This window comes from Mesorhizobium sp. LNHC229A00, assembly GCF_000502415.1.
Taxonomy (GTDB): domain Bacteria; phylum Pseudomonadota; class Alphaproteobacteria; order Rhizobiales; family Rhizobiaceae; genus Mesorhizobium.
In genome coordinates, this window is record NZ_AYWQ01000003.1 from 230,687 (window position 1) to 346,029 (window position 115,343).

The following is a 115,343-nucleotide window of genomic DNA, read 5'->3' on the forward strand; positions in this document are numbered from 1 at the left end:
CACAGAAACCGGCTACCTGAATCCCCCGCAGGCCCGGTTTCCGCGCGGCGCCCCCGACCTTTTCTCCGGTCGCGGGCGCCGTTTTCACGAGCAGACCGACCAGAGCGGCGACGTCGGCGCTGGGAAGTGGAAAACCCCGGTTGTTGCCTCTTGTCAGATTGTCGACAATCTGATTGTCTCTGCTTCTGTTCTCGCGGGAGTGGGCCGGATGGTGACGACGGAATTCAGTCCGATTGCCGACACGACACGCCGTGCCGAGATCGTGGCACTGCTCAGACGCGCGATCCTGACCGGTCAGCTCGAGCCGGGCCAGAAGCTCAACGAGCTCAGGATTTCCGAACAGATGCGGGTCAGCCGCGCGCCGTTGCGCGAAGCGATGCGCGAGCTGGTCCAGGAAGGCATCCTGACCAGCATTCCCTATGCCGGCACCTTCGTCATCAATGTCACCGCCAAGGACATCCACGACGCCTATTCGCTCAACAAGGTGCTCGACGAATTCGCCATCGAGCGGACGTGGGAACTGCGCGACCAGCGCTTTTTCGATGAGCTCGACGGGCGCCACGAGGCGGTGAAGCAGGCGACGCGGGACCGCGACACCACAAGGCAGATCGAGACCGCGCTGCAACTGCATGGCCTGATCCATGAATGGGCCAACAATTCAGTGCTCTTGGAAACCTGGCAAAGGCTGACCAGCCGTTTGCAGATGTACTTCGCCCTGCACCAGCAGGCGCGCAAGGAAGCCGTGCCCGCCGAAGACGTTCATGAAACCTATGTGGCGCTGCTCAAGGGCGACGACATGCGTGCCGCCCAGCGCCACGCACGAGAGCATATCGACCACGATTTCGAAGAGCTTCTTGCCTATGCGCGCGGCCTCGAAAAGCGTTCGTCGAAAGGCGCCTAACCCTCCCCCTCATCGCGGATAATGGATACCCCACGTGCAGATCGAAACCATCAAAGCCTATCACGTCGTGCAGCCTTTCGTGGACGGCCCCTATCGTATGTCCAAGGGGCGTATGGCCGACTGCTTCGACGCTGTGATCGTCTCCATCACCTCCGACAGCGGCATCACCGGCTGGGGTGAGATGGCGCCGCTCGGCAATTTCTACTCGGCCGCCTTCCCGGCCGGCACCCGGGCCGGCGTGCCGGAGATCGCACCGCATCTTATCGGCCGGGACCCGCGCGGGCTGGCCAGCATCGGCCGACTGATGGACACGGTATTCAAGGACCATCCCTATATCAAATCGGCGCTCGACATGGCCTGCTGGGATCTGGCGGCGCGTGCCGCCGGCGTGCCGCTGGTGACGCTGCTCGGCGGCAGGGAAAGCGACACGGCCGAACTCTACAAAGTCGTCACCCATGGCACGGTCGATCAAATGGCCGCACTTGCCAAGCGCATCGTCGAGGACGGTTTCCGCCGGCTTCAGGTCAAGGTCGGCGGCAATGTCCATGACGACGTCGAGCGCGTCACGGCGGTCGCCGCCTCGGTGCCGAAAGGCACTGTCATTTTCTGCGACGCCAATGCCGGGTGGACGCCATACCAGGCGCGGCAGTTCGCCGATGCGACGCGGGCGATCGACTATACGTTCGAGCAGCCCTGCACGACGATCGACGAAAACATGTCGGTGCGGCGCATGCTCGACAAGCCGATGGTGCTCGACGAATCCGTCACCTCGCTGGAGGCTATGCTGGAAATCCATCACCTCGGCGCGGCGGACGGGCTGACATTGAAGATCTCGCGGCTCGGCGGCGTCACCAAAACCCGGCTGATCCGTGACGTCGCCGTCGATCTCGGCTTCATGATCACGGTCGAGGACACCGGCGGCGCCGAGATCGACACATCCGCCATGGCGCATCTGTCGCTTTCGACCCCGGAGGAGCGCCGGCTGCACGCGATCGCCTTCCATGAATGGGTGACGGTGCGCACCGCGTCGAACGCACCGCTGGTCACCGGCAGCCGCATGGGTATTCCCGCCGGTCCAGGCCTTGGCATCGACGTCGTTCCCGACCTGCTCGGCAAACCCTTCTTCGAAGTTGGACGCTGAGATGAAGATCCGCGGCATCAAGGCCACGCCGATCAATCTTCGCCTCGAAGCGCCCTATGCCTGGGTGTTCGGCGAACTCGACGGTTTTTCCCCTGTTATCGTCGAAGTCGAGACCGAGGAAGGCCTTGTCGGGCTGGGCGAAGCGCCAACGCCGGCAGCGGCCGCCATCATCAATGATGTTCTTGCCCAGCGGCTGGTCGGCCGCGATGCCTTCGACATTGCCGGCGCCGAACATGTCTGCCTGCCGTTTTGGACCGGCGTGCAGTCGATCAACGACCGCACCCGCATCATGGCCTTCGGCGCCATCGAGATGGCGCTTTGGGACCTGCGCGGCAAGGCCTGGAACCAGCCGCTCTATCAGTTGCTCGGCGGGGCCGTGCGCAAGGACATCCCGTTCACCGACTATTTCTCGCTGCGCGGCGATGGGGATGGTGTCAAGGGCGAGACGACGCCGGAAGAAGTCGCCGACTATTGCGTGGAACTGCACGAGACACATGGCACGACCTTCTTCGAAGGTAAGTTCTCGACCGACGACCCAAAAATCTCGCTGAGAATGGTCGAATTGATCCGCGAACAACTCGGCGACGATGCGATGATACGCATCGATTCCAACCAGGCCTATTCGCTCAGCACGGCGCGGCGGCTGGCGCGGCCGCTGGAAGAGCTCGGCGTGCGCAACTGGGAGGATCCGGTGGCCACGATCGAGGAGATGCGGCAGTTGCGAAAGCATTGCTCGATCCCTTTCTCGACCCACAATATCGACATCGCGCGCGCCATGGACCTCAAGGTGCCGGATGCATTCGTCGGCAATCCCACCGCCCATGGCGGCATCGGCCGGATGCTGCGCTTTGTCGGCGCCTGCGAGCACGCGGGCATCGATTTCTGGTGCTACAGCGGCGACAGCGGCATCGGCAGCGCGGCCTACCTGCATCTGTGCGCGGCCCTGGGCTGGATCCGGGAGCCGAACCAGTCGCTGTTTCGTATGCAACCCATGGACATCACCGAGGAGGGGCCGTTTTACCCCAGGAACAATACGGTGCGTGTCCCGGAAGGTCCCGGTCTTGGTGTCACCTTGTCGCGGAAAAATCTCGCCGCCTGCCATCGCGACTTTGCCGAGAACGGCCCTTGCAACAAATATCATGACCCGGCCAAGCCCGGGACATATCGCCGTTTGCCGCTGAACTAGGAGAACGACACGGGAAGGAAACATAATTCAAGAACAAGAGTCCGCCGCGGCGATCGATGGCGACGGCAGGACCGGACGGGTGGAAGCATTGCTCAAGAAAATCTGACCCCCGCGCCGCAGGGATCGGATGGACCAGGGAAAACCGCATGCTACAGTCCCGGTCGACTGACATCGTTGATGGCCGGGGACAGGAGAATTCCACGGACTACGTCAACTGAGAGACGCGTTCATCAAACCATAAGAAACAGGGGAAGGGTTAAACCCATGATCAAGAACTACCGCATTCTCGACCTGATCCGGCGCAATCGCTCGCCGCTTGAAAATCACCTGATCGACGGTCTCGTCGACGGCCGTGTCAGCCGCCGCGATTTTATCCGCCATGGCAGCCTGCTTGGCCTGTCGCTGCCGCTGCTTGGAGGCATCACCACGGCTGCCGGCCTTGGCGGAATGCCGTCTCTGGCCCGCGCCCAGGGCGCGCCCGGCGCCACCATCCGTGTCGCCAGCAGCGTGCCGGCGGCAGCCATCGATCCCGTCACGATCGCCGACGCCGGCGGCCTGCTGATCATGCAGCAGGTTGCGGAATTCCTCTGCGTCGACGGCCCCGACCTGGTGCTGCAGCCTGCATTGGCCGAGAGCTGGAAGCCGAACGACAACGGCTCGGTTTGGACCTTCAAATTGCGCAAGGGCGTGAAATTCCACAGCGGCGGCGAGATGAAGGCCGAGGACGTGGTGGCGAGCATCGACCGCCTAGCCGATCCGGCAAACTCGTCCAACGCGCTGTCGGTGTTCACCGGTATCCTGTCGAAAGGAGCCAGCAAGAAGGTCGACGACTACACGGTGGAATTCCACCTCGACGCGCCGAACGGCAATTTTCCCTACATGGTCTCGTCGGACAATTACAACGCCGTCATCATCCCGGCGGACTACAAGGGCGACTACGAGAAGAGCTTCGACGGCACCGGGCCGTTCAAGGTGGAGAAATACACAGCGAAGGTCGGCGCTTCCTTCGTCCGCAACGAGAACTACTGGGGAGCGAAGGCGCTGCCTGACCGTACCGAGTTCACCTTCTTTACCGACGTGCAGCCGATGATCCTGGCGCTGCAGGGTGGGCAGGTCGACGTCATCAACCAGATGCCGGTGCTGGCCGGCGTGGCCCTGCTCAACGATCCGGGCTTCGAAATCATCAGCCTGAAGTCGTCGGCTCACCAGCAACTGCATCTGCGCTGCGACGACGGTCCGCTGAAGGATGCACGTGTGCGCCGCGCCATCGCGCTCTGCCTCGATCGCGACAAGCTCGCCGCCGGTCTGATGAAGGGACGCTCGTCGCTGGGCAATGACAGCCCATTCGCCGCGGTCTACCCCTCGACCGATACGAGCATACCGCAGCGCAAGCAGGACATCGCGCAGGCCAAGCAGCTCATGGAAGCAGCCGGTGCCGGCAAGGGCTTCAAGATCACGCTGACCACCGAGCGCTATCTCGAAATCCCCGAATATGCCCAGCTCATCCAGAACTGGGTCAAGGAGATCGGCATCGAGCTCGAACTCAACATCCTCGACCAGAGCGCCTATTATGGCGACGCGGTGTTCGGCAAATCGAACTGGCTGGATTCGGTGATGGGCATCACCGACTACGGCCATCGCGGCGTGCCGAATGTCTATCTTGCCGCTCCCCTGAAGAGCGACGGCACCTGGAATGCCGCGCACTTCAAGAACAAGGATTACGATGCGTTGGCGACCAGCTATATCGCGGCGCTCGACCTCGAGGCACAGAAGGCCGACGCCGGGAAGATCCAGAAGCTTCTGCTCGAGGAAACGCCTGTCATCTTCGGCTATTTCTACGACTACCTGACGGCGACGGCGAAAGGCGTGGCCGGCGTGCAACCGACAGCCATGTCGCAGCTGTTCCTCGAAAAGGCATCGAAGGCGTAAGCGAAAAGGGAAAGCCAGTCCTCTAACAGCCAGCTCCCGCAGGGGGCTGGCTTTGCAAGGAGTCTTAGCCATTCTCTCCTTCTTTGCGCGGCGTGTGTCCCTGTCGCTGGTGACGCTGTTCCTGCTCAGCATCATGGTGTTCCTGGGTGGCCAGGTCCTGCCTGGCAATGTCGGGCGCGCGATCCTCGGCCCGTTCGCCGACCAACGCGCGGTCGACGCGCTCAATCACACGCTCGGCGTCGATCGCCCGCTGCTCATCCAGTACTGGAGCTGGATCTCGAACTTCGTCCAGGGCGACATGGGCACCTCCTACATATTCCGCTCGCCGGTAGCGCCCTTCGTCATCGGCGCGCTTGGCAATTCGATGAAACTAGCGGCGGTCGCCTTCGTGCTGGTGGTGCCGATCGGCATCCTCGGCGGCGTCATTGCCGCACTCAACCTCAACCGCCCGCTTGATCGTATCATCAGCCTCGGCGGCCTGTCGGTGACGGTGCTGCCGGAATTCGTCACCGGCATCATCCTGATCCTGATCTTCGGCGTGTGGCTGCGCTGGCTGCCGATCTCTGCCGCATGGCCCAGGGATGCCGGCGTCTTCACCCAACTCTATTACCTGATCCTGCCATCGCTGCCACTATTCCTGGTGCTGTTCGGCTATATCGCGCGCATGGCGCGTTCCGGCATGATCGAGGCGCTCGATTCCGACTATACGCGAACGGCGGTGCTCAAGGGCCTGCCGTGGCGCACGGTGATCTGGCGCCACGTGCTGCGCAATGCGCTGCTGCCGACCATCACGGTGATTGCCACCCAGACCGGCTATCTCATCGGAGGCCTGGTCGTGATCGAGACGCTGTTCCGCTACCAGGGCATCGGCTCGCTGATCTTCACCGCCGCGCGCGGCAAGGATTTTCCGATGCTGGAATCCGGCATCCTCACCATCGGCATCGTCTATGCGGTGGCCACGTTGATCGCCGACTTCCTCTACTCCGTGCTCAATCCGCGCATCCGCCTGGGGTCAGACCAATGAGCGCCGTCCAGACCCCCTCCCCCGCACAGGACGACATGCGGCGCCGCGGCCCGCTGGCCGAAGTCTTCTTCTCCCTGCTGCGCTCGCGAACGTTCCTGGTCGGCATCGCCATCGTGCTGTTCTGGGTTGCCTGCGCGCTGTTTGGCGAACATTTTGTCCCCTACGATCCGCTCGCCGACGACATCATCAACGCCCTGGCGCCGCCTTCGCGCGAACACTGGTTCGGCACCGACCAGATCGGCCGCGACGTGTTCTCGCGCGTCATCGTCGGCTCGCGCGATATCCTGACGGTCGCGCCGCTGGCGACCTTGCTGGCGACGGTCGCCGGCACCGCGCTCGGCCTGCTCACCGGCTACTTCCGCGGCATCGTCGACGACGTCGTCAGCCGCATCCTTGAAGCCTTCATGGCGGTCCCCGTGGTGATCGTGGCGCTGCTTGCGATCGTCGCGCTGGGCACGTCCAAGACCACCGTCATCATCGTCATCGGCCTGAGCTTCGCGCCGATCATCGCGCGCACCGTGCGTTCGGCGGTGCTGGCCGAGCGCGAGCTCGACTATGTCGCCGCCGCACAGCTCAGGCATGAGAGCGCTCTGCATACGATGTTCATCGAGATCCTGCCCAACGTCATCCCGCCGATCCTGGTCGAGACCACGGTGCGGTTGGGCTACGCCATCTTCGCGGTCGCTACCCTCTCCTTCATGGGCTTTGGCATTCAGCCGCCGTCACCCGACTGGGGGCTCTCCATCTCCAGCAATTACGGCATGATCGGCGGCGGCTTCTGGTGGACGGTGCTGTTCGACGCGCTCGCCATCGCCTCGCTGGTGATCGGCGTCAACCTGGCCGCCGACGGCGTGCATGGGGCCTTCAATGACTGAACCCGCCAATGCATCGATTGGGAAAGCAAAGGACGCGCTCGCAATCAAGAATCTGTCGGTCGCCTACCGGGTCGCCGGCCGCAATCGCGCGGTGCTGCGCGATCTCAGCCTCACCATCGGCCAGGGCGAGGCCTATGGACTGGTCGGCGAATCCGGCTGCGGCAAGTCGACGGTAGCCCTCACCGTGGTGCGCTATCTCCCGCGCAACGGCTCGATATCGGGTGGCGCCATCTCACTCGACGGCCAGGACGTGATGAAGCTCGACGCGGAGGCGCTTCGGCGCGCGCGTGCCGAAAGCGTCTCCATGGTTTATCAGGATCCGGGAAAGGCGCTAAACCCGTCGATCCGCATCGGCCGGCAATTGACCGANATTTTCGAGCTTGGCGGCATCACGGGCCAAGCGGCCACCGATCGCGCCATCGCCATGCTGAACCGCGTGCGCATCTCCGATCCGCCAAGCGTCATGCAGCGCTATCCGCACCAGCTGTCGGGCGGCATGCAGCAGCGCGTGGCGATCGCCATGGCGCTGGCCAACGATCCCTCGATGCTGATCCTCGACGAGCCGACCACCGGGCTCGATGCGACGGTCGAGGCCGAGGTGCTCGACCTCATCGCGCAGCTCAGGCAAGAGCTCTCGGCCTCGATCCTGTTCATCAGCCACAACCTCGCGGTCGTCTCCAACATGTGCGACCGGGTCGGCGTGCTCTATGCCGGCATGCTGGTGGAGGAAGGACCGACAGACGTCGTCTTCAACGATCCGCGCCACCCTTACACGGTGGCGTTGCTGCGTTGCCTGCCGCGCGGCGGCCAGCGCAAGGACCAGGGCCGGCTCGACACCATCCCCGGCTTCCTGCCCGGCATCGGCGCCGACATCAAGGGCTGCGCCTTCGCCGACCGCTGCGCGCTGGCCACCGACCGCTGCCGCACCGAATTGCCGCCGCTCTATGATCTGACCGACGAGCGCGGGAGGCGGCTGTCGCGCTGCCACTACCACGACCAGGCGCAGGCCCTGCCACGCGCCACGCCCGCCAACGTGGTGCCCGCACCGAAACCCACAACGGCGCCGGTGCTGCGCGTCGCCGGGCTGAACAAGACCTACGCCAGCCACGGCCATGCACTGCGCGCCGTCAAGGACGTTTCGCTCGATCTCAGGCCCGGTGAGACGCTCGGGCTCGTCGGCGAATCCGGCTCGGGCAAGACCACCTTCGCCAGGCTGCTGCTCGGGCTGGTGCCTCCCGATGAGGGCGGCACCATCGAGCTCGAGGGCAAGGCGCTGGCGCCGAAGCTGGAGAACCGCGGCGACGACCAGGTCAAGGCGATGCAGATCGTGTTCCAGAACCCGGACTCCGCCCTCAACCGCTCGCATTCGATCCGCCATCTGATCGGCCGTGCGCTGAAGCGGCTGGCAGGCTTGAGGGGTGCCGCACTGGAGGCACGCCTCAACGATCTCGTCCGCTCGGTGCGGCTCACCGACCGGCATCTGGCGGTCAAGCCGCGCCAGCTTTCGGGCGGGCTGAAGCAGCGAGTCGCCATTGCGCGTGCCTTCGCCGGCGATCCGCGCATCGTCGTCTGCGACGAGCCGACCTCGGCGCTCGACGTTTCCGTCCAGGCGGCGATCCTCAACCTGCTCGCCGACCTGCAGGCAAAGGAGGACGTCAGCTACATCTTTATTTCGCATGACCTTGGCGTGGTGCGTTATCTATCCGACAAGATCGCCGTGCTCTATCTCGGCCGCATCCTGGAGATCGGGCCATCGGAAGACGTTTTTTCCGGACCGCATCACCCCTACACCGAGGCGCTGCTATCGGCCGTACCCAAGCTCGATCAGGCCGAGACAGCGCGCATCCGGCTCGATGGCGAAATCCCCAGCGCCAGCAACCCGCCATCGGGCTGCGTCTTCCACACGCGCTGCCCACGCAAGATCGGGCCGATCTGCGAACAACAGGAGCCGCCGCTCGCCGAGGCCCAGCCGGGGCATTCGATCCGTTGCCACATTCCCTATGCCGAGTTGAGGCGGCTGCAGAAACCGGCGGCGGTCGCGGCCCTGCCGGCGTAGCGGCCCGTATCCATTAGGCCTGGCCGCTCATGCTGAAGGAGCGGTCGCCCTCGGCAAAGCCCTGCTCACCGGTCCAGTCCCTTGCCAGCGTCCGCAATCCGGTCAACGCGACGTCGAGCACATCCGACGATGCGGGATTGCTGGGATAGGCGAGATAGATCGGCCGCTGAAACACAGGCGCATCCTCTATGCGTTTCATCTCACCGTTCTCGATGTAGCCGCTGACGGCACTGAGCGGCAGATAGGCCGCGGCTTTTTGCGACAGCACGTGCTGCAGGCCGATGAATACCAGCCCGGCCGAGATTGCCGGCTGCACCATCCCGGCGAAGGCGCGATCGTGCTCGATGCGGAATTCGAGCCCCCAATCCATCAGGATATAGTTCTGCGTCCACGGTCCTGCCTGCGCGGAATGCTGGACAAGCACGACCTGATCGACGGCCAGCGTCTCGTAGACGATGCCGGGATGCGGCCGCGGCAGATAGAGAATGCAGATGTCGAGCAGCCCTTGGGCCAACTGGTCGATCGCCAGGTCGGGAAAGCTTCCTTCGAGCCGCAGCGCCACGTTCGGCCGCTGGGCTCGCATCCACGCGATCCATGGCGAGGTGACGCGATCCCAGAGATAGGCGGGCGCGGTGAAGCGCAACAGCGACTCGTAGCCGTCGGGAACGGCGATGTCCTGCCGCGATTGCTCCCAAGTGCGGGTGATCGAGGAGGCGTGCGGGAGGAACTGCCGGCCAGCCGGCGTCAGCGTGACGCCGTCGCGGTCACGGACAAAGAGCCGGCGCCCCAACTGCTCCTCCAACCCCCTTATCCGGGCGCTGACGGTTGACTGCGCGAGATTGAGCCGGCTGGCCGCGACGGTGAAACTGCCATGCTCGGCGACCTCCAGGAAGCTGCGCAGGTTTTCGGTATCCATGCCATCTCTCCAGCATCGAAAATTTCGATGGACCCCATCAAAAAATATCGCTTTCCGGTCGCGGTCAACAATGACCTAAATGGCCACTCTCCCGAGGGCAAGCGAGGAATGCAGCCATGCCAAGGCATTTCATGACGATCGACGCCGCCCGCGAAAGCCTCACGGAAATCGAAAATTCCGCTGTCGACGAGTTCATGGCAGGCAGGCTCGACCGGCGTGATTTTCTCCGCCACGGCAGCATGCTTGGCCTATCGCTGCCGTTGCTTGGCGGCATTTTGGGAGCGGCCGGTTTCGGCACGCGGAAGGCCCGCGCCGAGGGCAAGCCGGGCGGCACGGTGCGCGCCGGCGTGGCCACGCCCGGCGGTGCCATCGATCCTGTTACCTTCTATGACAGTGGCAGCTATCAGCTGGTTTTCCAGACCGCCGAATTCCTTTGCATCACCCAGCCGGATCTGACCTTGAAGCCGGTTCTGGCGGAAAGCTGGTCGCCCAATGCCGACGGCAGCGTCTGGACCTTCAAGCTGCGCAAGGGCGTGAAATTCCACAATGGTGAGGAGTTCAAAGCCGACGACGTCGTCGCAACGTTCGATCGGCTGGCCGATCCGAACGGCGCCTCCAACGCGCTGTCGGTGTTCAAGGGCCTGTTGTCGAAGGGTGGAACCCGGAAGGTCGACGATCACACCGTCGCCTTCCATCTCGATGCGCCGAACGGCAGCTTTCCCTATTCGGTGTCGATCGACAATTACAACGCCGTCATCCTGCCGGCGAGCTACAAAGGCGATTATGAAAAGACCTTTGAGGGAACTGGGCCGTTCCGGATGGAGACCTACACGCCGAAGGTCGGCGCGACCTTCGTGCGCAATCCCGACTATTGGGGCGAGAAGGCATTGCCCGACCGGCTCGAATTCAAGTTCTACAACGACGTGCAGCCGCGCATCCTGGCGCTGCAGGCCGCCGAGGTCGACATTCTCGACGCGGTGCCGCTCGACGTCAGCCAGGTGGTGCTGAACAGCCCCGACATCACGGTGCTGCGCGTCGCCTCGACCGCGCATCGCCAGTTGCACATGCGCTGCGACATGGCGCCCTTCACCGACAAGCGCGTGCGCCAGGCGCTGGCGCTCAGCATCGATCGGTCCAAGCTGGTCGACGGACTGTGCCGCGGCATGGCGGCGACCGGCAATGACAGCCCGTTCGCGCCGGCCTTCCCGGCCACCGACAAATCGGTGCCGCAACGCACGCAGGATATCGCCAAGGCCAAGCAACTCATGGAGGCGGCGGGGCTTGCCGATGGTTTCGACATCACACTGACGACGTTGCGCTACTCCGATATCCCCGGCTACGCGCAGTTGTTCCAGAACTTCGCCAAGGAGATCGGCGCCCGCATCTCGCTCAACATCGAAGATCAGGACAAATATTACGGCAAGGCTGTATTCGGCCAATCAGACTGGCTGGACAGCCCGCTCGGCATCACCGACTACGCTCATCGCAGCGTGCCGAATGTGTTCCTCAAGAGCCCGCTGGTCAGCGACGGTCCGTGGAACGCGGCGCATTTCAAGAACCCTGCCTATGACGACACGGTCACCAGCTATCTCAAGGCGCTGGATATCGGCGCGCAGCGCGCGGCAGCCTCCGACATCCAGAAACTGCTGCTCGACGAGACACCCGTCATCTTCAGCTACTTCCCCGATCTCCTGGTGCCGGTGCGCAAGAAGGTCAGCGGCTTGCCGCCGATCGCCGCCGGGCTGCTGCTCGATCGGGTGTCGCTGGGATAGAGGCTGCCGCGCCAACGTTCGGCCACGACAGAAACGGGAGACTACCATTCGCAAGCCTCATCTGCGCGGTCGCGGACCGCATTTCCCCGTGCTCGACACTATCGAGCAGTACGAGTTCGAGCCGGGCTATGTCGCCTTCACAATGCCGTCGCTGAAGCGGCTGCGGGTCCAGGTCGGTTCGATGACCGTTGCCGACACCACCAGGGCATTGGTTTTGTTCGAATCCGACCATCTGCCGGTCTACTATTTCCCGATCGAGGACGTGCGCGAGGAATTCCTGCTGCCCTCAAAGACGACGACGGAAGATCCATACAAGGGCGTCGCCACGCACTACTCGCTCAATACAGGCATCACCTTGGTCGAAGATGGTGCATGGCGCTATCTCGATCCCGTCAAGGGTTGTCCGCCGATCGCGGGCTACATGTCGTTCGTGTGGGGCAAGATGGGCCACTGGTTCGAGGAAGACGAGGAGATCTTCGTGCATGCCCGCGACCCGTTCCGCCGCGTCGACTGCCTGCCGTCGTCGCGGCGCGTCCAGATCATCCTCGATGGCGAGCAAGTCGCCGATTCACGGCGCGGCGTGTTCCTGTTCGAAACCGGCCACCCGGTGCGCCACTATCTGCCGATCTCCGACACGCGGCTCGATATGTTCGCGCCCAGCCGTTACATATCACGCTGCCCCTATAAGGGCATTTCCAACTATTATCACGTGACCACGCCCAAGAAACGGCACGAGAACATGGTCTGGTATTATCCGGAGCCGGTGCACGAGGCAGAACGCATCAAGGGACTGGTCTGCTTCCACCACGAACTGGTCGACAAGATCCTGGTCGATGGCGTCGAAATCTCGAAGGAAGCCACGGCTGCGTCCGACGGATATTTCTAGGCACGCCGCAGCCCGCTGAGGCTTGATCGAGATATAGGTCAGCGCATACCTTCCTTGAGCAGGGAGGGCTATCGATGGATCTTTTCAAACTGGACGGCGATGTTGCGCTGGTCACCGGCGCTGGCAGCGGCATTGGCCAGGCAATCGCGATCGGACTGGCCGAGGCAGGCGCCGATGTCGCTTGTTTTGGCCATGCGTCGAAGGGTGGGCTGGACGAAACCGCTCACCGGATCACGGCACTCGGCCGCAGGGCGCTGGTGCTGACGGGCACGGTGACGTCGGAGGGCGACCTGGCCGCGGCCATGGATCGCGTCGAAGCCGAACTCGGCCCGTTGACGGTCGCCGTCAACAATGCCGGCATTGCCGGTTCCGAACCAGCGGAGACACTGGCGCTGGATAAATGGCGAAAGGTGCACGAGGTCAATGTCGCCGGCGTGTTCCTGTCCTGCCAGGCAGAAGCGCGCAAGATGCTGGCGCGAGGCAAGGGCTCGATCATCAACATCGCCTCGATGTCGGGCACCATCGTCAATCGCGGATTGACGCAGGCGCATTACAATTCCTCGAAGGCCGCCGTCATCCACATGTCGAAGAGCCTCGCCATGGAGTGGGCCGATCGTGGGCTGCGTGTCAACGTCGTCAGCCCAGGCTATACGCTGACGCCGATGAACAAAAGGCCGGAGGTGGCCGAAGAGGTGAAGATCTTCAAACGCGACACGCCGATGGGGCGCATGGCGGCGCCGGAGGAAATGGTCGGGCCGACGGTTTTCCTGGCCAGCCGCGCGTCGAGCTTCGTCACCGGGCTCGACCTGATCGTCGATGGCGGCTACGTCTGCTGGTAAACACGGCGTGGACCCGTGTCCCGCCGGTTGCGCATGCAGTCCGGAATTCTGCTTCTTCGCGGCCTTAATCGTTGCGCTGCATGAACGTTGGTATATATATTTTCATCCTATGAAACCGCGCTGGCGAGATGGGACTTGCCAGGCGATAGCCGAGAGCAAATCCGCCGGAAATGCTCGGGATCATGGACCTTGATGGCTCGCACCCTGCAGGGCGCCGCAGGACTGGCAGTTGATCGGCGGATGATCGCTATTGATCCGCGGATGATCGCTCTCGCGGCGATCGATCGGCCATGAGACTGGCTGTCTCGGCAGCGTCCGTCATCACCGAAATCGAGCATCATCGCGCCTGTGCCGGCTTTGGCTCCGGCATGGCGAGAACGGTCTTGCACAACAGCCTGCCTTTCCAACACAATCAAGAAAAGACGCAACAAGGGAACGACCAATAACCGTTACAGCTTGAAGGAGAACCAAGCATGCCATTTCGCAGTGTGATATCGAAATTCTCAATGGGAGCTTTTGCACTTGCCGCGGCAAGTGTCCTGACGCCGACAGCACAGGCAGCGGCGCCGGAATCGAACGACCCGATCAAGATCGCGCTGTTCGACTGGACCAGCGTCAATCTCAACGCCAAGATCCTCGGCGGCATCCTGGAAAAGCTCGGCTATACCGTCGAATACCCGACCGCCGATTATCTCTCCAGCCTGACAACCGGCCTCACCAATGGCGATATCGATGTCGGCCTGGAATTCTGGGATACGACGGCTGGCGAAGCGATGAAGGCCTCGGACGCCACCGGCCAGACCGAAAGGCTCGGCAAGCTCGGCCCGAAGGCCAAGGAAGAGTGGTGGTTTCCCGAATACATGAAGGAGAAATGTCCCTCCTTGCCGGACTGGCACGCTCTGCTCGACGCCACCTGCGCGGCATCGTTCTCCACCGCCGAGACGGTGCCAAAGGGGCGCTATCTCGGCGGCCCGGTGACCTGGGAAGGCTTTGACGACGAGCGTGTCGCGGCGCTGAAGCTGCCCTTCACCGTGATCCATGCCGGCACTGATGCCGCGATGTTCGCCGAGTTGGACTCCGCCTATCAGCGCAAGGCGCCGATCATGCTGTGGATCTATTCGCCGCATTGGGCGCCTGCAAAATACAAGGGCGAATGGGTGCAGTTTCCCGAATACACGCCCGAATGCTACAGCGACCCGAAATGGGGCGTGAACCCGGACGCCAAATACGATTGCGGCAAGCCGCATGGCGAGATCTGGAAGTACTCCTGGAACGGGATGAAAGACAAATGGCCGGTCGCCTACAAAGTGGCCAAGGCCTACACGATCGACACCGACGAGTTGAACAAGATGAGCGGCGAGATCGATCTTGACGGCAAGACGCCGGAAGACGTCGCCGCCGCCTGGATCGCGGCTCACGAGGCGGACTGGAAAGCCTGGGCGCAGTGACCTCCGACTGGAAAGGGAGGCCGGCTGTTGACCGGCCGGCCTCAATTCCTGATGTTCCAGAAGGACGACTGAATGACGGAAGCGATTGAACAGGCATGCGACGAGACGGATGCCCGCCCGATAAAACTTGCTTGCCGCAACGTCTGGAAACTGTTCGGCTCGAACGCCGCCAATTTCATTCGCGAGCGTGACGGCAAGGCCAGCATGGCGGAGGTCTCGGCGGCAGGCCTTGTGGGTGCGGTGCGCGCCGTCGACCTCGAAATCCGCCAGGGCGAGATCTTCATCATCATGGGCCTGTCCGGCTCCGGCAAGTCGACGCTGGTGCGCTGCATGTCGCGGCTGGTCGAGCCGACACACGGCAAGGTCGAATTCGAAGGCAAGGACCTGCTCAAGATTTCCGATGCCGCCCTGATCGAACTCAGGCGCCATCGCATGGGCATGGTGTTCCAGAATTTCGCGCTGTTGCCGCATCTCAACGTGCTCGACAACATCGCCTTTCCTCTGAGTATCCAGGGACAGGATCGGCCGACGCGCGAGGCGCGCGCCCGGGAAGTCATCGAACTTGTCGGTCTGCGCGGCCGCGAGCATTTCTATCCGCGCGAACTGTCGGGCGGCCAGCAGCAGCGCGTCGGCATCGCCCGCAGCCTCGCCACCAAGCCGGAGATCTGGTTTCTCGACGAGCCGTTCTCCGCGCTCGATCCGCTGATCCGCCGCGAGATGCAGGACGAGTTGATGCGGCTGCAGACCATGCTGCACAAGACCATNCAGCAGCAGCGCGTCGGCATCGCCCGCAGCCTCGCCACCAAGCCGGAGATCTGGTTTCTCGACGAGCCGTTCTCGGCGCTCGATCCGCTGATCCGCCGCGAGATGCAGGACGAGTTGATGCGGCTGCAGACCATGCTGCACAAGACCATTGTCTTCATCACCCATGATTTCGACGAGGCCATCAGGCTGGCCGACCGCATCGCCATCATGAAGGACGGCCAAGTCATCCAGATCGGCACGCCGGAGGAACTGGTGGTCAATCCGGCGACCGACTATGTCGCCGAGTTCACCCGCGACGTCGACCGCGCCAAGGTGATCTCAGCGCGCAGCCTGATGCGTACCTGCGCTAGCGCCGAGCACGGCGGCACGGTGGGGCCCGAGGCCAAGATATCGAGTTTTTCGGCCAGCATCGTTGCCGCCGGCAAACCCTTCGCCGTGATCAACGGCACCGGCACGCCCATCGGCGAAGTGACGCCGCAAGCGGTGATCGATCTTCTGGCCGGCATCGAGCGAGGCGGCGCATGACGGTAACGGCAAACGCCAGCCGGACAAGGCCGCCGATCCAACGGTGGCTGGTGATCTGGGTGCTCGCGCTTGCCGCCGTGCTGGTGATGTTCCTGCTGCAGGACAGGCTGCCATGGGCCGTCAACTACCCGGTCGAGGCGGTCGTCCCCGTCGCCGACTGGGTCAGCGCGCTGATGGGCTGGATCAAGTCGAACCTGTCTTGGCTGACACGCTCGGTCACCGCGGTGCTCGGCGTGCCGCTCGACTTCGCGCTCAATCTCTTGGCCAAGAATTTCAAGTTCGGCCATGGCGCCGACGCTTTCGTGCTGCCGCGTTTGTCCTGGGTTGGCGTCTGCGCAGTCGCCTTCCTCGCCGGCCATGTGGCAGGAGGCAGGAAGCTCAGCCTGCTGGTTGGCGGATGTTTCCTCTACATCGCGCTGTTCGGCCAATGGACGAGCGCCATGCTGACCCTGGCGCTGATCTCGATCGCGGTGCCGTTCTGCATTCTCGCCGGACTGTTCGCCGGCATCTGGGCTTGGCGCACGCCGTGGGCCGAGCGACTTGTGGTCTCCCCGGCACTTGACCTGATGCAGACGATCCCCACCTTCGCCTATCTCATCCCGATGCTGCTGCTGTTCGGCAACAGCCCGGTCTCGGCGATGATCGCCACCGCCATCTTCGCCACGCCGCCAATGGTGCGGGCGACGATGCTGGGCCTGTCTCGGGTGCCGTCCGAGATCGACGATTTCAGCGAGATGGCAGGCTGCACGGCGCGGCAGAAATTGTGGCGCGTGCTGCTGCCATCGGCGCGGCCGACGCTGATGGTCGGCGTCAACCAGGTGATCATGCTGGCACTTAACATGGTGATCATCGCCTCGATGATCGGCGCCGGCGGCCTAGGCTACGACGTGCTTTTGGCGCTTCGCGCGCTCAAGGTCGGCGAGGCCATGGAAGCCGGGCTTGCCATCGTCGCACTGGCCATCGCGCTCGACCGGCTGAGCCAGGCCATCGCCCGCAAGCAGGCGAAGGGCAATGTCCACCGGTCCGGCAGCCCGGGTTTCTGGCGCCGCCATCCCAATCTGACGCTCGCCATCGCCATCCTTGCCGTCACCACTCTGCTCGGCCTGTTCGTTCCCGCCCTCGCGACCGTGCCGAAGGCGATCACCTTCACCACCGCGCCACTGTGGAAAGCGGCGGTGAACTGGGTGACGATAAACTTCTTCGATGTCATCGAAGCCTTCCGCGTGGCGCTGATCCTCAATGTGCTCAATCCGGTGCGCGCCTTCTGCGAAGGCTTCCCTTGGCTGGGCGCGGCGTTCCTGCTCGGTCTTGCCGGCTACCAGCTTTCCGGCCTGCGGCTGGCCGTCCTGGTGGCAATGCTGACCGCTTTCTGCGCGGTCACCGGCCTGTGGGAAAAGACCATGGCGACGGTCTATCTCTGCGGCATCTCCGCCTTCCTCNGCCTTCCTCGCCTGCCTGATCGGCATTCCCGTCGGCCTGATGGCTGCCCGTAGCGACCGCTTCGAAAAGATCGTCACACCCGTCATCGACACCCTGCAGGTGCTGCCGTCCTTCTGTTTCATAATCCCGGTCGTGATGCTGTTCAGGGTCGGCGACGTGACGGCGATGATTGCAACGATAGCCTTCGCCGTGGTGCCGGCGATCCGTTACACCAATCACGGCATAAGGCAGGTGCCGTCGGCACTGATCGAGGCAGCGAAAGTGTCGGGCTGCACCCCGCGCCAGACCTTCTTTCGTGTGCAACTGCCGCTGGCGTTGCCGGAAATCATGCTGGGCGTCAACCAGACCATCCTGATGGCGTTGGCGATGATCATCATCTGCGCCATGGTCGGCACGCGCGATCTCGGCCAGGAAGTGTTCATCGCGCTGTCGAAGGCCGATTCCGGCCGCGGCATCGTCGCCGGCCTCGCCATCGCCTTCATCGGCATCGTCGCCGACCGGCTGTTCAATGCTTGGACGGCCAAGGCGCGGGCGAGGCTTGGATAGCGGCGGCGGCCTACTCGGCCGCCACTCCTTTCACCTCGAGATAGCTTTCCATGGAATCGTCCAGTGCCTGCAGCCACGGCGTGTGGTGCAGCGGCGCCATGGTGCCGGTCATCAGCGAACGGTAGGAATGGTCACGGAAGCTCATAATGTCTTCGGCCTTGTGATGCTCCCACTCCATGAAGGTCTGGTTGACCGCCTCGACGTCGAAGCCGGGATAGTCGGTCTGGTCCATGAGTTCCTTGGTGTAGTCGCCTTGGAACCAAATCATCTGCTCGGCATCCTCCAGCGTCTCCTCGCGGGCGCGCCATTTGGCACCATGCGCCGCCATCGCCTCGGCGGACGGCAGCTTGATGCGGCCCATGATGACGTCGCGGGCGTACCAGGCCTGCGCGTCGAACATGTTGAAGGTGTAGAACTGGTCCTGCATGCCGATATAGGACAGCTTCGGGTTCTTCTCCCAGACCACGCCCTCATAGAGGTCCAACGGCCACATGCGGTTGGCGGTCTTGAGCTTGAGATCGTCGGTCAGGAACGGGAAGGAATGGAGATAGCCGGTGCACAAGATGATGGCGTCGACATCCTTGGTCGTGCCGTCCTTGAAATGGGCGGTCTTGCCGACGACCTTTTGCAGCAGCGGCACTTCCTTCCAATTCTCGGGCCATTTGAAGCCCATCGGTTTGGAACGATAGCTGGAGGTGATCGACTTGGCGCCATATTTGTAGCACTGCGAACCGATGTCCTCGGCCGAGTAGGAGCGGCCGATAATCAGGATGTCCTTGCCCTTGAACTCCATCGCGTCGCGGAAATCGTGGCTGTGCAGGATGCGGCCGTTGAAGGTCGAGAAGCCCTCGAAATAGGGAACGTTGGGCACAGAAAAATGCCCGGAGGCGACGACGACATTGTCGAACTCCTCGGAGTAAGTCACGTCGTTGGTGCGGTCATGCGCGGTGACGGTGAATTTCTTCGTCTCGTCCGAGAAGGTGACCATCCGCACCGGGCTGTTGAAGCGCACCCATTTGCGCAGACCCGACTTCTCGACGCGGCCCTTGATGTAGTCCCACAGCACCGCACGCGGCGGGTAGGAGCCGATCGGCCGACCGAAATGCTCCTCGAATGTGTAGTCGGCGAATTCCAGGCATTCCTTCGGCCCGTTCGACCAGAGATAGCGGTACATCGAGCCGTGCACGGGATCGCCATGTTCGTCGAGGCCGGTACGCCAGGTGTAGTTCCACAGACCACCCCAGTCGGACTGCTTTTCGAAGCAGACGATCTCGGGAATCTCGGCGCCCTTGTCGGCCGCCGACTTGAAAGCCCTGAGTTGAGCCAGACCGGACGGTCCGGCTCCGATGACGGCAACGCGATTGTTCATTCCGGGCCTCCTTTTTTGATTTCCCCAGCGAAACAAATTTCACTGGCAGTGACAGTAATTGGCCTCTTGGTGCTGTCAACAGACATCTGCTGGAACGGCGTTTGCGCGCAGAGGTTCCTGGCGGAAAACCCACGGGCGCCGCGATGGTCGCACTGCCGCGCGCGACATAAGATGGCTTGCCGTTGCGGTTGCGCTCCTGTATCGGCACCTGACATGTTCACCTTGAGTGAAATAAATCCTGACGATTGGGGGGCGACATGGCAAAGGCGAATTCGGATTCCAAGGCTCCCGCGAGCGCAAAGGCAAAGCCGTCGCCGAAAGTGTCGGCGGACGGCAGGACCATACGCGCGCCGCTGACACAAAACCCCCACGCCATTCGCGATACCCGCGAAAAAGTGCTTGAGGTCGCGATCGGCCGCGAGGTGCGGGCCTTCCGCAAGAAGCTCGGCATCACCGTGGCGGATCTCGCGGTCGCCACCGATATTTCGCTGGGCATGCTGTCGAAGATCGAGAACGGCATCACCTCGCCGTCGCTGACCACCTTGCAGGCACTGTCGCGGGCGCTCGGCGTTCCCGTCACCGCCTTCTTCCGGCGCTTCGAGGAAGAACGCAGCGCCGTGTTCGTCAAGGCGGGCCAAGGCCTCGACGTCGAGCGCCGCGGCACGCGCGCTGGTCACCAGTACAATCTGCTTGGCCATATCGGTTCGAACACCAGTGGCGTCGTCGTCGAGCCCTATCTGATCACGCTGACCGAGGATTCCGACGTGTTCCCGACCTTCCAGCACGAAGGCATGGAGTTTCTCTACATGCTCGAGGGCGAGGTCGTTTACCGGCACGGTAGCAATCTCTATCCGATGAAGCCAGGCGACAGCCTGTTCTTCGACGCCGACGCACCGCATGGACCGGAGCGACTGACGAAACTGCCGATGCGTTATTTGTCGATTATATGCTACCCGCAGGGCAGTGCTGGGTAGGCGGGCCGCCGCAGCCTCCTCACCTGGATTGCCCCAAGGGAAGAGGAGCCTGACGCCAGCATTGGCGATCTCTTCTCCCCTCGGGGAGAAAGTGGCCGCGAAGCGGCCGGATGTGGGAGGCCTTTCAATCCGGCCCGAACCCCGGGCTCGTCGGGCTCCCATCGTCCAGCTTCGACAGCCACTCGACCAGTGTCGGGCGAAAGCGCGTGAGGCCTTTGTAGCTGGCGAGTTCCTCGGGCAGGTCGCGGATGACGCGGTGCAGGCGCCGTGCCCATTTCGGCTGCGTCACCAGTTCGTCCATCTTGATCAGGTAGCAGCGGATCGGAAAGACGATGCCATTGGAGCGCGGCAGCCGCCAGAAACTCTGCAGTTCGACACGCAGATGCACCTTGTCGCCGACATTCTCCGACGTGACCGTCGCGCGGTCCGGACCCCATTTGTGATAATTCTCAGGGCTGGTGTCCAGCCGCGGATTGATGGTCATCGTCCAGTTCAGGCGCCGTGCCGGCTTGCCCTGTTGGATGTTGGTGAGGAACTTCAGGGCGCGCGTGAAAATACCCTTCTCATGCGCCAGCGGCACCGGCGCGTGCCATTCGAAGAAATTCATGCCGATGTCGAAATCGAGCGACCAGTCGGCCTGGGTGGTGACCATGCCGGCGTCCATCCACAGATTGCCGTCGCGCTGATCGAGGATGCAGAAATCGCCTTGGCTTTGCCGGGTGATATACTCCATCGGCCCGTAGGGCAGCGTCGAGGTGTCACCGAAGGTGAAGGTGTCGTCGATGCCGAGCGGCCGATTGATCCAGCGCCAGCGGTCGCCGTCGCGCGTCAGCGTGAAATGCTCGGGATAGCCCAGCGCCTGCTGCTCCATCAAAAGTTCCAGCAGGTCCCAGCCGGCGAGCGTCATGTGCGGCAGCGACTGGCAGCGCAGGGGATCCTCGGCCAGCACCATCGCGCGGTCCTGCATCTCGGCGACATAGTGTTCGTCGACGTCGATCAGGTTTTCGAGCACCGAGCCCTTGGGCCCGACGACATGCGGCTCGATGTTGACCGCATACATGTAGGCATCCTCGTGGAAGGGGAACGGAAACCGCCTGATATGCTCCGGGCTGTTCTTGAAGGTGAAGTCGTCGCGGAACGTTTCCTTGCGAAAGGTGATGCCCATTCTCGCCTCCTATCTTTCCAGGACCAGAGACCTGCCCTCGAAGCGCGACACGCACGGCATGATCTTATTGCCCGAACGGTGCTCTTCCTCGCTCAGCCAATGGTCGTTGTGGATGAATTTGCCGTCACACGAGATAACGTTGGTCTCGCACTGGCCGCAGACGCCGCCACGGCAGAGATAGGGCGGATCGACGCCAGCGGCTTCGATGGCTTCCAGCAGGCTCTGCTGCTCGCCGACGCGGATGGTCTTGCCGCTGATGGCAAGCGTCACGTCGAATGGCAGGCCGGGCTGCGGCGCCGCGAAATGCTCGTAGTGGACGGTCTCCGGCGGCCAGCCCAGGCTAGCTGCGCGGTCGCGCACCCAGTTGATCATGCCTGCGGGGCCGCAGACATAGAGGTGCGTCCCGAGCGGCTGCGTGGATAGCAACCGGTCGAGCTCGATCCGCTCCTCAAGGTCATCGTGATAGAGCCGGACGCGACGGCCGTAGCGTTCCCGCAGCACATCGGCATAGGTGCCAAGCGAAGCGGTGCGGCAGGTGTAGTGCAGTTCGAAATTGCCGCCCTCCCCCGCCAGTTGGGCGGTCTGGGCCATGAACGGCGTAATGCCGATGCCGCCGGCCAGCATCAGGTGTTTTTTGGCGCGCAGATCGAGCGAAAAAAGATTGACCGGATAGCTGATCACCATCTCCAGGCCCGGCTTGACCGACCTGTGCATGAACAGCGAGCCGCCGCGACCGACATCATCGCGGCGCACCGAGATGGTGTATTCGCGCGTGTCTAGCGGCGAGCCCATCAGTGAATAGGGATTGAGCCTTGTGCGCTCGCCATCGCGCATCTCGACCACGACATGGGCGCCGCCGGAAAAGGTCGGCAACAGCTCGCCATCACGTCGGCGAAAATGGAACCGGGTGACCAACTCATTGACCGGGACGACGTCGCTGACGACGACGTCGAGCTTGGTGGTGCCGGTGCTCATCGAAATATCTCCTCCATCGGAGGAATTTCACTACGATCCTCGGCATTGATGCAGACGCCCTGGAAAGCGGCAAGGCGTCGGGAATAGTGATCGCGAACGAGAAGCAGCAGGCCGCAATGCGAGCAGGTCGCCGGCTGCGTCGTCACATTCTCGGTGATGCCCTTGCAGTGGACACATTGCATGCGGCGCGCCAGCGAGCCGCGATGCTCGGTCTGCATGGAGGTGTGGTCGACGCCGGCTTCGAGCGCCACCTGCATGGCCTGGCCGATCAGCCCTTCGGTGCCGGCGAGATAAAGGCGCAGACCCATATGCGCGTTGGTCAGCGTCTGCTTCAGACGCGGCAGCAGGCTGGCGAAGGACGGCGCCAGATGAAGCCGCGCCGGCTTCAATGCTTCGAGAGCGGCAACATATTTGCCGTCAGGACCGGGAATGAAGACGATTTCGGCTGCATCGAAGAACCTGGCCGGAGCCCTGGCGGCCATGTCTCTTATCGCGAGCGCGCCTTCCGCATCCGCCACGAAAAGATGATGCTTGCCGGGTTGCGGAGACAGGGTCCCGTAGATGGGCCGGCTGATGATGGTCTTGACTGCCATTTAAGTCTTCGTGCCTCGAAACCCCTCGCTGTCGATTATACCTCAGCCTTTCGCCGTGCGCTTGGTCTTCTTGGGATCGTCGAACGGCAAGGGCTGCGCCGTCGCCTGGATCGATCCTCTCTTGTTGCGGATTTCGAGCGTGGTGTCCTTGACCGCGCAGTCGACGTCGAGCCGGGCGATGCCCATCGATTTCTCGACCAGCGGCGAATACATGGCGCAGGTGACAACGCCGACCTTTTTGCCGTCGCGATAGACCGGAGCGCCCTCGTCCGCCGGCTCTCTGCCGTCGAGCAGGACGCCATAGATCTTGAAGCGCTCCTTGCCTTTCAGGCGATAGTGCTCCTCGGCACCGCGAAAGCCGGTCTTGCCGGGACTGACGGTGAAGTCGAGGCCGAGCTCCCAAAGCGTATCGCCGGGTCCTTCATTCTCGAACGGATACTTTTGGGAATTGTCGTAGGGGTAGAACAGCAGGTAGCTTTCGACCCGCAGCATGTCGAGCGTGGTGAAGCGGCACGGAATGATGCCGGCGCTCTTGCCCTCGTCGAGAATCCTGTCCCAGATCGTGCCTGCATCCTGGCCACGGCAGAAGATCTCGTAGCCGCGTTCGCCGGTATAGCCGGTGCGCGAGATCATGACGGGGAAGCCGAACAGTTGCGTCTGCATATGATGGAAGTAGTTGAGGTCGCGGATGCCGGGCACGTGCTTGGCCAGATAGTCGACCGCTGTTGGCCCCTGCAGCGACAAATCGTGCAGATTGTCGTCGAAGCGCAACGACACGTCCCGTCCCATCGCCGCCCGCTGCAGTTCCTCATGGCCGGTGCCCGAGCCGTGCACCACCATCCAGGAATTCGGTCCCGTGCGGTAGAGGATGCAGTCGTCGGTGAATTTGCCCGCTTCGTTCAGCATGCAGGCATAGGCCGACTTGCCGGGATAGATCTTTTCGACGTCACGCGTGGTGGCGAGGTCGATCAGATGCGAGGCGTGTGGCCCTGTGATGTGAACCTTCTTCAGGCCGGAAACATCCATAAGCCCGGCCTTGGTGCGGATGGCGATATATTCCTCGTCGGCATCCTTGTCGTAGGTCCAGGCGGTACCCATACCGCTCCAGTCTTCGAGTTTCGAACCCAGCGCACGATGGCGATCCGCCAGGGTCGAAAATCTCCACGATGCCGTCATCCGCTCGTCTCCATCGAAAATGCTGCTGTTCCCTGCTCCCGTGCGCAAGGCCGGGAGCTTGGTCGAATATTGATCGCAAACGCGAGAGGCCCGCAATCCCCCTAAAGCAAATAATTTCATTGTCAGGCAAAATCGGCAGGTCGAAGCAAGCGGTTAACTCAGCGTAAATTCATCTTGACAATTGCGGAATTCGGCCTGAATTTATGAAAAAAATTTCACTCTCTTGAAAGAGAGCGGCGGGCGGTGGATTCGGAACCGGGCGTCGGCAAAAAAGGGGAAAAACCGATGGCAGACCTGCAGCAGCGCATCGAGGCGCTGTACCGCTCCGACTTGCGCGGATCCGCGATCCTGATCATCTGCCTGTGGGCGACGATCCTCTTCGTCCTCTTCATGACATGGCCATACATTCCTCAGGGCAGCATCAAGGCGGTCGTCGCCATTGCCGCCGCCGCCGTGCTCATCTTCAACACGGCAGCCATCCTGGCGATGGTCAAACACTACAAGGAAGACAAGGAGTTCATCTACGGGCTCGACATCAAGAACGCCGACGCATCCCGCAACCGCAAGTCCTGAGGGGAGAAACAATGTCCCGCTATACGCCGCCGGAGCAGAGCAAGGCCGGGCAAGTCTTCGACATCGCCGTTGTCGTGGTCGCCATCTTCGTGGCGCTGTGGCTGCCGCTGAAGCTTGGTCTTGCCGGTGCCGCAAAATCGATCGACGCGCTCGATGCCAAGACCTGGGAAGCGCTCGGGCAGAATCCGACCATGGCGTCGATCTGGGAAAAGCTCGGCTATACGCCCGAGACCGCGCACGACGTCATCCAGAACCGGTTCCACTACATCATCGACTGGCCGACGCTGATCATCATGGCGGCCGTCCTGATCGGTTATTTCGTGTTCCTGTTCCGGGCATCCGACCGCGAATATCGCGATGTCATCAACGAGAAGTTCGACGATAAGTAAAGTTTGACGACGAAGATTTTGGGGACACGATCATGTGGGTGGCACTCTCTTACGCATGCTGGGGCATCTCGATCGTGCTCGCGCTGTGGATGCTCTACGACTGGTTCAAGGTCGATACGAACTACTCCGAGGACGTTTTGACCTCGTCGCGTGAAGGCGAGCTTGAAGCCGCTTCCGAAAAACACCGGATCTGAGTGGGGATTGATCGATGACGGTCGCGATTGAAAACACCACCACCACAATTCACGGCGACCGGGTGTCGCTGCTTCGGGTGCTTGGCCCGGCCCATGTCTGGGCACTCGGCGTCGGCATCGTTCTGGTCGGCGAGTTCACCGGCTGGAATTTCTCGGCCGACAAGGGCGGCGCGCTGGCTGCCCTGATCGTGTGCTGGGTCGTCGGGCTGCTCTACACCTCGGTGGCCATGATCGATTCCGAGGTAACGTCGACAGTGGCCGCCGCCGGCGGCCAGTATGCGCAGGCCAAGCACATCGTCGGGCCGCTGATGGCGTTCAACGTCGCGCTGTTCCTGGTCTTTGCCTATACGATGCTGGAAGTGTCCGACGCCATCCTGCTCGGCGACACCATCGTCGCCAAGGCAGGTGTAGAAGGGCTAACCCACAATTCCTTCATCGCCGCCACCATCGTGGTGCTGGCCTGGCTCAACTATCGCGGCGTGCTGATGACGCTCAACGTCAACTTCGTCATCACGGCCATCGCCTATGTCTCGATCGTCGTCCTGTTCTTCTCGGTCAGCCCGTGGACGCAAGGCGCGGTGCTGAAGCTCAACGAACTGGTCACTCCAGGCAACGCGCTGCCCTATGGCTGGATCGGCGTCATCGCCGCCTTCCAGTTCGGCATCTGGTATTATCTCGGCATCGAAGGAACCACCCAGGCCGCCGAGGAAGTGCGCTCGCCGGCACGCTCCCTGCCCTACGGCACCATGGCCGGCATGATCACGCTTCTGATCGCCGCCGCCATGACCTGGTATGTCTGCGCCTCGCTTATGCCTTGGGAATATCTCGGCATCACCTATTATCCGCTGTGGGACGCCGGCAAACTGACCGGCAGCCCGCTGCTCGAGAACCTCCTGTTCATAGCGACGCTGCTCGCCGCGCTTGCCTCGGCCAATGGTTGCATCAACGACGCGGCGCGCGCCTGGTTCTCGCTCGGCCGCGACCGCTATCTGCCGAGCTGGTTTTCGGCGGTGCATCCGAAATACCGCACGCCCTATCGCTCGATCCTGTTCCTGCTGCCGATCGCGCTGGCCTTCGCCTTCATCGCCGATCTCAACCAGGCGATCACCTTCTCTATCCTGTCGGGCGTGCTGCAATACACCTTCATGAGCATCAACATNATGATGTTCAGGAAGAAGTGGCCGCTGGGCTCGATCCGCCGCGGCTACACGCATCCCTTCCATCCGCTGCCGGCAATCGTCCTGTTCTGCCTGTGCGTGGTGACCTTCTTCGCCATCTTCCTCGGCTTCGGCTCTCAGTTGATCGCCATGGTCGCCTTCTATTTCCTGATTTCGCTGTGGTTCCATTTCTATCGCTACAAATTCGTGCGGCGTGGGGACCAGTTCACCATGCCGTGGCCGAAACCGCAGGGCTATTGATGGGAGTAGGCCCGTCCTGGATCTGGACGGGCCTTGCACGATAAAATGTCCGACGTGACATCAGCACTGCTTGCCGGGGCAATTGTCCTGGCTCTCGTCCTTCACCTTGCGTGGCAGGCACGCCGCAGCCGCGACAGGGCCTCGGCAACGCTCGCGGCCGACGAGGCGGGCATTCGCGCGATTGTCGCGGATGCAGAGAATGTCTCGGACGGCACCGCCGGCGTCATCACCTGGGAAGGATCGTGGAACGGCCAACGTGTGCAGGTGCGCACCATCGTCGACACGCTGGCGACGCGGAAACTGCCGGCGCGCTGGCTTAGCGTATCGATCACCGAGAAGGTCTCGGTACCCGCCATCTTCGATATGATGATGCGGCCGGGCTCGCCGACCACGTTCTCCAATTTCGACCATCTCCAGCATACGTTGCCGAAGGCGCCCGGTTTTCCGGCCGAGGCGGTGCTGCGGACAGACCGCAGGGGCACACGGTTCCCGCAGAGCATCATCGCCGACCATATGGAGCCGTTTTCAGAAGGCCGCGCCAAGGAGTTGCTGATCACGCCGAACGGAGTGCGCATCGTGTGGCTGCTGGCCGAGGCCGAGCGGGCACGCTACGGTGTCTTCCGGCAAGCCGCGTTCGGAGACACACGGATCGATTCTGCGCTGATCGAGCGGTTGCTCGTATCACTCTCGGATCTGCGCGACGCCATCAACGGAAGCGAACGGCAGGCCGCATGAGCACTTCAAACACTTCGCCGCCGCCGGTGAGCCCCTATCTCGTCCTCGGCGCCGCAATCGTGCTGCCGGCAAGCGGTCATGTCATTCTGGGCGTCCCTGTGCGCGGACTGCAATTTCTTTTCTTCATGGTCATCCTGGCCTGGGTGACCGCCAAGATTTCGCCGCCGGACGCCAGCTTCGTCGGCCGTCACGCCGGCGGCTTCCTGATCTATGCGCTGTCGATCCTCGACGCCTACAAGATCGCCCGCATCCGTACCGCCAAGTGGGCTCACAATGCCCGGCCGGAAGGAAACGATACACAGAGCGGCATTGAGCCGCATACGTAACCAGAGGAAAATTTCTTTCATGCCATTGAATTCGAGGATTTCATTCGATACATCATCTTAGTCATAAACGTCGGGAGGCTGACATGTGCGGAATCGTTGGACTTTTCCTGAAGGACAAGGCGCTGGAGCCGAAGCTCGGCGCGATGCTGTCGGAGATGCTGGTATCGCTCAGCGATCGCGGCCCTGATAGTGCCGGCATTGCCATCTATGGCGCGACATCAGGCAACGAGGCCAAGATCACCATCCAGTCGCCGAAGCCGGAACGCGATTTCCGCGGCCTGGACGCCGAACTCGCGAAGGCCGTCGGAGCGCCGGTGAGCATTGCGGTGAAATCGACCCACGCAGTGGTCAGGACCACGCCGGACAAGGTCGACGCGGCGCGTGAAGCCCTCCAGTCGCTCAGGCCCGACATCCGCATCATGGGCGCCGGCGAAGCGGTGGAAATCTACAAGGAAGTCGGCCTGCCCGAAGCCGTCGTCGATCGCTTCGACGTGCGCAAGATGACCGGCACGCATGGCATCGGTCATACCCGCATGGCGACGGAATCGGCAGTGACGACGATGGGTGCGCATCCTTTCTCGACCGGTGCCGACCAATGTCTTGTGCACAATGGTTCATTGTCGAACCACAACAATGTCCGCCGCGAATTGATCCGCGAAGGCATGAAATTCGAGACCGAGAACGATACCGAAGTGGCGGCCGCTTACCTTTCCTCGCAAATGGCGCATGGCAAGAACCTCGGCCAGGCACTGGAAGGCACGCTGTCCGACCTCGACGGCTTCTTCACCTTCGTCGTCGGCACCAAGAATGGTTTTGGCGTGGTGCGCGATCCGATTGCCTGCAAGCCTGCCGTGATGGCCGAGACCGACCAGTATGTCGCCTTCGGCTCGGAATATCGCGCGCTGACCAAACTGCCCGGTATAGACAATGCGAGGGTCTGGGAACCGGAGCCCGCAACCGTGTATTTCTGGGAGCATTGAGTTCATGCCGGCAACCTCCAAGGCAACGCGCGACAGCCATGCGCGCGTCTTCGACCTCGACATCCTGTCGCTGCGCGAACTCAATCAAGCGCTCCACAATCTGGCTCCGGGTTCGAACGAGACGGCGTGGGAAGTGCTCAACCCGAAAGGGAGCCATTCGGTCGCCGTCGGTGTCGACCACCCTGTCAGCATCGATGTGCGCGGCAGCGTCGGCTATTACTGCGGCGGCATGAACTCCGGCAGCGCCATCACCGTGCACGGCTCGGCCGGCCCGGGCGTTGGCGAGAACATGATGTCGGGTTCCATCGTCATCAAGGGCGATGCCAGCCAGTATGCAGGCGCCACCGGCAAGGGCGGCCTGCTGGTCATCGAAGGCAACGCCTCGTCGCGCTGCGGCATCTCGATGAAGGGCATCGACATCGTCGTGCATGGCAATATCGGCCATATGTCGGCCTTCATGGCGCAATCCGGCAACCTCGTTGTTCTGGGCGATGCCGGCGATGCACTGGGCGATTCCATCTACGAGGCGCGGCTCTTCGTGCGCGGCAAGGTCGATAGTCTTGGTGCAGACTGCATCGCCAAGGAGATGCGGCCCGAGCATCTGGAACTGCTGCAGGATCTGCTCGACCGCGCCGGCGTGACCGGCGTCAAGCCGTCGGAGTTCAAGCGCTACGGCTCGGCGCGCACGCTCTACAATTTCAATATCGACAACGCCGACGCGTATTGAGGCAGCATGACCTATCGCAACCCGCCGACGACGCCGCGCAAATCCGCGACCTTCGACGACTACACGCTCTCCGAAATCCGCCGCGCCGCGGCGACCGGCATCTACGACATCAGAGGTGCCGGCGCCAAGCGCAAGCTGCCGCATTTCGATGACCTTCTGTTCCTCGGCGCTTCGATCTCGCGCTACCCGCTGGAAGGCTACCGCGAGCGCTGCGACACATCCGTGGTGCTCGGTTCGCGCCACGCCAAGAAGCCTATCGAACTGAAGATCCCGATCACCATTGCCGGCATGAGCTTCGGCTCGCTGTCCGGTCCCGCCAAGGAAGCGCTCGGGCGCGGCGCGACGCTGTCGGGCACCTCGACCACGACCGGCGATGGCGGCATGACAGAGGAAGAGCGCGGCCATTCCAAGCAACTGGTCTATCAGTACCTGCCCTCGCGTTACGGCATGAACCTGCGCGACCTGCGCCGCGCCGATGCGATCGAAGTGGTCGTCGGCCAGGGCGCCAAGCCCGGCGGTGGCGGCATGCTGCTCGGCCAGAAGATTTCCGACCGTGTCGCCGAAATGCGCACGCTGCCCAAAGGCATCGACCAGCGCTCGGCCTCGCGCCACCCCGACTGGACCGGTCCGGACGATCTCGAGATCAAGATCCTCGAACTGCGCGAAATCACCGACTGGGAAAAACCGATCTACGTCAAGGTCGGCGGCGCCCGGCCCTACTACGACACAGCGCTTGCGGTGAAGGCCGGCGCCGACGTCGTCGTGGTCGACGGCATGCAGGGCGGAACGGCGGCGACGCAGGAAGTGTTCATCGAGAATGTCGGCCAGCCGACGCTCGCCTGCATCAGGCCGGCGGTGCAGGCGCTGCAGGATCTCGGCATGCACCGCAAGGTGCAGCTCATCGTCTCAGGCGGCATCCGCAACGGCGCCGATGTGGCCAAGGCGCTGGCGCTCGGCGTCGACGCCGTGTCGATCGGCACCGCGGCACTCGTGGCGCTCGGTGACAACGATCCCCGCTGGGAGGCGGAGTACAACGAACTCGGCACCACATCGGGCGCCTATGACGACTGGCATGAGGGCAAGGACCCTGCCGGCATCACCACGCAGGACCCCGAACTGATGAAGCGGGTCGACCCCGTGGCCGCCGGGCGCCGGTTGGCGAACTACTTGAAGGTGATGACGCTGGAGGCGCAGACCATCGCCCGCGCCTGCGGCAAGAACAGCCTGCACAATCTCGAACCCGAGGACCTCGTCGCATTGACAATCGAGGCTGCCGCCATGGCCGGCGTGCCGCTGGCCGGCACCAACTGGATACCGGGGAAGAACGGCTTCTAGAACACATCCAAAGACATAAGCGAGGAAATATAATGGGGAACGATCTCGCCGATTTCGCCAAGAAGAACGGCGTCAAATATTTCATGATTTCCTACACTGACCTGTTCAGTGGCCAGCGTGCCAAGCTGGTACCGGCGCAAGCCATCGCCGACATGCAGAAGGACGGTGCCGGCTTTGCCGGGTTCGCCACCTGGCTCGATCTCACGCCGGCGCATCCCGACATGCTGGCGGTGCCGGATCCGGACTCGGTCATCCAGTTGCCATGGAAACCGGAAGTCGCCTGGGTCGCCGCCAACTGCATCATGGACGACAAGGAGGTCGACCAGGCGCCGCGCAACACACTGAAGCGGCTGATCGCGGAGGCAGCCGCCGACGGCATGCACGTCAAGACCGGCGTCGAGGCCGAGTTCTTCCTGATCTCGCCGGACGGCAAGACGATCTCCGATGAATACGACACGGCATCGAAGCCTTGCTACGACCAGCAGGCGGTGATGCGCCGTTACGACGTCATCGCCGAGATCTGCGACCACATGCTGGCGCTCGGCTGGGGCGCTTACCAGAACGACCACGAGGACGCCAACGGCCAATTCGAGATGAACTGGGCGTTCGACGATGCCTTGCCGACCGCGGACAAGCATTCCTTCTTCAAGTTCATGGTCAAGTCGATCGCGGAAAAACATGGGCTGCGCGCCACCTTCATGCCCAAACCGTTCCAGGGCCTGACCGGCAATGGCTGCCATGCCCACATCTCTGTCTGGGACAAGTCGGGCAAGACCAATGTCTTCGCCGACAATTCGATGGAACTCGGTCTTTCCGCCAAGGGCAAGAACTTCCTTGGCGGCATCATGAAGCACGCTTCGGCGCTCGCCGCGATCACCAACCCGACGGTCAATTCCTATAAGCGCATCAACGCGCCGCGCACCATTTCGGGCGCGACCTGGGCGCCGAACACGGTGACCTGGACCGGCAACAACCGCACCCACATGGTGCGCGTGCCCGGCCCCGGCCGCTTCGAATTGCGCCTGCCGGATGGCGCCGCCAACCCCTATCTCCTGCAGGCGGTCATCATCGCCGCCGGCCTCGACGGCATCCGTTCGAAGGCCGATCCGGGCAAGCGCTACGACATCGACATGTACCAGCACGGCCACACGGTGAAGGGCGCGCCTAAGCTGCCGCTCAACCTGCTCGATGCGTTGCGCGAGTTCGACAAGGACAAATCGCTCAAGGCGGCGCTGGGTGAGGAATTCTCGTCGGCTTATCTAAAGCTGAAGCACCAGGAATGGAATTCCTATGCTTCCCACTTCACGCAATGGGAGCGCGACCACACGCTGGACATCTGAGCCCCAGCAGTGCGAGCGACCTCGGAATGACCTGATGAAATATTCGATCTTCTCGCTCGCACGTGCCGCTCTATCCGGCCACAAGAACTGGCAGCGCACCTGGCGCGACGCCAGCCCGAAAGACCACTACGACGTGGTGATCGTCGGCGGCGGCGGCCATGGGCTTGCCACCGCCTGGTTTCTTGCCAGCGAGTACGGCGTCAGAAACGTCGCCGTGCTGGAAAAGGGCTGGATCGGCTCCGGCAATGCCGGCCGCAACACCACCATCATCCGATCCAATTACGGCCTGCCCGGCAATACCGGCTTCTACGAATTGTCGATGAAGCTTTGGGAACGGATGGAGCAGGACCTCAACTACAACGCCATGGTCAGCCAGCGCGGCGTTCTCAATCTCTATCATTCCGACGCGCAGCGCGACGCCTATGCGCGGCGCGGCAACACCATGCGCATCAACGGCATCGATGCCGAACTGCTCGACCAGGCAGCACTGAAGAAGATGCTGCCGTTCCTGAATTTCGACCATGCGCGTTTCCCGGTGCAAGGCGGGCTCTTGCAGCGGCGCGGCGGCACGGCGCGGCACGACGCGGTGGTTTGGGGCTACGCCCACGCTGCCAGCGAACTCGGCGTCGACATCATCCAGAATTGCGAAGTCACGGGCTTTGTCAGGGACACCAACGGCAAGGTGACTGGCGTCGAGACCTCGCGCGGCAGGATCGGCGCCGGCAAGGTCGGCATGGCGGTGGCCGGATCCTCATCGCGCGTCGCGGCGATGGCTGGCCTGCGGCTGCCGATCGAAAGCCATGTGCTGCAGGCCTTCGTCTCGGAGGCGATCAAGCCGCTCATTCCCGGCGTCATGACGTTTGGCGCCGGCCATTTCTATGTCAGCCAGTCCGACAAGGGCGGGCTGGTCTTCGGCGGCGACATCGACGGTTACAATTCCTATGCCCAGCGCGGCAACATGCCTGTCATGGAAGATGTCTGCGAAGGCGGCATGGCGCTGATGCCGATGATAGGCCGCGTGCGCCTGCTGCGCCAATGGGGCGGCATCATGGATATGTCGATGGACGGCTCGCCGATCATCGACAAGACACCGGTCGACGGGCTCTACCTCAATGCGGGCTGGTGCTATGGCGGCTTCAAGGCGACGCCCGGCTCAGGCTTCGTCTTCGCCCATCTGCTTGCTCGGGACGAATCGCATGCCGAGGCCGCCCGCTTCCGGCTCGACCGGTTCCGGTCTGGTGCTGTCATCGACGAGAAGGGCCAGGGCGCCCAACCGAACCTGCACTGAGGACAGTCGAAAAACATGCGTATTGTCTGTCCATTCTGCGGTGAACGCGAGCTCGGCGAGTTCACCTATCTCGGCGACGCCAGGCCGGTGCGGCCAGCACCTGGGGCATCGGAAGACGAGGTCTACGATTACGTCTATCTGCGCGACAACATCGCCGGCGTAATGGATGAGAACTGGTATCATGGCGGCGGCTGCCGGGCCTGGCTGAAGGTCACCCGCAACACGCTGACGCACGAGATTTCGGCGGTTGAACCGGCGGCGGGTGCCGGCGCGAGGCAGGTTGTGAAATGAATTATTTTCGCCAGGTCAGCGCCGCCCCTCACCTGCCTGCCGGCATCCTCTCCCCGTGTAGAGAAGGGGAGAGGGGGGCTGGCCGCGACCTCCGCGCCCTTTTGGCAACGTCGATGATCGGCGAAATCTTCGACGACAGCTTCCTTCTCCCCGTCACTATACGGGGAGAAGTGCCCGGCAGGGCGATGAGGGGCGGCGCGACGCTCCCGCATGAGGGTCAAGCATCGTGACTTCCTTCCAATCCCATCGCCTGACATCAGGCGGCCTGATCGACCGCTCGGCGCCGCTCGGCTTCCGCTTCGACGGCAAGACTTTCTCAGGCTTCCAGGGCGACACGCTTGCCTCGGCACTGGTTGCCAACGGCGTCAAGCTGGTTGGCCGCTCGTTCAAGTACCATCGCCCGCGCGGCATCCTGACCGCGGGATCGGAAGAACCTAACGCGCTGGTGGAACTGCGCAGCGGTGCACGGCGCGAGCCGAACACCAAGGCGACGACAGCGGAGCTCTATGAAGGGCTCGACGCCGCCAGCCAGAACCGCTGGCCGTCGCTCGCCTTCGACGTGATGTCGGTCAACCAGCTGTTCGCGCCGATCTTCGTCGCCGGCTTCTACTACAAGACCTTCATGTGGCCGGCGAAGTTCTGGGAAGCGATCTATGAGCCGGCGATCCGCCGCGCCGCGGGGCTCGGCCGTGCAGCCGGCATTGCCGACCCGGATCATTACGACAAGGCCTGGGCGCATTGCGACGTGCTGATCGCCGGGTCTGGCCCGACGGGCCTCGCCGCCGCCCTCGCGGCAGGCCGCGGCGGCGCTCGCGTCATCCTGTGCGAAGAGGATTTTGTTCCCGGCGGGCGCCTGCTTGCCGATGGCGGCACGATCGACGGCATGGCTGCCGACGAATGGATCGCGCGCACGCTCAGTGAGCTTGCCGCCATGCCTGCTGTCCGCATCATGACGCGCACCACGCTGTTCGGCGTCTATGATGGCGGCACCTATGGCGCGATCGAGCGCGTCAGCGACCATCTACCCTCGCCGCCGGAGCACCAGGTGCGCCAGCGACTATGGCGGATCGTGGCCAAGCGCTGCGTCGTCGCGGCAGGCGCGCTCGAACGGCCAATCGTCTTTGCCGGCAACGACACGCCGGGCGTGATGATGGCGTCCGCCGTGCGCAGCTATATCGCACGTTATGCCGCGGCACCGGCCAGGCGCATCGCGCTGTTCACCAACAATGAGGACGGCTGGCGCACCGTCGAGGCAGCGCTCGGGGCCGGACTGCAGGTCGCCGCCGTGATCGACGCGCGCGCGGAAATCTCGTCCGAGCACCGCTCGCTTGCCAGCAAGGGCGGCTTTGCGGTTCTGCATGGCTCCGTCAGCGGCATCGATGGCGGCAAGAATGGCGTGCGCAAGATTTCCGTCTCACTCACCGGCGGCGCGCGGGCCGAAGTGGAAGCCGACGGGCTTGCCGTTTCCGGCGGCTGGAACCCGGCGGTCGGGCTCACCTCCTATCATCGCGGCCGGCCGAAATGGCGCGACGATATCGCCGCCTTCGTGCCCGACGGCGCGCCTCCGGGAATGGTCGCGGCTGGTGCCGCCGACGGCGCCTTCGGGCTTGGCGCCTGCTTGCGCGATGGATTTGCGGCGGGCGAGGCCGCGGCACGTGATGCTGGACACGGCAAAGGTTCAGGCTCCACGCCGGTGGCCGACGACGAAGCCTTTTCGCTGACGCCGCTTTGGCACGTCGCCGGCAAGGGCAAGGCTTTCGTCGACCAGCAGCATGATGTCACCGCATCGGATATCGAGCTGGCACAGCGCGAAGGTTTCGAATCGGTCGAGCACCTGAAGCGCTACACCACGCTCGGCATGGCGACCGACCAGGGCAAGACCTCGAACGTCGCCGGCCTTGCCATCATGGCGGCGGTCACGGGCAAATCCATTCCCGAGACCGGCACGACAATCTACCGGCCTCCCTATGTGCCGGTCGCCATCGGCGCCTTCGCCGGCCATCATCGTGCCGAGAATTTCCACGCCACGCGGCTGACGCCGTCGCATCACTGGGCCGCCGAACAGGGCGCGATCTTCGTCGACACCGGCCTGTGGAAGCGCGCGCAATGGTATCCGCGCGCCGGCGAGAAGGACTGGCTGGAATCGGTGACCCGCGAGGTCAAGGCGGTGCGCTCAGGCGTCGGCTTCTGCGATGTCTCGACGCTGGGCAAGATCGACGTGCATGGCGCGGACGCCGGCACCTTCCTCGACCGCGTCTACATCAACACCTTCTCCACTCTTGCGGTGGGAAAAGCGCGCTACGGGCTGATGCTGCGCGAGGACGGCATCGTCTATGACGACGGCACCACGTCGCGGCTGGCCGAGGACCACTATTTCCTCACCACCACCACGGCCAAGGCCGGCCTGGTGATGCAGCATCTCGAATTCTGCCGGCAGGTGCTGTTTCCGGAACTCGATGTGCAGTTAACCTCGGTCTCCGACCAGTGGGCGCAATTTTCGATTGCCGGCCCCAAAACCCGCGACCTGTTGAAAGAGATCGTCGATCCTTCGGAAGACCTTTCCAACGAAGGGTTTCCCTTCATGGGCGCGCGCGAAGTCGCGTTGCGCGGCAGCGTCAGGGCGCGGCTGTTCCGCATTTCGTTCTCGGGCGAAATGGCGTTCGAGATTTCGGTGCCGGCGCGCTACGGCGAGGCGATGGCGCGCAATCTGATGATTGCGGGCAAGCCGTTCGGCGTGACGCCTTACGGCACCGAGGCACTCGGCGTCATGCGCATCGAAAAGGGTCACGTCGCGGGTCCGGAACTCAGCGGCACGACCACCGCGGCCGACCTCGGCCTCGGCAAGATGATGTCGACCAAGAAGGATTTCATCGGCCGCGTCATGGCCGGACGCGAGGCGCTGATCGCAGCGGATCGTCAGGTCGTCGTCGGCATCAAGCCGACCGACAAGGCCCGGCGCCTGCGTTCCGGCGCGCACATCATTCCGAAGGGGCAGACACCCGGGCCCGACAACGACCAGGGCTACGTCACCTCGGTCTGCTTCTCGCCGACATCAGACCAATGGATCGGGCTTGCACTTGTCGAACGCGGCCGCGAGCGGTTCGGCGAGATCGTGCATGCGCACGATCCTCTACGCGGCGAGGATTACGATTTGGAACTGTGCAACCCCGTCTTCTATGACCCGGATGGAGGGCGCCAGCGTGGCTGAGTTTGCCTGGGAAACCCGCAGCCCTCTCCACCGCGCACTCGTCGCCGGTCCACATGGCGCGCGGGGCGACGCCGGCGTGACCCTGAGCGAGATCCGCAATTTCGACCTCGTCCAGGTGATGGCGCGGCGCGGCAAGACGGCCGAGATGGCGAGCGCCGCGAACGCGCATTTCGGCGTGGCGGTCCCGGAAACGCCGAAGACGGCTGCAGCAGTCGAAGCAACGCTCATCTGGTCGGGACCGGATCAGTTCTTCGTGCTGTCGAAGGGCAGGCACACAGTGGAGTCGCTGGCCCTGGTTTTCGCGACCTCGGCTTCGCTATCGGACCAGTCACATGCGCGGGTGTTGATCAGCATTTCCGGCAACAAGGCGCGCGCCCTGCTCGCCAAGCTGTCGTCGATCGATCTGTATCCGGCGGCGTTCCCGGTCGGAGCCGCGGCAACCACCTCGATGGATCACACCAGCGTCACGCTGTGGCGCGGCAATGATGCGCCGGACGGACAGGCTGTTTTCACCGCTCTGGTGTTTTCGACCTTCGCCGAAAGCCTGTGGCACACGATGCTGGACTCGGCTGCCGAGTATGGTGTCGAGATCGGGCATTCGGAGGACTTGGCGTAGCACTGCGCTTCTTCCCCGCCTTGCCAAACTCCGCTCCGCTGCTATTCTTGCTGCTAAAATAATTTCACGCACAGGCAAACTTGTTTCTCGAACCGCAAGGCTGAGATGAGCCAGTCGCCCTACCCCACCGTGACAGCCGGACCGCCCAGGCCAAGCCTGATCCTGCGGCCCGGCCAGATCTCGCTGCCGGCCGGCATGGAGCGCTATACCGTACAGGGGAACGGCGCGGTGCTGATCGAGGTCGAGGCCGGCGATACGATCACCGTTCGCAACGCCGAGGGTGGCCAGGCCTGCGAGTTGCTGGCCTGGGACAGGTCAGGCGCCAGTGATCCCGGCATTCTCGGTGAAAAATCCAACAGCAATGCCGCCGGCATCAAGGCGCTGCTCACCGAGGGCGACGACAGTCTTTCGGCTGTGCGCCGCGGCCTCGAACGTCGCCAGGTTCAGCTTGGGCAGGCCGAGGCGGTGCGCGTGTTTGGCGGCACCACACCAGCCGGTACCGAGCAGGCATTCACCGTCGCGCGCGACGGTGCGATGCTGATCGCCGCACCCGGCGGTCCGATGCTGGTCGATGGGCACGACACAGCGACGCCGCTCAGCGTCGTCGTGCGGCGCAACACGATCCGCCTGAAAACAAAGTCCCGGCTTGCCGATCCATTGGCCGATCCGGTGCTCGACCTGCGCGTCCATTCGGCGACGGCGGGATCGTATTTCGTCAAGGCGGGCGACTATCTGCAGATCATCGATGTCGACGGGCGCCAGTGCACCGACTTCCAGTGTTTCTCGGCGCGCAAGCTTGACAAGGGGCTCGACCATCCGCTCGACGTCACGACGACACGCACGCTGATGGGCGCGAGCTATCCGATGCCTGGCCTGCATTCGAAATATTACGATCAGGACATGGAACCGCTGGTTGAGGTGGTGCAGGACACATGCGGCCGGCACGATGCCTTCGCGCTCGCCTGCGCGGCGAAATATTACGACGACATCGGCTATCCCGGCCACATCAACTGCTCGGAGAACTTTAATCGCGCGCTGGACGGCAAGGGCGTCAATCCCCGCGCCGGCTGGATGGCGATCAACTTCTTCTTCAACACGGCGATCGACGCCCATGGTGTCATGGTGTCGGACGAGCCATGGTCGCGGGCCGGCGACTATGTTCTGCTCAGAGCGCTGACCGACATCGTCTGCGTCTCGTCCGCCTGCCCCGACGACACGACGCCGGCCAATGGCTGGGACCTGACCGACATCCACGTGCGGACCTATTCCAGCCAGCACAAATTCTCGCGAGCGATCGCCAGACGCATGACGCCCGATTCGGAACCGAAAATGACCCGCGAGACAGCTTTCCATTCGAGCTTTGCCAAACACACACGCGACTTCGTCGAGTACAAGGGCTATTGGCTGGCCGATTCGTTCGCCAGGGAAGGCGCCATCGCCGAATACTGGGCCTGCCGGCAGGATGCCGTGATCATGGACCTGTCGCCGCTGCGCAAGTTCGAAGTGACCGGCCCGGATGCCGAAGCGCTGCTGCAATATACGCTGACGCGTGACGTCAAGAAGCTCGGCGTCGGCCAGGTCGTCTACTCCGCCATGTGCTACGAGCATGGCGGCATGATCGACGACGGCACGCTTCTGCGGCTCGGCAAGGACAATTTCCGCTGGATTGGCGGCGACGATCTGTCCGGCGAATGGCTGCGCGAGACGGCGACAAAGCTCGGCCTCAATGTGCTGGTGCGCTCGTCCACCGATCAGATGCACAACATCGCCGTGCAAGGGCCAAAGAGCCGCGCCATCCTGAAGGAGGTGATCTGGACCTCGCCGCTGCAGCCGTCGATGGAGGAACTCGAATGGTTTCGCTTCGCCGTCGCCAGGATCGGCGGCGGCAACGGCATCCCCGTCGTCGTTTCACGCACCGGCTATACCGGCGAACTCGGCTACGAGATCTGGTGCCATCCGCGCGACGCGCAAAAGGTTTTCGACGCGATCTGGGAGGCCGGACAGCCGCATGGGCTGAAGCCGATGGGCCTGCAGGCGCTCGACATGGTGCGCATCGAGGCGGGACTGATCTTCGCCGGTTACGAATTTTCCGACCAGACCGACCCCTTCGAGGCCGGTATCGGCTTCACCGTGCCGCTGAAGAGCAAGACCGACGATTTCATCGGCCGCGAGGCGCTGATCCGGCGCAAGGATCATCCGCAGACGAAACTGGTCGGCCTCGACGTCGACAGCAATGTCGCCGTCGGCCACGGCGACTGCGTCCATGTCGGCCGCGCCCAGATCGGCGTCGTCACGTCGGGCATGCGTTCGCCGGTGCTGAGCAAGAACATCGCGCTGGCGCGGCTCGACGTCACTCATGCCGCTATCGGCACGGAGGTCGAGATCGGCAAACTCGACGGCCATGCCAAGCGGCTGCCGGCTCGGGTCGTGGCCTTTGCCCACTACGATCCGCAAAAGACCAAACCACGTTCCTGACCTGCCCTTTTGGACTAGCAAAGCGCCCGCCGGACGCTTTGCCGTTCCCGCGCGCAAGCGTGATGTGCATGGTTTCACAAATCGCTTGACCTGACAGCGCGCCGGATCAATCTTCACTCTTAAGAAAAAAATACGACTGAGTGGAAACACCGCGGCCGGAACGATCATTTGCCGGGGAGTAAGTTTCGCGTAGCCGAGGCACCACTGGCGGGGAACATCGAAAAAGGGGAACTTATCCACATGAGCACAATAAGTACGGTCCTGGACCAGCCTGCCGAAAGCAAGCTGCTCAGGCATATCGACTGGCGCGGCGCCTTCTGGGTGGCGAGTGGCGTTCCGGCGCTGGTCCTGTTCTCGATCGGCGGCATTGCCGGCACGACGGGAAAGCTGGCGTTCCTGATCTGGACGGTGTCCATGATCATGGGCTTCCTGCAATCCTTCACCTATGCCGAGATCGCCGGCCTGTTCCCGAACAAGTCCGGCGGTGCCTCGATCTACGGCGCCACCGCCTGGCTGCGCTACTCCAAGTTCATCGCGCCGCTGTCGGTGTGGTGCAACTGGTTCGCCTGGTCGCCGGTGCTGTCGCTGGGCTGCTCGATCGCCGCCGCCTATATCCTCAATGCGCTGGCGCCGGTGCCGCTGTTCACCGAGGCCTCGCCCGATGTCGTCGCCTACATCGCCGCGCATGCCGGAACGGCGCCTGCCGACGCCATTACCGCGGTAACCGCCGCCGCGACGCCGGCGATCCGCAACTGGACGCTGTGGAGCCACACGCTAGGCCCGGTGTCATTCACGCTCAATGCGACCTTCTTCATCGGCGCGGTGCTGATGCTTATCATCTTCTCGATCCAGCACCGCGGCATCCTGGGCACTGCCAGCGTGCAGAAATATATCGGCCTGCTGGTCATCATCCCGATGCTGATCGTCGGCGTGGTGCCGATCTTCACCGGCCAGATCGACTGGTCGAACTTTTCGCCGCTGGTGCCGCTCGCCGCCGCCTATGCACCTGAGCCCGGCTCCTGGAACATCGCTGGCTGGACATTGGCGCTCGGCGGCATGTTCATCGCCGCATGGTCGACCTATGGGTTCGAAACCGCCGTCTGCTACACGTCGGAGTTCAAGAACCCGGGTACCGACACGTTCAAGGCCATCTTCTATTCCGGCCTGCTCTGCATGCTTTTGTTCATCCTGGTGCCCTTCACCTTCCAGGGCGTGCTGGGCTTGAACGGCATGTTGGCAACACCGATCGTCGACGGCTCCGGCGTGGCCGATGCGCTGGCCGGCATGGTCGGCGGCGGCAGGCTTATCCACAGCCTGCTGGTGATGCTGATGATCCTGGCGCTGGTGCTGTGCATCATGACGGCGATGGCCGGCTCGTCGCGCACGCTCTACCAGGGCTCGGTCGACGGCTGGCTGCCCCGTTATCTCAGCCACGTCAACGAGCACGGCGCGCCGACGCGGGCCATGTGGACCGATCTGTGCTTCAATCTGGTCGTGCTGGCGATCGCCTCGGCCGACGCGACGAGCTTCTTCTTCATCCTCGCCGTGTCGAACTGCGGTTACATCATCTTCAACTTCCTCAACCTCAATGCCGGCTGGATCCACCGCATCGACAACGGCCATATCGCACGGCCATGGAAAGCACCGAGCTGGCTCTTGGGGATCGGAGCGATCTTCGCCTACGTCAACGCGATCTTCATGGGCGCAGGCGCCAAGGTGTGGAACCCGATGGCGCTGTGGGCCGGACTGATCACGGCGGCGTTGATCATCCCGGTGTTCTGCTTCCGCCACTACATCCAGGATGGCGGAAAGTTCCCCGACCATATGCTGGCCGATCTCGGCATGACGGGAGCCGACCTTTCGGTCAAGAAGGCGGGCATGCTGCCCTATCTGACGCTGGTTGCCGGCGTGGCGGTCATGCTCATCGCCAATTGGGTATTCGTCATCTGATGGTCTGACCGCGGCCCAAGCCACCGCAGCAAGGGAAACCGGCCGGTCGCAAATCGACCGGCCGGTTTTTATTCCGCCGCCAACGGCAGTTGCGGCCGTTCGATGCGTTCGATCTCTCCTTGATCCGGCGCCTGCTCGTCGGTCTTCGCCTTCTTCGGCTCGCGGCCGAAGAAGAGCGCATAGCCCGCCGGCAGCACCAGGATGGTGAGCACGGTGGCGACCAGAATGCCGCCCATCATGGCATAGGCGAGCGGTCCCCAGAACACGCCGCGCGAGATCGGGATCAGTGCCAGCACCGCCGTCATCGCCGTCAGCACGATCGGCCTGAAGCGGCGCACGGCCGAGCCGACGATCGCTTCGGAACGGTCCATGCCCTTGGCAATGTCCTGGTCGATCTGGTCGACCAANCGCACGGCCGAGCCGACGATCGCTTCGGAACGGTCCATGCCCTTGGCAATGTCCTGGTCGATCTGGTCGACCAAAATGATCGAGTTACGCATGATGATGCCAAGCAGGGCGATGACACCGAGGATGGCGACGAAGCCGAACGGTGCACCGCTGATCAGCAGAGCCGCGGCCGCACCGATGATGCCGAGCGGGCCGGTAGCCAGCACCAGCATCGCCTTGCCGAAATTCTGCAGCTGGATCATCAGGAGCACGACGATGACGGCCAGCATGATCGGCGCCTTGGCGGCGATCGAAGCCTGGCTTTCGGCCGAATCCTCGGCCCCGCCTTGGATCTCGATCTTGTACCCGGGCGCCAGGCCATCACGCAGGCCCTGCATGTCCTTGTACATCTTGGTGACGACATCGTTTGACTGCACGCCGTCTGGCAAGGTGGCGCGCACGCTGATCGTCGGCAGGCGGTCGCGGCGCCACTCGATGCCTTGCTCCAGCACAGGCACCACCTTGGCCACCTGCGACAGCGGCACGAAGCCGCCGAAATCGGTCGGGATATAGACCGAGTCCACCGAGGACAGCAGGCTGCGGCTGGCATCCGGCTCGCGGGCGACGATCGACACCGTCTCCTCGCCGTCGCGGAAATCGTCGAGCGGCGCGCCGGACATCGTCGCCTGCAGCATCTGGCGGATGCGCTGCGAGGTGACGCCGAGCGCACGGGCGCGGTCCTGATCGATGACCAGCTTCATCGCCGGAACGGGCTCCAGCCAGTCGTCATGGACGGCGCCGAGCAGGGGATCCTGCCGGAACTTCGCCTTCACTTGGTCGGCGATGCGGCGCACCTCCTGGCGGTCCGGACCCATGACGCGCATCTGCACGGGCCAGCCGGTCGGCGGTCCGAGGAACAGGCGGTCGACCTTGGCACGGATCGAGGGGAAGTCCTGAGCCAGAACCGTGCGCAGCTTGACGATCAGCCGCTCGCGCGCCGGCTCGTCATTGGCCATGACTAGCATCTGGGCGAAGTTCGGGTTGCGCAGTTGCTGGTCGAGCGGCAGGAAGAAGCGCGGGGCGCCCTCGCCGATATAGGTGGCGATGAAACGCTTGTCCTTGTCGTCCATCACCTTGGCTTCCAGGGCCTTGGCCTGCGCCTCGACCTCCTTGATGCTGGTGCCTTCCGGCAGCCAGAGGTCGACGAGAATTTCGGGCCGCGACGATTGCGGGAAGAAATTCTGCGGGATGAACTGGAACGCCCAAAGGCTGGTGCCGAAGGTCGCCAGCGTCATCACCAAAACGATGATGCGATGGCGCACGGCCCAGCTGACCGTGGCGCGCAGCCGACGATAGAAGCCTGTATCGAAGGCGTCGTGATGGCTGCCGGCATGCTTGCGCTGCTTCAGGATCATATAGCCGAGCCAGGGCGTGAAATAGACCGCCACGAACCACGACACGATCAGCGCGATGCCGACGACATAGAACAAGGTGCGCACATATTCGCCAGCCGTCGAAGCAGCGAACCCGACCGGTATGAAGCCGGCGGTGGTGATCAGTGTGCCGGTCAACATCGGGAAGGCGGTCGATGAATAGGCGAAGCTCGCCGCCTCGATCTTGACCAGCCCCTCCTCGAGCTTGCGCTCCATCATCTCGACGACGATCATGGCATCGTCGACAAGCAGGCCGAGCGCGATGATCAGAGCGCCCAGCGAAATGCGCTGCAGGTCGATGCCGATCTCGTACATGATGGCGAAGGTGGCGGCGAGCACCAGCGGTATGGCGATGGCGATGACCAGCCCCGAGCGCCAGCCGATCGACAGGAACGAGACGACGAGCACGATCAGCAGCGCTTCGCCGAGCGCATGCATGAATTCGCTGACGGCGTCCGTGACGACGCCCGGCTGGTCGGAAATCTGGTCGACCGAAACGCCATAGGGCAGCGCCTCCTCGAAGCGCTTGTAGGTCGCCTCGACATCCTTGCCGACATCGGTGACTTTAAAACCCTTGGCCATGACCACGCCAAGCTGCACGCTGTCGTGGCCATTGAAGCGGTATTTGCGCTGGAAGGGGTCCTCCAGGCCCGAAGTGACGGTGGCGATGTCACCCAGCCGGGTAACCTGGCCGCCGGCGCGCAGGCGCAGTTCGCGGATGTCGGCCGCCTTGGCGACGTCGCCTTCAACCGAGATGCGCACCGAATTGACGCCGGTATCGACTGAACCCGAGGGGTCGACATTGTTCTGGCCCTTGATCGCGTTCTGCAGGTCGGTCAGCGTCAGGCCGCGTTCGGCCAGCGCCTTGGACGAGACATCGATATAGAGCTTTTCCGGTTGGTCGCCGATGATGACGGCCTTTTCGACGCCGGGCGTCGTCAAAAGCATATCGCGCGCCTGGATGGCGAACTTCTTCAATTCGGGAAAGGAGAAGCCGTCCCCGCTGATCGAATGCAGGGTGATAAACGTGTCGCCGAACTCGTCGTTGAAATACGGGCCGAGCAGGCCCTGCGGCAGATCCCCCTGGATATCGCCGACCTTCTTGCGCACCTGGTAGAAAGCATCCGTCACTTCGGCGGCGTTGGTGTCACCCTTGATCTGGACGGTGATGATGGCGCTGCCGGCGCGGGTGAAGGAACGCACGAAATCGAGATGCGGCGTCTCCTGCAATTTGCGCTCGATCTTGTTGACGACCTGGTCCTCCATCTCCTGGATCGAGGAGCCCGGCCAGATCGCCTGCACGACCATGACGCGGAAGGTGAAGTCGGGATCCTCCTTCTGGCCCATGCGCATCAAGCCGAGCGCGCCGGCGATGATGATCAGCCCGAACAGGAACCGTGCGATGGAGGGATGGCCGATGGCCCAACGCGACAGGTTGAAGGGCCGCTTTTCTTCAGTGGGGGTCGTCATCGGTGGTGGTCCACTTTGCTTGGGTGCCGGCGCTTCGAAAAGGGGCTTCTAGGAAGCGCGGCGCACGGAACGAAATCATCTGCGTTCGATACTGGCTTCCGGGCGGCGTTGCTCTCGAGCGGAGAGACACTCATCGCGGTGGGACGCGAGGATCGATGCGGGGGGTACATCGGCCTTGACGTCTCGACCTTCGGGCACGCCGCCCGGAAACCCGCGGCCGCGGGAACGCGCGGCCGACCTGTCTGTCGTCAGCGCAACTGGCTGGCTTCGTCGCCCTCGGCCGAGGCGGACTGCTGTGCGGTGCCGCCAGGGAGTTTCACCTTCAGGTTCTCGGTCATGAACTGCGTACCGGCGGCGACCACGACGTCACCCGGTTTCAATCCCTCCGCGACACGCACGCCGTCGGGGGCGAACTCTGCGACCTTGACCGAACGGGCATGGACGGTGTCGGCGTCACGATCGACCGTCCAGACGATTGACTGGCTGTCTTTCTCGGCCAGCGCACTGAGCGGGATGGACACGAGCTGCTTTTCGTTAGCCGCCGACGCTTCGATATTGGCGGTCATGCCGAGCAGCACGCGTGGGTCGTTGGGCAGGCTGACGCGGACGGCAAAGGTGCGCGACTGCGGATCGGCGCTGCCGGCGACCTCACGAACCTTGCCACCGAGCTTCAGCCGATCGTCCGACCAGAAGCCCGCCTTGACGTCCTTGCCCGGCTTGAACTCGGCGATCTCCATTTCCGGAACCGCGATCAGCACTTCCTTTTCACCGTCGACCGCGACGGTGACCACGGGCGTGCCCGAGCCGACCACCTGGCCGACATCGGCGTTTACCGCCGTGACGATGCCATCCCTGTCGGCCTTGAGGTCGGTATAGCCGACCTGGTTCCTGGCCTGGGCAAGCGTCGAGCGGGCGGAGTCGCGCGTGGCGACTGCCTGGTCGTAGGTCAGTGTCGCCTGTTCGAGCTGCGATTTCGGCGCGAAATTCTTGGCGAAAAGCTGTTCGGCGCGCTTGCGGGCGAGTTCGACCGTCTCGACCTGCCGTTCGGAGGCATCGAGTGCTGCCTGCGCGCTCTTGACCGACAGGTCATAGTCGGAGGGATCGATGCGGGCGAGCACGTCGCCAGGCGCCACGTGCTGGCCGATGTCGACGAGACGCTCGGTGATCTTGCCATTGACCCGGAAACCCAGCGTGCTCTCGGTGCGGGCGCGCACCGATCCGGAATAGGACAGCGTGCGGGTGTCATGCGCCTGGGCGATCTCGACGACCTTGACCGGGCGGACGATGTCCGTCACCTCGGCTTTTTCCTGCGAGCAGGCGGCGAGCGCAAGCGACGCGACGATCAGGCCGGCAGCCGGCAGCTTGCGAAGGATGGAACTGGGCAAAAACATCTTGGTACTCCCGACTGGAGACGGACTGTCGACACCGGCACCGGCTGGCGGCGGCTATTTCAAGGCTCTGATGGCGTAATCGATGAGGTCGTCGGGCATTGCCCGATTGGTCTTGGCGAGGCACTGCGCCACCATCTGCGGATGGCACAGGATGACGGTGGCGGCACCGAAGCACCGCGATGCGGTAACCGGGTCCTGCTTTCTGAACTCGCCGGCCTCGATGCCCTCGCCGATCACCTCGGCGAAGAGATCGTGAATGCTGTCGACATGCTTGTCGATCACGCCCCAGTCCCGCTCGAGCGCGACGATGACCATCTCGTGGACCTTCTGGTCGTCGAGCATGACCTCCATCGTCAGCTTGTACTGTGCATGCACATAACGACGCAGCCGCTCCTCGGCGCTGATCGGCAGGTGCATGATCTCGTACGCCATCTTGTAGCTGGCGCCGAGCATCCGGCCACATACGGCCTGGTGGATTTCGACCTTGGAAGCGAAGAACCTATAGATGTTCGCCGGCGACATGCCGAGTTCACGGGCGATGTCGGCGACATTGGTCTTGCCGTAGCCATAGTGCCGGAACAGGCGCTCGGCGCAATCGAGAATGCGCGTTACATTTTCCTGTCGGGCGACGTCGGCGACGATGTTGGCGGCTTCGGACATTAGCTCTCTGTCAAATAACGAGTGACGAATTTCGATTTTCATCACTCGTAAATCCAAATGAGCAGGGTGTCAACACCGATTCGATGTACGCGTACGATAGGTGACAAATGGTGACATCTAGTAGATGTCACAAGGCGCGCTCAGGATGCGGGCCATTGAAAATATTCTCTCGAAGACCGCCGGGGGGCTTCAGCCGACCTTGGCCATTTCCCGCAGCCGGAACTTCTGGATCTTGCCGGTCGAGGTCTTCGGTATCTCAGCGAAGATCACCGCTTTCGGCACTTTGAAGCGGGCGAGCAGCGTCCGGCAGTGCTCGATGATCTCGGCCTCGCTCGCCTCCTTGCCCGGCTTCAGTTCCACATACGCGACAGGCACCTCGCCCCATTTGTCGTCACGGCGCGCCACGACGCCGCAGGAGGCGACGGCAGGATGCTTGTAGAGCGCTTCCTCGACCTCGATCGAGGAAATGTTCTCGCCCCCGGAGATGATGATGTCCTTGGAGCGGTCCTTGAGCTGGATATAGCCATCCGGGTGCATGACGCCGAGATCGCCAGAGTGGAACCAGCCGCCGCCGAAAGCCTCGTCAGTCGCCCTGCGGTTCTTCAGATAACCCTTCATGACGATGTTGCCACGAAACATCACCTCGCCGATGGTCTTGCCATCGGCGGGCGTCTCGGCCATGGTCTCCGAATCCATTACCGTCAGGCCTTCGAGCGCGGCATAGCGCACGCCCTGTCGTGCCTTCTTGCCCGCCCTCGCCCCTTTGTCGAGTGCGTCCCAGCCATTATGCCATTCGTTGACGACTGCGGGACCATACGTCTCTGTCAGGCCGTAGAGATGAGTGACGGCAAAGCCGGCATCGGCCATGCCCGACAGCACGGCTTCGGGCGGCGGGGCGGCGGCCGTGTTGAAGGTTACGGTTTGCGCAAACGCGCGCTTGTCCTCGTCCCTGGCGTTGACCAGCACCGACATGACCACCGGCGCCCCGCACAAATGGGTGACGCCATGATCGGCGATAGCGTCAAAGATGGGCTTCGGTCGCACCCAGCGCAGGCAGACATGGGTGCCGGCCTGGACGGCGAGCGTCCAGGGAAAACACCAGCCATTGCAGTGGAACATCGGCAAGGTCCAGAGATAGACCGCGTGCTTGGCCATGCCGGCATGGATGGTGTTGGTGTAGGCCATCAACGCAGCACCTCGGTGATGGTAGACGACGCCTTTGGGATTGCCTGTGGTGCCCGACGTATAATTGAGCGAGATCGCATCCCATTCGTCGTCGGGCATCGACCAGGCGAACGCCTCGTCGCCATTGGCGACAAAGGCCTCATAGTCCACCGTGCCGACCCGCTCGCCTTTCGGATAGGGCGCGTCGGTGGCGTATTCGGGATCGTCGTAGTCGATGACCAGCGGTTTGACCCCGGCCAGACCGAGCGCTTCCCGCACCACGCTGGAAAACTCGCGATCGACGATCAGCACCTTGGTCTCGGCATGGTCGAGCTGGAAGGCGATGACGGCGGCGTCGAGACGCGTGTTGAGCGAGTGCAGCACCGCCTTGGTCATCGGCACGCCGAAATGCGCCTCCAGCATCGGCGGCGTGTTCGACAGCATGACCGTCACCGTGTCGCCCTTGCCGATGCCATGCTTGTGCAGGGCAGAGGCGAGCTTCAACGAACGGCGCCAGAAACCGCGGTAACTGATGCGCTGACTGCCATGGATGATGGCGACATGGTCGGGATAGGTTCTTGCCGCGCGCTCCAGATAGGTGAGCGGCGTCAGTGGCTGGTGGTTGGCGGCGTTCCTGTCGAGATCCTGTTCGTAGGGATTGGCCATCCCATTCTCCCCAAACTCTTTTCGAGCTTTCTAACCTTACACTCGTCGTCACGCTATCCCCCCTGAAGGGCTGAGAATGCTATCCTGCACCGACTTGCTAGAATGGGAATCTCGATTGTGCCGCGCCAGCATGAGATCTCTTCATGTTTGTCCAAATTTGACTTTTGTCGAGAGCCGTGACTAATGTCAGCCAAGGAGGCGGCATGGCGATCCGACCGGCAGAACAGCTCATCCACAAGGCGGCCTGGCTTTACTATGCCCATGGGCTTCGCCAGGACGAAGTGGCCAATCAACTCAACATTTCGCGCGCTTCCGTCGCCATGTATCTGCGCAAGGCGCGTGAGACAGGCATCGTCAACATCTCGACCTCGACGCAACTCTTCACGGACGACGTCATGGCGCGCAGGCTGGAAGACGCCCTGAAGCTCGACGCCGTCTGGATCGCGCCTGAGAACGCCTATCTCGCCGACCCCTCGACCGATATCGCGGTGCTGGCGGCAAGCGTTTTCCTGGAACTCGTCGGGAAAGGCGACCGCATCGGCGTCGCCTGGGGCCGCACCGTCTACACCATCGCCGACATCATGTCCTATGCCGACCTGCAGGACGTCACCGTGGTGCAGCTCTGCGGCAATCTCGGCGCGCCGTATTCCTACCGTCCCGATCAATGCACGATGGAAATCGCGCGACGGCTCAATGCCAAGGGCCTCAACTTCTACGCGCCCCTGGTGCTGTCGACCGAGGAACTGGCGCAAGGCCTGCGCGCCGAACCTGTGATCCGCGACCAGCTTGCCGGGATCAGCGACTGCGATCTTGCGCTCTACTCCATCGGCGCGGTCGATGCCGACAGCCATCTGGTGAAGTGCGGCGCGCTGACGGCGGCCGAGATGGCGGCGCTGCGCAGGGAAGGTGCCGCGGGTGTTATTGCCGGGCAGATCATCGATGCCGGTGGCGAGTTGCTCGACTGCAGCTACAACCGGCGGGTCATCTCGGCGGGGCTTGCTTCACTGCGCGTTATCGGGAAGCGGCTGATGGTCGTGCAGGAAGACAGCAAGTTCGAGCCGCTGCTCGCGGCGATCGCCGGCGGCCTCTGCACGCATCTGGTGGTCGGCGCGCATATGGCGCAGCGGCTGCTCGATCATGCCGGAATGTCAGCAGAAAAGGCATCCTGAAAACCAACGCTTTGCCGACGCATTTGTCATCAAGGCGTTGCGGCATTCCTGTTCACCATCAAAGATAGCAACTGGACGAAACGAACATGAAGAATCTGTGGAACGACGACGCGGCCGAAAAACTCGTTGCCGATTATGCGAAGAAGGGCGTCGGCCGCGACCTCGCCTTGCGCGTCTACACGACGCGGCTTCTGGGCGGTGTGCCACAACTGGTCCTGCATGGCGGCGGCAACACCTCCTGCAAAATCAAGGCGACCGACCTCGTCGGCGACGAATGGGACGTGCTGTGCGTCAAGGGCAGCGGCTGGGACATGGCCGTCATCGAGCCGCAGGGCCTGCCCGCCGTCAAGATGGGCGCCCTGCTCAAGGCGCGCAAGCTGGACAGGCTTTCCGACGAGGACATGGTCGCGTTGCAGCGGGCCAACCTGATCGACCCCGCCTCGCCCAACCCTTCGGTCGAGACCCTGCTACATGCCTTCCTGCCGCATAAATTCGTCGACCACACCCACTCCACCGCCATCCTGGCCATCGTCGACCAGGAAGACAGCAAGCCGCTGGTGGCAAAGGTGTTCGGAGCACAAATGGGCTATGTGCCCTACATCATGCCAGGCTTCGATCTCGCCAAGGCGGCCGCCGATGTGTTCGACGCCGACCCGACGGTAGAAGGCCTGATCCTCGACAAGCACGGCATCTTCACTTTCGGCGAGGATGCCAGGCAGGCCTATGATCGGATGATCCACTATGTGAACGTAGCCGAGGCTTATGTGGCCGAGCATGCCAAGCCGAAGGCTGCAAAGGCGGCATTGCCGGCAAGGCTAGCGTCACCGGCGGCGATCGCGCCCATGCTGCGCGGCGCTGTAGCGGCGCCACGCGGCGAAGGTCGCTTCGACCGCATGATCTCTGACTTCCGCACCTCGGACGCGATCGTCGATTTCATCAGTTCTGCAGAGATCGCCGACTATGCAGGACGCGGCGTGTCGACGCCGGATCTGTCGATCCGCATCAAGACCGGGCCGATGGCCGTGCCAGCGCCCGACGCCGACAAGATCGGCGACTACAAGGCCGTAATCCAGAACCATGTCGACGCTTTCGCCAAGGATTACCGCGCCTATTTCGAGACCAATGACGCGCTCGACGACGTCAAGCGCACCATGCTCGATCCGATGCCCCGGCTGACGCTGGTGCCGGGGCTCGGCATGTTCGGCCACGGCCGCACGCTGAAGGACGCAAGGATCGCCTCGGACGTTGGCGAGATGTGGATCGAGGCCGTGCGCGGCGCCGAGGCCGTCGGCCGTTTCCACCCGCTATCCAAGGCCGACCTGTTCCCGCTCGAATACTGGTCGCTGGAACAGGCCAAGCTTGCCTCCAACAAGCCGAAGCCGCTGACCGGCCAAGTGATGCTGATCACCGGCGGCGCCGGTGCAATTGGTGCGGCGACCGCAAAACTGTTCGCCGACAATGGCGCTCATGCCGTCGTCGTCGATCTCGACGCCGAAAAGGCCGCTGATGCCGCCAAGAAAGCCGGCAACAATTCGATTGGCGTCGGCGCCGACATCACCGACCCGGACCAGATGCGTGCCGCCTTCGACAAGGCGGTCGCCGTCTTCGGCGGCGTCGACATATTGGTGTCCAATGCGGGTGCTGCCTGGGAAGGCCGCATCGGCGAGCTTGACGATACGCTGCTGCGCAAGAGCTTCGAGCTCAATTTCTTCGCCCACCAGTCGGCAGCGCAGAACGCCGTGCGGATCATGCTGGAACAGGGCACCGGAGGCGCACTCCTGTTCAACACCTCCAAGCAGGCGGTCAATCCGGGTCCAAAATTCGGCGCCTATGGCGTGCCGAAAGCGGCGACGCTGTTCCTGTCAAGGCAATACGCGCTCGACTACGGCGCCCATGGCATCCGCTCCAACGCCGTCAACGCCGACCGCATCCGCTCGGGCCTGTTGACCGACGCCATGATCGCCAGCCGCTCCGGCGCGCGCGGCGTGTCGGAGAAGGAATACATGTCCGGCAATCTGCTCGGCCAGGAAGTAACGGCGCAGGATGTGGCGCAGGCCTTCCTGCACCATGCATTGGCCGACCGGACGACCGCTGATGTGACGACGGTCGACGGCGGCAACATAGCGGCGGCGCTACGGTAGGTTTGCAAGAACCGCGTTGTCGGCGACGAATTGCAGCTTGCTGGTACCGGTTCGCATTCCGACCTGTTCCGTGAGTGAAGACAGTCTTCGATAGAAAAGCCGCCTGCAACAATTGCTGCAGGCGGCTCTCAGTTGTTAGCCTTATCGCTTGCAGCGAAACCTACTTCGCGTTGGGGTTCGGCATCCAGGCCGGCATGGCGACGTCGGCATGGGCGAACTGCGGCAGCTTGGCCGACAAGTCTTCCATGTTCTTGATGTCCTTGTCGATCAGCTCCTGTTGGGTGATCAGCGTCGGCGGCACGATCACGTTGTGGCCGGGATCTTCGCCGGCGAGCAGTTGCGCCAGGGCGCGCACCGAGACCTGCCCGACGACGGCCGGGTTGGTGGCGGCGGTTGCCGCCCAGGCACTGTCGGGCTCGCGCATCGCCGCGATGTCGGACGTCGAAATGTCGGCCGAATAGATCTTGATCTTTTTGTTCAGGCCGGCTTCGTCGACGGCGATCTTCACGCCCTTGGCGAACTCGTCATAGGGCGCGAACATCACGTTGATGTCGGGGTGTGCCGACAGGACCGAGCGCGCCTGGTTGGCGACGGAGTTGGCGATCGGATTGTCGAGCGTGCCGAACATGGCGGCTTCCTTGATGCCGGCATGCTTTTTCTTGACGTCTACCCAGGTCTCGTTGCGGCGGTCGAGCGGCGCGATGCCGGCGACATAGACATAGCCGGCATTCCAGCTCTCGCCATTGTCCTTGACTGCCTGTTCAAGCGCCAGCCGTGCCAGGTCTTTGTCCGACTGTTCGATTTGCGGGATCTTGGGGTTTTCGACATTGACGTCGAATGCCACCACCTTGATGCCCGCGTCGACGGCGCGCTGGGCGGCGTCCTTCATAGATTCCGTCAGGCCGTGCTGGATGATGATGCCCTGCACGCCGAGCGCGATGGCCTGATCGACCATGTCGGACTGAAGGGCGGCGTCCTGGCGGCTGTCGAGCACGCGCAGGTCGATACCGAGCGCCTTCGACTGCGCCTCGACGCCCGACAGATAGGCCTGGAAGAAGTCGCCGGTCGAGAGATAGCGGACCAGCGCGATCTTCACGCCAGGTTTGTCGAACGGCGCCGGCTTGTCGGCGGCAAATGCCCCCTGCATCAGCATGGTTGCGCCGGCGAGCCCGAGCGCCACTTTCCCCAGAAGTCTTCTTGTGATGTTCACCTTGTTTTCCTCCACTTTTTGTTGAACCCAAAATCCTGTCCGGCCGAATGCTAGTTCCTGCCCCTGCCCGAAAGGGCAAAGGTGAAGACAAGGGCGACGACCAGAACCACGCCCTTGACGAAATCCTGCGTGTAGTAGGGCGCGTTCATCATTGTCAGGCCTTGCAGCAAGATGCCGACGAACAGCGCGCCGATGGCGGTTCCGAAAGCGTTTGGCTTGGCGGCGCCGAGCACCGCGTAGCCGATCAGCGCCGCGGCAACCGCATCGAGCAGCAGATTATTACCCGAGGCGATGTCGCCACGTCCAAGCCGGGCGGCGAGCAAAATGCCACCGATCGAGGCAAAAACGCCTGAAATAACGTAGGCCCAGATCTTGTATGCCTTGACAGGCGCGCCGGCGAGTTCGGCGGCGCGCTCATTGCTGCCGACCGCATACATCATGCGGCCGAAGCGGGTGTATTCGAGGAAGAACCAGATGAGCACCGCCAGCACCAGAAGCACGACGACCGAGACCGGGATGAGGTTGGGGATGAAGAAGTCGAAGCGGTGGCGGCCAAGCGCCAGGAAGGCATCGGAGAACTTGCCCCCGGCGACCGAGCCATCGGGCATGGTCATGCCGGTGGCGATGGAGCGGCCTTCCGTTGGGATGCGCTGCAGACCGACCAGCAGGAACATCATGCCGAGCGTCGCCAGGAGATCGGGTACGCGCATGTAGACGATCAGCCAGCCATTGATCAGGCCGACAATGGCGCCGATCGACAGGCAGACGATGACCGCCACGAATGCATTCTGCTCCAGCACCACCATCACGTAGGCCGCCGCCATCATGGCCGAGGTTGCGACCGAACCGATCGACAGGTCGAAGCCGCCGACGACAAGCGTGGCGGTGACACCGAGCGCCAGCACGCCGGTGATGGCGACAGACTGGAAGATGAAGACGNGATGAAGACGGCACTTTGCGGCGAGACGAACCCGTCGGCGGCGATCGCGAAATAGGCAACCAATCCGAACAGCAGCACGATGAACCCATAGCGGATGGCGTAGTCGCGCAGCGTCATTCGGCGCACCCCGGCGCCGCTGCCGTTTTTACCCAACTCGAAGCCATGGTCTCTCCATTCCAATTCCATCGGCCGCCACGCTCAGGCAGCGCTGTGCAGCGGTCCACCGGCAACCTCGGCCAACAGGCGGTCGAGGTCGACATCGGCATTGCGGTGTTCGCCGACGATCGTGTGCTCCGACATCACCAGGATGCGGTCGGCCGTCTCCAGCGCTTCGTCGAGTTCGGTGACGAACAGAAGCGTGGCGCGGCCATTGGCGCTTGCCCTCAGCTTGGCGGCGATATCGCGCCGGGCCGAAATGTCGACGCCCTGGAACGGCTCGTCGAGGATGAACAGCGCGGCATTCTGCGCCATCCAGCGGGCGACCATCACCTTCTGCTGGTTGCCGCCCGACAGCGCCGACATCTCGTCCTTTTCGGAGCGGCAGACGATGCCTAGTTGCTCGATCTGCCTGCGTGCGGTGGCGCGTTCGAGGCGGCCCCTGAGCACACTCAGACTGGACATGCGCTTCAGAAAGGGCAGGCTGACATTGCGCTCGATGTTGAAGCCGTCGACGATGCCGCTGGTCGCACGATCCTTGGCGACGAGGAACACGCCGGCTGCGATCGCGTCGCCAGCCGAGCGCGGCGCGTAAGGCTTGCCGTTCATCGTCATGGTGCCGGCGAGCGGCCGGCGCACACCGAACAGCGTTTCGGCAAGAGCGGTCTTGCCGACGCCGACGAGGCCGGTGATGGCGACGACCTCGCCATCGCCGAGTGTCAGCGACATCGGCTTGGCGCCCTGCGCGATGCGCAGGCCTTCGACGCTCAGGACCGCCCTGGCGGAACTCCTGGCCACGATCCGGTCGAGATGGATCTTGCGGCCGAGCATGGCGTTGACCGCGCCTTCATAGTCGAGCGGCTTGGTATCGAAGGCGCCGGAGACGACACCGTCGCGCATCGAGACGATGCGATCCGCGAGCCGCCTGATGTCCGACATGCGGTGCGAGATGTAGAGGATCGCCACGCCCTGCTCGCGCAGCCGGTCGACCAGCGCGAACAGCCTGTCGGCCTCGGCACTGGAGAGCGACGAGGTCGGCTCATCGAGGATCAGCACTTTCGGCTGGTGCGCCAGCGCCCGGGCAATCGCCACCATCTGGCGGTCGGCCAGCGAAAGATCGCTGACGCGCGCCTTCAAATCGATGGCCAGCCCCATGCGGTCGGCGACCGCCCTGGCCTCACGGCGCACGCGAGCGGGATTGAACAGGGTCGGCACGCCCCGGCCGCTCAGCCTGTCGAGCGTGAGATTGGTGGCGACATCAAGGTCGGCGACGACGCCGTCATTGATGTTCTGGTGCACGGTGACGACGCCGGCGCGGATAGCTTCCGCCGGAGTGTTCGGCGCGAAGTCCTCCCCGGCGAGCGTCATGGCGCCGCCGCCACGCTCGTAAACGCCGCTGACGATCTTGACGAGGGTGGATTTGCCGGCGCCGTTGGCGCCCATCAGCACGGTCACTTCACCGGCATGGAGGTCCAGCGCGATGCCGCCAAGCACCTCGTTACGGCCAAAGGATTTCCTCAGTCCCTCTACGCGGAACACGGCATTACCGACCATGCGTTCCTCCCTGGTGATGACGCTATGGTCAATGTCGGCAATTGTCAACACGATTGACAATTGCCAGACAGCTTCCTAGCTTGGCCCCGCCGCTAGGGCTCCCTATGATCGGAGCACATAGGCGGGAGGGACAAGAATGACTGGGAACTTGCCGTTCGAAGCATTGTCGGTGGAGACGCTCGCAACACGTCTGGGCGCGAACGAGGCCTTGTGTGCCAGGATCGGGAAGGACACCAGCGCCTGGAAAGTTCGCGAGGTCGGCGACGGCAATCTCAACCTGGTGTTCATCGTCGAAGGCGCCAGTGGCGGCGCCATCGTCAAGCAGGCCCTGCCCTATGTCCGCCTCGTCGGCGACAGCTGGCCGCTGCCGCTCAAACGTTCTTTCTTCGAATACCATGCACTGACCCGGCAAGAGGCGCGCGCGCCGGGCTCGGTGCCGGCGATCTACTACTTCGACGAGGTCCAGGCGCTGATCATCATGGAGTATCTGGCGCCGCCACACATCATTCTCAGGCGCGCCCTGATCGACGGGCGCCAGTTGCCGAACATTGCCAGGGATATCGGTCTGTTCATGGCCCGCACGCTGTTTCGCGGTTCCGACCTGTCGATGGTGACCAAGGACCGCAAGGCGGATTTGGCGCTGTTCGCCGACAATGTCGAGCTTTGCGACATCACCGAGAACCTGGTGTTTTCCGACCCCTATTTCGACGCCAAGATGAACCGCCACACCAGTCCGCAGCTCGACGGGCTGGTCGCCGAACTGCGCGCCGACCGCGACCTCAAGGTGGAGGCGCAGCGGCTGAANCATATGTTCGCCGCCAATGCCGAGACGCTGCTGCATGGCGACCTGCATTCCGGCTCGATCATGGTCACCGATCAGGAAACGCGGATGATCGATCCGGAGTTCGCCTTCTACGGTCCGATGGCCTTCGATGTCGGCATGCTGCTCGCCAATTTCTGGATGTCGTTCTTCTCGCAGCGCGGGCATGAGCAGAACGGGAAGCGCGACGCCATGCGCGCCTATCTGCTCGGCGTCACGGCTGAAACCTGGGCGGTGTTCCGCGCCGAGTTCTCGCTGTTATGGCACACCGAGCGCACCGGCATGCTCTATCAAAAAAGCCTGTTCGAGGATCAGGGCGACCGGCTGGGCGCCGAGCAGGCGCTCGACAACGTCCTGCACCAGATCTGGGACGATCTGCTCGGTTTTGCCGGCATCGAGGTGCACAGGCGCATCCTTGGCCTCGCCCACAATGCCGACTTCGAGACCATTGCCGATGAAGATCTGCGCGCCAGTTGTGAGGCGAAGGCACTGAAATTCGGCCGCCACATCGCCGTCAACCGGCGCCAGATCCACAGCATCGACGAGATCAATAATCTGGCCGCGCTTATCGAACAGGAGAACAGCATTTGAACGTCGGCGACCGCCACTACCGGACCATCTGGCTCAGCGAGGACGGCCGCTCGGTGGAGATCATCGACCAACGCTGGCTGCCACATGAATTCCGCATCGAGAAGCTCGTCACTGTCGCCGGCGTCGCCACCGCGATCCGCGACATGTGGGTGCGTGGCGCACCTCTGATCGGGGTCACCGCGGCCTATGGCGTCGCCATGCAGATGACGGATGATGCATCCGACGAAGCGCTCGACACTGTGTGGGAGGTACTGCACGATACCAGGCCAACGGCAATCAACCTGCGCTGGGCGCTTGACGAGATGCGCCGTTTCCTGCGGCCGTTGCCGCTTGGTGAACGCGCCGCGGCCGCCTACCGGCGTGCCAACGAGATCGCCGACGAGGATGTCGGGCTCAACCGCGCCATCGGCGAGAACGGTCTCGCCATCATCAAGGATATCGCGGCGCGCAAGCAGCCGGGCGAGACGGTCAATATCCTCACCCACTGCAATGCCGGCTGGCTGGCGACGGTCGACTACGGGACAGCCACTTCACCGATCTACCTCGCTGTCGAAGCCGGCATTCCGGTCCATGTCTATGTCGATGAAACACGCCCACGCAACCAGGGCGCCCAACTCACCGCCTGGGAGATGGCCGGCCACGGCGTGCCGCACACGCTGATCGTCGACAATGCCGGCGGCCATCTGATGCAACGCGGCGCAATCGACATGGTCATCGTCGGCACCGACCGCACCACCGCCGACGGCGACGTCTGCAACAAGATCGGCACCTATCTGAAGGCACTCGCCGCCGCGGACAACGACGTGCCGTTCTACGTCGCGCTGCCTTCGCCGACCATCGACTGGACGGTGGGCGACGGACTTGCCGAAATCCCGATCGAGGAACGCTCCGGCGACGAGGTTTCGCTGGTGTGGGGCAAGACAGCGAGCGGCGAGATCGCCCAGGTACGCGTCTCGCCCGAAGCAACGCCTGCGGCAAACCCCGCCTTCGACGTGACGCCGGCGCGGCTGGTCACCGGGTTGATCACCGAACGCGGCGTCGCCAAGGCGTCGCGCGAAGGGCTGAAGGCGATGTTCCCCGAGCGGGGGTAGTCGGGCCGCGCTCAGAACTCGGCGTTGTCCAGCGCGTTCACGAATTCCAGCGAGCGCCGCAAGGCGCCGCGAATGGTGCCGATATCCACCGGCGTGCTTCGCCGCTGGGGATCACTGCGCCGCGGGCGCTGCAGCCGCAACGGCAATTCGATGCTGACTGGCAGCGTGGCGGGCAACACGGCCCAGTAGGATGCATAGTCGACAGAGCCGTCGCCGATGGCGCAGAACGCCCACCCCGCCCCGGTGCTGACGACATCCTTCAGATGAGCATGTCCAACCGTATCGATGGCATCAGCGATATCTTGAGCCGGCTGCATCGTCTCGCCGCTGTAGGTGAAGACGTTGCCGGCATCGTGGTTCAGGCGGACGTACGGCGATCCGATATCGCGGACGAAGCTTGCCCCTGATTGAGCGCTGCCGAGCAGATCGCCGCTCCCATGCCCGGGGTTCTCGAGCGCCATAACAACATCAGCCTGTTCCAGCCGCGGCAGAACGGCATCGATCGTCGCGCGGATAGCCGCGCTGTTTCTCGCCGAACCGGTATTGGTGATCAGGAACGAAGCGCCAAGCCCGGCGGCAAAGCCGATCCGCCGGGACAACGCTTCGATCGCATCGGGCCCCGACAGGTCGAGATGAGCCGACACGGCGTTGATGCCAAGCCCGGCATTTTGCGCCGTCCGGCGCAGCTTCAATGCCTGCGCCTCGGCAAACATATCCTCGTCGAAATCGACATAGCCGCTGATAAAGGCCGGCTCGACATGGACACCCACAGCGGCAATCTCCTCGATGGCGAAATCGATGGAATAGCCGTCGAAGAGAGCGGTCGATACCGATACGATCCGCGAAGGCAGGGCTCAGGCTCCCTTGCCGTAGACGATCAGTTCCGAGGCTTCCTTCACCTTGGCCGGCGAGAGTGCCTCGCGCCAATCGTCACGGACCACGACGCCCTTGGCGAAGCGCATCAGGCGCAGAGCGGCGTCGGACGGCACTTTCGGCGAGAAGCCGAACCACATGGCGATCTCGACATTTAGATGACCGATCAGGAAGTCGAGCGCGGCCTGCCTTGGAATGCCGTATTTGCGCTCGCACTCCTCGACGGCCTCGACCATCGTGTCGACGAAAGGCATGGCGACCATTTCGGACAGGCCGGGCTCCAGGATTGCCAGCTGTTCGACCGTCACCCGGTGGCTGTCGATGATCGGCGACCACATTGCCTTACACACCTCCTCGCCAAGCGCGTAGTCCTCTTCGGGTCCCTGCATCAGGGCGCAGACGATCGACTGCCTGGCGATGCCGCCATGATAGTCGCGACGCGCGGCCCACTCCGTCTCGTCGCCGAACAAGGGCGGATGGCAGGGATGACCGACGAAATAGGTGAGATCCGGTCGATCGCCGGGCAGGTCGCCGGCATAGGGCGCCGCGGCATCCAGAACGAGGATCATGGTGCCCTTGGCAAGCATCGGCGAGACCTGCCGCGTCACCTGGCCGATGATGTTGTCCGGCAGGGCCATGACCACCACTTTGGCTCCGGGAATGCCTTCCTCCATGGCGACGGCGGCGATATCAGCTTCTCCCAGCCGCTTGCGGCCGGCCTCTCCGATCTCCACGGCGCGGACATCGTAGCCCGCTTCGATCAGCTTACGTGTCACGCGGAAGCCCATCTTCCCGCCTGCTCCAAGCACCGCTACGGATATCCTCATATCTCTTCTCCCATTTTATCTTGATGGCGCGCCGATGACGCAGATTCAGCCGAACGCTTGCAGCGCGGCCTCGAGCTCCGGACGCGTGGCGGCGTAGTCGCGCGCGGGAATGCCTGCCGCCGCGGCTTCGAAAGCATCGTGCAGGCTTTGAACGCCGGCGGCCGGACCGCCTGGATGCGCCATGATCCCGCCGCCGCAGCAATAGATGAAATCGTTCGAGCCGAGCCTTTCATAGGTCTCGCCCGCCTGCACCGCGGTCTGTCCAGACGAAAACACCGGCATCACCGTATCGGGACGGTCGGCCCGGCCGAACATCGGAGTGAGGCAGGCGTGGGCGGATGCCATCACCGAACCGTCGAGCTCGCAGAATTTGTTGGACAACCCGTTGACGTGCATGTGGTCGATGCCGGCCAGGCGCCAGAATTTCTGGTAGGCGAGATAGCTCATGCCGAGATCAGGAGAACGGCTGAAGAGGCCCCAGCCCGCCCGATGGCCGTGAAGCGCAACGGCGGAATGCCGGCGCATCTCGACGACACCCGACAGGCCGACGGAATTCAGGACCAGCATGGCGCAGGTGCCGCCACGGCGCTCGATCAGATCAAGCTGGCGGCGCATGGCGTCGATGTCCCCGGAAATGTTGGCCGCGTACATGACCTTGCGCCCGGTCCTGTCGGCGTGCCGGTCGATGACAGCCATGACCGCCTCGAACCGCTGTTCGAACGGCGAATGCGGGGGATCTCCCATCAGTTCGTCGTCCTTGATGAAGTCGAGGCCAGATGAGATCAGCGTATCGGCCAGGGTCGCGGTCTCCGCTGGCGTAAGACCGACGCTCGGTTTGACGATGGTGCCGACCAGCGGCCGTCCCGTGACGCCGGTCAGACGACGCGTGCCTTCGACAGCGAAAGCCGGCCCCCGATAGGCATTAGCGAAGACATCGGGAAAGCTGACGTCGAGCAGACGCATGGCCGAGAAATGATGCAGCTCGAACAGATTGCCGAGAACCGTCGACCAGACCGAAGCCAGCACGGTGCCCATGTTCTCGACGTTCCAGGAAAGACCCACTTTGGCCCGGCGCGGCCTGACGGCCGCCGTATCTCGGGGCGCGCGCGAAAACGGCAACGCCTCGCCATCGACCTCGCCAAGATCCTCGATGAATTCGACGCGCGCGCCGAATCTGAGCAGCAGTTCCGGCGTCTCCCCAGGGATGGGACGGAATGTCCCGCTCGATTGCTCACCCGCCATCGCGGCCGCGGCGACCTCCATGGGATAGCGGGTTTCGATCAGGTAGGTGGCGTTAAGGCGACCGGTCAATGCAGGCTTCCCGGCTGGAATGAACTTCATGGCGGGAGCGATAGCATCAAAAAGATATCATGTCATCACATGAGTTTTCTCGATCAAGAAATTTTGCGGCTGTCAGCTCCCGCCGTCGCTGCCGGCCAGTTTCGAATAGAGTTCATTGGCGCGGCCTATATGGTCCGCCATGGCGGCGCTGGCGCCTTCGGCGTCGCCGCCGGCGATCGCCTTGTAGATGCGTTCGTGCTCCTCGACCGTCAGACGCTCGGCGCCTTTCACCGCCACGAGATCGCGCTTGAAGCGCGACAGCCATTCGAGCATGCCCTTGGCCACGGCCGCGATCATCGAATTGCCGCTCATTTCAGCGATGACGGCGTGGAATTCCATGTCGGCGGTTACAAACCGAGCCTGGTCGCCCTTTGCCTCGCGCAGATGGCGCAAGGTCTCGGCAAGCCGTTCCAGGCTCTTGGCCGTTGCACGTCGGGTGGCGATCCGGACCAGGCCAGTTTCCAGCAAGAGCCTGACTTCCTTTAGGTCTTCAAGCCCGCGAGAGTTCGTCGCCAGCATCATGACCATAGCCGCTGAGACCTGATCGACGATCACCTCCGGCGTCGGGTTGATGACGCGCGCGCGTTCGCCGTGCGAAATCCTGATGAGCCCCATCTGTTGCAGCGTCAGCATCGCCTCCCGGATCGACGGCCGTCCGACGCCGATCATCGTCATCAATTCCTTTTCCGACGGCAATTGGGAACCAGGCGGAAATTCGGACGTCGAGATCGCCGCCATCAGCCGATCGAGAACCTCGACATACAATTTCTTCTTCTGGACCGGTTCCATCCGCATCTCTCCTGATCGTTTCTCGACGCAATCGACCCCGAGTCGCACGGACAGGCAAGGTCCCCGCTGTGATTGACATTACATATATGATGACCTAGCGTCCAGTGTGGCCAATCTCAACGCGGCGCATGATGGCAACATGGTCGCCCCGACCGGCTGCCAGGGATGAGAAAGAAAACCCGGCGGGCGCGCGTTGCCCTGTCGACGCAATCAAATGAAGTTCCGAGCGGCTTGCCTATTTGGTATGCTGGTATAACATGTAGCTGGTATGGTGTCTTTCGGAAGAGACAGCATTACGGAGTGACAGACGAGCCGATCCAGGTCGGCCGGTTTTTGGGAGGAGAAATCATGAAGTTTTCAATTGTGGCGGCGCTTGTCGGCGCCGCGCTGGCCAGTGTTTCTGTTTTACCGGCGATGGCATCGTCGGACAAACCGGTGATCGCGCTCGCCAACGCCTATTACGGCAACACCTGGCGCCACCAGATGGTGGAGGCGTTCGAGGCCTCGGCCAAGGAAGCCAAGGCGGGTGGCCAAATCGCCGATTACATCATCATGAACGGTGACGGCTCGGTGGCGCAGCAGAACAGCCAGATCGCCGAGCTGATCCTCAAGAAGGTCGATGTACTCGCCGTCGACGCCGCCTCGGAGACCGCGGTCAACGGCATCATCGAAAAGGCCTGCAAGGCCGGCATCATCGTCGTTTCCTTCGATTCGGTTGCTTCGGCGCCCTGCAACTACCAGCTCAACTTCGACTTCAAGGGCTACAAAGCGGCCCAGGCCGAAGCCGTCTTCAAGATGATCGGCGGCAAGGGCAACGTCATCCAGGTGCGCGGCGTGAAGGGCTCTGCGCCCGACAACGACATGTTCAACGCGCAGCAGTCGGTGCTGGCGAAATATCCCGACGTCAAGGTTGTCGCGACCGTCTACGGCCAGGCGACCGCCTCGGTCGCGCAGGCGGCGATCGCCAACGTCCTGCCCTCGCTGCCACATGTCGACGCAGTGCTCGCTCAAGGCGGCAGCGACGATGTCGGCATCGCCCAGGCCTTCGTCCAGTATGGCGGCGATTATGCGGGCAAGATGCCCGTCATCGAAGGGGGCGGCGGCACCGACTTCGTAAAATGGTGGGCCGAGGAGAACGCCAAGAACGGCTACCAGACGGTCTCGATGAACACCACGCCCGGCATCGGCGGCGCCGCCTTCTGGCTCGGCCTGTCGCTGCTCAAGGGCGCCAAAGCGCCGAAGATGATGATCATGCCGGTGGCTACCGTCGATGCCGGCAACCTCAAGGAATATGCCAAGCTGCCGGGCGGCCAGATCATCAGCCCCAGCTATTCGCTCGACTGGGTCAAGCAGAACCTGCTCAGCAAGTAAGATCGCCATTGCCAGGGACCGGGCGCGCGCCAGACGGCCGCGCCCGGTCCCTGCCCGTAAGAATCGGAGGACGAATGTCCCATCTTGCCGTGACCGATCCGGAGGGCGCAGCCGCTACGGTGCCCGACACCAGGCCAAACGTCGTTTCGCTGTCGCGGATCACCAAGAGCTTCGGCCCGACGCTGGCGAATGCGCAGATCGACCTCGCCGTCTCGGCCGGCGAAATCATCGGCCTGGTCGGTGGCAACGGCGCCGGCAAATCGACGCTGATGCGTATCTTGTGCGGGGCGACGTCACCGACCCTCGGCTCGATTTCATTCACCGGCCAGGATGTGGGCTTCGCCGACTACGACACGGCGGCGGCGCAAAGGCGCGGCATCCGCATGGTGCACCAGGAACTGTCGCTGTGCGCCAACCTTTCCGTCGCCGAGAACTTCTTCCTGGAGACGCCAGGCGAAGCGGCCAACCGGCCGGGATGGCGAGCGCTCTATCGAGCCCGCGCCCGGGCGGCGCTGGACGCCGTCTTTCCCGCCAACGGCATCGATGTGAACGCCGAAGTCGGCCATCTCTCCATCGCCGAGCGGCAGATGGTCGAGATCGCGCGCGCCGCCGCCACGCCCGGCGTCAAGCTGATCGTGCTCGACGAGCCGACCTCCTCGCTCGACCTCGACCGCTCGAGGCAGTTGCGGGCCTTTATCCGCGAACGAGCCAAATCCGGCCTTGCCTTCATCTTCATCAGCCACAAGCTGCAGGAAATCATCGACATCGCCACGCAGGTGATGGTGCTGCGCAACGGGCGCACCGCCTGGCGCGGCGATGTCGCCGGCACTTCGATCGGCCAACTTGTGCAGCTCATGGGCGGCGACGCCAATTCGATCCACCAGCACAGCGCCGCCGCAGCCAGCAGCGGCGAGGCGCTGGTCAAATTGTCCGGCTTCCTGACCGCCGGGCTCGGCCGCGACATCGAGATCGGCCGCGGCGAGATCATCGGACTGGCAGGGCTCGAGGGCAGCGGCCAGAAGGAGTTGCTGCACGCCATTTTCGAGCCGGATTCCACCAGGGAGGCCGCGGTGACCAGGAGCGGCGATGCCGGTTTCATTGCCGGCGACCGCCAGAAGGAAGGCGTGTTCCCGCTGTGGAGCGTGCTTGGAAACATCAGCATCGGCAGCCTCGCCCGCCGTCCGGCACTGGGGCTGGTTTCGGAGCGTGCCAACCGCGAGGCGGCGGCCGAAGCGGCCGGCCGGCTGCAGCTCGACGACAAGCGCTTCGCCTCCAACATCCTGGAACTCAGCGGCGGCAACCAGCAGAAGGCGCTGGTTGCGCGCGCGCTCGTCGCCGACACTCCGATCCTGCTGCTCGATGATCCGACTCGCGGCGTCGACATCGCCACCAAGCAGGACTTCTACAGGCTCTGCAACGAGATCGCGCGCAGCGGGCGCACGCTGGTCTGGCACACGACCGAAGATGCCGAGCTTTTGGCCTGCGACCGCGTTCTGGTGTTTTCGGGTGGGCGCATCGTCAAGGAATTGAGCGGAGAGGCGATCACGGAATCGGCCGTCGTCGGCGCATCCTTCGCCCAGCAGGCGGACACGCGCCCGCGCCCGCGACACAGCACCGCAAGCGCCGGGCTTGCCCGCCGGCTGGTGAACGCGGCTCCCTTCATCGGCCTCGCCGCCGTGCTGGCGGTGATGATCTCGGCCAACCCGGCGGTCGCTTCGATCTTTGGGCTCGACCTGCTCCTGATGCCGGCGCTGTCTCTGGTGCTGGTGACGGCGGCGCAGATGTTCATCGTCGGCGGCAGCGAGATCGATCTCGGCGTCGGCGCCTTTGCCGGCCTGGTCAGCGTGCTTTCCGCCACGCTGCTCTACGATCAGCCATGGCTCGGAGCGCTGGCGCTGGTGGCGGCGGTCGCCGCCTATGCCGGGCTTGGCGGCCTGATCCAGGCACGTAAGATCCCAGCCATCGTCGTCACGCTTGGCGCCTCCTTCATCTGGATGGGACTAGGCTACGCGCTGCAGCCGACGCCGGGCGGCGCCAGCCCCGAATGGCTGTCGGCGATGTTCAGCTGGTCTCTGGGTTTCCTGCCCACCTCCATCATCCTCATCGCCGCGGTCGCGCTTGTGGTGCTGTTGATCGACCGGCTGCCGCTCGGTGTGGTGCTGCGCGGCTTCGGCAATAATCCAACCGCCATGGTCCGCTCCGGCTGGTCGCCGACGCGCTACGCGCTGGTGCGCTACCTCGTCGCCGGACTGTTCGCGGCTGCCGCCGGCCTGTCGCTGACCGCGATCAACACGGCAAGCGACATTAATTCCGGCAATTCGTTCACGCTGCTCAGCGTCGCCGCCGTGGTGATGGGCGGCTGCTCGCTGTTGGGCGGCGTCATCTCGCCAGTCGGCGCGGTCGCCGGCGCGGTCACGCTGGCCTTGATCGGCGCCTTGCTCGGCACGCTGAACGTGAGCAGCGACTTCAACGCGGCAACGCAGGGGCTGATCCTCATCGCCCTGCTGACGCTGCGCAGCCTGACCGCCGATCGCAGGAGCGAACAATGAACGGCCTTGCCGCCTTCAGCCTCTGGGCGCAGAAAAACCGCTGGGTCTGGTCGGCGATCGGCGTGCTCGTGCTTTGGCTGGTGCTGTCCATCGTCACCAACCGGTTCAGCCTCTCCAGCTTGTCGGGCATCATTCTATCGGCGTCGTTCCTGACCGTGGTTGGCATTGGCCAGATGTTCGTCGTCACCACCGGGCGCGGCAATATCGACCTTTCGGTGGCCTCGGTGATCACGCTCAGCGCCTTCGTGGCGCTGCTCACCATCAAGGGCCAGGATGCTAACCTCGCCATCGGCGTGGGTGCGGCGATCCTGCTCGGCCTCGCGGTCGGCGGCTTGAATTCGCTGCTCGTCGTCGGGCTGAACATACCAGCTATCATCGCCACGCTGGCGACAGGTTATGTGCTGGCGACGGCAACGCTGCTGTCGAACCGCGCCATATCGGGTTTCGCCGTCAGTCCGCTCTTGAAGACGCTGGCGACGGGCCGCGTCTCCGGCGTGCCGATCATGGCCGTCATCGCCATTATCGGCGTCGCGGCGACCGCGTTCGTGCTGCGCTACACGGTGTTCGGACAGTTGCTGTCGGCGGTCGGCCAGAATCGCACCGCCGCGCGATTGGCGGCGATCCGCAACAACCGGATCATCGCGTCGGCGTTCATCATCTCGTCGGTGCTGGCTTCGCTCAACGGGCTGCTGCTCGGCGCCTATATAGGCGGCGCTTTCCTGGAGATGGGCCAGCCCTATCTCCTGCAGTCGATCGCCGCGGTGGTTCTGGGCGGAACGCTGATCTTCGGCGGCTCGGCCAGCGCCGTCGGCACGCTGTTCGCCAGCATCCTTTTGATCCTCATCGTCACCACCATGCAGATCGTCGGCTTGCCGCCAGGTGCACAGGACATCGTGCAAGGCATCGTCGTGATCTTCGTTCTGGCGCTGGCCGGCCGGCAGGTGCTGTCGCGGCGAGCCGCCGTCGACCGCGCAGGCGACGAGGACACGCTGAAATCCGAGTCAGGTGCGGCGGCGATCCGGCCGGAATAACACTCGGGATGATGATTTCTCTTGCCAAGCTGTGGTAGAGTGATCATACCAGTAGGCAAGATGACGATCGGCAATGCCGGCGTCCGCGACTAGGGAGCAAGGGCTAGATGACGACGATTGCGCTGTTCGGTGCCGGCGGCAAAATGGGCTACCGCCTTTCGACCAATTTCCGCGGTTCGCCCTATACGATCCGCCATGTCGAGGTCAGCGAGGCCGGGCGCGAGCGGCTGAAGAACGGACTGGGCTTCGACACGGTCAGCGCCGAGGAGGCGCTGGAAGGCGTCGACGTGGTGATCCTGGCCGTGCCGGACACCCATATCGGCAAGGTCGCGGCCGGCATCGAGAGCAAGCTTGCGGCGGGCACGATGGTCATCGTGCTGGATGCCGCCGCACCGTTTGCCGGCCATCTGCCTAATCGTCCCGACCTGACCTACTTCGTCACCCATCCCTGTCATCCCCCGATCTTCAACGACGAAACCGACATGGCGGCCAAGAAAGACTATTTCGGCGGCGTCAAGGCCAAGCAGCACATGGTCAGCGCGCTGATGCAGGGACCAGAAGCGGATTACGCCAAAGGCGAGGCCATCGCCAAGATCATCTGGGCGCCGGTAATGCGCTCGCACCGCGTTTCCGTCGAACAGATGGCGCTGCTTGAGCCAGGCCTTTCGGAAACGGTGTGCGCCTCGCTGCTGGTGGTCATGAAGGAAGCCGTCGACGAGGTGGTGGCGCGCGGCGTCGACCAGCAGGCGGCGCTCGACTTCCTGCTTGGCCACATGAACGTGCTCGGCGCAGTCATCTTCGGCGAAACCAAGGGCGTGTTCTCGGATGCCTGCAACAAGGCGATCGAGTTTGGCAAGCCGGTGCTGATGCGCGACGACTGGAAGCGCGTCTTCGAGCCCGAAGAGATCGCGGCCAGCATCCAGCGGATCACTTGAGAGCCTTCGGTACAGATCTGCCTTTAGGTACATATCACCTGAATTAGTGGTTGACTCATCATACCAGTTAGCTAAGCTAATGTTCGCTCGGATCACGCTTCGCCGGGAGTTCGATGCTGAGACGAATAGAGGATGGGGACAGGAACTTGCCTTGGCGGAGCCGGCGGCTTGAGCCCAGGCGGTCCGCACCCTTCACACGCTGACGAATTCAAACGCAGACAAGTGCCTCGAACGATCGAGACACAGGCTTTTCAAACGGGAGGACTTCATGAAACTAACACGCAGAATGACGCTTGCCGCCTTCGCCGGCGTGCTGGCGCTCGGCACGGCGATGCCCGCCTACGCGGCGGACCTCATCGCCATCATCACGCCATCACACGACAATCCGTTCTTCAAGGCGGAAGCCGTCGGCGCCGAAGCCAAGGCCAAGGAACTCGGCTACGAGGCGCTGGTGCTGGTGCATGACGACGACGCCAACAAGCAATCCGAGCTGATCGATACCGCGATCGGCCGGGGCGCCAAGGCGATCATCCTCGATAATGCCGGCGCCGACGCGACCGTCGCCGCCGTGCAGAAGGCTAAGGACGCCGGCATTCCCTCCTTCCTGATCGACCGCGAGATCAACGCCACAGGCGTTGCCGTGGCGCAGATCGTCTCCAACAACTACCAGGGCGCCCAGCTCGGCGCGCAGGAGTTCGTCAAGCTGATGGGCGAGAAGGGCAATTTCGTCGAACTGGTCGGCAAGGAATCCGACACCAATGCCGGCATCCGCTCGAAGGGCTATCATGACGTCATCGACGATTACCCCGACCTGAAGATGGTCGCGCAGCAGTCGGCCAACTGGAGCCAGACCGAGGCCTATTCCAAGATGGAATCGATCCTGCAGGCCAACCCCGACATCAAGGGCGTCATCTCCGGCAACGACACGATGGCGATGGGCGCCTATGCGGCGCTCGCGGCGGCTAACCGCAAGGATGTCATCGTCGTCGGCTTCGACGGTTCGAACGACGTGCGTGATTCCATCACCTCGGGCGGCATCAAGGCGACGGTGCTGCAGCCGGCCTACGCCCAGGCGCAGATGGCGGTCGAACAGGCCAACGACTTCATCAAGAACAAGAAGTCGCCCGAGAAGGAAAAGCAGCTGATGGACTGCGTGCTCATCAATGGCGAAAATGCCGCCAAGCTGGAAACCTTCGCGCTGAAGAACTGAGCAGGCGCGATATAATTGCGAGGGGCGGACACGCGTTCGCCCCTCAGTGCTTTATTTTGATGCAATTCCGGACGGGAAACCGTTTCACAGTTTTCCTGGAATTGCTCTAATTTCACGTTCCGGGTGCTTTTGACCGCCATGCCGAAGACATTGACCTGGCTAACCCCTTTTAGTTGGCTGACGCTTGTCGCGCTCGCGGGCCTTGGCCTCGGCGGTTGCAAAATCCTGCCGACGCCGGTGGCGCGGAGTGAAAACAGCGCGTCTGCCTTTAATCCGGACAAGATGGTCGAGGACATCTGGGCCTCGAAGGTCATCCCCTACCTCAGGCAGAAGGCTGGGCCGTTCGCCGAGGTCCATGCCTTGGCGAAAACCGATCCGGCGGCGGCCGGCACCAAATACGGCAATCCAAGGAAGCAGGCGAATTCGCCATGGACCTTCGCGGTCCGCGTCGAGGGCAAGATCGTCGCCGCCAACACGCAGTCGCGCGCGGGCACGATGGACATCGACGTGGACGGCGACGGCAAGGCCGATGCGCGCGTCCAGATCGGGCCGGCGATGCGCGGCACTGCACTTAGAGACAGCCTCGATTTCGTCCAGTTCAACGACTTCACCAACCAGATCGACTTCGCCCAGTTCGGCAAGGCCTTCAACGCCTATGCCGGCAAGACCGTGCTGTCCAAGCTGCCGCGCGAGGCCCTTGAAGGCCGCACCGCCAAGGTGCTCGGCGCCTGTACGATCGAAGGCGGCCAGGACCTGCCGCTGGTGACCCCGGCGGAGGCCGAGATCGGGCCGAAGCCATGAGCCCCGCTCACGAGGTCATCCTCAAGCTGGAGGACGTCTCGAAGGTCTATGCAGGCACGGTCGCGGTCAAGCAGGCGAACTTCGAGGTGCGCAAGGGGGCCGTCAACGTGCTGGTCGGTGAAAACGGCGCCGGCAAGTCGACGCTGATGAAGATCATCGCCGGCGTCGAGCAGCCGACCCTCGGCCGTATCCTGCTCGAAGGCGAAGAGGTTTCCTTCTCCTCGTCGGGAGACGCGGTGGCGCGCGGCATCGGCATGGTGTTCCAGGAGCTGAACCTGTTCGGCAACATGACCGTCGCCGAGAACATCTTCGCCACACGCGAGATCACCAACCGCCTGGGTAAGATCGATCGCAAGGCACAGGAAGAGCGGGCGGGCGAATTCCTCGACCGGCTAGAAGCCGGCATCCGACCCGACATGCTGGTCGAGGATTTACGCATCGGCCAGCAGCAGCTGGTCGAGATCGCCAAGGCGGTTTCGCTCGACGCCAAGATCCTGATCATGGATGAGCCGACCTCGGCGCTGAGTGCTACGGAAGTCGAAATCCTGTTCAAGGTGATCGCCGACCTCAAGGCGCGCGGCGTCGCCATCGTCTACATCTCGCACCGGCTTGAGGAACTGATCCGTATCGGCGACACGGTCACCGTGCTGCGCGACGGCCGCATCACCGGCCAGGAGGAAATGAAGAACGTCGACACGCAGTGGATCGTGCGGCAGATGATCGGCTCGGATGCCAAGGATTTCGCCAAGGCCGACGGTCACCAGCCAGGCGAGGAAATCTTCCGCGCCGAGGAGATCTGCCTGCCGCGCGTCACCGGCGGACTGGCGGTCGACCATGTCTCGCTGTCGCTGCGCTCCGGCGAAATCCTCGGCATATACGGGCTGATGGGCGCCGGGCGCAGCGAATTGTTCGACTGCATCATGGGCCGTCACGGCCATGCCAGCGGCAAGATCTTCATCGCCGGCAGGCAAGTGAAGGAGCGCGACACGACGCGCCGTATCCAGCGCGGGCTTGCACTGATCCCCGAGGATCGCCAGCGCGAAGGCCTGGTGTCGATCCTCTCGGTGGCCAGCAACCTGACGCTGGCGAGCCTGTCGCGTTTCGTGCGCCTGTTCCATATCCGAGGCGGCGCCGAGCGGCAGGCCGTGATGCAAATGGTGGGGGAATTGGCGATCAAGGTCGCCGACCCGGCGCAGGAAGTCTCGTCGCTGTCAGGCGGCAACCAGCAGAAGGTGGTGATCGGCAAGGCGCTGCTCACCGGTCCGAAAGTGCTCCTGATGGACGAGCCCAGCCGCGGAATCGATGTCGGCGCCAAGGCCGATGTCTTCCGCACCATGCGCAAGCTTTCGCGCGACGGGCTGGGAATCCTGTTCGCCACCTCAGACCTCGACGAGGTGATGGCGCTGTCCGACCGCATCGCGGTGATGAGCAATGGCAGACTGACCGGCATGTTCGACCGCGCCGAAGCGACGGAGGCGGCGATCGTCGCCGCGTCGGCGCTGGGCCACGGACCGGCCGCACATGGGGAGCAACGCTGATGACTGACATTCCGGCCAAGGCGGCCGCTCCTTCCGCCTCCAGCGGCTCCGCGCTGCTGACGCTGATGAAGCTCAGGACCTTTATCGCGTTGATCGCGGTGCTGGTGTTCTTCTCGATCGCGGCGCCGAACTTCCTGTCGGCGGCGAACCTCATCCTGATGGCCAAGCACGTGGCGCTCAACGCCTTCCTGGCCATGGGGATGACCTTCGTCATCATCACCGGCGGCATCGACCTCTCGGTCGGATCGATCGTCGGCCTGTGCGGCATGGTGGCCGGCTATCTCGTGCTCAACGGCATCGACCTGCAGATCGGCTACACCATCTATTTCAACGTCGTCGAGATCGCCCTGATCACGCTTCTGGTCGGCATCGCGATTGGCGCCGTCAACGGGCTGCTGATCACCAGGCTCAACGTCGCGCCCTTCATCGCCACGCTCGGCGTGCTCTACGTCGCGCGCGGTTTCGCGCTGCTGTCGTCCGACGGCCGCACCTTCCCCAACCTGGTCGGCAAGCCGGAACTTGGCACCACCGGCTTCGGCTTCCTCGGTGCCGGCCGGCTGCTCGGCCTGCCGGTGTCGATCTGGATTCTGGTCGTGGTGGCGCTGGGGGCTGCCTATCTCGCCCGCTACACCCCGCTCGGCCGCCACATCTTCGCCGTCGGCGGCAATGAGCGCGCCGCGCGCATCTCGGGCGTGCGCGTCAACATGGTCAAGATGTTCGTCTACATGTTCTCCGGCTTCTGCGCAGCGATCGTCGGGCTGATCATCTCGTCGGAGCTGATGGCCTCGCATCCGGCAACGGGCGAGAGCTTCGAATTAAACGCCATCGCCGCGGCGGTGCTCGGTGGCACCTCGATGTCGGGCGGGCGCGGCACGATCGGCGGCACCATCGTCGGCGCCTTCGTCATCGGCATCCTGTCGGACGGGCTGGTGATGATGGGCGTGAGTTCGTTCTGGCAGATGGTGATCAAGGGGCTGGTCATCATCGTCGCCGTCGTGGTGGACCAGGCGCAGCGCCGGCTCCAGCAGCGCGTTACCCTGATGCAGATGGCCAAGGCGGGTTGAGCATGGCGGGTTTAAGTGGAGCGCTTATCGGCTGCGGCTTCTTCGCCGTCAACCAGATGCATGCCTGGCGTGACATCGAAGGCGTCTCGATCGTCGCCATCTGCGACCGGGACCCGGAGCGGCTCAGGCTCGTCGGCGACCAGTTCGGCGTGGCCCGGCGCTACACGGACGCGGCAGCGATGTTTGCAGCGGAGAAACTCGACTTCGTCGACGTCGCCACGACGGTCGGCAGCCATCGGGCGCTGGTCGAGATGGCTGCGGAGAACCGCGTTCCGGTGATTTGCCAGAAACCGTTCGCGCCAACGCTGGGCGACGCCAAGGCGATGGTGAAGGCTTGCGCGGATGCCGGCGTCCCGCTGATGGTCCACGAAAACTTTCGCTGGCAGTCGCCGATCCAGGCGGTGCGCGCCGTGCTCGACAGCGGCGAGATCGGCACGCCTTTCTTCGGCCGCATCTCCTTCCGCTCCGGCTATGATGTGTTCTCCGGCCAGCCCTATCTCGCGACGGGCAAGCGCTTCATCATCGAGGACCTCGGCATCCATATCCTCGATATCGCCCGCTTCCTGCTCGGCGACGTGTCGAGCCTGACCGCGCGGACCAAACGCATCAACCCGGCCATCGCCGGCGAGGATGTCGCCACGATCCTCATGGACCACGCTGGCGGCGCCACCTCGGTGGTCGATTGCAGTTATGCGACCAAGCTTGCCGCGGAGCCGTTCCCGGAGACGCTCATCGAACTCGACGGCAGCGACGGCACGATCCGGCTGGCGCAAGGCTACCGGCTGACCGTCACCGGCAAGAGCGGAACCAAGGTGAGCGACGTCTCGCCGCCGCTGCTGCCCTGGGCCTCACGGCCTTGGCACAATATCCAGGAAAGCGTCGCCGCCATCCAGCAGCACTGGGTCGACTGCCTTGCATCAGGCCAGGAACCGGCGACTTCAGGCGCGGACAATCTCAAGACATTCGCCCTGGTCGAGGCCGCCTATGCCGGTGCCGCCAGTCGAGAACCGGTGCAGATCGACGCGCTGCTCAGATGAAGGCGGACGCTTTCCAGCTCTACGGCACGCGCGCGGCCGAGCCAAAGCCGGTCACGCTGCGTGCGGGTGCATTGAGCGCGGAACTGGACAACGGCAATTTGCGCACCATCCGCCACGGCGGCACCGAAGTACTGCGTGCCATAGCTTACATCGTGCGCGACCGCGACTGGGGCACCTATGAGCCTGACCTGACGGACGTTACCATCGACCAGAAGGGCGACCGCTTCTCCGTCACCTACGCGGCAAGCTGCCTTGGTCCGGACGGCAGCCGGCTCGGCTTCCACGCCACGATCGAAGGCTCCGCCGACGGCAGGCTGGTTTTCCATGTGACCGCATTGCCGGAGAGGGATTTCGAAACCAATCGCTGCGGCTTCTGCATCCTGCACCCGATCGCCGGCCTCGCCGGCAGCCCGGTGACGGTCGAGCACACCGACGGCAGCGTGGTCGAGACGGAACTCCCCGATCTGATCGACCCCTGGCAGCCGTTCAAGGATTTGCGCGCCATCACGCATCAGGTACGGCCCGGCGTTTTCGCCGAATGCCGGATGAAAGGCGACACATTCGAGATGGAAGACCAGCGCAACTGGTCCGACGCCTCCTACAAAACCTATGTGCGGCCGCTGGCGCTGCCATGGCCCTATGTGCTGCCGGCAAGGCAGGCGTTGCGCCAGACGATCAGCCTGCGCATCACCGGCGATGCCAGTGTGCCTGCCTCGGCGGCGCCGGCCGAACCGGTCCGCGTCGAGCTTGGGCAAGCCGGCGCGCAGCTGCCTGATATCGGCATCATGGTCTATCCCGAGGATGTCGAGGCCACACTTGCCGATCTGCCGTTGCTGCGAGGGTTCGGTCCCCGGCAACTGCTTTTCCACTTCGACCCGACGCGCGGCCACGGCATCGATGCGCTACGCGCCCACGCCCGACTCGCCGCCGCTTATCCTGTTTCGACGACGCTGGAATGCGTGGTCGCTTGCGCAGGCGATCTGGACGCTGAACTTTCCGAGGTCGCCGACATGGTGCGCCTGGCAGGCCTGCGGCTTGACGCCATCGCGGTGTCGCCTGCCGTCGACCGCCAGTCGACGCCGCCCGGCAGTGCCTGGCCGGCATGCCCACCGCTCGAGGACGTCTACGCGGCCGCCCGCCGCGCCTTTCCCGGCCTCCGCCTCGGCGGCGGGATGTTCAGCTATTTCACCGAGCTCAACCGCAAGCGCGTTCCAGCCGGCCAGCTCGACTTCATCACCCACTGCACCTGTCCACTCGTACATGCCGCCGACGATCTCAGCGTGATGCAGTCTCTGGAGGCGTTGCCCTTTATCACCCGGTCCACGCGGGCGATCTTCGGGACAAAGCCGTACCGGATCGGACCATCGACGATTGCCATGCGCCAGAACCCGTATGGCGGCGCGACCAAGGACAATCCTCAGGGGCAGCGCATCGCCATGGCGAACCGCGACCCGCGCCACGCTGCGCAGTTCGCCGCCGCATGGACGATCGGCTATGCCGCGCGCGTCGCGCCGGCGGGACTGGAGATGCTGACACTGTCCAGTTTCGCCGGACCGTTCGGCGTGGTCGCGGGATCGGGCGAACCCGTCGCAGAGGGATCGCCCCGGCCGATTTTCCAGGCCATCAAAGGGCTTTGTGAGTTGGCCGGGCTGACGCATGTTTCCGCCACGACGAGCGACGAGACGCGGGTCCTGGCGCTGGCCGGCCGCTCCGCCTCGGGCGAGACCATCGTCTGGCTGGCGAACCTGACACCGAACGACATGCGGGTCGACGCTTCCGCGCTTGGCCAGGGCGATCTCGAAATGCCGCCCTATGCGATCACCAGGATCGGTTACTTCTCGGAATTCATCACATAGAGCGCACGCGAGCGCTCGAGGTGCTTGATCATCGCCTTCTCGGCGCCGTCGGCATCCCCGTGCTCGATGCGGTCGATGATCTCTTNCTCGAGGTGCTTGATCATCGCCTTCTCGGCGCCGTCGGCATCCCCGTGCTCGATGCGGTCGATGATCTCTTCGTGCTCGGTCAGCGTGTATTTTTCCTTGCCGGTCCAGATCAGCATTTCGGTATGGTATTCCTTCAGCCACCCCAGCGTGGCTTCGCTGACGGCGACATAGATCGGATTGCCTGAAATGGACGCGATCTGGGTATGGAATTTCATGTCGGCGGAGATGAAGGCTTCGGAATCGCCGCGCGCGGCGCGCTGCTCGGCCACGGTCGCCTTCAGCAATTGCACATCTTCTGATTTGGCCTTTTCCGCGGCTTCCCTGACCATGCCGCGCTCGAAGAAGATGCGCGCGGTCTTCAGGTGCTCCAGCGTGTCCCTGGACGAGGACAGGATGATCTTGGCCGCGCCGTCGACCTGCTTGATGATCGACTTGGCGGTGAGTTGCAGCACCTTGGCGCGCTCGCCATGCGAAATGGCGACGAGCCCCATGTTGCTCAGCGCCTGCATGGCCTCGCGGATCGCCGGCCGGCCGACCTCGAAGCGCTCCATCAACTCGCGCTCGGACGGCATGTCGTTGCCCGGCTGCAGTTCGCCGCTGGTGATCAGCCGCTTCAGTCTTGCAAAGACTTCGTCGGAAAGTTTGCGCCGGACGATCGGCTCCGAACGGTTCATCGTGACGAATCACTCCCTGGCCCGGTTCCTGTTTAGCATTCCCGGCAGGATTACCGGAATGCCCGCGCCTGGAGCGGTTCGCTCCAGCTTTGCCGCAGCCCACCAGTCCTGCCGAGCTCGGATATCTCTTGCAATGCTTATGTACTCATTATACCAGACTTCCTGCGCGACGAAACTTTTTTCGAACCTTTTCGAGCGGCCGACCGACCATGATCACGCTTACCTATCGCATCGAAACCCCTGGCAGCATCGAGGCGCTAGCCGCCAAGATCGCCAGCGACCAGTCGACCGGCACCTTCGTCGCGCTGCCGGGCGAGACCGAGGAGCTGAAGGCGCGCGTGGCGGCGCGCGTTCTGGCGATCCGGCACCTGCCGGATGCCGCGCAACCCTCTCTCCCGGGATCCGGCAGCGGCCCTTTCCGGCGCGCCGATGTCGATATCGGCTTCCCCTTTGACGCCATCGGCACCGACCTGTCGGCACTGATGACCATCGCCATCGGCGGCACCTTTTCGATCAGGGGCCTGTCCGGCATCCGCGTCATCGACATGAAGCTGCCGGAACAGTATCGGGGCGCCCATCCGGGTCCACAATTCGGCGTTGCGGGCAGCCGCGGGCTAACCGGTGTCGAGGGCCGCCCGATCATCGGCACCATCGTCAAACCGGCGCTGGGTCTCAGGCCACACGAGACAGCAGCTATGGTGGGAGAACTGATCGAGGCCGGCGTCGATTTCATCAAGGACGACGAGAAGCTGATGAGCCCGGCCTATTCGCCGCTGGCGGAGCGGGTGAAGGCGATCATGCCAAGAATTCTCGACAATGAGCAGAAGACCGGCAAGAAGGTGATGTATGCCTTCGGCATCTCGCATGCCGATCCCGACGAGATGATGCGCAACCACGATCTCGTGCTCGAAGCCGGCGGCGATTGCGCGGTCGTCAACATCAACTCCATTGGCTTCGGCGGCATGGCTTATCTGAGGAAGCGCTCCGGCCTGGTGCTGCATGCCCACCGCAATGGCTGGGACATCCTCACTCGCCACCCCGGCCTCGGCATGGACTTCAAGGTCTGGCAGCAATTCTGGCGGCTGCTGGGCGTCGACCAGTTCCAGATCAACGGCATCGGCTCGAAATATTGGGAGCCGGACGATTCTTTCATCCGCTCTTTCGAGGCGGTGACCACGCCGCTGTTTTCATCAGACGATTGCGCGCTGCCCGTGGCCTGCTCCGGCCAATGGGGCGGCCAGGCACCCGAAACCTATGAGCGAACCGGCCGCACGGTCGACCTCCTCTACCTCTGCGGCGGCGGCATCGTCAGCCATCCGGACGGGCCCGGCGCCGGCGTGCGGGCCGTGCTGCAAGCCTGGCAGGCCGCGGTCGAGGGCATTGCGCTGGCGGATTATGCCCGCGATCACATCGAACTGGCCCGATCGATCGAAAAGTTCGGCGACGGCAAGACAGCATGAGCATGGCCGTGCAAAACCTGCTCCTCAGTTATTATGGCGACGACCTCACCGGTTCAACTGATGTCATGGAGGCGCTTGAGCTCGGCGGCGTGCCGACGGTGCTGTTCATGCGCCAGCCCGACCCGTCCTTGCTGGCGCGATTTTCGCATTGCCGCGCGGTTGGATTAGCGGGCACCAGCCGAAGCGAAACGCCGCAATGGATGGAGGAAAACCTGACGCCGGCCTTCGAATGGCTCAAAGCCCTCGGGGCGGCGATCTGCCACTACAAGATCTGCTCTACCTTCGATTCCAGCCCGGCGGTCGGCAGCATCGGCCGCGCCACCGAGATCGGCAGGCGCATTTTCGGCGAGGCGAGCGTGCCGATGGTGGTCGGGGCGCCGCAGCTCAAGCGCTACACGGCCTTCGGCAATCTCTTCGCGGCATTCCGCGGCGCGTTTTTCCGCATCGACCGGCATCCGGTGATGAGCAGGCATCCGGTGACGCCGATGGACGAGGCCGACCTGCTCGTCCACCTTTCGCGCCAGACCAGCCTCGGTTCCGGCTTGGTCAACCTGGCGACGTTGCAGGCGGACAATCTCTCGCAAACGGTCGATCAGATCCTGCGAGACAAGGACATCGTGCTGTTCGACGTCGATAGCCTCCGGACTCAGCAGCGAGTCGGCGAGCAACTCTGGCGCATCCATGAAAAGGGCCATGGTTTTGTCGTCGGATCATCCGGCGCCGAATATGCCTTGCTTGCCGCGTGGGCCGCCAAAGGCATCGTGTCGGGGCATGCGGCATTCCCATCGCCCGGTCCGGTGGATCGGCTCGCCGTTGTGTCGGGCAGCGTCTCCCCAACCACGGAAAAGCAAATCCGCCACGCACTCGCCCACGGGTTCGAGGGTATTGAGATGGATGCGATGCGACTGGTCCGCGAAGGCGCCGGCGAAGCGATCGAGCAGGCGGTCGCGGCCGGGCTGGCGAGCCTTGCCAAGGGCCACAGCGTCGTCCTCTACACCGCGCTTGGTCCGCAGGCCGATCGCGGCGCCGAGATCGACCGAATCGAGGGCGCCCGGAACACGCTCGGGCGGGCGCTGGGGACCATCCTGCGCCGTCTGATCGCCGAGCAGAAACTCAAGCGCGCGGTGATCGCCGGTGGCGATACGTCCAGCCACGCACTCGGACAATTGGCCATCGACGCGCTGACCGTGCGCATGCCGCTGCCGCAATCGCCGGGATCACCGCTCTGTGTGGCCCATGGCGGCGGTGAAATCGACGGTCTTGAGATCGCGCTGAAAGGCGGCCAGGTTGGCACCGACGACTATTTCGAGACGATCCGGCTGGGAAGCTAGGCGACGACCCAGGCCGTTCAATAAAGCGGCTTGCCCATGTGCTTCGGCGTCGGCCACTGCGCCGTGATGCCGGGTTGCACCGGCCGTTCGAGATAGGTCGCCAGAACCACGTAGCTGCGCGTCGAGGTGACGCCGGGTGTCTCGTAGAGACGCAACAGCAGGCCTTCGAGCGCCTTGGTGTCCTCGGTGCGCACCTTGAGCAATACGCATGTATCGCCGGCGACGGTGTGGATCTCCTCGACTTCGGGATATTCCGAGATCGCCATCAGTTCAGGGGTCTTGCCCCAGCCGCTGGTGTCGATGTGGACGAAGGTGAGTAGAGGCTTTCGCACCGCGTTGGGATCGATGATGGCGGCCGTGTTGCGAATGGCGCCGCTGCGCCGAAGCCGCTTGACGCGCTCATGCGCGGCCGGCGGCGACAGGCCGACGCGATCGCCGAGCTCGGCATAGCTGACGGTCGCGTCGTCGACCAGAACGCCTAATATTTTTCGGTCGGTCGCGTCGACATCCCGGGCCGCCGGCCTGTTCCGCGGAATGCCATCTGTTTCTTCATCCATAGCGGTATTCCCGATTGTCACGGAATTTAATACGGCCATTATGATGATATGTCGAACAACGATCAAGCTACAGCCTTGGGCGCGGACACCAGGCCGCCCATCCCGGCCCTCGCCTATCTCTTGACCGGGTGCATCGCCGTGATCGGCTCGAATTCGCTGGTGCTGGGCCCGATCGCTCCGGCAGTTGCCGTGTCGTTCTCGACCAGCGTTCCCATGGTGATGATGGCGGCGGCCGCGTTCGGCCTCGGCACATCGGCGAGCGCCCTGTTCCTGGCACGCCATATCGACCGGCTCGGCGCGCGGCGGATGTTGCAGGCGGCCTTGCTGCTGCTGGCATTGGCCTTGGTCGCCAGCGCGGCCGCGCCGACGGTGAGCGCGCTGGTTGCCGCGCAGCTTGTCGCTGGGATCGCCGCCGGCGTCGCCATGCCGGCAATCTATGCCAGTGCCGCGGCCATCGCCCCGCCCGGGCGGGAAAGCGGCACGATCGGCGTGGTGCTGACCGGATGGACGCTCAGCATGGTGGCCGGCGTTTCGCTGTCGGCGGTGCTCGCCGATCTCGTGCACTGGCGCGCCGTCTTTGTCGCCGTGGCCGTGCTGGCCGCCCTGGCGCTCGGCGGCTTGAGCGCATCGTCGCTCCCGGATGTCAGGAAGGCCGGACCGGCACCCGCCCCGCTGGCCGCGTTGAACATTCCCGGCATTGTGCCCCTCCTGGTTGCCTGCGGCGCTTTCATGACCGCCTTTTACGGCGTCTATGGCTATCTCGGCGATCACCTTCACAGCGGGCTGGGGCAGCCGGTCAGCGCCAATGGCCTGGCCGCCCTCGCCTATGGCGCGGGATTTGGCACCGCGGCGCTCTTCGACGGCATCATCGACCGGCTGGGCGCCCGGCGCGTCATGCCCTTCGCTTATCTTCTCGTCGCCATGATCTACGTGGCGATCGCCTCGACCAGCGACAGCTATGGCTTGACGCTCGCCATGGTCGCGGCCTGGGGACTTGCCAATCATTTCGGGCTGAACGTGCTGGTGATGCGCCTGTCGGCGCTCGATCCGTCGCGGCGGGGCACGATCATGGGGCTGAACAGCGCGGTGACCTACCTCGCGGTGTTCGTCGGCACCACCGGCTTCGGGCCGCTCTATTCCGGCTTCGGCTTCGCCACATGCGCGGCGGTCGCGGCCTTGCTGATGCTGATTGCCGCTGGCGCGGCGGCATGGCGCACCCGATAGAACCTTCCTCCTGGCATTGCTCCAGCCGGTACAACGTGATTGGCCAGCGGACTTTCGCGTAGTTGACACCGGCACCCCTGCCTTCCATACAAAGCGCGTCAATGTTCTCAGGGCGGGGTGAAAGTCCCCACCGGCGGTAACGGTCTCGGCCGAAGCCCGCGAGCGCTTTCCGGTATCGGAGAGGTCAGCAGATCCGGTGTGATTCCGGAGCCGACGGTTAGAGTCCGGATGAAAGAGAACGAAACGGGAGACGGACCGCCCCGGCGGGCCGGATTTCGTATCGTGCGTCCTGATTCTGGTTCGAAACGGAAGGATGGACCCATGAATCAGCATTCCCACAAAGACTATGAAACAACCCGCATTGCCGTCATCAGGGCGCGCTGGCATGCCGACATCGTCGACCAGTGTGTGCAAGCCTTTGGGGCGGAACTGGCCGAGATTGGCGGCGGACGCTTTGCCGTCGACATCTTCGACGTGCCTGGCGCCTACGAGATTCCGCTCCATGCCAAGACGCTCGCCGGCACCGGCCGCTACGCCGCGATCCTCGGCACGGCATTCGTCGTCAATGGCGGCATCTACCGGCACGACTTCGTCGCCAACGCCGTTATCGACGGCATAATGAACGTGCAGCTCTCGACCGGCGTGCCCGTGCTTTCGGCGGTGCTGACGCCGCACAATTTTCACGACAGCGCCGAGCATCATCGCTTCTTCTTCGAGCATTTCACGGTCAAGGGCAAGGAAGCGGCCAACGCCTGTGTGCAGATACTCGCCGCGCGGGAAAAGATCGCGGCCTGAAGCGCCGCTGCCGGGGTGGAAATCCCGGTAACGGGCTGTAGTATCCCGGAAAATACCGAGTTCGGGAGGATGCCGGTGCAGACCAAGAAGATCATCAATGACGGCAACCGTGCCGTCGACGAAATGCTCGAAGGGATCCTCGCCGCGCATCCTCGCCATCTCACAAGCGTGGACGGCAGCCCGCGCTCGATCATCGCCCGCGACGGACCACGGCCCGGCAAGGTCGGGCTGGTGATCGGCGGCGGCTCCGGCCACGAGCCGACCTTTCTCGGCTTTGTAGGCAAGGGGCTGGCGGACGCGGCGGCTGTCGGCAACGTCTTTGCCTCGCCGCCGCCCGATCCGATCCTGGCATGCGCCAAGGCGGTCAGCGGCGGCGCCGGCGTGCTCTTCATGTACGGCAACTATGCCGGCGACGTGATGAATTTCGACATGGCCGCCGAAATGGCCGCCATGGACGACATCGAGGTGCGCACGGTGCTGACCACCGACGACGTCGCCTCCGCGCCGCGTGACGAGCGGCGGAAGCGCCGTGGAGTCGCCGGTAATTTCTTCATCTTCAAGGCGGCCGGTGCCGCCTGCGACCTGATGCTCTCCCTCGACGAGGTCGAGCGCGTCGCGCGCAAGGCCAACGACCACACCTTCACCATGGGCGTGGCGCTGTCGCCCTGCTCGCTGCCGCAGACCCGGCGGCCGAATTTCGAGATCGGCGCCGACGAGATGGAAATCGGCATGGGCATTCATGGCGAACCCGGCATCGCCCGCGGCAAGCTCGGGACCGCCGACGAAATCACCGACGAGATGCTCGACAAGATTTTCGCCGAGATGGCGCCGAAGCGCGGCGACAAGGTCGCGGTGCTGATCAATTCGCTGGGATCGACGCCGCTGATGGAGCTCTACATCATGAACCGCCGGGTCAAGCAGAGGCTCGACGCCATCGGCGTTTCCATCCACGCGACCTGGGTCGGCAATTACTGCACGTCGCTGGAAATGGCCGGCGCTTCGGTGACGCTTTTCCATCTCGACGAAGAATTGCAGGCGATGCTCGACCACCCCTGCGACTGCGCCATGTTCCGTGCCGGCTGAGGACCGCTCCATGACCATCGCTGCGTTCGACCTGAAAAGAATGTTCGATGCGATCGCGGTGGCGATGGAAGCCGACAGGGACCGGCTTTGCCAGCTCGACGGCGTCATCGGCGACGCCGACCATGGCATTGCCATGGCGCTGGGGTTCAACGCCGTGCGCGATGCGCTGGCGTCGCTCGACCTTGCGGCGGCCGAGCCGACCGCGCTCCTCAACACCGCGGCGAAATCATTCCTCAATGCGGTCGGCGCGTCCTGCGGCCCGCTCTATGCCACCGCCTTCATGCGCGCCGCCGCCGCCGTCAAGGGCAAGGCGACGCTGGCGGATGCCGATGTCGTCGCGCTGCTGCAGGCCATGGCGCAAGGCATCAAGGATCGCGGCAAGGCCGAAACCGGCGAAAAGACAATGGTCGACGCCTGGCAACCGGCGGCGGAAGCAGCCGGCGCCAGCAATGCAGCAGGAAAGAACCTTGCCGAAAGCCTCCAGGCAGCTTTTGCCGCCGCCGAGCGCGGCGCGGAATCGACCAAGGACATGATTGCCGCCAAGGGCCGCTCGTCGCGGCTCGGCGAGCGCTCGCTCGGCCATATCGATCCCGGTGCGGCTTCGGCCGTCACCGTCATCGGCGCGATGCGCGACAGTCTCGCTTAGCTCTTCGCCGTGTCGAGCTTGTTGATCGCCTCGACGTTGCCGGCCGACGGTCCCTTCTCGTCGAACTCCGAGGCCAGCCAGGTATCGACAATGGCCTTGGCCAGTTCCGGGCCGATGACGCGGGCGCCCATGGTGATAATCTGGGCATTATTGGATTTCGCCGCGCGTTCGGCCGAATAGGTGTCGTGGGTGAGTGCGGCGCGGATGCCCGGCACCTTGTTGGCCGAGATCGAGACGCCGATGCCGGTGCCGCAGAACAGGATGCCACGATCGTTCTCGCCGTCGACGATCGTCTGGGCAAGTTTCCGTGACAGGTCGGCATAAAAGCCGGCCTGGCTGAGGTCGCTGACGGTGAGCCCCGGCTTGGTCGCCAGATGCGCTGATATGACGTCGAGCAGCGGCTTGCCAGCGCTGTCGGCTCCAATGGCTATTTTCATTTTTTGTCCTTTCCGGTTCGATGATTCAGATGGCGGCCGACGCGCGGCGCAGGATGTCGATGTAGCCTTCGGCCTGCCAGGCCGAGCGGCCGATGAACAGGCCGTCGATGTTGGGCTGGGCGATCAGTTCCGCGGCATTGCCCGGATTGACGCTCCCGCCATAGAGCACCGGCGGCACGGTCGGCAGCAGACCGCCGGCGACCTTCTTGATCAGCGCCTGCTGCTTGTCGGCATAGTCGGAACTGGCCGGAATGCCCTTGTCGCCGATCGCCCAGACCGGCTCGTAGGCGAACAGGATTTTTGCTTCCCTGGCCCCGCCCTCGATGAATCGCAGTGCGCCCTCGACCTGGCTGGTCAGTACCTCATCGGCCTTGCCGCTTTCGCGCTCGGCCAGCGTCTCGCCGACGCAGATCAGCGGTATCAGTCCGTGCTTGACCGCTGCCGCCGTCTTCAGCCCGACCGTGCGGTCGGTCTCGCCGAAGTGCTCGCGCCTTTCGCTGTGGCCGAGTTCGACCAGGTCTAGGCCGCAATCGTTCAGCATCACCGGCGAGATCTCGCCGGTCCAGGCGCCGGCGTCGGCCCAATGCATGTTCTGCGCGCCGACCTTGATGCGCGTCGCCAACAGCGCCTGCCCGACCTCGCGTACCGCCGTGAAAGGCGGGACGACGAAAGGCTGGATGCGATCGTCGAAACCCGCCACGAAGCCGGCCAGTGCGCCCGCAAAATCAAGCGCCTCGGCGAGCGTCTTGTTCATCTTCCAGCTTGTACCGACCCAGTAAACCACGCGTACACTCCTTGATCCTCAATCCTTGTCGGCGACCACCGTGAGCGAGACGCCGGCCGCATCCAGTGTGTCTTGCATTCCGGGCCCCGGCTCGCGCCCGGTGAAGACGGCGTCGAATGCCTTGAGATCGGTCAGGAAATGCAGAGCGCTGCGGCCAAACTTGCCGTGATCGACAAGCAGATATTTGCGTGTCGCGGCGGCCATCATCAGTCGCTTGGCCTGCACCACTTCCTGGTCCTGATGGAAGGCGGAGGCGCCATGGATGGCGGACGACGACAGGAAGGCGACGTCGGCGCGCAGCGACCGCAGCGAAGCCTCGGCGAGCAGCCCGAAGAAGCCGTGGAATTTCTTCGAGTACTGGCCGCCCAGCGCGATCATGTTGATGCCTGCGGCACCGGCCAGATCTTGGATGACGGCGAGGTTGTTGGTGATCACCGTCAGTGGCCTGAAATCGGCGAGATACCGCGCGATACCGCCCGCGGTCGAGCCGTCGTCGATGATGACCGTCTGGCCGGGTTCGATCATGGTCACGGCCGCCGCCGCAAGGCGCTGTTTTTCCCCGATCGCCTGCTTCTGCCGGAAGCGAAAATCGCTTTCAAACAGGCTGCTCGGCTGAATCGACGCGCCGCCGCGCACCTTGCGCAGCAAACCGCTCTCCTCGAGCTCGTCGAGGTCGCGATGCACGGTCATCCTGGATACGCCAAAGCGGGAGGCAAGATCGTCGACGCTCGCCGCGCCGGCGTCCACCAGGAAGTCCATGATCCCTTGGCGTCTGTTGTCGCTCTTCATTCTCGCCGACCCGCCAACGCAGAACCCCTGGCTCCTTGATCGAGCGAAGATATAACAGATATGATCGCGTAAGTATCATGTTTTTTGTGATAATGAGATATTTCCGTGGGATATTTCGCCGGCTTTTATCACGCCGCTGTAACAAGAATTGCTGCCGGGACGGTCTGTCACGGTTGCGGTTGCGCAGGATTCCGGCCAGAAGCATCGGTGGGCTGAACGATGCGCGGGCGGCCCGCAACCACAGGTTCGAAACCAGATACGGGAGACTAATCGTTGGCTCGCATCACACTGAGACAATTGCTCGATCACGCCGCCGAATACGGCTATGGCGTGCCGGCCTTCAACATGAACAACATGGAACAGGGCCTCGCCATCATGGAGGCTGCCGAGGAGACTAAGTCCCCGGTCATCCTGCAGGCGAGCCGCGGCGCCCGTGCCTATGCCAATGACGTGGTGCTGGCCAAGCTGATCGACGCGCTGGTCGAGATCCATCCCGACATCCCGGTCTGCATGCATCTCGACCATGGCAACAACGAAGCCACCTGCGTCACCGCGATCCAGCACGGCTTTACCTCGGTGATGATGGACGGCTCGCTCACGGAAGACGGCAAGTCGCCGGCCGACTATGCCTATAATTCCGGTATCACACGGCGCGTCGTCGACATGGCGCATTGGGGCGGCGTGTCGGTGGAAGGCGAGATCGGCGTGCTGGGCTCGCTCGAGAGCGGCGGCGGCGAGCAGGAAGACGGCCACGGCGTCGAAGGCGCGATCAGCCACGACCAGCTCCTGACCGATCCGGTGCAGGCCGAACAGTTCGTGCGCGACACCCATGTCGATGCGCTGGCGGTGGCCATGGGCACCAGCCACGGCGCCTATAAATTCTCGCGCAAGCCCGACGGCGCGGTGCTGGCGATGAACGTGATCGAGGAGATCCACCGCCGCTTGCCGAACATGCATCTGGTCATGCACGGCTCATCCTCGGTGCCGGAGGACCTGCAGGAGATCATCAACAAATATGGCGGCCAGATGAAGCCGACCTGGGGTGTCCCGGTGGAGGAGATCCAGCGCGGCATCAAGCATGGCGTGCGCAAGATCAACATCGACACCGACAACCGCATGGCGCTGACCGGCGCGATCCGCAAGGTGCTGACCGAAAATCCCAGCGAGTTCGATCCGCGCAAATATCTGACGCCGGCGATGGCGGCGATGAGGAAGCTCTGCAAGGAGCGCTTCGAGCAGTTCGGCACCGCCGGCAATGCGCCGAAGATCAAGCCGCTGCCGGTTTCGGACATGGCCAAGCGCTACAAGTCGGGCAGTCTCGATCCGAAATTCGCCTGAGTTCGATCGGGTTGCATTTCATGGACAGGAGCCACGTGGACTCCTGTCCGATCTCTATCCGGCTTTCGGCAGCAGGCCAGGCCTGCCGGTCTCGATGAACGGTGCCCAGAAGTCGACCGACTCGCGGATCATGGCGACCACCTGATGGTCGACCGGCTCGCGCTCGCGGAAGGATAGTTCGAGGCAGATTTCGTTGTCGGTGCCGCCGCCGCGTCGCACCGTCTCCAGCAGCTTCTCAGGCGTGATGCGGCCGTCCTTGTTGTAGGCCGCGGTGAATGGCCAATGGCCGCCCTTGTTCATCGACGATTGCTTGATGTGGATGATCGGCGACTTCAGAGGGAAAGCTTCGGCCCAGGCATAGGGATCGATGTCGGCCGGATTGGAGGAAGTGACGTCGCCATGGTCGATGTCGACCATCATCTCCAGCGGAATGGCCATGCCGGCCGCGTCGATCGCCTCCTGCAGCATCCGGCAATTCTCGATGGTGTGGCCGAATTCGCGACCAACCGACATCGGCTCCCAGAATAGATAAGTCAGGCCTGCCGCCCGGGCGTGCTCGGCGACCTCGCGCCAGCAGTCCAGCGCGATGTCGAACAGCCTGGCGCGACGGGCGGGGTCGTCATAGTCCCGATGCGTGAAGATGGCGAACTGCGTGCCCATGCCGTCGGCGCCAAGCTCGGCCGAGATATCGGCGAACGTCTTGAACCAGTCGACATAGTAGCGGCGCACATCGGCATCCGGATGGCCGAAATGGTTAAGCCGGCCATAGGGGCCGGTCATGCCGGAGGTGACGCGCACGCCGGTGCGATTCAAGGCGTTGCGGTACAGGCGGACGAACTTGACGATCGTCGCCGCCGGCCAGCCTGGGTTGACGAATTCATGCGTGAGCTGAACGTCGCGAATGCCGATCTCATAGGCGACGGTATCGATCAGATCGTCCGGCTCGGCGAAGCGGTTGACCAGCGGATTGGTGTTGAGGGAGAGCGTGAAAGGCAAGGTCGCGATCCCTTCAACGCTGGCGCGGAACAGGGGCAATGAGCGCCATCAGCCTGCCCTCGCCTGCCGGCTCGCGCACCAATGCTCGAAGGCCGCCTTCTCCTCGGCGGACAAATGCAGGCCATGCTTGGTGCGCCGTTCGAGAATGTCGGCCGCGTCTTCAGCCCATTCCTGTTCGAAGAGGTAGTTCGCCTCGCGCTCGAAGAAATCCTTGCCGAAGCACCGCCCAAGTGCGGCGAGCGATCGGGCGCCGCCGACCACGGACCGCGTCCTGGTGCCGTAGAGCCGGCCGTAATGCTTGAGCAGCGATGCCGGCATCCATGGATACTCGTTTGCGAGGCTGCCAAGAAACTGTTCGAAGTCGGCATTGGCGATGTCGCCGCCCGGCAGATGCGCCTTCGCGGTCCACGCTTTGCCCATGCGGGGAAAGAACGGTGCGATCCTGTCCAGCGCATGCTCGGCGAGTTTGCGGAAGGTGGTGATCTTGCCGCCGAAGACGGAGAGCAGCGGCGCCTGCGCGTCCGGCGCGTCGAGTTCGAAAATATAGTCGCGCGTCACCGCGCTCGGATTGTCGGCATTGTCGTCATAGAGCGGCCGGACACCGGAGAACGAATGGACCACGTCGCCCCGCGCAAGGCCGCGCTTGAAATAGCGGTTGACCACTTTGATGAGGTAATCGATCTCGCTCTCATCCGCTCTCACATCCTCGGGCCGGCCCTCGTAGGGGATATCGGTGGTTCCGATCAAGGCCAGATCGTTCTGGTACGGATTGATGAAAATGACGCGCTTGTCGTTGTTCTGGACGAGATAAGCCTGCCTTCCCTCCCAAAATTTGGGTACGACGATATGGCTGCCCTTGACGAGGCGGACATTGCGCCTGGAGTTCTGGCCGGCAACGCGGTTGACGATGTCGTTGACCCAAGGGCCGGCGGCATTGATCAGCGCGCGGGCCCGTACACTGGTTTTGATGCCGGTCCTGACGTCGCGCATCTCGACAACCCAGAGGCCGCCCTCGCGGCGGGCCGCGGTGCAGGCGGTGCGGGTGAGGACCTTCGCTCCCCGTTCGGCGGCGTCGAGCGCATTGATGACGACGAGGCGGGCATCGTCGACCCAGCAGTCCGAATATTCAAAACCGCGCTTGAAGCCGTCCTTGATCGGCGCCCCCTCGGGCGCTGTGCGCAGATCGAGCGTCCGGGTGGCGGGCAGCCGCTTGCGGCCGCCGAGATGGTCGTAGAGGAAGAGGCCGAGCCGCACCAGCCATGCCGGCCGGTCGTCCGGGCTGTGCGGCAGCACGAAGCGCATGGGCCAGATGATGTGCGGCGCCGATTCCAGCAGCACCTCGCGCTCGATCAGCGCCTCGCGCACCAGGCGGAATTCGTAATATTCGAGGTAGCGCAGACCGCCATGGACGAGCTTGCCCGAGCGCGAGCTGGTGCCTTCGGCGAGATCGTCCTTTTCGCACAGGATGACGGAAAGCCCGCGGCCGGCGGCGTCGCGCGCGATGCCGGCGCCGTTGACGCCGCCGCCGATGACGAAGAGGTCGACGATGTCAGGGCCGACGCTCATCTTGCCGTCACCCCGCTGCCGAATTCTCGCATCATGGCCATCGCTCTCAGCACGGATTGACCGGAGGCAGGCCGGCCAGGTAGCGGCGCACTTCCTCGGCGGCCTGCTCGGCGGCATAGGTCACGGTGCGCACCGAAGCGCCGGCGATATGCGGCGTCAGCGTCACGTTTGGCAGCTGCAGCAAGGGCCAGTCCGAGGGCACCGGTTCGACCGCGAAGGTTTCCAGCATGGCGCTGGCGATCTGCCCTGAAACCAGCGCCTCGTAGAGTGCGTCGTAGTCGACCAGCGGGCCACGCGCCGTATTGACGAAGATCACGCCCGGCTTCATCCGCGCGATGGTGTCCTTGCCGATCAGACCGCGTGTCTCCTGCGTCACCCGCGAATGCAGCGTGACCACATCGGAGCGCGACAGGAGGTCGTCGAGCGCAACCAGTTCGACGCCAGCGTTGCGATCCTCGGCGCTCAGTTGCACATAGGGATCGCTGACCAGGACGTGGCAGCCGAAGGCGCGCAGCAGGCGCACCACCTTCGTGCCGATATTGCCGTAGCCGACCACGCCGACGGTCATTTCGCCGAGTTCGCGGCCGGTGCGGTCGGCGCGGTAGAGATCGCCGCGCCATTCCCCCTTGCGCAAGGCCTCGTGGCCGACCCGGATCAGCCGCGTCTCGGCAAGGATGGCGCCGATGGTGAACTCGGCCACGGCCGTGGCGTTGCGGCCGGGCACATTGACCACGGTGATGCCATGCGCCCTAGCCGCTTCCATGTCGATGTTGATCGGGCCGCCGCGCGACACCGCGACCAGCTTGAGCCCCGGCAGACGCCGCATCATGCCTTCCGACAGGGGCGCTAGCTGCGTGACGAGGATTTCGGCATCGCCGATGAAATCGACGACCTCGTCGGGCTGGCCAAAATATTCCTTGACCTTGTCGAGGCCGAGCGCGGCGTTGCCGAACTCCATCGGCTCGTCGGGCCAGGCCGTCTGCAATGTCCTGATATCGAGGTCGCCACCGGCGACCTTTTCGACTTTGGCGCGAAACACCTCCGGCAGCATGAAGTTGTCGCCAATGATCGCTATTTTCCTCAGCATACTCGACTTCTCAATCTTCCTGCGATGTCGCCATGGAACGCCAGACCGGCCGCAGGGCCTGGTGCGCCAGCATGTAGGACGGGGTCATCCTGTCGTAGATCGCGGCGAGGCCCGGGTCGCTCGGCTCGGCCTCGCCGAGCAGCGGCGTCACCCATTCGCCGACGCATTCGTCCATGGAGGCGTATTGACCGACGCAGACCGCGGCGATCATTGCGGCACCCGCGGCACCGGCCTCCTCGCGCGCGCTGGTGCGCGTGTCGGCACCAATGGCGGCCCCCAGGATCTTGCGCAGCGCCGGGCTTCTGGCGGCGCCGCCGGTCAGGCGAATTTCGCGAGGCAGCGGGCCCATGGCGGCGTAGCAGTCGCGCGCCGCGAAGGCCAAGCCTTCGAAGACGGCGCGCACCAGATCGGCGTAGCCGTGGCGCGACGAAATGCCGACGAAGCCTGCCCTGGCGTTGGCATCGACGAACGGTCCCCGCTCGCCGGCTTCCGACACGTAGGGCTGGTAGAGCAGCGAAGCTGGCCGCGTGGCCGCGATCCAGGCATCGACCAGCGCGATCATCTCGCCATTGCTGCGGGTTATGCCTTGCGAGGCGAGGATGCCCGAAGCGAGGCCAAGCACCCAGTCGATGTTGAGCGTCGCCGCCATGTTGGACTGCATCTGCGCGAAGACGCCCGGCGCCGGCATCGCCATCGTGTAACCGGTCGCCGCTTCGTTGAGCTGCACATCATCCGGGGTCTCGGCCAGCCGCATGTGCATGCCGGTGGAACCGATGATCGAGCAGCCGGGCTTGCGTTCACGGTCGAGGAGGCCGGCGCCGAGCGCGGTGCAGACGACGTCGACATAACCGAGCACGACGGGTGTGCCGGCAAACATGCCGGTGACGTCGGCGGCGGCCGGCGACAGTCCGGCGCTGTGCCTCGTGCCGTCGACGATCGGCGGCAGCAGGTGCCTGAGATCGGCGACGCCGAGGACGTCGAGCACCTCCCCACTGTAGTCACGGGTGCGGAAGTCGCCGAAAGTGAAGGTCCCTTCGGACGGATCGGTGGCGCGTTCGCCGGTCAGCTTGAAATAGAGCCAGTCCTTGCAATGGAACGCGGTCGCCGCCTTGCCGAGCATTTCGGGCATGGTGCGCTTCATGAAGGCGAACTGCGAGCCTTGCTGGCAGGCGGCAAGACCGCTGCCGGTCTTTTCGAAGCGCAGCCGGTCATCGGGCCGCGCACGGATTTCTTCGACGATGCCGGCGGCGCGCGCGTCGAGCCAGAGCCAACCCTTGGCCACCGGCTCGCCCTTGCCGTCGATCAGCCAGGTCCCGTCGCCCTGCCCGGTCACCGCGATGGCGACGGTCCGGCTGGCGAGATCGGGCACCTTGTCGGCAAGCTGGCGCAGGGTCGTGGCGGCATCGGCCCATGTGCGGGACAGATCCTGTTCGGCGCCGCCGCCCGGCAGCGTCTCATAGTGGTTCGGCGTTGCCGCGGCCGCGATCTGGCGGCCCTTCGTATCGAAAGCGATGGACTTGATGACAGAGGTGCCGGCATCTATGCCGATCAGTACGTCGCGCATCACGCGAGCTCCATGCCGTGCGAGATCGCAATGCCGCTCGCTTGGTCAAAGACGTGCAGGTTTTTGGGATCTATGCTGACATTGATCGGCGCGCCGAGGTCGAGCCGGGTGCGGTCATGCTCCACCAGTACCAGCGAGCCGCCGGCGAAGTCGGCGGCGATGTGGGTCTGGTCGCCGAGCCATTGGTTGGCCGAGACCCTGGCCGGAACACCCTCCTTCGAGCGCCGGACCGCGTAGGGCCTGATGCCGATAACCACCCGCTCACGGCTGAGCAGCTGGTCGCGAACCGGAGCGCTGAAGGCGTCCTTGTCGTAGTCGAGCGACAGCCCGTCGGGCAGCCTGAGATTGATGCGGCCGGCGGCCGTGCCGACAAAGGCCTCGAAGACGTTCATCGGTGGCTCGCCGACGAACGTGCCGGTGAACAGGTTCGCCGGGCGCTCCTTGATCCGGTCCGGCGTGTCGAACTGCTGCAGCACGCCACCCTCCATCACCGCGATGCGGTCGGCCAGCGCATTGGCCTCGGTCTGGTCGTGGGTGACCAGGATCGCGGTCAGGCCGCGCTCCTTGATGAAGTGCTTGATGCGGCCGCGCAGCACGGCGCGAAGCTGCGGTTCGAGCTGGCCCATCGGCTCGTCGAGCAGATGCAGGTCGGCCTCGCGGATCAGCGCCCGGCCGAGGCTGGCGCGCTGCTGCTGGCCGCCGGAAATGGAGCTGGGATAGCGCTCCAATATGTCCTCGATCTCCAGCAGCTTGGCGATGCTGGCGACCTTGGCGTCGACCTCGCTCCTGGGCAGCCGGGCGGCCTTGAGCGCGAAGGCCATGTTCTCGCGCACGGTGAGCGGCGGATAGAGCGAATAGCCCTCGAAGGCCATCGCCACATTGCGTTTGACCGGCGGCAAGGTGTGTACCTTGCGGCCCGCGACCGCGATCGCGCCGCGCGACACCTCCTCGAAGCCGGCAATCATGCGCAAGGTCGAGGTCTTGCCGCAGCCCGAAGAGCCGAGCAGCGCCACGATCTCGCCCTTGCCGATCTCCATCGTCAGGTTCTTGACGGCGTGAACGCCCCTGTCGATCGGGCCATAGAATTTGTCGACGCCTGATATGGTGAGCGCGCTCGGGCTCATGCCGCTTCTCCGTTGCGCAGTTTGACGACATTCCTGGCGCCGATGCGCTCGCCGCTCGCCCGATCGAACAGCAGGGCGCTCCTGCCGTCGACGGCGATATGCGCCTTGCCTTCGCTGCGCCCCGGCGTTCCGGCCGGGCGCGAGACCAAAATTTCACGGCCGCGCACGGTGCGCACCAGCGTGACGATCTTTTCGTTGAGCGGCGTCTCCGCCTCGACGGTCACCGGAATGGCGCCGGGTTCGTTCTCGCCAACGAAATGCAGGGCCTCGGGTCTCAGCCCGATGATGCAGTCGCGGCCGATGGCGGCCTCCGGAGCATCGGTGAGATGGACCTGTACATTGGACAGGCCGACATAGACCCCCCGGGCATCGCGCGCGGGCTTGACGTCGAGCAGATTGATGGTCGGATCGCCGAACAGCCGCGCGATCTCGACGTTGGCCGGCTCACGATAGATCTGCTCGGGCGTACCAAGCTGCCTGATGACGCCTTGCGACATCACCGCGATGCGGTCGCCGAGCGCCATGGCTTCCTTGTAGTCCTGAGTAACGTAAACGACGGTGGCGCCGCGATCGGCGAGCAGCCGCGGCAGTTCGAGCCGCATCTCGAAACGCAGCTTGGCGTCGACATTGCGCAAGGGATCGTCGAGCAGAAGGAGCGGCGGCGAACCGACCAAAGCGCGGGCAAGGGCCGTGCGCTGCTTCTGGCCATTGGAGAGAGCGCGCGGCTTGTGGCTCAGCACATGGCCGATCTTCAACAATTTGGCGACGCTCTCGACCCCGGCCTTGATCGCGCTCTGCGACGAGCGCTTGGCCGCCAGCGGCGTCGCGATATTGTCGAAAGCGCTCATATGCGGAAACAGCGCGAAATTCTGGAACGCCATGCCGACGCCGCGGAATTCCGCGTCGACATCGGTCATGTCCTCGCCGCCGATAAGGATCTTGCCTTCGTCCGGATCGATGACGCCGGCGACCAGCCGCAAAAGCACCGTCTTGCCGGCGCCCGAGGGACCAAACAGCACCAGCGTCTCGCCATCGGCGACCGTCAGCGACAGATTGTCGAGGACGGTCTGGCTCTTGTAGCGCTTGACGACGTTTCTGAGTTCGAGGCTGGCCATTTCTATCCTTTCACCGCGCCGAGCGACAAGCCCTCGACCAGATAGCGCTGTGCGTAAAGGGCGAGCGCCAGCGTAGGCGTGATCGACAAGACGATGGCCGCCGAAATCTGGCCGTACTGGATGCCCGATGAAGTGATGAAGGCCAGCGCGCCGACCGTCACCGGCTGCTTGTCGGCCGAAGCCAACACCAGCGCGAAGACGAAATTGTTCCAGGCGAAGATGAAGGCGAGCAGGCCTGCCGCCGCGATGCCGGGGCCGGCGAGCGGCAGCGCGATCTTGCGGAAGGTGGCGAACCAGGAATGGCCGCCGATGCGGTAGGCATATTCGATGTCGGCCGGAATGTCCTCGAAATAGCCGCGCACGATCCACAGGATCAGCGGCAGGCATATCAACTGGTAGACCCAGATCAGGCCGATATAGGTGTTGGCAAGGCCGAGCTTCTGGAAATAGAGGGTCAGCGGCAGCAGGACCAGAAGTGCCGGCGCGAACTTGAACGACAGCAGCGTGAAGGCGATGTCCTCCGAACCGCGGAATTTGTGACGCGCGAAGGCGTAAGCCGCCGGCACGCCGAGCAGCAGCGAAACGGCGACCGAGGTCACCGACAGGAACACCGAATTCCAGAGATTGCGCATGAAGGCGATGTCGAGCGTGCCGGCGGCGGTCATCAGCTTGCCGGTGATCAACGCCGTGTAGTTGGCGAGCGTCGGATCGAAGATGAGCTGCGGCGGGATGCGCAGAATGGTCTCGTTGGTCTGGAACGACATCATGAATATCCACAGGATCGGGAACATGAAGAAGATCACGACCAGCGTCAGTGCCGCGCCGCGCAGGATGCGTTCGAGAAGCGAGGTATGTTCCATCGCCGCCTCCTATGCCTGGCCGCGGGCGCGTTCGCGCAGCCTGAGCCAGTTCTTGATGAAGATGTTGGAGAGGAAATAGGTGATCGCCCACAGGATGATCATGAGCGCCGCCGAGCGGCCGACATTGGTCGACTGGAAGAAGTTGAGATAGGCCTCGACCTGGAACACGGTCAGCGTGTCGCCCGGCCCGCCTTGGGTCATCGCGTAGATGATGTCGAACTGCTGAATGGAATCGAGCAGCCGGAACAGCGTCGCTGTCAGGATGTAGGGCGTCAGCATCGGCAGCGTGATGCGGAAGAAGACGAAGCTCCTCGGCACGCCGTCAAGCGCGGCGGCCTCGAAGGGCTGCGTCGGCAGGCTGCGCAGCCCAGCGAGCAGCAGGATCATGATGAATGGAGTGTAGACCCAGATGTCGACCAGCACGACGGTGAACAGCGCCGTCGACGGCGACGACGCCCAGCGAAAATCCTGCAGCCCGATGAGGCTGGCGAGATAGCTCAGCACGCCGAAGCCCGGATTGGTCATCAGCTTCCACATCAGTGCCGCCAGCGCGGGTGCCGTCATCAGCGGCATCAACAGCATGATCGAGATGAAGTTGTTGAGTGTCGAGCGCTTCTGCAGCAGCAGCGCGATGGCGAGACCGAGAAGCAGTTCCAGCACGACCGTGGTGCCGGCATAGAGCAGCGACACTTTCAACGTGTTCCAGAACTTCGGATCGGTGAAGAAGGAGATATAGTTGTCGCCCCAGTTGAACTGGCGCGCCCAGGGCTGGCTCAGACGATAGCGTTGGAACGAATAGACCACCGAGGTCAGGAACGGGATCAGGATGCCTATGCAGACCAGCAAGGCCGGCAGGCTGAGAACATAGGGCAGCACCCGCTTGCTGATCCTGAAGCCGGATGGCTTGAGCCTTTGCGATACCACCGCAGTCATCGAGCTGCTCCGTTGTTGCTGTCGCTTCGCCCTGCCGGCCGCCCAAGGGAGCAAGGCGGCCGGTGGGGCGAAATGGCACCTTTCGGCACCGCATCGCAAACATGAAAGATGTGGCGAGGGCCGAACCGCCAAGCAGGCCGGCCCTCGTTGCGACTTAACCGAGGCCGGCTTCCTTGAGCTGGCCGTTGATGCTCTCGGCGAGCTTGTCGAGGCCCTCGTCGACCGGCACTTCCTTGGACACCATCTTCTGCAGCGTCGCCGCCCATTCGGTGGTGAGATCGAAGAAAAGCGGCTGCGCCGTGAACTTGATCGAGGCGCCGGGTGCCGAGGCGTCGAACATCTCGACATAGCCCGGATAGCTCTTGTTCAGCTTCTCGCGGAAGACCTCATCCTTCCAGACCGACTGGCGGACTGGGTTGACGAAATCCATCTTGGTGGCGCCGAACAGCGCATGCTCGGGTCCGGAGGCCCATTGCATGAAGTACCATGTGGCGTCCTTGTCCTTGGAGAAGTTGGACATCGACAGCGACCAGATCCAGATGTTCGGCGTTGGTGCCTTGGCCTCCGGATTCGCCTTGAAGGCGGCGAAGGCAAGCTTGCCGGCCATCTTGTTGTCGCCGCCATTCATGAAGTAGCCGAGGATATCGGCGTCGAAGATCATCGCCGAGGCGCCGGCGCCGAGATCGGTTCCGACCTGGTACCACGTATAGGTCGACCAGTCCTTCGGGCCGCTCTGCTGGATCATCTGCACCCACTGCTTGTGGAAAGCCTTGGATTGGGCGGTGTTCATGGCGGCCGACAATTTGCCGTCGGCCGACACATTCAGGTCCTTCTGGTCGAAATTGGCGTAGGCCGACAGGAACCCCGGGTGAATGGTCGCCCAGGAGCGTGAGCCGCGCACACCAATGCCGTAGACGCCGCCACCGACATCCTTGGTGAGCTTGGCGGCAGCGGCCACCATCTCGTCCATGTTGCCGGGAACCTTGACGCCCGCCTTGTCGAACATCGCCTTGTTGTAGGTGATGTTGTTCTGCTCGAACCCCCACGGAATGCACCACTGCTTGGCGTCTTCCGATCCCAAAGCTCCGCCCGGCTTGCCGTTCCATGCGCAGGAATTCTTGACGCCTGGCAGGAAGTCGTCCCAAGCATAGTTCGGGTTGGTCTTGGCCGGATCCTTGATCCATTCGTTGAGGTCGGTGATCCAGCCGGCTGGGCCATAGGTCCAGGTCATGTACGCGCCGGTCATGAAGGCGTCGTATTCGGGCGAGCTCGCCGACAATGCGGCCGTCACCTTGTCGAAATAGACGTCTTCGGGGAATACGTCGTAGACGACGTTCATGCCGGTCAGCTTCTTGAAGTTCTCAAGATTGGCGATCATGGCGTCGGCATATGGATGCTTGTTGAGCAAGAGCTTGATGGTCTTGCCCTTATGCGCCTGCCAGTCGAAGTCCGCGGCGAGCGCGCGGGTCTGGCCCAGGTTGAGCAGCGTGCCGGCGGTGCCGGCGGCGAGGCCCATGGCACCCAGGCCCTTGATCAGTCCACGACGGTCGACTTGTCCGCGCAGGAAGGCGTCTATCAGGTCTTTCTCTTTCTCATGCATTTCGTCTTCTCCTCCACAGGGTAGTTTCAACTGGACTGTTGCCGGCTACCCGACCGGCGTCTCTTCCACGAGCGATCGCGCCGTGCGCTCGTCCGTTATCAGGCCCTCGAGATAGCGCCCCTCCAGCACCGACTTGATGGCGCGAACCTTGATCCTGCCGCCGGCGACGGCGACAATCCGGCGGCTGGCGATATCCTCGCGCGCCAGTGCCAGCGCCCGGTTGGAAACGGTCGTCGCCACTGCCTTGCCGGCCTCGTCGAAGAAATGGCCGAGCAATTCGCCGACACCGCCATTGCGACGGATCTCCTCCATCTCGCCCTTCTCGATCATGCCGGTGGCGACAAGCGAAGCCTCGCGTTCGGCGGTGCCGATCCCAGCAAACAGCAGGTCGGCCGATCTGGCGAGATCGAAGACCTCGCTGATCCCCTTCTGGCCCAGCAGCACGATGCGGTCATCCGCCGTGTTGGCGAACATCGGCACCGGCATCACATAGGCTTCGGCACCGGTGCGTTCGGCGAGACGGTGGATGACATCATGCGGGTTGGCCGAGAATTTCCGGGTCAGGCCACCAAGCAGCGACACGAAACGGATGCGGTCGGTGGTGGTGCGCGGCAGATATTCCACGCAGGCCGCGAGCGTGCGGCCATGGCCGACGCCGATCAGCGCCTGCTCGCCGCGCTCGATCTCGCGCTTGAGGAACTGCGCGCCGGCGATGCCGAGCGCCTTGAGCGGCAGATCCTCGGAATCGAAATCCGGGACCACCTCGCAATAGTCGAGGCCGTAGCGGCGGGACAATTCGTCCTCGAGCTCGACGCATTCCGACACTTCGCCGTCGATATAGACCTTCACCAGCCCTTCCTGGTTGGCCTTGGTGATGAGGCGGTGCGCCTTGAGACTGGTCAGCCCCAGCCGCTTGGCAACCTCGGACTGGGTCAGGCCGCCGGCGTAATGAAGCCACGCGGCCCGCGCCGCCATGCTGGCATCGTCGTCCCGAAAAAGGCCGTTTCCAAAACCAACCACGTTTCCGTCCCGATGATATTTTTATCAGTTGCTGCAAAATTTTTCACATGGCTTGGCCGAAGTCAAGCGCCACCTTCAAATGGCGTCGCGTCTGGTCGGCTGCCGCGCGACGGTTCGGCCGGGCACCTCAGGAGGGCAAGAGGTTCTTACTTCTTCGCCAGCGTGGACGTGCTTCGTCTGCCGCTTGGCGTGCTGACCGGCGTCGGCTTCATCGGCGGCGACGCCATCCTTCGGCGCGGCGATCTCTGACTGGGATCACCACCGCGGCCACCATGTGGATCATGACGATGATCGGACTTGCCTTTGGCGGGGCCAGTTTGGTCTTGCGGCAATTGCAACCGTGCTGACGCTACTGACACTTCAGGTGTTGAAATGGGTCGACCTCAAGTTGCCGCGCGACCACTATGCGGTCCTGTCGGTTTCCTGGGCAAAAGGATCCCCACCTGACCTTCCCAAGAGGGTGCGGCCGCTCGGCTATGGCGCGTGCCTTGCCAAGGTCGAGAATCACTCCAGCCGCGACCGCTTCGTGTACTCGTTCAATCTCGAATGGAGACAGCCCGATGCGACCCGAACCCTAGACGGCAATCCTGGCACTGGTCGCCCGCGAATGCGAGATCGAGCGATTCGAGCTCATCGGCGAGAAGGCGTCCTAAAGAGCACCGTTTCCGGCCCTGGCACGCGACAGATACCGCGGGTCGCCTGCCCGGGAGTGTTAATTCGAACGGAAGGCTACTGCAAGGTCCGTGCGGCGGACGGCATGGAATGGCCATGTGCCATGCCGGCATCGGCATCACCCTCGCCGAGCGAACGATCGAGGCCCGTCGCCACCACCGAGACCCTGAAGCGGCCTTCCATGCTCTTGTCGAAGATGGCGCCGACGATGATGTCGGCGTCCTCATAGACCTCTTCACGGATGCGCGTGGCCGCCTCGTCGACCTCGAACAGGGTCATGTCCCGGCCGCCCGAAATCGACACCAGCACGCCCTTGGCGCCCTTCATCGACATTTCGTCGAGCAGCGGATTGGCGATCGCGGCTTCCGCCGCCTTCATCGCCCGGCCGTCGCCGGAGGCCTCGCCCGTTCCCATCATGGCGCGGCCCATGCCGCGCATCACCGATTTGACGTCGGCGAAGTCGAGATTGATCAGGCCTTCCTTGACGATGAGGTCGGTGATGCAGCTGACGCCGGAATAAAGCACCCTGTCGGCGATGACGAATGCATCGGCAAAGGTGGTCTTGGCATCGGCGATGCGGAACAGGTTCTGGTTGGGGATCACGATGACGGTGTCGGCGGCTTCGCGCAGCCGCTCGATGCCTTCTTCCGCCATCTGCATGCGGCGCCTGCCCTCGAAGGTAAACGGTTTGGTGACGACGCCGACCGTCAGGATGCCGGCCTTGCGCGCCGCCTGGGCGATGATCGGGGCCGCACCGGTTCCGGTGCCGCCGCCCATGCCGGCAGTGACGAAACACATGTGGGTGCCGGCCAGATGATCCATGATCTCGTCTAGCGATTCTTCGGCCGCGGCACGGCCGATCTCGGGCAACGAGCCGGCGCCAAGGCCTTCCGTGACGTGGGCGCCAAGCTGGATCAGCCGCGTCGCCTTCGACATGGTAAGCGCCTGGGCATCGGTGTTGGCGGCAATGAACTCGGTTCCCTGAAGCTGTTCCACGATCATGTTGTTGATCGCGTTGCCGCCGCCGCCGCCGACGCCGATCACGGTGATCTTGGGTCTCATCTCGGAGATTTCCGGCTTCTTGAACTCGGCCATGCCTGCTTCTCCTTCGCCAATTGCGTGCGCTTCACGACCCACAAGCAGACTGCCTACAAGACATTGCAATCGAGCGGCATGACGCGAATCAGTCCGTTCGGATGGGTGCCCCAAAAAGCCAGAGAGCGGCCGGACGTGCAAGTGCGTGAAGGTCAAGTTTTGTGATGAAGAGGCCGAGTTGCGAGAACGACTGTCCGGTTTCGCACGATCGCGATAATGTCGTCGTCGATCAGGCACGAAGCGGATGCCTGCGATGGATGCGTAGAACTCGCATTGCCGATGGCCATCGATGGCTGAGCGAGATTCCTACGGACTTCGTCAGCAATCAAGGCCGTGGGGTATATACGACCTCCAGACCCAAAGGTTTGAAAGCATTGTCCAGTTTGCCATCGATGAGATTGCGACAGCCGGGATCGCGACGCGGATTTTCGCGGCGATGAAGCGCCCCGTCGACCACGGCGCCATGGCCGTCTCAGGCTATACCGTTCCCTGGCATACAGCGGCCGGAACACCGGTCGCCCTTCATGTCTCGGCGTCGCGGCAGGTATGCCACGTGCACGTCGTGCGGCTCGACACGCCCGCGGCCGAGCCGATGGGCTGGCGCGTCGAGCCGACGGGAAATGCCGTGTCTCACCGCGATTTCGATCACGGATCCTTCCTGAAGATCGCGGCGGCGGAACTTGCCAAGGCCACCGAGATCGAAGGCGTCGCCTTCGAAGTATACTTGACCCGCAACGATGGCGCCCGCGTGCTGTTCGAAAGCGGGAACCTGCGCCTCGGCTTGCAGGACGGGCGGCTGATGTCAGCCGCCGACGGCAACTCGCTCGATAGCGGCGTGGTCTTGCCGGCAAACACCTGGCTCAAGGTCGAGATTTCGTCGAACGACGGCGCGACCGTGCTGCGGATCGACTCGGACGATCTCCTGTCGCCGTTTCGCGTGGATCATCGATTCGACCTGCCGTGGCGGCCCCTGACCGGTGACATGGTCTTCGGCACCAGCACGGCAAACGATGTAAGGTCGCTGAACGCCAAGTTCTCGGCGATCTCGCTGCGAACCGCGGCCGGTCGTATCGCCTGGATTTTTCCGACCCTGCTGCCGAGCGGCCCGCTCGCCTCGACACGCACCGATCGCGTCCTCTTGCTGGAGACGATCAACCAGCCCGCCTTCTGCATGACCTCACGCCGTTGGGATGGGTCGAGCTTTGATCCCCGCTTGGTGCCATCGCATTACGACGCCGTGCATTGCCATGACGACGACATGGGCGCGTTGGGCTGGCCCCCCTCTTATCATCTGCAGATCCCTGCCGATGCCTCTGCCGGCGTCTATGCCTTCGAAGTCAGCCATGACGGTGGATCGGAGCGCATCGTCTTCTTCATCACCTCGACGGCACGCCGGGCACCGCTGCTGTTCCTGGTGCCGACGGCCACCTATCTCGCCTATGCCGATGAATTCCTACCGGCGCATCTCTACGAATGGATGTGCGAGGATCGCGGCCATCGCTTCGCGATCGATAACAATCTGAAGTCGCTCTACGACTATCACAGCGATCTCAGCGGCGTGTCGATCTGTTCCACGAGGAAGCCCAAGGCGACGCTGCGCGACGACTACAATTATCCGCTCTGCGGCTGCCCGCACAACCTGCCCGTCGACCTGCATTTTCTGCGCTTCTGCCACAAGAATGATATCGGCTTCGATCTCATCACCGACCGCGACCTGCACGAACTGGGTCTTGCCTGCCTGCAGGGCTACGAGGCGGTCATCACCGGCAGCCATCCCGAATACATGTCGGTCGAGATGGAGCATGCGCTGCGCCAATTCGCGGCGGCGGGTGGCAGCATCGCCTATCTCGGCGGCAATGGTCTTGCCGGCAAGGTGGCGTTCCAGGACGATCTGATGGAATTGCGCCGCTCGCCGCTCGAGGCGGGCCGGACCTGGGACGGCTCTATCGCCGAACAGTCACTGTCGATTACCAACCAGCCGGGAGGGTACCTGCGCGCCAGCGGGCGCGGCGAGTTCTCGCTGACCGGCGTCGCCATCTCGCTGATGGGGTTCGACGGCGCGCGGCCCTTCACACGCACGCCTCAAAGCCATGAAGCTTCCGCTGCATGGCTGTTCGACGGCGTCACCAGCGAGACCTTCGGCGACGAGGGCATCGTGCTTGGAGGAGCCGCCGGCTACGAGGTGGATGCCACCGACCCGCATCTGGGCACATCCCCCGACACCATGGTCATTGCGCGCGCGACCGGGTTCCCGGACAGCTTCATCCATGACGCCACGCGATGGTACGAAGGAGGTGACAGAGAGCGCGAAGGGCGCCGTTGCGCGGAGATGACGCTGCGCCATCTGCCCTCGGGCGGCCTGATCTTCTGCGCGAGTTCGGTCGCTTGGTGCGGCGCCTTGCCTGTGGGCGATGCCATGAACGACGTCGGCCGGATCACCAGGAATTTGCTGACGCATATGGCATTGGAGAAGAGCGGGCCGGTTCCGGATCGATAGGCGGAAAGGAAGGCAGCCCGCCGCACCGCGCCGGCTCCTGCGGTTGGCTTGCCGCGCAACGATCGAAGCGTCTATCATGCTCGATCAATCGGCGGCTTGGGTGTTCCCGCCGTGCCAGGCCTAAGCTTTGTCCGCGGCGCGTGTCGTCAGGTCATTTTCAGAACGGATGAAGGTGCGCCCCGCCAATGGCCGGCAGAACACATTTCGGTTTGACCGCCGTAGACACCGTGCCCTTGCACGAGAAGGTCTATCTGGAGCTTGTGCGAGCCCTGATGTCGGGCCAATTCCTGCCCGGCCAGAAGCTGACCTCGCGCAAACTCGCCAAGGAACTCGGCACCAGCGACATGCCGGTGCGCAGTGCCTTCATGCGGCTGCAGGCATTGCGGGCACTGAGCCCGATGCCGAATGGCAGCGTCGAGGTGCCGGTGATCTCGGCCGAGCGGTTCTCGCAATTGACCGCCGTGCGCACACTGCTCGAAGGCCCGGCAACCGAACTTGCGACGAAACTGATCAACGGCAACAATCTGCGGACGATCCGACGCCATTGCACGGAACTGACCCTGACGGCCAGCAAAGGCGATATTGGCGACTATCTCAGGAAGAACCACGATTTTAAATTCTCGATCTATCGCCATTGCGGCAACGAGCAGATGATCTTCCTGATCGAGACGGTGTGGATGCAGGTCGGCCCGTTTCTCAGAAACCTCGCCATGGGATTCGAGGACGACCTCTCCTCCATTCTGGATATCGACTATCACGAGGAAGTCGTTGCCGCGATCGAGGCGCAGGACGGTGGGCGAGCGCGGGCGGCCATCGTTCGCGACATCGACGAGGGTGCTGCCCATATCCTGCGGCAGGTCAGATTCCCGGAAGCGAGGAGCTAGACCGGTGTCTCCTGGCCCCCCGATGCCGCTTGGCTTTCCCTTGCCTTGTCGCTATGTTGCGATCGCAGATCGCGCAATTGGTTCCTGAAATGCCTCCCGACATACCGGCTAATGACTTGAAAAGATGAAGGAAAATTTCCGACCTATGTCGGAGATGCCTTCATGAACTCGTCAGCTGCTTTGTCGTAGAAAATAGGGTGCTCGCCTCAGACGCGACACCGCAGGGAACCAGAGGTTTGAAATTGAGCGATGCAATTAAGGACGTTTTGAACTGGCTTGAAAGCCGAAGCGACATCCTGAGCCTGAGGGCCGCGGTGTGCGACCTCAACGGCATCATGCGGGGAAAACGCATCCCCGTCGAGCAGGCCCGCAAGGCGCTGGAGGGCAAGCTGCGCATGCCCTACTCGCTGATCGGGCTCGATGTCTGGGGCGAGGACATCGAAGGCAACAGCCTGGTCTTCTCGACCGGCGATGCCGACGGTCTTTGCCAATGGACGGGTCGCGGCATTCTGCCGGTGGAATGGACGGCGCATCCGACGGCGCTCGTCCCGCTCTGGCTCGCCGATGAGAGCGGAGCGCCCTATCTCGGCGACCCCCGGCGGGCACTGGCCCGCATCCTCGATCGCTACAAGGCGCTCGGCCTCACTCCTGTCGCGGCGACCGAACTGGAATTCTACCTGGTCGATCCGCAATCACAGCGGCCGGTCGGGCCCGTGTCCCCGGTCACCGGGCGGCGTCTCGATTCCGACGCGGCGCTGTCGATCGACGAAATCGACGATTTCGAAGCCTTCATCCACGACATCTATGAAGCCTGCCGCGCGCAAGGCATTCCCGTCGATACGGCCATCGCCGAAAACGGCGTCGGCCAGTTCGAGATCAACCTGAACCATGTCGCCGACGCGTTGCGGGCGGCCGACGATGCGGTGTTGTTCAAGCGCACGGTGAAGGGCATTGCCCGCAAGCACGGCTTTGCCGCCTGCTTCATGGCCAAGCCCTATGGCGACCGCGCCGGCAACGGCTTCCATGTCCATTTCAGCCTGGTCGATGCCGATGGGCGCAACGTGTTCGACGACGGCACCGACCAGGGTTCCGACACCATGCGACACGCGGTCGGCGGGCTGCTGGCGGCGATGGCCGAAAGCACGCTGGTGTTCGCGCCGCATTTCAATTCCTACCGAAGGCTGCGCCCGAGATCCTACGCGCCGACCGCGGTCGCCTGGGGTTACGAGAACCGCATGGTCGCGATCCGCATCCCCGGCGGCCCGACCGGCGCGCGCCGCATCGAACATCGCGTCTCGGGAGCCGACGCCAACCCCTATCTCGTGCTTGCCGCCATACTGGGTGCCGCGCTGATCGGCATCGAGAAGCAGATGTCGCCAGGCGACCCGGCGGGGAATGACGGGCAAGGCGTCGCCCCGGCCAAACTGCCGCCGGACTGGGCGTCCGCGATCGCAACCTTTGAAGGCGGGACGCATGTGGCGGAGATCTTCCCGGCGATCCTGCGCGACTCCTTCGTCGCCTGCAAACGCCAGGAATTGAATACGTTTGCCCTCAACGTGAGCGATTTCGAGGTCGAGACCTATCTCGAAAGCGTCTGAGGCCTCTACGACGAGCGCTCGGCCTTCAGCACCGTGACCGCGGCCTCGCTGTTGTGAACGTAGTCGTTGGCGTCGGGCTGCTTCTGAACCAGCAAGATGAACAGAAGGTCGGTCAGCGTCAGCTGGGCGTCGCGCGCGGTGATGGAGGAAGAGCGCGCACGTTCCTCGTCAGCGAGGGTGTAGAGGCGGATGTCGGCGACGCGGCTCAGCGGATTGTCGTGCAGGCCGGTGACGGCGATCACCGTCGTGCCACGCTTGCTGGCAAGTTCGGCGATGCGCAAGGTTTCGATACTGGCGCCGGAATAGGACAGCGCGAACAGCACATCGTCAGGCCCGAGCGTCGAGGCGTTGGCCATCTGGATGTGGCTGTCGCTGTCATGCAGCACATTGCGGCCGAGCTTCATCAGCTTGTAGGAAAAATCACGTGCCACTAGCGAGGAAGCGCCGACGCCGACCAGATGGATGCGCCGCGCGCCATCCAGCAGGTCCAGCGTCCGGGAGAGAATGCGCTCGCTGTTGGCGGCCACGGTCTGCTGCATCGACAGCAGCTTGCTGCCGATCAGCTTCTTCAGGATGACCGGAAAACCGTCACCCACCTCGATCGAGCCGTGGATGACGCCGGCCGGCACCTGCCAATCCTGCGCCTTGGCCTCGCTGACGGCGAGCTTGAGCTCCTGGTAGCTGGCATAGCCGAGCTTCTGGCTGAACTTGACGACGCTAGACTGGCTGCGGCCGATCTCGGCCGCGAGTGCGGCCGTCGACAGCCGCAGCATCTGGTCGGGATTGCCGATAATATAACGGCCTATCTCGCGATCGCCGGGCGCCATGCCGTCGAGCTCGGCACTGATCCTGCTTAAGACGGACACGGAAATCCCTCGCTCTTCCTTGCAAGAAGAGGAATAAATTATTCCAATTTTGATTGACAGCCAAGAACGCAGAATTAATTCTCGACTTGGCCCGGGGTCGTCGCTCGGGATTCCCGGGCAGGTCACCGGATTGGCCGTCAAGGTTCCAGCCATGGACAGATTGCGGATCGTCGGCGGACAGAGACTGCAGGGCGCGGTCACCATTTCGGGCGCCAAGAATGCCGCTTTGCCGCAGATCGCGGCTGCGCTGCTCAGCCCCTATCCGCTGGAATTGACCAATCTGCCCTATGTGACCGACGTCGAAAACATGCTCGGCGTGGTGCGACTTCACGGCGCCGAAATCACCCGGGCCGCCCATGCCGCCACCATCGACACAAGTACCGCCGTTTCCAAGGAGACGTCCTACGACACGGTTCGGAAAATGCGGGCGACGGTGCTTGTCCTGGCGCCGTTGCTGGCGCGGTTCGGCCATGCCCGGGTTTCGCTGCCGGGCGGCTGCGCGATCGGCGCGCGGCCGGTCGACATGCATGTCGCCGCACTCGCCGCGCTCGGCGCCAGGATCGCCGTCGAGAACGGCCTGATCGTCGCCGCGGCCCCGAACGGGCTGACCGGCACGCGCATCGTGCTCCCCTCGCCATCGGTGGGGGCGACGGAAACCGCGATGATGGCGGCGACCGCGGCCAAGGGCGAAAGCGAGATCCTGAACGCGGCGCGCGAGCCGGAAGTAGCCGATCTCGCCGCTTGCCTCGTTGCCATGGGCGCGCGCATCGAGGGCGCCGGCACGCACCGTATCCTGATCGCGGGGGACACCAGCTGGCATGCCGCCAGGCATGACATCATCCCCGACCGCATCGAGGCCGGCACCTATGCCATCGCGGCCGCAATCACCGGCGGCCAGCTCGAACTGACGCATGCCCGGCTCGAGCACATGGCCTCTGTCGTGCAATTGCTGGAGGCTACCGGCGTCAGCGTCTGGCCAGGCGATCGCGGTCTGATCGTCTCGCGCGACCGACCGCTCAAGGCCGCGGATCTGACGACGGAACCTTATCCGGGCTTTCCGACCGACCTGCAGGCGCAGTTCATGGCGCTGATGTGCTGCGCGCAGGGTGCGTCGCTGCTGCGCGAAACCATCTTCGAGAACCGCTTCATGCATGTGCCCGAACTGATGCGGCTCGGCGCCAACATCAAGCTGCAAGGCACCATGGCGCTGGTGCGCGGCGGCGAGAAATTGCACGGCGCGCAGGTGATGGCCACCGATCTGCGCGCTTCGGTGTCTCTGGTGCTGGCCGCGCTGGTCTGTGAAGGCGAGACGACAATCAACCGCGTCTATCACCTCGACCGCGGCTACGAGCAACTGGACCGCAAGCTGCGCCTATGCGGCGCCGACATCGAGCGGCTGGGCGCATGAATACCGAAGCGGATTATTTTCTCGGCGTCGATGGCGGCGGCACCGGTTGCCGCGCCCGTGTCGAGGACGCGCAAGGCACGGTGCTGGGACAGGGCCTGTCGGGGCCGGCGACGACGCGGCTCGGGGTCGAGGCAGCCTGGGCCTCCATCGCCAAAGCTTTCGGCGCGGCGATCGAGGAGGCAGGTTTCGCGCCAGCCGAAACCGCCAAGATCCATGCCGGCGTCGGACTTGCCGGCATCGGCCGCAGAGGCGCGCTTGAGGCGTTGCGGGCAATCGCGCACCCCTTTTCCGGCATCGACTTCGTCAGCGACGGCATCGGTGCCTGCCTTGGCGCGCATTCCGGCCAGGACGGCGCCATCGTCATCGCCGGTACCGGCTCGATCGGCCTCGGCTTCGTCGAGGGCCGCGACCTGCGCGCCGGCGGCTACGGGTTTCCGATCTCCGACGAGGGCAGCGGCGCCGACCTTGGACTGAAAGCCGTGCAACTGGCATTGCGCGCCCATGACGGCCGCCACGAGCGCACGGCGCTGCTGGCGGAGGTCATGCAGCGCTTCGCGGGCGACCCAATGGAGGCCGTCGCCTGGATGGACCGCGCCAGCGCCACGGACTATGCCGCGCTTGCACCCATGGTGATGCGCCATGCCGACCAGGGCGATCCCGTTGGGCGCCGCATCGTGCAAGGTGCCGCCGAACAGATCGACACGCTGGTGCGAGTGCTGTTCGAGAAGGGCGCGCCGCGCGTGACGTTGCTGGGCGGCCTCGCCAGCCCGCTCGAACCATGGCTTTCTCCCGATGTGCGCCGCCGCCTGAAGCCCGCCGACGGCGACGCCGTATCCGGCGCGATCATTCTTGCCAAGCGGTCGGTTTGCAAGGGATAGCCACATGGATAGGAATAAAATATTCCAAACCTCTGTTGACGATGTGAATATCAAATTCTAAAAAGTTAACAAAGAAAAACTGCGATGACGGACCAAGGACCGTCCGCACTGGTTGCCAGACGAGTGTTGCCGGGCGCCGTGCGGCAGACTTTTTGAAAGCGCCGGGATGACCGAGCAAGGGTTGATGTCCGAGCTGGATCGCTTGATTTCCGAGGGTCGGAACCCAAGGACCGTCGACATCGATCTGCTGCCGACCATCGACGTGCTGCGCAGGATCAATGACGAGGACAAGATCGTCCCAGCGGCCGTCGAAAAGGTGCTGCCCGAAATTGCCGCCGCGGTGGACCGGATCGTGCTTGCCTTCCAGAGAGGCGCGCGGCTCATCTACATGGGCGCCGGCACCAGCGGCCGGCTTGGCGTGCTCGACGCTTCGGAATGCCCGCCGACATTCGGCGTGCCCGAACGCATGGTGGTCGGCCTGATTGCCGGCGGGCCCGACGCGCTGGTGCGCTCGCTCGAAGGCGCCGAGGATGACCCGAAGATGGCCACCAAGGCCTTGCAGGGGATCGGTCTCACACCCGACGACGTGGTGGTCGGCATCGCGGTCAGCGGACGCACGCCCTACGTCATCGGCGCGCTGAACTATGCCAAGCGGGTGGGCGCGACGACGGTCGCCCTCTCCTGCAATCCGGCATCGGCCATTGCCGGCATCGCCGACATCGCCATCTCGCCCGTCGTCGGCCCCGAAGTGCTGACCGGCTCGACGCGGCTGAAATCGGGAACCGCGCAGAAGCTGGTGCTCAACATGCTGACCACGGCCTCGATGATCCGGATCGGCAAGAGTTACCAGAATCTGATGGTCGACCTGAACCCGTCGAACAGGAAGCTGGTCGCCCGGGCGATCAGGATCATCATGCAGACCACCGGCTGTACTCCGCAACAGGCACGAGAGTCGCTCGACCGGACCGGCAATGACGTCAAGCTGGCGATCCTGGTGACCATCACCGGCCTCGAGGTGGACGCGGCGCGGGCCGCTTTGACCAGGGCCGGAGGGTTCCTGCGAAAGGCGATCGGCGACGAAGCGACCTGAAGCCGCTTTAGACAAGACGGCGTCAAGCCGCATAGACTGGGCCGACACTCCATAGCATGTGTGCCTTGGAAGCGGTCCTCGGAAACTGCAAGGCATCGAGTTCAGTAATGGGAGACGAGAATGGTTCATCTTACAAGAAGGCTGCTTTCGGGCATCACCCTTGCCGCGATGCTCGGCATCGCGACGGTTTCGGCGCAGGCGGCGACGCTGCATATGGCCTGGTCCCAAGACGCCACCGGGCTTGATCCGCACAAGCAGACGGCCTTTTCGTCGCTGCGGCTCTTGGAGCTGATCTATGAGCCGCTGGTGCGCGTCGACGCCAGCCTGCGGATCATCCCCGCCATCGCTTCTTCCTGGGAGTTTTCGAAGGACGGCAAGGAGCTGACCTTCAAGCTCGATGCCAAGGCGAAATTCCAAGACGGCACGGCCGTGAGCCCGGCCGACGTCAAGGCGTCGTTCGAGCGCATTCTCGACGAGAAGACCGGCGCCGCCGCCCGCGCCAACTTCCTGTCCATCGCCAGCATCGATACACCCGATCCGGCGACCGTCGTGTTCCACCTGTCGCAACCCGACGTGCCGATCCTGACGGCGATGAGCGACGTCAACGCGGCCATCGTTCCGGCGTCCGAGATCAAGGCCGGCTCGATCGGCACCAAGACGGTCGGTTCGGGCCCGTTCAAGCTCGACAAATGGGATCCCAATGCCAAGGAAGTCTTGAGCGCTAACAAGAACTGGGCCGGCGGCGCGACCGGCGTCGACGGCATCGAGATCAGCGTGCTGCCGGATGAGGCGGCGATCCTCGCCGCCATGCGCACCAAGCAGATCGATTTCGCGCTGCTGAATGACCCGCTCGTCGCCACGCTGGTGCCGAAGGAAGCCAGCCTGCAACTCAACCGCGTGCCGGTGCTGGCCTATCACGTGCTGCAGCTCAACCCGTCGCGTAAACCGATGACCGAGCTCAAGGTGCGCCAGGCGATCTCCTGCGCCATCGACCGGCAGGAGGTGCTGGACACCGCTTCGCTCGGCGAAGGCAAGGTCACCGGACCGCTGACCATCCCGGCGCTGGCGACCGATCCGAACCAGTTGTTCTGCTACAAGCGCGATGTCGAAAAGGCCAAGAAGCTGATGGCCGAGGCCGGCTTTGCCGACGGCTTTTCGGCGACGGTGATCGGCGCCACAGGCGAGCCGCCGACGGCAGTGGCCGAAGCGCAGGTCATCCAGTCGCAGCTCGCCGAAATCGGCGTCAAACTCGATATCAAGATGATGGAGCTCAACGTCTATGTCGACGCCTGGCTGAAGGGCGATTTCGACATGGCGATCGCGCTCAATGGCGGCCGGGCCGACCCCTATACCATGTACAACCGTTACTGGACCAAATCAGGCAATCTGCAGAAGGTGGCGAACTACATCGACGATACGCTCGATGCCCTGATGCAGCAGGGCCGCGCAGAAACCGATCCGGCCAAACGCAAAGCGATCTTCGCCGAATTCGAGAAGCATCTCGCCGAAATGTCGCCGTGGATCTGGCTCTACACCTCGTACAGCTACACGGCCCAGCAGAAGAACATATCCGGATTCGTGCCGACGCCGACCGGCATGCTGTTCAGCCTGAGCAAGGTGACGATCCAGTAGCTTCGGCAACGGGACGAGAGGTCTTCCTGGCGTGAACTATCTCCTGCGACGGCTGGCGACGTTTCCTCTCGTCCTGCTTGGCGTGTCCATCCTGGTCTTCGTGGCGATCCGGATGGTGCCTGGCGATTCGATCACGGCAATGCTGGGCACCGAGGCCGGCCTGCTGACGCCGGCGCAACGGGATTCGCTCGCCGCCTATTTCGGCATCGACCAGCCCTGGTTCGTCCAGTACTGGCACTGGACCGGCGGCATCCTGCACGGCAATTTCGGCATATCCGTCACCTATGGCAGGCCGGTTCTCGACGTCATCCTCGAGCGCTTTCCGCTGACGCTGGAACTGGCCGTGCTGTCAATGATCATCGCGCTCCTGGTCGGTATGCCGGCCGGCATCCACGCCGCCACGCACAATGAGAAGCTGTCGGATCTCGGTGTGCGCGTCGCCGCCATGATCGGCCAATCGACGCCGAGCTTCGTGCTTGGCTTGTTGATCATCTACACGCTGTCGGCGGGCTTCGGCGTGCTGCCGGCGATGGGCGAATTCGTGCCGCTCTGGCAGGATCCCTTGCGCAATCTCAGCCAGTTGATCCTGCCAGCCATCACGCTCGGCTTCGCCTTCGCGGCATCGGTCACCCGCATTGCGCGATCGGCAATGCTCGACGTGTTGAGCGACGATTATGTGCGCACCGCGCGCAGCAAGGGCGCTTCGGCGCGCAGCGTCATCTGGCGGCACGCGCTTCCCAATGCGCTGATTCCGGTGGTGACGCTGAGCGGCATGGAATTCGGCTATCTCCTGGGCGGCGCCGTCATCGTCGAGCAGATCTACGCCCTGCCCGGCCTCGGACGCATGGTGCTCGACGCCATCCTGCAGCGCGATTACGCGCTGGTGCAGGGCAGCGTGCTGTTCATCGCCTTCAACTTCATGATCGTCAATCTCCTGGTCGACCTCGCCTATGTCGCGCTCGATCCGCGCATCCGACTGGGGGAACAGTGATGCGCATCCTGCGTGCCATCTTCGGCCATGGCAGCGGCCGCATCGGTGGCGTCATCGTGTGCGTCTATCTGCTGCTTGCCATCCTCGGCCTGCTCGGGTTGACGCCGCACAATCCGATCACGCAGTACCGTATCGACCGGCTACATGCGCCCAGCGCCGCCTACTGGATGGGCACCGACCTGTTCGGCCGCGACGTCGCCAGCCGCCTGATGGCGGGCATCGGCCAGTCTTTTACCGTCGCCTTCTTCTCGGTGGCCGTCGCGGCGCTTGCCGGAACGATCCTGGGGTTGGCCGCCGCCTGGCTCGGGCGCCGCTGGGACGGCGTCGTGATGCGGATCATGGACGTGCTGCTGGCCTTCCCGGCGATCCTTCTGGCACTGCTCATCGTCACTGTCGCCGGACCCGGCACCTGGACCAGCGTCGTTGCCATCGGCATAGTCTACACGCCGATCTTCACCCGCGTGGTGCGCGGCCCCGCGCTGTCGCTGAAGACACGCGAATTCGTCGATGCCGCGCGTACCTTCGGCAGCAGTTCAAGCTACATCGTCACGCGCCACCTGCTGCTCAACCTGGTGGCGCCGCTGACCGTGCAAGTGACCCTGGCACTCGCCTGGGCGCTGCTGACCGAAGCCGGCTTGAGTTTTCTCGGCCTCGGCACGCAGCCGCCCGCCGCGTCGCTCGGACTTATGCTGAGCGACAGCCGCAATCTGATGGAGACGGCACCCTGGCTGATGATTTTCCCGGGCCTGGCGATCATGATCAGCATTCTCGGCTTCAACCTTCTGGGCGACGCCTTGCGCGACATACTCGACCCGAGGACGCGGAGCGCGTTCGCATGACCGCGCTCTTGTCAGTCTCGGACCTGCGCGTCGGCTTCAGCCGCAATCCCTGGGCCAACGAGGTGGTGCGCGGCGTCAGTTTCGATATCGCCGACGGCGAGACGCTGGCCATTGTGGGCGAAAGCGGCTCGGGCAAGTCGGTGACGGCGCTGTCGATCAACCGGCTCGTCGATTTCGGTGGCGGCCGCATCACTGGTGGCTCGATGAAGCTCAAGCGGACCGATGGGACCATCTTCGAGTTGACGACCGCGACCGAACCGCAACTGACCGGCATTCGCGGCGCCGAGATCGGCATGATCTTTCAGGAACCGATGACCTCGCTCAACCCTGTGCTGACCATCGGCACCCAGATCGAGGAATCGTTCCGCCTGCATCGCGGCTTGACCGGCCGGCAGGCCACGGCGGCAGCGAGGGACGCGCTCGACCGCGTGCGCATTCCCGATGCCGCGCGCCGGCTGAAATACACGCCCAACCAGCTGTCCGGCGGCATGCTGCAGCGGGTGATGATCGCCATTGCCCTCGCCTGCAACCCGCGCCTGCTGATCGCCGACGAGCCGACGACGGCGCTCGATGTTACCGTGCAGGCACAGATCATGGCGCTGCTTGCCGAGCTGAAGCGCGAAAGCGGCATGTCCGTTATCTTCATCACCCACGATATCGGCCTGGTTGCCGGCATCGCCGACAAGGTGATGGTGATGCAGAACGGGCAGGCCGTCGAACAGGGTGAGCTCAACCGTGTCCTCGACAGCCCCCAGCATCCCTACACCCAGCATCTGCTGCATGCCGTGCCACATTTCGCCAGCGGTCGCGCGACGCGCTCGGATGGGCAACGTGACAACGGCGCGAGCGCCGAACCGGCCTTGAAGGTCGATGGCCTGGTGGTGCGGTTTCCCCTCAGAAGCAGTTTCTTCAGCCGCGCCACCGGCGCGGTGCATGCCGTCGATGGCGTCGATTTCGACCTGATGCACGGCGAGACGCTGGCCATAGTCGGCGAGAGCGGTTCGGGCAAATCCACTGCGGCCAAGGCGATGCTAGGGCTTGTGCGGTCGACGCGCGGCAGCTTCTCGGTCAGCGCCCGAGCGGCCTCGCCGAGGCGCAGCGCCAAGCCCATTCAGATGGTGTTCCAGAACCCTTACGCCTCTCTCAATCCGAGGCTGACGATCGAGAGCATTCTGGCGGAACCCGTGATCGCCACCGGCGGCCGGGTGGATGCCGAAACGCGGGCCAGAATGGCGTGCCTGCTGGAACGCGTCGGCCTGCCCAAGAACAGCCTCGAGCGCTATCCGCATGAATTCTCCGGCGGCCAACGACAAAGGCTGTGCATCGCCCGAGCGCTGATGCTCAACCCGTCCGTCGTGGTCCTCGATGAAGCAGTGTCGGCGCTCGATGTGTCGGTGCAGGCCAAGGTGTTG

Annotated in this window: 95 protein-coding genes, 2 pseudogenes and 1 riboswitch (2 of these 98 running past the window's edge); of the genes and pseudogenes, 63 read left to right on the forward strand and 34 right to left on the reverse strand. The window is 63.7% G+C overall.

Annotation, left to right across the window (positions count from 1 at the left end; all coding sequences use genetic code 11):
• The 8 genes from X742_RS161575 to X742_RS161540 form a co-directional block, all read left to right on the forward strand.
• Positions 1-20, forward strand: partial view of an efflux RND transporter periplasmic adaptor subunit gene (locus tag X742_RS161575; RefSeq protein ID WP_023771034.1) — the final stretch only. Its footprint begins 1,132 nt before the window's first position; 20 of the gene's 1,152 nt are visible here — the last part of the coding sequence; its start codon lies beyond the left edge, outside the window; it ends in the stop codon at positions 18-20.
• Between the two features lie 188 nt (positions 21-208).
• Positions 209-901: a GntR family transcriptional regulator gene (locus X742_RS161570; protein WP_023771035.1), complete on the forward strand. Its 693-nt coding sequence runs from the start codon at positions 209-211 to the stop codon at positions 899-901.
• A gap of 34 nt (positions 902-935) precedes the next feature.
• The gene (locus X742_RS161565; RefSeq protein ID WP_023771036.1) at positions 936-2,042 is read left to right on the forward strand and encodes a mandelate racemase/muconate lactonizing enzyme family protein; all 1,107 of its coding nucleotides are present in this window, start codon (positions 936-938) and stop codon (positions 2,040-2,042) included.
• 1 nt (position 2,043) lies between these two features.
• A complete protein-coding gene (locus X742_RS161560; RefSeq protein WP_023771037.1) occupies positions 2,044-3,228 on the forward strand; it encodes a mandelate racemase/muconate lactonizing enzyme family protein in 1,185 nt (394 codons plus the stop codon).
• Between the two features lie 264 nt (positions 3,229-3,492).
• On the forward strand, positions 3,493-5,157 hold the full coding sequence (locus X742_RS161555; protein WP_023771038.1) for an ABC transporter substrate-binding protein: 1,665 nt from the start codon (positions 3,493-3,495) through the stop codon (positions 5,155-5,157).
• Between the two features lie 70 nt (positions 5,158-5,227).
• Complete coding sequence (locus X742_RS161550; protein WP_023771039.1) at positions 5,228-6,181, forward strand: ABC transporter permease; 954 nt, start codon at positions 5,228-5,230, stop codon at positions 6,179-6,181.
• Positions 6,178-7,056 (forward strand): ABC transporter permease, encoded by an 879-nt coding sequence (locus X742_RS161545; protein ID WP_023771040.1) that lies wholly within the window; start codon positions 6,178-6,180, stop codon positions 7,054-7,056. The genes X742_RS161550 and X742_RS161545 overlap by 4 nt, the downstream gene beginning before the upstream one ends.
• Positions 7,049-9,112 (forward strand): ABC transporter ATP-binding protein, encoded by a 2,064-nt coding sequence (locus tag X742_RS161540; protein WP_023771041.1) that lies wholly within the window; start codon positions 7,049-7,051, stop codon positions 9,110-9,112. The genes X742_RS161545 and X742_RS161540 overlap by 8 nt, the downstream gene beginning before the upstream one ends.
• A 13-nt stretch (positions 9,113-9,125) precedes the next feature.
• On the opposite strand, the gene X742_RS161535 is transcribed toward X742_RS161540, so the two are convergent.
• Positions 9,126-10,028 (reverse strand): LysR family transcriptional regulator, encoded by a 903-nt coding sequence (locus X742_RS161535; protein WP_023771042.1) that lies wholly within the window; start codon positions 10,026-10,028, stop codon positions 9,126-9,128.
• A gap of 116 nt (positions 10,029-10,144) precedes the next feature.
• Between X742_RS161535 and X742_RS161530 the strand changes: the two genes are divergently transcribed.
• The 6 genes and pseudogenes from X742_RS161530 (at position 10,145) to X742_RS01000000169845 (ending at position 18,249) form a co-directional block, all read left to right on the forward strand.
• Positions 10,145-11,800 (forward strand): ABC transporter substrate-binding protein, encoded by a 1,656-nt coding sequence (locus X742_RS161530; RefSeq protein WP_023771043.1) that lies wholly within the window; start codon positions 10,145-10,147, stop codon positions 11,798-11,800.
• Positions 11,801-11,888: 88 nt separating this feature from the next.
• Positions 11,889-12,686, forward strand: coding sequence for a DUF427 domain-containing protein (locus X742_RS161525; protein WP_023771044.1), 798 nt, complete (start codon positions 11,889-11,891; stop codon positions 12,684-12,686).
• A gap of 74 nt (positions 12,687-12,760) precedes the next feature.
• Positions 12,761-13,525 (forward strand): SDR family oxidoreductase, encoded by a 765-nt coding sequence (locus X742_RS161520; RefSeq protein ID WP_023771045.1) that lies wholly within the window; start codon positions 12,761-12,763, stop codon positions 13,523-13,525.
• Positions 13,526-13,998: 473 nt separating this feature from the next.
• Positions 13,999-14,973, forward strand: a complete 975-nt coding sequence (locus X742_RS161515; protein WP_023771047.1) for an ABC transporter substrate-binding protein — start codon at positions 13,999-14,001, stop codon at positions 14,971-14,973.
• 72 nt (positions 14,974-15,045) lie between these two features.
• Positions 15,046-16,263, forward strand: coding sequence for a glycine betaine/L-proline ABC transporter ATP-binding protein (locus X742_RS1000000175530; protein ID WP_023771048.1), 1,218 nt, complete (start codon positions 15,046-15,048; stop codon positions 16,261-16,263).
• A pseudogene (locus X742_RS01000000169845) lies at positions 16,260-18,249 on the forward strand (ABC transporter permease subunit). The gene X742_RS1000000175530 and the pseudogene X742_RS01000000169845 overlap by 4 nt, the downstream one beginning before the upstream one ends.
• A 10-nt stretch (positions 18,250-18,259) precedes the next feature.
• Here the strand turns inward: X742_RS01000000169845 and X742_RS161510 are convergent.
• Positions 18,260-19,618, reverse strand: a complete 1,359-nt coding sequence (locus X742_RS161510) for an NAD(P)/FAD-dependent oxidoreductase (RefSeq protein WP_023771049.1) — start codon at positions 19,616-19,618, stop codon at positions 18,260-18,262.
• Positions 19,619-19,875: 257 nt separating this feature from the next.
• Between X742_RS161510 and X742_RS161505 the strand changes: the two genes are divergently transcribed.
• Positions 19,876-20,592, forward strand: coding sequence for an XRE family transcriptional regulator (locus tag X742_RS161505; protein ID WP_023771050.1), 717 nt, complete (start codon positions 19,876-19,878; stop codon positions 20,590-20,592).
• 124 nt (positions 20,593-20,716) lie between these two features.
• Here X742_RS161505 and X742_RS161500 read toward each other — a convergent pair whose 3' ends face one another.
• From X742_RS161500 to X742_RS161485, 4 genes are read right to left on the reverse strand one after another with little or no spacing between them, the layout of a single operon-like run.
• Positions 20,717-21,757, reverse strand: coding sequence for a DUF3445 domain-containing protein (locus X742_RS161500; protein WP_023771051.1), 1,041 nt, complete (start codon positions 21,755-21,757; stop codon positions 20,717-20,719).
• Positions 21,758-21,766: 9 nt separating this feature from the next.
• On the reverse strand, positions 21,767-22,732 hold the full coding sequence (locus X742_RS161495) for a PDR/VanB family oxidoreductase (protein WP_023771052.1): 966 nt from the start codon (positions 22,730-22,732) through the stop codon (positions 21,767-21,769).
• Entirely contained in the window at positions 22,729-23,325 is a 597-nt protein-coding gene (locus tag X742_RS161490) for a dimethylamine monooxygenase subunit DmmA family protein (protein WP_023771053.1), read from the reverse strand. Before X742_RS161490 ends, X742_RS161495 begins: the two co-directional genes overlap by 4 nt.
• A gap of 42 nt (positions 23,326-23,367) precedes the next feature.
• The gene (locus X742_RS161485; RefSeq protein ID WP_023771054.1) at positions 23,368-24,501 is read right to left on the reverse strand and encodes an aminomethyltransferase family protein; all 1,134 of its coding nucleotides are present in this window, start codon (positions 24,499-24,501) and stop codon (positions 23,368-23,370) included.
• A 285-nt stretch (positions 24,502-24,786) separates the two neighbouring features.
• Between X742_RS161485 and X742_RS161480 the strand changes: the two genes are divergently transcribed.
• From X742_RS161480 to X742_RS161400, 16 genes are all read left to right on the forward strand, one after another.
• The gene (locus X742_RS161480; RefSeq protein WP_023771055.1) at positions 24,787-25,074 is read left to right on the forward strand and encodes a hypothetical protein; all 288 of its coding nucleotides are present in this window, start codon (positions 24,787-24,789) and stop codon (positions 25,072-25,074) included.
• Positions 25,075-25,085: 11 nt separating this feature from the next.
• Positions 25,086-25,463 carry a hypothetical protein gene (locus X742_RS161475; protein ID WP_023771056.1) on the forward strand — a complete coding sequence of 126 codons (378 nt, stop codon included), beginning with the start codon at positions 25,086-25,088 and terminating at the stop codon, positions 25,461-25,463.
• A gap of 32 nt (positions 25,464-25,495) precedes the next feature.
• Positions 25,496-25,657 carry a hypothetical protein gene (locus X742_RS1000000172190; RefSeq protein WP_015318908.1) on the forward strand — a complete coding sequence of 54 codons (162 nt, stop codon included), beginning with the start codon at positions 25,496-25,498 and terminating at the stop codon, positions 25,655-25,657.
• Positions 25,658-25,671: 14 nt separating this feature from the next.
• Positions 25,672-27,075 (forward strand): APC family permease, encoded by a 1,404-nt coding sequence (locus X742_RS161465; RefSeq protein WP_031247746.1) that lies wholly within the window; start codon positions 25,672-25,674, stop codon positions 27,073-27,075.
• A 45-nt stretch (positions 27,076-27,120) separates the two neighbouring features.
• Positions 27,121-27,810, forward strand: coding sequence for a hypothetical protein (locus X742_RS161460; protein ID WP_023771058.1), 690 nt, complete (start codon positions 27,121-27,123; stop codon positions 27,808-27,810).
• Positions 27,807-28,136 (forward strand): hypothetical protein, encoded by a 330-nt coding sequence (locus X742_RS161455; protein ID WP_023771059.1) that lies wholly within the window; start codon positions 27,807-27,809, stop codon positions 28,134-28,136. Before X742_RS161460 ends, X742_RS161455 begins: the two co-directional genes overlap by 4 nt.
• A gap of 83 nt (positions 28,137-28,219) precedes the next feature.
• A complete protein-coding gene (locus tag X742_RS161450; protein WP_023771060.1) occupies positions 28,220-29,116 on the forward strand; it encodes a glutamine amidotransferase family protein in 897 nt (298 codons plus the stop codon).
• Between the two features lie 4 nt (positions 29,117-29,120).
• The gene (locus tag X742_RS161445) at positions 29,121-29,843 is read left to right on the forward strand and encodes a GXGXG domain-containing protein (protein ID WP_023771061.1); all 723 of its coding nucleotides are present in this window, start codon (positions 29,121-29,123) and stop codon (positions 29,841-29,843) included.
• Positions 29,844-29,849: 6 nt separating this feature from the next.
• Positions 29,850-31,178, forward strand: a complete 1,329-nt coding sequence (locus X742_RS161440) for an FMN-binding glutamate synthase family protein (protein ID WP_015318914.1) — start codon at positions 29,850-29,852, stop codon at positions 31,176-31,178.
• A gap of 32 nt (positions 31,179-31,210) precedes the next feature.
• On the forward strand, positions 31,211-32,518 hold the full coding sequence (glnT, locus tag X742_RS161435) for a type III glutamate--ammonia ligase (RefSeq protein ID WP_023771062.1): 1,308 nt from the start codon (positions 31,211-31,213) through the stop codon (positions 32,516-32,518).
• Positions 32,519-32,552: 34 nt separating this feature from the next.
• Positions 32,553-33,806, forward strand: coding sequence for a sarcosine oxidase subunit beta family protein (locus X742_RS161430; protein ID WP_023771063.1), 1,254 nt, complete (start codon positions 32,553-32,555; stop codon positions 33,804-33,806).
• 15 nt (positions 33,807-33,821) lie between these two features.
• A complete protein-coding gene (locus tag X742_RS161425; protein WP_023771064.1) occupies positions 33,822-34,097 on the forward strand; it encodes a sarcosine oxidase subunit delta in 276 nt (91 codons plus the stop codon).
• Positions 34,098-34,323: 226 nt separating this feature from the next.
• Complete coding sequence (locus tag X742_RS161415; protein WP_023771066.1) at positions 34,324-37,305, forward strand: sarcosine oxidase subunit alpha; 2,982 nt, start codon at positions 34,324-34,326, stop codon at positions 37,303-37,305.
• Positions 37,298-37,921 carry a sarcosine oxidase subunit gamma family protein gene (locus X742_RS161410; RefSeq protein ID WP_023771067.1) on the forward strand — a complete coding sequence of 208 codons (624 nt, stop codon included), beginning with the start codon at positions 37,298-37,300 and terminating at the stop codon, positions 37,919-37,921. Before X742_RS161415 ends, X742_RS161410 begins: the two co-directional genes overlap by 8 nt.
• Positions 37,922-38,026: 105 nt before the next feature.
• Complete coding sequence (locus tag X742_RS161405; protein ID WP_023771068.1) at positions 38,027-40,396, forward strand: aminomethyltransferase family protein; 2,370 nt, start codon at positions 38,027-38,029, stop codon at positions 40,394-40,396.
• Between the two features lie 240 nt (positions 40,397-40,636).
• A complete protein-coding gene (locus tag X742_RS161400; RefSeq protein ID WP_023771069.1) occupies positions 40,637-42,346 on the forward strand; it encodes an APC family permease in 1,710 nt (569 codons plus the stop codon).
• 68 nt (positions 42,347-42,414) lie between these two features.
• Here the strand turns inward: X742_RS161400 and X742_RS161395 are convergent, their stop codons facing one another.
• The 4 genes from X742_RS161395 to X742_RS161380 form a co-directional block, all read right to left on the reverse strand.
• Positions 42,415-45,636, reverse strand: coding sequence for an efflux RND transporter permease subunit (locus X742_RS161395; protein WP_023771070.1), 3,222 nt, complete (start codon positions 45,634-45,636; stop codon positions 42,415-42,417).
• 248 nt (positions 45,637-45,884) lie between these two features.
• Complete coding sequence (locus X742_RS161390; protein ID WP_023771071.1) at positions 45,885-47,027, reverse strand: efflux RND transporter periplasmic adaptor subunit; 1,143 nt, start codon at positions 47,025-47,027, stop codon at positions 45,885-45,887.
• 54 nt (positions 47,028-47,081) lie between these two features.
• On the reverse strand, positions 47,082-47,687 hold the full coding sequence (locus tag X742_RS161385) for a TetR family transcriptional regulator (RefSeq protein WP_015318925.1): 606 nt from the start codon (positions 47,685-47,687) through the stop codon (positions 47,082-47,084).
• A 189-nt stretch (positions 47,688-47,876) separates the two neighbouring features.
• Positions 47,877-49,517 carry an acyl-CoA synthetase gene (locus tag X742_RS161380; RefSeq protein WP_023771072.1) on the reverse strand — a complete coding sequence of 547 codons (1,641 nt, stop codon included), beginning with the start codon at positions 49,515-49,517 and terminating at the stop codon, positions 47,877-47,879.
• A gap of 203 nt (positions 49,518-49,720) precedes the next feature.
• On the opposite strand from X742_RS161380, the gene X742_RS161375 reads away from it, so the two are divergent.
• Both X742_RS161375 and X742_RS161370 read left to right on the forward strand, forming a co-directional pair.
• Positions 49,721-50,686, forward strand: coding sequence for a sugar-binding transcriptional regulator (locus tag X742_RS161375; RefSeq protein ID WP_023771073.1), 966 nt, complete (start codon positions 49,721-49,723; stop codon positions 50,684-50,686).
• 86 nt (positions 50,687-50,772) lie between these two features.
• Positions 50,773-52,827: a bifunctional aldolase/short-chain dehydrogenase gene (locus X742_RS161370; protein WP_023771074.1), complete on the forward strand. Its 2,055-nt coding sequence runs from the start codon at positions 50,773-50,775 to the stop codon at positions 52,825-52,827.
• 160 nt (positions 52,828-52,987) lie between these two features.
• Here the strand turns inward: X742_RS161370 and X742_RS161365 are convergent, their stop codons facing one another.
• The 3 genes and pseudogenes from X742_RS161365 to X742_RS161360 all read right to left on the reverse strand — a co-directional run bounded on the left by X742_RS161365 (position 52,988) and on the right by X742_RS161360 (position 56,687).
• Entirely contained in the window at positions 52,988-54,037 is a 1,050-nt protein-coding gene (locus tag X742_RS161365; RefSeq protein WP_023771075.1) for a substrate-binding domain-containing protein, read from the reverse strand.
• 50 nt (positions 54,038-54,087) lie between these two features.
• Positions 54,088-55,094, reverse strand: a pseudogene (locus X742_RS01000000169850) (ABC transporter permease).
• Positions 55,095-55,175: 81 nt separating this feature from the next.
• Entirely contained in the window at positions 55,176-56,687 is a 1,512-nt protein-coding gene (locus X742_RS161360; protein ID WP_023771076.1) for a sugar ABC transporter ATP-binding protein, read from the reverse strand.
• A gap of 136 nt (positions 56,688-56,823) precedes the next feature.
• Here X742_RS161360 and mtnK point away from each other — a divergent pair, with 136 nt between their 5' ends.
• Positions 56,824-58,098 (forward strand): S-methyl-5-thioribose kinase, encoded by a 1,275-nt coding sequence (gene mtnK, locus X742_RS161355; protein ID WP_023771077.1) that lies wholly within the window; start codon positions 56,824-56,826, stop codon positions 58,096-58,098.
• Positions 58,095-59,189, forward strand: coding sequence for an S-methyl-5-thioribose-1-phosphate isomerase (gene mtnA, locus X742_RS161350; protein ID WP_023771078.1), 1,095 nt, complete (start codon positions 58,095-58,097; stop codon positions 59,187-59,189). Before mtnK ends, mtnA begins: the two co-directional genes overlap by 4 nt.
• A gap of 11 nt (positions 59,190-59,200) precedes the next feature.
• On the opposite strand, the gene X742_RS161345 is transcribed toward mtnA, so the two are convergent.
• The 4 genes from X742_RS161345 to nanR form a co-directional block, all read right to left on the reverse strand.
• Positions 59,201-59,902 (reverse strand): TIM barrel protein, encoded by a 702-nt coding sequence (locus X742_RS161345; RefSeq protein WP_245275500.1) that lies wholly within the window; start codon positions 59,900-59,902, stop codon positions 59,201-59,203.
• Between the two features lie 141 nt (positions 59,903-60,043).
• Positions 60,044-60,889 (reverse strand): phosphogluconate dehydrogenase C-terminal domain-containing protein, encoded by an 846-nt coding sequence (locus tag X742_RS161340; RefSeq protein ID WP_023771080.1) that lies wholly within the window; start codon positions 60,887-60,889, stop codon positions 60,044-60,046.
• A 45-nt stretch (positions 60,890-60,934) separates the two neighbouring features.
• Complete coding sequence (locus X742_RS161335) at positions 60,935-62,200, reverse strand: ribulose-bisphosphate carboxylase large subunit family protein (protein WP_023771081.1); 1,266 nt, start codon at positions 62,198-62,200, stop codon at positions 60,935-60,937.
• Between the two features lie 102 nt (positions 62,201-62,302).
• Positions 62,303-63,019, reverse strand: a complete 717-nt coding sequence (nanR, locus tag X742_RS161330) for a transcriptional regulator NanR (RefSeq protein WP_023771082.1) — start codon at positions 63,017-63,019, stop codon at positions 62,303-62,305.
• A gap of 348 nt (positions 63,020-63,367) precedes the next feature.
• Between nanR and X742_RS0136340 the strand changes: the two genes are divergently transcribed.
• The 10 genes from X742_RS0136340 to X742_RS161285 all read left to right on the forward strand — a co-directional run bounded on the left by X742_RS0136340 (position 63,368) and on the right by X742_RS161285 (position 76,411).
• Complete coding sequence (locus X742_RS0136340) at positions 63,368-64,390, forward strand: ABC transporter substrate-binding protein (RefSeq protein ID WP_031240494.1); 1,023 nt, start codon at positions 63,368-63,370, stop codon at positions 64,388-64,390.
• Between the two features lie 74 nt (positions 64,391-64,464).
• Positions 64,465-66,939 carry an ATP-binding cassette domain-containing protein gene (locus tag X742_RS161325; RefSeq protein WP_023771084.1) on the forward strand — a complete coding sequence of 825 codons (2,475 nt, stop codon included), beginning with the start codon at positions 64,465-64,467 and terminating at the stop codon, positions 66,937-66,939.
• Positions 66,936-67,970: an ABC transporter permease gene (locus X742_RS161320; protein ID WP_023771085.1), complete on the forward strand. Its 1,035-nt coding sequence runs from the start codon at positions 66,936-66,938 to the stop codon at positions 67,968-67,970. Before X742_RS161325 ends, X742_RS161320 begins: the two co-directional genes overlap by 4 nt.
• Before the next feature lie 107 nt (positions 67,971-68,077).
• A complete protein-coding gene (locus X742_RS161315; protein ID WP_023771086.1) occupies positions 68,078-68,905 on the forward strand; it encodes a phosphogluconate dehydrogenase C-terminal domain-containing protein in 828 nt (275 codons plus the stop codon).
• Between the two features lie 268 nt (positions 68,906-69,173).
• Positions 69,174-70,115, forward strand: a complete 942-nt coding sequence (locus X742_RS161310) for a D-ribose ABC transporter substrate-binding protein (protein ID WP_023771087.1) — start codon at positions 69,174-69,176, stop codon at positions 70,113-70,115.
• Positions 70,116-70,253: 138 nt separating this feature from the next.
• Positions 70,254-70,916 carry a DUF2291 family protein gene (locus X742_RS161305; protein WP_023771088.1) on the forward strand — a complete coding sequence of 221 codons (663 nt, stop codon included), beginning with the start codon at positions 70,254-70,256 and terminating at the stop codon, positions 70,914-70,916.
• Positions 70,913-72,454 (forward strand): sugar ABC transporter ATP-binding protein, encoded by a 1,542-nt coding sequence (locus X742_RS161300; RefSeq protein WP_023771089.1) that lies wholly within the window; start codon positions 70,913-70,915, stop codon positions 72,452-72,454. Before X742_RS161305 ends, X742_RS161300 begins: the two co-directional genes overlap by 4 nt.
• On the forward strand, positions 72,454-73,518 hold the full coding sequence (locus X742_RS161295; protein ID WP_023771090.1) for an ABC transporter permease: 1,065 nt from the start codon (positions 72,454-72,456) through the stop codon (positions 73,516-73,518). The genes X742_RS161300 and X742_RS161295 overlap by 1 nt, the downstream gene beginning before the upstream one ends.
• Positions 73,519-73,520: 2 nt before the next feature.
• Positions 73,521-74,555 carry a Gfo/Idh/MocA family oxidoreductase gene (locus X742_RS161290; protein ID WP_023771091.1) on the forward strand — a complete coding sequence of 345 codons (1,035 nt, stop codon included), beginning with the start codon at positions 73,521-73,523 and terminating at the stop codon, positions 74,553-74,555.
• On the forward strand, positions 74,552-76,411 hold the full coding sequence (locus tag X742_RS161285; RefSeq protein ID WP_023771092.1) for a hypothetical protein: 1,860 nt from the start codon (positions 74,552-74,554) through the stop codon (positions 76,409-76,411). Before X742_RS161290 ends, X742_RS161285 begins: the two co-directional genes overlap by 4 nt.
• Here X742_RS161285 and X742_RS161280 read toward each other — a convergent pair.
• The gene (locus X742_RS161280) at positions 76,387-77,172 is read right to left on the reverse strand and encodes a transcriptional regulator NanR (protein ID WP_023771093.1); all 786 of its coding nucleotides are present in this window, start codon (positions 77,170-77,172) and stop codon (positions 76,387-76,389) included. The genes X742_RS161285 and X742_RS161280 overlap by 25 nt on opposite strands.
• A gap of 209 nt (positions 77,173-77,381) precedes the next feature.
• Here X742_RS161280 and oiaX point away from each other — a divergent pair, with 209 nt between their 5' ends.
• Both oiaX and X742_RS161270 read left to right on the forward strand, forming a co-directional pair.
• Complete coding sequence (gene oiaX, locus X742_RS161275; protein WP_023771094.1) at positions 77,382-78,632, forward strand: 3-oxo-isoapionate-4-phosphate decarboxylase OiaX; 1,251 nt, start codon at positions 77,382-77,384, stop codon at positions 78,630-78,632.
• Between the two features lie 8 nt (positions 78,633-78,640).
• Complete coding sequence (locus X742_RS161270; RefSeq protein WP_023771095.1) at positions 78,641-79,963, forward strand: four-carbon acid sugar kinase family protein; 1,323 nt, start codon at positions 78,641-78,643, stop codon at positions 79,961-79,963.
• Between the two features lie 17 nt (positions 79,964-79,980).
• On the opposite strand, the gene X742_RS161265 is transcribed toward X742_RS161270, so the two are convergent.
• A complete protein-coding gene (locus X742_RS161265; RefSeq protein WP_023771096.1) occupies positions 79,981-80,520 on the reverse strand; it encodes an Lrp/AsnC family transcriptional regulator in 540 nt (179 codons plus the stop codon).
• 48 nt (positions 80,521-80,568) lie between these two features.
• Between X742_RS161265 and X742_RS161260 the strand changes: the two genes are divergently transcribed.
• The 4 genes from X742_RS161260 (at position 80,569) to dhaL (ending at position 84,268) form a co-directional block, all read left to right on the forward strand.
• On the forward strand, positions 80,569-81,744 hold the full coding sequence (locus X742_RS161260) for an MFS transporter (RefSeq protein ID WP_023771097.1): 1,176 nt from the start codon (positions 80,569-80,571) through the stop codon (positions 81,742-81,744).
• 99 nt (positions 81,745-81,843) lie between these two features.
• Positions 81,844-81,988, forward strand: a riboswitch (FMN riboswitch).
• A 77-nt stretch (positions 81,989-82,065) separates the two neighbouring features.
• A complete protein-coding gene (locus X742_RS161255) occupies positions 82,066-82,539 on the forward strand; it encodes a 6,7-dimethyl-8-ribityllumazine synthase (RefSeq protein ID WP_023771098.1) in 474 nt (157 codons plus the stop codon).
• A gap of 69 nt (positions 82,540-82,608) precedes the next feature.
• Entirely contained in the window at positions 82,609-83,622 is a 1,014-nt protein-coding gene (locus X742_RS161250) for a dihydroxyacetone kinase subunit DhaK (RefSeq protein WP_198019187.1), read from the forward strand.
• 10 nt (positions 83,623-83,632) lie between these two features.
• Positions 83,633-84,268, forward strand: a complete 636-nt coding sequence (gene dhaL, locus X742_RS161245; RefSeq protein WP_023771100.1) for a dihydroxyacetone kinase subunit DhaL — start codon at positions 83,633-83,635, stop codon at positions 84,266-84,268.
• Here dhaL and X742_RS161240 read toward each other — a convergent pair.
• Genes X742_RS161240 through X742_RS161230 form a run of 3 tightly spaced genes read right to left on the reverse strand, consistent with a single transcriptional unit; the run spans position 84,265 to position 86,278 of the window.
• A complete protein-coding gene (locus X742_RS161240; protein WP_023771101.1) occupies positions 84,265-84,705 on the reverse strand; it encodes an RpiB/LacA/LacB family sugar-phosphate isomerase in 441 nt (146 codons plus the stop codon). The genes dhaL and X742_RS161240 overlap by 4 nt on opposite strands.
• 25 nt (positions 84,706-84,730) lie before the next feature.
• Positions 84,731-85,489 carry a triose-phosphate isomerase gene (locus X742_RS161235; RefSeq protein WP_023771102.1) on the reverse strand — a complete coding sequence of 253 codons (759 nt, stop codon included), beginning with the start codon at positions 85,487-85,489 and terminating at the stop codon, positions 84,731-84,733.
• An 18-nt stretch (positions 85,490-85,507) separates the two neighbouring features.
• Entirely contained in the window at positions 85,508-86,278 is a 771-nt protein-coding gene (locus X742_RS161230; protein WP_023771103.1) for a DeoR/GlpR family DNA-binding transcription regulator, read from the reverse strand.
• Between the two features lie 273 nt (positions 86,279-86,551).
• Between X742_RS161230 and fba the strand changes: the two genes are divergently transcribed.
• Positions 86,552-87,616, forward strand: coding sequence for a class II fructose-bisphosphate aldolase (fba, locus tag X742_RS161225; RefSeq protein ID WP_023771104.1), 1,065 nt, complete (start codon positions 86,552-86,554; stop codon positions 87,614-87,616).
• A gap of 54 nt (positions 87,617-87,670) precedes the next feature.
• Here fba and X742_RS161220 read toward each other — a convergent pair whose 3' ends face one another.
• The 10 genes from X742_RS161220 to X742_RS161175 all read right to left on the reverse strand — a co-directional run bounded on the left by X742_RS161220 (position 87,671) and on the right by X742_RS161175 (position 99,481).
• Complete coding sequence (locus tag X742_RS161220; RefSeq protein WP_023771105.1) at positions 87,671-88,612, reverse strand: TIM barrel protein; 942 nt, start codon at positions 88,610-88,612, stop codon at positions 87,671-87,673.
• 48 nt (positions 88,613-88,660) lie between these two features.
• Positions 88,661-90,178 (reverse strand): glycerol-3-phosphate dehydrogenase, encoded by a 1,518-nt coding sequence (locus X742_RS161215; protein WP_023771106.1) that lies wholly within the window; start codon positions 90,176-90,178, stop codon positions 88,661-88,663.
• 46 nt (positions 90,179-90,224) lie between these two features.
• Complete coding sequence (locus tag X742_RS161210) at positions 90,225-91,265, reverse strand: 2-hydroxyacid dehydrogenase (RefSeq protein WP_023771107.1); 1,041 nt, start codon at positions 91,263-91,265, stop codon at positions 90,225-90,227.
• A 10-nt stretch (positions 91,266-91,275) separates the two neighbouring features.
• Positions 91,276-92,829, reverse strand: a complete 1,554-nt coding sequence (locus X742_RS161205; protein ID WP_023771108.1) for an FGGY-family carbohydrate kinase — start codon at positions 92,827-92,829, stop codon at positions 91,276-91,278.
• Positions 92,829-93,953, reverse strand: a complete 1,125-nt coding sequence (locus X742_RS161200) for an ABC transporter ATP-binding protein (protein WP_023771109.1) — start codon at positions 93,951-93,953, stop codon at positions 92,829-92,831. The genes X742_RS161205 and X742_RS161200 overlap by 1 nt, the downstream gene beginning before the upstream one ends.
• On the reverse strand, positions 93,950-95,068 hold the full coding sequence (locus tag X742_RS161195) for an ABC transporter ATP-binding protein (RefSeq protein WP_023771110.1): 1,119 nt from the start codon (positions 95,066-95,068) through the stop codon (positions 93,950-93,952). Before X742_RS161195 ends, X742_RS161200 begins: the two co-directional genes overlap by 4 nt.
• Positions 95,069-95,070: 2 nt before the next feature.
• Complete coding sequence (locus tag X742_RS161190) at positions 95,071-95,928, reverse strand: carbohydrate ABC transporter permease (RefSeq protein WP_023771111.1); 858 nt, start codon at positions 95,926-95,928, stop codon at positions 95,071-95,073.
• 9 nt (positions 95,929-95,937) lie between these two features.
• On the reverse strand, positions 95,938-96,861 hold the full coding sequence (locus X742_RS161185; protein WP_015318968.1) for a sugar ABC transporter permease: 924 nt from the start codon (positions 96,859-96,861) through the stop codon (positions 95,938-95,940).
• A gap of 154 nt (positions 96,862-97,015) precedes the next feature.
• The gene (locus X742_RS161180) at positions 97,016-98,461 is read right to left on the reverse strand and encodes an extracellular solute-binding protein (protein WP_023771112.1); all 1,446 of its coding nucleotides are present in this window, start codon (positions 98,459-98,461) and stop codon (positions 97,016-97,018) included.
• A gap of 45 nt (positions 98,462-98,506) precedes the next feature.
• Entirely contained in the window at positions 98,507-99,481 is a 975-nt protein-coding gene (locus tag X742_RS161175) for a sugar-binding transcriptional regulator (RefSeq protein WP_023771113.1), read from the reverse strand.
• On the opposite strand from X742_RS161175, the gene X742_RS1000000175540 reads away from it, so the two are divergent.
• Positions 99,410-99,730 (forward strand): hypothetical protein, encoded by a 321-nt coding sequence (locus X742_RS1000000175540; protein WP_245273867.1) that lies wholly within the window; start codon positions 99,410-99,412, stop codon positions 99,728-99,730. The two genes, X742_RS161175 and X742_RS1000000175540, sit on opposite strands and share 72 nt — an antisense overlap.
• A 480-nt stretch (positions 99,731-100,210) precedes the next feature.
• Here X742_RS1000000175540 and ftsZ read toward each other — a convergent pair whose 3' ends face one another.
• On the reverse strand, positions 100,211-101,248 hold the full coding sequence (gene ftsZ, locus X742_RS161170) for a cell division protein FtsZ (protein WP_023771114.1): 1,038 nt from the start codon (positions 101,246-101,248) through the stop codon (positions 100,211-100,213).
• Between the two features lie 436 nt (positions 101,249-101,684).
• Here ftsZ and X742_RS161165 point away from each other — a divergent pair, with 436 nt between their 5' ends.
• The 3 genes from X742_RS161165 (at position 101,685) to X742_RS161155 (ending at position 106,227) form a co-directional block, all read left to right on the forward strand.
• Positions 101,685-103,745, forward strand: a complete 2,061-nt coding sequence (locus X742_RS161165; RefSeq protein WP_023771115.1) for a N,N-dimethylformamidase beta subunit family domain-containing protein — start codon at positions 101,685-101,687, stop codon at positions 103,743-103,745.
• 185 nt (positions 103,746-103,930) lie between these two features.
• Entirely contained in the window at positions 103,931-104,629 is a 699-nt protein-coding gene (locus X742_RS161160) for a GntR family transcriptional regulator (protein ID WP_023771116.1), read from the forward strand.
• A 242-nt stretch (positions 104,630-104,871) separates the two neighbouring features.
• On the forward strand, positions 104,872-106,227 hold the full coding sequence (locus tag X742_RS161155) for a glutamine synthetase family protein (RefSeq protein WP_023771117.1): 1,356 nt from the start codon (positions 104,872-104,874) through the stop codon (positions 106,225-106,227).
• A gap of 5 nt (positions 106,228-106,232) precedes the next feature.
• Here the strand turns inward: X742_RS161155 and X742_RS161150 are convergent, their stop codons facing one another.
• Entirely contained in the window at positions 106,233-107,093 is an 861-nt protein-coding gene (locus X742_RS161150) for a MurR/RpiR family transcriptional regulator (protein WP_023771118.1), read from the reverse strand.
• Between the two features lie 151 nt (positions 107,094-107,244).
• Between X742_RS161150 and murA the strand changes: the two genes are divergently transcribed.
• The 7 genes from murA to X742_RS161115 all read left to right on the forward strand — a co-directional run.
• Complete coding sequence (gene murA / locus X742_RS161145) at positions 107,245-108,501, forward strand: UDP-N-acetylglucosamine 1-carboxyvinyltransferase (RefSeq protein ID WP_023771119.1); 1,257 nt, start codon at positions 107,245-107,247, stop codon at positions 108,499-108,501.
• Positions 108,498-109,379, forward strand: a complete 882-nt coding sequence (locus tag X742_RS161140) for an N-acetylglucosamine kinase (protein WP_023771120.1) — start codon at positions 108,498-108,500, stop codon at positions 109,377-109,379. The genes murA and X742_RS161140 overlap by 4 nt, the downstream gene beginning before the upstream one ends.
• A gap of 166 nt (positions 109,380-109,545) precedes the next feature.
• Positions 109,546-110,469, forward strand: a complete 924-nt coding sequence (gene murQ, locus X742_RS161135; protein ID WP_023771121.1) for an N-acetylmuramic acid 6-phosphate etherase — start codon at positions 109,546-109,548, stop codon at positions 110,467-110,469.
• 120 nt (positions 110,470-110,589) lie between these two features.
• A complete protein-coding gene (locus X742_RS161130) occupies positions 110,590-112,101 on the forward strand; it encodes an ABC transporter substrate-binding protein (RefSeq protein ID WP_023771122.1) in 1,512 nt (503 codons plus the stop codon).
• 31 nt (positions 112,102-112,132) lie between these two features.
• Entirely contained in the window at positions 112,133-113,092 is a 960-nt protein-coding gene (locus tag X742_RS161125; protein ID WP_023771123.1) for an ABC transporter permease, read from the forward strand.
• Positions 113,092-113,931 (forward strand): ABC transporter permease, encoded by an 840-nt coding sequence (locus X742_RS161120; protein WP_023771124.1) that lies wholly within the window; start codon positions 113,092-113,094, stop codon positions 113,929-113,931. Before X742_RS161125 ends, X742_RS161120 begins: the two co-directional genes overlap by 1 nt.
• Positions 113,928-115,343, forward strand: partial view of an ABC transporter ATP-binding protein gene (locus X742_RS161115; RefSeq protein WP_023771125.1) — the 5' portion only. It continues 333 nt past the right edge of the window; only the first 1,416 of its 1,749 coding nucleotides appear in the window; it begins with the start codon at positions 113,928-113,930; the stop codon falls past the right edge of the window. Before X742_RS161120 ends, X742_RS161115 begins: the two co-directional genes overlap by 4 nt.

Coding starts and splice junctions, on each gene's coding strand:
- X742_RS161570 (WP_023771035.1), top strand. CDS start 209: ATGGTGACGACGGAATTCAGTCCGATTGCCGACACGACACGCCGTGCC.
- X742_RS161560 (WP_023771037.1), top strand. CDS start 2,044: ATGAAGATCCGCGGCATCAAGGCCACGCCGATCAATCTTCGCCTCGAA.
- X742_RS161555 (WP_023771038.1), top strand. CDS start 3,493: ATGATCAAGAACTACCGCATTCTCGACCTGATCCGGCGCAATCGCTCG.
- X742_RS161545 (WP_023771040.1), top strand. CDS start 6,178: ATGAGCGCCGTCCAGACCCCCTCCCCCGCACAGGACGACATGCGGCGC.
- X742_RS161535 (WP_023771042.1), bottom strand. CDS start 10,028: ATGGATACCGAAAACCTGCGCAGCTTCCTGGAGGTCGCCGAGCATGGC.
- X742_RS161530 (WP_023771043.1), top strand. CDS start 10,145: ATGCCAAGGCATTTCATGACGATCGACGCCGCCCGCGAAAGCCTCACG.
- X742_RS161520 (WP_023771045.1), top strand. CDS start 12,761: ATGGATCTTTTCAAACTGGACGGCGATGTTGCGCTGGTCACCGGCGCT.
- X742_RS161515 (WP_023771047.1), top strand. CDS start 13,999: ATGCCATTTCGCAGTGTGATATCGAAATTCTCAATGGGAGCTTTTGCA.
- X742_RS161510 (WP_023771049.1), bottom strand. CDS start 19,618: ATGAACAATCGCGTTGCCGTCATCGGAGCCGGACCGTCCGGTCTGGCT.
- X742_RS161505 (WP_023771050.1), top strand. CDS start 19,876: ATGGCAAAGGCGAATTCGGATTCCAAGGCTCCCGCGAGCGCAAAGGCA.
- X742_RS161500 (WP_023771051.1), bottom strand. CDS start 21,757: ATGGGCATCACCTTTCGCAAGGAAACGTTCCGCGACGACTTCACCTTC.
- X742_RS161495 (WP_023771052.1), bottom strand. CDS start 22,732: ATGAGCACCGGCACCACCAAGCTCGACGTCGTCGTCAGCGACGTCGTC.
- X742_RS161490 (WP_023771053.1), bottom strand. CDS start 23,325: ATGGCAGTCAAGACCATCATCAGCCGGCCCATCTACGGGACCCTGTCT.
- X742_RS161485 (WP_023771054.1), bottom strand. CDS start 24,501: ATGACGGCATCGTGGAGATTTTCGACCCTGGCGGATCGCCATCGTGCG.
- X742_RS161480 (WP_023771055.1), top strand. CDS start 24,787: ATGGCAGACCTGCAGCAGCGCATCGAGGCGCTGTACCGCTCCGACTTG.
- X742_RS161475 (WP_023771056.1), top strand. CDS start 25,086: ATGTCCCGCTATACGCCGCCGGAGCAGAGCAAGGCCGGGCAAGTCTTC.
- X742_RS1000000172190 (WP_015318908.1), top strand. CDS start 25,496: ATGTGGGTGGCACTCTCTTACGCATGCTGGGGCATCTCGATCGTGCTC.
- X742_RS161460 (WP_023771058.1), top strand. CDS start 27,121: ATGTCCGACGTGACATCAGCACTGCTTGCCGGGGCAATTGTCCTGGCT.
- X742_RS161455 (WP_023771059.1), top strand. CDS start 27,807: ATGAGCACTTCAAACACTTCGCCGCCGCCGGTGAGCCCCTATCTCGTC.
- X742_RS161450 (WP_023771060.1), top strand. CDS start 28,220: ATGTGCGGAATCGTTGGACTTTTCCTGAAGGACAAGGCGCTGGAGCCG.
- X742_RS161445 (WP_023771061.1), top strand. CDS start 29,121: ATGCCGGCAACCTCCAAGGCAACGCGCGACAGCCATGCGCGCGTCTTC.
- X742_RS161440 (WP_015318914.1), top strand. CDS start 29,850: ATGACCTATCGCAACCCGCCGACGACGCCGCGCAAATCCGCGACCTTC.
- glnT (WP_023771062.1), top strand. CDS start 31,211: ATGGGGAACGATCTCGCCGATTTCGCCAAGAAGAACGGCGTCAAATAT.
- X742_RS161430 (WP_023771063.1), top strand. CDS start 32,553: ATGAAATATTCGATCTTCTCGCTCGCACGTGCCGCTCTATCCGGCCAC.
- X742_RS161425 (WP_023771064.1), top strand. CDS start 33,822: ATGCGTATTGTCTGTCCATTCTGCGGTGAACGCGAGCTCGGCGAGTTC.
- X742_RS161405 (WP_023771068.1), top strand. CDS start 38,027: ATGAGCCAGTCGCCCTACCCCACCGTGACAGCCGGACCGCCCAGGCCA.
- X742_RS161400 (WP_023771069.1), top strand. CDS start 40,637: ATGAGCACAATAAGTACGGTCCTGGACCAGCCTGCCGAAAGCAAGCTG.
- X742_RS161390 (WP_023771071.1), bottom strand. CDS start 47,027: ATGTTTTTGCCCAGTTCCATCCTTCGCAAGCTGCCGGCTGCCGGCCTG.
- X742_RS161385 (WP_015318925.1), bottom strand. CDS start 47,687: ATGTCCGAAGCCGCCAACATCGTCGCCGACGTCGCCCGACAGGAAAAT.
- X742_RS161380 (WP_023771072.1), bottom strand. CDS start 49,517: ATGGCCAATCCCTACGAACAGGATCTCGACAGGAACGCCGCCAACCAC.
- X742_RS161375 (WP_023771073.1), top strand. CDS start 49,721: ATGGCGATCCGACCGGCAGAACAGCTCATCCACAAGGCGGCCTGGCTT.
- X742_RS161370 (WP_023771074.1), top strand. CDS start 50,773: ATGAAGAATCTGTGGAACGACGACGCGGCCGAAAAACTCGTTGCCGAT.
- X742_RS161360 (WP_023771076.1), bottom strand. CDS start 56,687: ATGGTCGGTAATGCCGTGTTCCGCGTAGAGGGACTGAGGAAATCCTTT.
- X742_RS161345 (WP_245275500.1), bottom strand. CDS start 59,902: ATGTTTGCCGAGGCGCAGGCATTGAAGCTGCGCCGGACGGCGCAAAAT.
- X742_RS161340 (WP_023771080.1), bottom strand. CDS start 60,889: ATGAGGATATCCGTAGCGGTGCTTGGAGCAGGCGGGAAGATGGGCTTC.
- nanR (WP_023771082.1), bottom strand. CDS start 63,019: ATGGAACCGGTCCAGAAGAAGAAATTGTATGTCGAGGTTCTCGATCGG.
- X742_RS0136340 (WP_031240494.1), top strand. CDS start 63,368: ATGAAGTTTTCAATTGTGGCGGCGCTTGTCGGCGCCGCGCTGGCCAGT.
- X742_RS161325 (WP_023771084.1), top strand. CDS start 64,465: ATGTCCCATCTTGCCGTGACCGATCCGGAGGGCGCAGCCGCTACGGTG.
- X742_RS161320 (WP_023771085.1), top strand. CDS start 66,936: ATGAACGGCCTTGCCGCCTTCAGCCTCTGGGCGCAGAAAAACCGCTGG.
- X742_RS161315 (WP_023771086.1), top strand. CDS start 68,078: ATGACGACGATTGCGCTGTTCGGTGCCGGCGGCAAAATGGGCTACCGC.
- X742_RS161310 (WP_023771087.1), top strand. CDS start 69,174: ATGAAACTAACACGCAGAATGACGCTTGCCGCCTTCGCCGGCGTGCTG.
- X742_RS161305 (WP_023771088.1), top strand. CDS start 70,254: ATGCCGAAGACATTGACCTGGCTAACCCCTTTTAGTTGGCTGACGCTT.
- X742_RS161300 (WP_023771089.1), top strand. CDS start 70,913: ATGAGCCCCGCTCACGAGGTCATCCTCAAGCTGGAGGACGTCTCGAAG.
- X742_RS161295 (WP_023771090.1), top strand. CDS start 72,454: ATGACTGACATTCCGGCCAAGGCGGCCGCTCCTTCCGCCTCCAGCGGC.
- X742_RS161290 (WP_023771091.1), top strand. CDS start 73,521: ATGGCGGGTTTAAGTGGAGCGCTTATCGGCTGCGGCTTCTTCGCCGTC.
- X742_RS161285 (WP_023771092.1), top strand. CDS start 74,552: ATGAAGGCGGACGCTTTCCAGCTCTACGGCACGCGCGCGGCCGAGCCA.
- oiaX (WP_023771094.1), top strand. CDS start 77,382: ATGATCACGCTTACCTATCGCATCGAAACCCCTGGCAGCATCGAGGCG.
- X742_RS161265 (WP_023771096.1), bottom strand. CDS start 80,520: ATGGATGAAGAAACAGATGGCATTCCGCGGAACAGGCCGGCGGCCCGG.
- X742_RS161260 (WP_023771097.1), top strand. CDS start 80,569: ATGTCGAACAACGATCAAGCTACAGCCTTGGGCGCGGACACCAGGCCG.
- X742_RS161255 (WP_023771098.1), top strand. CDS start 82,066: ATGAATCAGCATTCCCACAAAGACTATGAAACAACCCGCATTGCCGTC.
- X742_RS161250 (WP_198019187.1), top strand. CDS start 82,609: ATGCCGGTGCAGACCAAGAAGATCATCAATGACGGCAACCGTGCCGTC.
- dhaL (WP_023771100.1), top strand. CDS start 83,633: ATGACCATCGCTGCGTTCGACCTGAAAAGAATGTTCGATGCGATCGCG.
- X742_RS161240 (WP_023771101.1), bottom strand. CDS start 84,705: ATGAAAATAGCCATTGGAGCCGACAGCGCTGGCAAGCCGCTGCTCGAC.
- X742_RS161230 (WP_023771103.1), bottom strand. CDS start 86,278: ATGAAGAGCGACAACAGACGCCAAGGGATCATGGACTTCCTGGTGGAC.
- X742_RS161215 (WP_023771106.1), bottom strand. CDS start 90,178: ATGAGCGTCGGCCCTGACATCGTCGACCTCTTCGTCATCGGCGGCGGC.
- X742_RS161210 (WP_023771107.1), bottom strand. CDS start 91,265: ATGCTGAGGAAAATAGCGATCATTGGCGACAACTTCATGCTGCCGGAG.
- X742_RS161205 (WP_023771108.1), bottom strand. CDS start 92,829: ATGCGCGACGTACTGATCGGCATAGATGCCGGCACCTCTGTCATCAAG.
- X742_RS161200 (WP_023771109.1), bottom strand. CDS start 93,953: ATGAGCCCGAGCGCGCTCACCATATCAGGCGTCGACAAATTCTATGGC.
- X742_RS161195 (WP_023771110.1), bottom strand. CDS start 95,068: ATGGCCAGCCTCGAACTCAGAAACGTCGTCAAGCGCTACAAGAGCCAG.
- X742_RS161190 (WP_023771111.1), bottom strand. CDS start 95,928: ATGGAACATACCTCGCTTCTCGAACGCATCCTGCGCGGCGCGGCACTG.
- X742_RS161185 (WP_015318968.1), bottom strand. CDS start 96,861: ATGACTGCGGTGGTATCGCAAAGGCTCAAGCCATCCGGCTTCAGGATC.
- X742_RS161180 (WP_023771112.1), bottom strand. CDS start 98,461: ATGCATGAGAAAGAGAAAGACCTGATAGACGCCTTCCTGCGCGGACAA.
- X742_RS1000000175540 (WP_245273867.1), top strand. CDS start 99,410: ATGAAGCCACGCGGCCCGCGCCGCCATGCTGGCATCGTCGTCCCGAAA.
- ftsZ (WP_023771114.1), bottom strand. CDS start 101,248: ATGGCCGAGTTCAAGAAGCCGGAAATCTCCGAGATGAGACCCAAGATC.
- X742_RS161165 (WP_023771115.1), top strand. CDS start 101,685: ATGAAGCGCCCCGTCGACCACGGCGCCATGGCCGTCTCAGGCTATACC.
- X742_RS161160 (WP_023771116.1), top strand. CDS start 103,931: ATGGCCGGCAGAACACATTTCGGTTTGACCGCCGTAGACACCGTGCCC.
- murA (WP_023771119.1), top strand. CDS start 107,245: ATGGACAGATTGCGGATCGTCGGCGGACAGAGACTGCAGGGCGCGGTC.
- X742_RS161140 (WP_023771120.1), top strand. CDS start 108,498: ATGAATACCGAAGCGGATTATTTTCTCGGCGTCGATGGCGGCGGCACC.
- murQ (WP_023771121.1), top strand. CDS start 109,546: ATGACCGAGCAAGGGTTGATGTCCGAGCTGGATCGCTTGATTTCCGAG.
- X742_RS161130 (WP_023771122.1), top strand. CDS start 110,590: ATGGTTCATCTTACAAGAAGGCTGCTTTCGGGCATCACCCTTGCCGCG.
- X742_RS161120 (WP_023771124.1), top strand. CDS start 113,092: ATGCGCATCCTGCGTGCCATCTTCGGCCATGGCAGCGGCCGCATCGGT.